This window comes from Mycobacterium sp. NGS17, from assembly GCF_059813205.1.
Window position 1 is genome coordinate 56765 of sequence record NZ_JCALED010000006.1, and the last position, 110261, is coordinate 167025.

Annotated in this window: 110 protein-coding genes, 4 pseudogenes and 1 riboswitch (1 of these 115 cut by a window edge); of the genes and pseudogenes, 50 read left to right on the plus strand and 64 right to left on the minus strand. The window is 66.5% G+C overall.

The genetic code is table 11. The annotated features are described in order from the left end of the window. Positions 1 to 67 precede the first annotated feature (67 nt). The 4 genes and pseudogenes from AC5Y7E_RS14605 (at position 68) to AC5Y7E_RS14620 (ending at position 3681) form a co-directional block, all read left to right on the plus strand. Complete coding sequence (locus AC5Y7E_RS14605) at positions 68 to 394, plus strand: hypothetical protein (protein WP_499918515.1); 327 nt, start codon at positions 68 to 70, stop codon at positions 392 to 394. Positions 395 to 639: 245 nt separating this feature from the next. After that, positions 640 to 1356: pseudogene (locus AC5Y7E_RS14610) on the plus strand (class I SAM-dependent methyltransferase); the annotation flags it as partial. A 1047-nt stretch (positions 1357 to 2403) separates the two neighbouring features. Then, the gene (locus AC5Y7E_RS14615) at positions 2404 to 3177 is read left to right on the plus strand and encodes a DUF4268 domain-containing protein (RefSeq protein ID WP_499949577.1); all 774 of its coding nucleotides are present in this window, start codon (positions 2404 to 2406) and stop codon (positions 3175 to 3177) included. 285 nt (positions 3178 to 3462) lie between these two features. After that, positions 3463 to 3681, plus strand: coding sequence for a hypothetical protein (locus AC5Y7E_RS14620; protein WP_499918519.1), 219 nt, complete (start codon positions 3463 to 3465; stop codon positions 3679 to 3681). Positions 3682 to 3845: 164 nt separating this feature from the next. Here AC5Y7E_RS14620 and AC5Y7E_RS14625 read toward each other — a convergent pair whose 3' ends face one another. Continuing rightward, a complete protein-coding gene (locus AC5Y7E_RS14625) occupies positions 3846 to 5348 on the minus strand; it encodes a glycoside hydrolase family 183 protein (RefSeq protein WP_499949578.1) in 1503 nt (500 codons plus the stop codon). 838 nt (positions 5349 to 6186) lie between these two features. Here AC5Y7E_RS14625 and AC5Y7E_RS14630 point away from each other — a divergent pair. Genes AC5Y7E_RS14630 through AC5Y7E_RS14640 form a run of 3 tightly spaced genes read left to right on the plus strand, consistent with a single transcriptional unit; the run spans position 6187 to position 9409 of the window. Continuing rightward, positions 6187 to 7413: an acetyl-CoA acetyltransferase gene (locus tag AC5Y7E_RS14630; RefSeq protein WP_499949579.1), complete on the plus strand. Its 1227-nt coding sequence runs from the start codon at positions 6187 to 6189 to the stop codon at positions 7411 to 7413. Between the two features lie 2 nt (positions 7414 to 7415). Next, positions 7416 to 8930, plus strand: a complete 1515-nt coding sequence (locus tag AC5Y7E_RS14635; protein WP_499949581.1) for a carotenoid oxygenase family protein — start codon at positions 7416 to 7418, stop codon at positions 8928 to 8930. Further along, entirely contained in the window at positions 8930 to 9409 is a 480-nt protein-coding gene (locus AC5Y7E_RS14640; protein WP_499949582.1) for a VOC family protein, read from the plus strand. The genes AC5Y7E_RS14635 and AC5Y7E_RS14640 overlap by 1 nt, the downstream gene beginning before the upstream one ends. Before the next feature lie 3 nt (positions 9410 to 9412). On the opposite strand, the gene AC5Y7E_RS14645 is transcribed toward AC5Y7E_RS14640, so the two are convergent. The 8 genes from AC5Y7E_RS14645 to AC5Y7E_RS14680 form a co-directional block, all read right to left on the minus strand. Next, a complete protein-coding gene (locus tag AC5Y7E_RS14645) occupies positions 9413 to 9847 on the minus strand; it encodes a hypothetical protein (protein ID WP_499949583.1) in 435 nt (144 codons plus the stop codon). Between the two features lie 108 nt (positions 9848 to 9955). Continuing rightward, on the minus strand, positions 9956 to 10723 hold the full coding sequence (locus AC5Y7E_RS14650) for a VOC family protein (protein ID WP_499949585.1): 768 nt from the start codon (positions 10721 to 10723) through the stop codon (positions 9956 to 9958). An 84-nt stretch (positions 10724 to 10807) separates the two neighbouring features. Continuing rightward, positions 10808 to 11281: a type II toxin-antitoxin system Rv0910 family toxin gene (locus AC5Y7E_RS14655; RefSeq protein ID WP_499918526.1), complete on the minus strand. Its 474-nt coding sequence runs from the start codon at positions 11279 to 11281 to the stop codon at positions 10808 to 10810. Positions 11282 to 11284: 3 nt separating this feature from the next. Further along, a complete protein-coding gene (locus AC5Y7E_RS14660) occupies positions 11285 to 11473 on the minus strand; it encodes an antitoxin (RefSeq protein WP_007777099.1) in 189 nt (62 codons plus the stop codon). Between the two features lie 67 nt (positions 11474 to 11540). Continuing rightward, positions 11541 to 13916 carry a cation-translocating P-type ATPase gene (locus AC5Y7E_RS14665; protein ID WP_499949586.1) on the minus strand — a complete coding sequence of 792 codons (2376 nt, stop codon included), beginning with the start codon at positions 13914 to 13916 and terminating at the stop codon, positions 11541 to 11543. Beyond that, positions 13913 to 15496 (minus strand): serine hydrolase, encoded by a 1584-nt coding sequence (locus AC5Y7E_RS14670; protein WP_499949588.1) that lies wholly within the window; start codon positions 15494 to 15496, stop codon positions 13913 to 13915. Before AC5Y7E_RS14670 ends, AC5Y7E_RS14665 begins: the two co-directional genes overlap by 4 nt. Before the next feature lie 34 nt (positions 15497 to 15530). Then, entirely contained in the window at positions 15531 to 16640 is a 1110-nt protein-coding gene (locus tag AC5Y7E_RS14675) for an MBL fold metallo-hydrolase (protein ID WP_499949589.1), read from the minus strand. 5 nt (positions 16641 to 16645) lie between these two features. Next, positions 16646 to 17377: an enoyl-CoA hydratase gene (locus AC5Y7E_RS14680; RefSeq protein WP_499949590.1), complete on the minus strand. Its 732-nt coding sequence runs from the start codon at positions 17375 to 17377 to the stop codon at positions 16646 to 16648. A gap of 27 nt (positions 17378 to 17404) precedes the next feature. Between AC5Y7E_RS14680 and AC5Y7E_RS14685 the strand changes: the two genes are divergently transcribed. The 5 genes from AC5Y7E_RS14685 to AC5Y7E_RS14705 all read left to right on the plus strand — a co-directional run bounded on the left by AC5Y7E_RS14685 (position 17405) and on the right by AC5Y7E_RS14705 (position 22977). Continuing rightward, positions 17405 to 18895 (plus strand): carboxyl transferase domain-containing protein, encoded by a 1491-nt coding sequence (locus tag AC5Y7E_RS14685; RefSeq protein ID WP_499949591.1) that lies wholly within the window; start codon positions 17405 to 17407, stop codon positions 18893 to 18895. Positions 18896 to 19004: 109 nt separating this feature from the next. Then, positions 19005 to 19715 (plus strand): two-component system response regulator PrrA, encoded by a 711-nt coding sequence (gene prrA / locus AC5Y7E_RS14690; RefSeq protein ID WP_007777113.1) that lies wholly within the window; start codon positions 19005 to 19007, stop codon positions 19713 to 19715. Between the two features lie 15 nt (positions 19716 to 19730). Then, complete coding sequence (locus AC5Y7E_RS14695) at positions 19731 to 21068, plus strand: sensor histidine kinase (protein WP_499918533.1); 1338 nt, start codon at positions 19731 to 19733, stop codon at positions 21066 to 21068. Positions 21069 to 21133: 65 nt separating this feature from the next. Then, positions 21134 to 21397, plus strand: a complete 264-nt coding sequence (locus tag AC5Y7E_RS14700; protein ID WP_067126442.1) for a DUF2630 family protein — start codon at positions 21134 to 21136, stop codon at positions 21395 to 21397. Further along, positions 21394 to 22977 carry a phytoene desaturase family protein gene (locus tag AC5Y7E_RS14705; RefSeq protein WP_499949756.1) on the plus strand — a complete coding sequence of 528 codons (1584 nt, stop codon included), beginning with the start codon at positions 21394 to 21396 and terminating at the stop codon, positions 22975 to 22977. Before AC5Y7E_RS14700 ends, AC5Y7E_RS14705 begins: the two co-directional genes overlap by 4 nt. A 21-nt stretch (positions 22978 to 22998) precedes the next feature. On the opposite strand, the gene AC5Y7E_RS14710 is transcribed toward AC5Y7E_RS14705, so the two are convergent. Next, positions 22999 to 24297, minus strand: a complete 1299-nt coding sequence (locus AC5Y7E_RS14710; protein ID WP_499918534.1) for a citrate synthase — start codon at positions 24295 to 24297, stop codon at positions 22999 to 23001. A gap of 134 nt (positions 24298 to 24431) precedes the next feature. Then, complete coding sequence (gene pdxH, locus AC5Y7E_RS14715) at positions 24432 to 25061, minus strand: pyridoxamine 5'-phosphate oxidase (protein WP_499949757.1); 630 nt, start codon at positions 25059 to 25061, stop codon at positions 24432 to 24434. A 117-nt stretch (positions 25062 to 25178) separates the two neighbouring features. Here pdxH and AC5Y7E_RS14720 point away from each other — a divergent pair, with 117 nt between their 5' ends. Continuing rightward, positions 25179 to 26300 (plus strand): citrate synthase 2, encoded by a 1122-nt coding sequence (locus AC5Y7E_RS14720; protein WP_499918535.1) that lies wholly within the window; start codon positions 25179 to 25181, stop codon positions 26298 to 26300. 130 nt (positions 26301 to 26430) lie between these two features. Beyond that, positions 26431 to 26889, plus strand: a complete 459-nt coding sequence (locus AC5Y7E_RS14725; RefSeq protein ID WP_499918536.1) for a VOC family protein — start codon at positions 26431 to 26433, stop codon at positions 26887 to 26889. On the opposite strand, the gene AC5Y7E_RS14730 is transcribed toward AC5Y7E_RS14725, so the two are convergent. After that, positions 26886 to 28574, minus strand: a complete 1689-nt coding sequence (locus AC5Y7E_RS14730) for a 4Fe-4S binding protein (protein ID WP_499949593.1) — start codon at positions 28572 to 28574, stop codon at positions 26886 to 26888. The two genes, AC5Y7E_RS14725 and AC5Y7E_RS14730, sit on opposite strands and share 4 nt — an antisense overlap. Positions 28575 to 28591: 17 nt before the next feature. Next, on the minus strand, positions 28592 to 29617 hold the full coding sequence (locus tag AC5Y7E_RS14735) for an AurF N-oxygenase family protein (RefSeq protein WP_499949594.1): 1026 nt from the start codon (positions 29615 to 29617) through the stop codon (positions 28592 to 28594). 245 nt (positions 29618 to 29862) lie between these two features. On the opposite strand from AC5Y7E_RS14735, the gene serC reads away from it, so the two are divergent. Both serC and sepH read left to right on the plus strand, forming a co-directional pair. Continuing rightward, positions 29863 to 30981, plus strand: coding sequence for a phosphoserine transaminase (gene serC, locus AC5Y7E_RS14740; RefSeq protein WP_499949595.1), 1119 nt, complete (start codon positions 29863 to 29865; stop codon positions 30979 to 30981). Positions 30982 to 31103: 122 nt separating this feature from the next. Continuing rightward, positions 31104 to 31877, plus strand: coding sequence for a septation protein SepH (gene sepH, locus AC5Y7E_RS14745; protein WP_499949596.1), 774 nt, complete (start codon positions 31104 to 31106; stop codon positions 31875 to 31877). Here the strand turns inward: sepH and AC5Y7E_RS14750 are convergent. From AC5Y7E_RS14750 to AC5Y7E_RS14760, 3 genes are read right to left on the minus strand one after another with little or no spacing between them, the layout of a single operon-like run. Continuing rightward, a complete protein-coding gene (locus AC5Y7E_RS14750; RefSeq protein ID WP_499949597.1) occupies positions 31874 to 32158 on the minus strand; it encodes a DUF2537 domain-containing protein in 285 nt (94 codons plus the stop codon). The genes sepH and AC5Y7E_RS14750 overlap by 4 nt on opposite strands. 10 nt (positions 32159 to 32168) lie before the next feature. Beyond that, positions 32169 to 33002, minus strand: coding sequence for a TrmH family RNA methyltransferase (locus AC5Y7E_RS14755; RefSeq protein ID WP_499918543.1), 834 nt, complete (start codon positions 33000 to 33002; stop codon positions 32169 to 32171). Between the two features lie 13 nt (positions 33003 to 33015). Then, the gene (locus tag AC5Y7E_RS14760) at positions 33016 to 33447 is read right to left on the minus strand and encodes an Rv0880 family HTH-type transcriptional regulator (RefSeq protein ID WP_499918545.1); all 432 of its coding nucleotides are present in this window, start codon (positions 33445 to 33447) and stop codon (positions 33016 to 33018) included. Positions 33448 to 33639: 192 nt separating this feature from the next. Here AC5Y7E_RS14760 and AC5Y7E_RS14765 point away from each other — a divergent pair, with 192 nt between their 5' ends. After that, positions 33640 to 33915, plus strand: a complete 276-nt coding sequence (locus AC5Y7E_RS14765) for a DUF2530 domain-containing protein (protein WP_499949598.1) — start codon at positions 33640 to 33642, stop codon at positions 33913 to 33915. 21 nt (positions 33916 to 33936) lie between these two features. Continuing rightward, positions 33937 to 34383: pseudogene (locus AC5Y7E_RS14770) on the plus strand (SRPBCC family protein); the annotation flags it as partial. Between the two features lie 179 nt (positions 34384 to 34562). Here the strand turns inward: AC5Y7E_RS14770 and AC5Y7E_RS14775 are convergent. Continuing rightward, positions 34563 to 35360: pseudogene (locus AC5Y7E_RS14775) on the minus strand (DUF3027 domain-containing protein); the annotation flags it as partial. Between the two features lie 130 nt (positions 35361 to 35490). On the opposite strand from AC5Y7E_RS14775, the gene AC5Y7E_RS14780 reads away from it, so the two are divergent. After that, positions 35491 to 37134 carry an MFS transporter gene (locus AC5Y7E_RS14780; RefSeq protein ID WP_499949759.1) on the plus strand — a complete coding sequence of 548 codons (1644 nt, stop codon included), beginning with the start codon at positions 35491 to 35493 and terminating at the stop codon, positions 37132 to 37134. After that, entirely contained in the window at positions 37131 to 37631 is a 501-nt protein-coding gene (locus tag AC5Y7E_RS14785; RefSeq protein ID WP_499918553.1) for a DUF2771 domain-containing protein, read from the plus strand. Before AC5Y7E_RS14780 ends, AC5Y7E_RS14785 begins: the two co-directional genes overlap by 4 nt. Before the next feature lie 76 nt (positions 37632 to 37707). Here the strand turns inward: AC5Y7E_RS14785 and AC5Y7E_RS14790 are convergent, their stop codons facing one another. The 3 genes and pseudogenes from AC5Y7E_RS14790 to AC5Y7E_RS14800 form a co-directional block, all read right to left on the minus strand. Beyond that, on the minus strand, positions 37708 to 38712 hold the full coding sequence (locus tag AC5Y7E_RS14790; RefSeq protein WP_499949599.1) for a glutathione S-transferase family protein: 1005 nt from the start codon (positions 38710 to 38712) through the stop codon (positions 37708 to 37710). Positions 38713 to 38789: 77 nt separating this feature from the next. Continuing rightward, positions 38790 to 40718: pseudogene (locus AC5Y7E_RS14795) on the minus strand (acyl-CoA dehydrogenase family protein). Positions 40719 to 40859: 141 nt separating this feature from the next. Beyond that, a complete protein-coding gene (locus AC5Y7E_RS14800; protein WP_499918561.1) occupies positions 40860 to 41267 on the minus strand; it encodes a cold-shock protein in 408 nt (135 codons plus the stop codon). 165 nt (positions 41268 to 41432) lie between these two features. Between AC5Y7E_RS14800 and AC5Y7E_RS14805 the strand changes: the two genes are divergently transcribed. From AC5Y7E_RS14805 to AC5Y7E_RS14820, 4 genes are all read left to right on the plus strand, one after another. Next, complete coding sequence (locus tag AC5Y7E_RS14805; RefSeq protein WP_499949600.1) at positions 41433 to 41840, plus strand: YccF domain-containing protein; 408 nt, start codon at positions 41433 to 41435, stop codon at positions 41838 to 41840. Next, complete coding sequence (gene moaA, locus AC5Y7E_RS14810; protein WP_499918564.1) at positions 41837 to 42919, plus strand: GTP 3',8-cyclase MoaA; 1083 nt, start codon at positions 41837 to 41839, stop codon at positions 42917 to 42919. The genes AC5Y7E_RS14805 and moaA overlap by 4 nt, the downstream gene beginning before the upstream one ends. Positions 42920 to 42923: 4 nt before the next feature. Next, on the plus strand, positions 42924 to 43202 hold the full coding sequence (locus tag AC5Y7E_RS14815) for a MoaD/ThiS family protein (RefSeq protein ID WP_499949760.1): 279 nt from the start codon (positions 42924 to 42926) through the stop codon (positions 43200 to 43202). A gap of 235 nt (positions 43203 to 43437) precedes the next feature. Next, positions 43438 to 43622, plus strand: a riboswitch (cyclic di-AMP (ydaO/yuaA leader). Between the two features lie 13 nt (positions 43623 to 43635). Continuing rightward, positions 43636 to 44478, plus strand: a complete 843-nt coding sequence (locus tag AC5Y7E_RS14820; RefSeq protein WP_499918568.1) for a transglycosylase family protein — start codon at positions 43636 to 43638, stop codon at positions 44476 to 44478. A 92-nt stretch (positions 44479 to 44570) separates the two neighbouring features. Here AC5Y7E_RS14820 and AC5Y7E_RS14825 read toward each other — a convergent pair whose 3' ends face one another. From AC5Y7E_RS14825 to AC5Y7E_RS14840, 4 genes are read right to left on the minus strand one after another with little or no spacing between them, the layout of a single operon-like run. Continuing rightward, complete coding sequence (locus tag AC5Y7E_RS14825) at positions 44571 to 44996, minus strand: molybdenum cofactor biosynthesis protein MoaE (RefSeq protein WP_499949601.1); 426 nt, start codon at positions 44994 to 44996, stop codon at positions 44571 to 44573. Continuing rightward, the gene (locus tag AC5Y7E_RS14830) at positions 44993 to 45475 is read right to left on the minus strand and encodes a MogA/MoaB family molybdenum cofactor biosynthesis protein (RefSeq protein WP_499949602.1); all 483 of its coding nucleotides are present in this window, start codon (positions 45473 to 45475) and stop codon (positions 44993 to 44995) included. The genes AC5Y7E_RS14825 and AC5Y7E_RS14830 overlap by 4 nt, the downstream gene beginning before the upstream one ends. Continuing rightward, on the minus strand, positions 45472 to 45996 hold the full coding sequence (gene moaC / locus AC5Y7E_RS14835; RefSeq protein ID WP_499918574.1) for a cyclic pyranopterin monophosphate synthase MoaC: 525 nt from the start codon (positions 45994 to 45996) through the stop codon (positions 45472 to 45474). Before moaC ends, AC5Y7E_RS14830 begins: the two co-directional genes overlap by 4 nt. A gap of 8 nt (positions 45997 to 46004) precedes the next feature. Next, a complete protein-coding gene (locus AC5Y7E_RS14840) occupies positions 46005 to 46205 on the minus strand; it encodes a hypothetical protein (RefSeq protein WP_499949603.1) in 201 nt (66 codons plus the stop codon). A gap of 110 nt (positions 46206 to 46315) precedes the next feature. Between AC5Y7E_RS14840 and AC5Y7E_RS14845 the strand changes: the two genes are divergently transcribed. The 3 genes from AC5Y7E_RS14845 to AC5Y7E_RS14855 are packed head-to-tail and all read left to right on the plus strand — an operon-like array spanning position 46316 to position 51597. Then, positions 46316 to 47602 (plus strand): PAS domain-containing protein, encoded by a 1287-nt coding sequence (locus AC5Y7E_RS14845; protein ID WP_499949605.1) that lies wholly within the window; start codon positions 46316 to 46318, stop codon positions 47600 to 47602. A gap of 42 nt (positions 47603 to 47644) precedes the next feature. Next, positions 47645 to 49903, plus strand: coding sequence for a helicase-associated domain-containing protein (locus AC5Y7E_RS14850; RefSeq protein ID WP_499949606.1), 2259 nt, complete (start codon positions 47645 to 47647; stop codon positions 49901 to 49903). A 44-nt stretch (positions 49904 to 49947) separates the two neighbouring features. Then, positions 49948 to 51597 carry a DNA repair helicase XPB gene (locus AC5Y7E_RS14855; RefSeq protein WP_499918581.1) on the plus strand — a complete coding sequence of 550 codons (1650 nt, stop codon included), beginning with the start codon at positions 49948 to 49950 and terminating at the stop codon, positions 51595 to 51597. A gap of 17 nt (positions 51598 to 51614) precedes the next feature. On the opposite strand, the gene AC5Y7E_RS14860 is transcribed toward AC5Y7E_RS14855, so the two are convergent. Then, complete coding sequence (locus AC5Y7E_RS14860) at positions 51615 to 52760, minus strand: thiolase family protein (RefSeq protein ID WP_499918584.1); 1146 nt, start codon at positions 52758 to 52760, stop codon at positions 51615 to 51617. Between the two features lie 16 nt (positions 52761 to 52776). Continuing rightward, the gene (locus AC5Y7E_RS14865) at positions 52777 to 53190 is read right to left on the minus strand and encodes a Zn-ribbon domain-containing OB-fold protein (RefSeq protein WP_499918586.1); all 414 of its coding nucleotides are present in this window, start codon (positions 53188 to 53190) and stop codon (positions 52777 to 52779) included. Positions 53191 to 53340: 150 nt separating this feature from the next. Between AC5Y7E_RS14865 and AC5Y7E_RS14870 the strand changes: the two genes are divergently transcribed. Continuing rightward, positions 53341 to 53634, plus strand: coding sequence for a putative quinol monooxygenase (locus AC5Y7E_RS14870; RefSeq protein ID WP_499949607.1), 294 nt, complete (start codon positions 53341 to 53343; stop codon positions 53632 to 53634). Positions 53635 to 53653: 19 nt separating this feature from the next. Here the strand turns inward: AC5Y7E_RS14870 and AC5Y7E_RS14875 are convergent, their stop codons facing one another. Further along, a complete protein-coding gene (locus AC5Y7E_RS14875) occupies positions 53654 to 54643 on the minus strand; it encodes an LLM class F420-dependent oxidoreductase (protein ID WP_499949608.1) in 990 nt (329 codons plus the stop codon). Between the two features lie 20 nt (positions 54644 to 54663). Then, a complete protein-coding gene (locus AC5Y7E_RS14880) occupies positions 54664 to 55200 on the minus strand; it encodes a TetR/AcrR family transcriptional regulator (protein ID WP_499949610.1) in 537 nt (178 codons plus the stop codon). A gap of 79 nt (positions 55201 to 55279) precedes the next feature. On the opposite strand from AC5Y7E_RS14880, the gene AC5Y7E_RS14885 reads away from it, so the two are divergent. The 3 genes from AC5Y7E_RS14885 (at position 55280) to AC5Y7E_RS14895 (ending at position 58052) form a co-directional block, all read left to right on the plus strand. Further along, positions 55280 to 56488 carry an FAD-dependent monooxygenase gene (locus tag AC5Y7E_RS14885; protein WP_499949611.1) on the plus strand — a complete coding sequence of 403 codons (1209 nt, stop codon included), beginning with the start codon at positions 55280 to 55282 and terminating at the stop codon, positions 56486 to 56488. 68 nt (positions 56489 to 56556) lie between these two features. Next, positions 56557 to 57417, plus strand: coding sequence for an LLM class F420-dependent oxidoreductase (locus tag AC5Y7E_RS14890; protein ID WP_499918600.1), 861 nt, complete (start codon positions 56557 to 56559; stop codon positions 57415 to 57417). 26 nt (positions 57418 to 57443) lie between these two features. Next, positions 57444 to 58052 carry a class I SAM-dependent methyltransferase gene (locus AC5Y7E_RS14895; protein ID WP_499949612.1) on the plus strand — a complete coding sequence of 203 codons (609 nt, stop codon included), beginning with the start codon at positions 57444 to 57446 and terminating at the stop codon, positions 58050 to 58052. A gap of 127 nt (positions 58053 to 58179) precedes the next feature. Here AC5Y7E_RS14895 and AC5Y7E_RS14900 read toward each other — a convergent pair whose 3' ends face one another. Further along, positions 58180 to 60324, minus strand: a complete 2145-nt coding sequence (locus tag AC5Y7E_RS14900; RefSeq protein WP_499949613.1) for a 3-hydroxyacyl-CoA dehydrogenase NAD-binding domain-containing protein — start codon at positions 60322 to 60324, stop codon at positions 58180 to 58182. 4 nt (positions 60325 to 60328) lie between these two features. Further along, entirely contained in the window at positions 60329 to 61540 is a 1212-nt protein-coding gene (locus AC5Y7E_RS14905) for an acetyl-CoA C-acetyltransferase (RefSeq protein WP_067352530.1), read from the minus strand. Positions 61541 to 61820: 280 nt separating this feature from the next. On the opposite strand from AC5Y7E_RS14905, the gene AC5Y7E_RS14910 reads away from it, so the two are divergent. Further along, the gene (locus AC5Y7E_RS14910; protein ID WP_499918610.1) at positions 61821 to 63002 is read left to right on the plus strand and encodes a pyridoxal phosphate-dependent aminotransferase; all 1182 of its coding nucleotides are present in this window, start codon (positions 61821 to 61823) and stop codon (positions 63000 to 63002) included. Here the strand turns inward: AC5Y7E_RS14910 and AC5Y7E_RS14915 are convergent. The 4 genes from AC5Y7E_RS14915 to AC5Y7E_RS14930 are packed head-to-tail and all read right to left on the minus strand — an operon-like array spanning position 62995 to position 65525. Next, positions 62995 to 63444 carry an SRPBCC family protein gene (locus AC5Y7E_RS14915; RefSeq protein WP_499918613.1) on the minus strand — a complete coding sequence of 150 codons (450 nt, stop codon included), beginning with the start codon at positions 63442 to 63444 and terminating at the stop codon, positions 62995 to 62997. The genes AC5Y7E_RS14910 and AC5Y7E_RS14915 overlap by 8 nt on opposite strands. A 38-nt stretch (positions 63445 to 63482) precedes the next feature. After that, entirely contained in the window at positions 63483 to 63938 is a 456-nt protein-coding gene (locus tag AC5Y7E_RS14920) for an SRPBCC family protein (protein WP_499918615.1), read from the minus strand. 58 nt (positions 63939 to 63996) lie between these two features. Beyond that, complete coding sequence (locus AC5Y7E_RS14925; RefSeq protein WP_499918618.1) at positions 63997 to 65076, minus strand: CaiB/BaiF CoA transferase family protein; 1080 nt, start codon at positions 65074 to 65076, stop codon at positions 63997 to 63999. Between the two features lie 5 nt (positions 65077 to 65081). Beyond that, positions 65082 to 65525: an SRPBCC family protein gene (locus AC5Y7E_RS14930; RefSeq protein ID WP_499918621.1), complete on the minus strand. Its 444-nt coding sequence runs from the start codon at positions 65523 to 65525 to the stop codon at positions 65082 to 65084. Positions 65526 to 65590: 65 nt separating this feature from the next. On the opposite strand from AC5Y7E_RS14930, the gene AC5Y7E_RS14935 reads away from it, so the two are divergent. Continuing rightward, positions 65591 to 67276, plus strand: coding sequence for an alpha-keto acid decarboxylase family protein (locus AC5Y7E_RS14935; protein WP_499918624.1), 1686 nt, complete (start codon positions 65591 to 65593; stop codon positions 67274 to 67276). Between the two features lie 4 nt (positions 67277 to 67280). Here AC5Y7E_RS14935 and AC5Y7E_RS14940 read toward each other — a convergent pair whose 3' ends face one another. From AC5Y7E_RS14940 to AC5Y7E_RS14960, 5 genes are all read right to left on the minus strand, one after another. Continuing rightward, entirely contained in the window at positions 67281 to 67466 is a 186-nt protein-coding gene (locus tag AC5Y7E_RS14940) for a (2Fe-2S)-binding protein (RefSeq protein ID WP_499918627.1), read from the minus strand. A gap of 10 nt (positions 67467 to 67476) precedes the next feature. After that, positions 67477 to 68103: a fatty-acid--CoA ligase gene (locus AC5Y7E_RS14945; protein ID WP_499918630.1), complete on the minus strand. Its 627-nt coding sequence runs from the start codon at positions 68101 to 68103 to the stop codon at positions 67477 to 67479. Beyond that, entirely contained in the window at positions 68100 to 69566 is a 1467-nt protein-coding gene (locus tag AC5Y7E_RS14950) for a FadD3 family acyl-CoA ligase (RefSeq protein ID WP_499918632.1), read from the minus strand. The genes AC5Y7E_RS14945 and AC5Y7E_RS14950 overlap by 4 nt, the downstream gene beginning before the upstream one ends. A 25-nt stretch (positions 69567 to 69591) precedes the next feature. Next, positions 69592 to 70782 carry an amidohydrolase family protein gene (locus AC5Y7E_RS14955; protein ID WP_499918634.1) on the minus strand — a complete coding sequence of 397 codons (1191 nt, stop codon included), beginning with the start codon at positions 70780 to 70782 and terminating at the stop codon, positions 69592 to 69594. Between the two features lie 85 nt (positions 70783 to 70867). Further along, entirely contained in the window at positions 70868 to 71287 is a 420-nt protein-coding gene (locus AC5Y7E_RS14960) for a lipoprotein LpqH (protein ID WP_499918637.1), read from the minus strand. A 107-nt stretch (positions 71288 to 71394) separates the two neighbouring features. On the opposite strand from AC5Y7E_RS14960, the gene AC5Y7E_RS14965 reads away from it, so the two are divergent. Both AC5Y7E_RS14965 and AC5Y7E_RS14970 read left to right on the plus strand, forming a co-directional pair. Beyond that, positions 71395 to 72150, plus strand: coding sequence for an enoyl-CoA hydratase/isomerase family protein (locus tag AC5Y7E_RS14965; RefSeq protein WP_499918639.1), 756 nt, complete (start codon positions 71395 to 71397; stop codon positions 72148 to 72150). Then, the gene (locus tag AC5Y7E_RS14970) at positions 72147 to 72581 is read left to right on the plus strand and encodes an Rv2576c family protein (RefSeq protein WP_499918640.1); all 435 of its coding nucleotides are present in this window, start codon (positions 72147 to 72149) and stop codon (positions 72579 to 72581) included. Before AC5Y7E_RS14965 ends, AC5Y7E_RS14970 begins: the two co-directional genes overlap by 4 nt. Here the strand turns inward: AC5Y7E_RS14970 and AC5Y7E_RS14975 are convergent. Continuing rightward, positions 72497 to 73216, minus strand: coding sequence for a TetR/AcrR family transcriptional regulator (locus AC5Y7E_RS14975; protein WP_499918642.1), 720 nt, complete (start codon positions 73214 to 73216; stop codon positions 72497 to 72499). The two genes, AC5Y7E_RS14970 and AC5Y7E_RS14975, sit on opposite strands and share 85 nt — an antisense overlap. A 194-nt stretch (positions 73217 to 73410) precedes the next feature. On the opposite strand from AC5Y7E_RS14975, the gene AC5Y7E_RS14980 reads away from it, so the two are divergent. After that, positions 73411 to 74706, plus strand: coding sequence for a cytochrome P450 (locus AC5Y7E_RS14980; protein ID WP_499918644.1), 1296 nt, complete (start codon positions 73411 to 73413; stop codon positions 74704 to 74706). A 20-nt stretch (positions 74707 to 74726) separates the two neighbouring features. On the opposite strand, the gene AC5Y7E_RS14985 is transcribed toward AC5Y7E_RS14980, so the two are convergent. From AC5Y7E_RS14985 to AC5Y7E_RS15000, 4 genes are read right to left on the minus strand one after another with little or no spacing between them, the layout of a single operon-like run. Then, positions 74727 to 75008 carry a cytochrome C oxidase subunit IV family protein gene (locus AC5Y7E_RS14985; RefSeq protein WP_499918646.1) on the minus strand — a complete coding sequence of 94 codons (282 nt, stop codon included), beginning with the start codon at positions 75006 to 75008 and terminating at the stop codon, positions 74727 to 74729. Positions 75009 to 75012: 4 nt separating this feature from the next. Then, positions 75013 to 75591 (minus strand): cytochrome c oxidase subunit 3 family protein, encoded by a 579-nt coding sequence (locus AC5Y7E_RS14990; RefSeq protein ID WP_499918649.1) that lies wholly within the window; start codon positions 75589 to 75591, stop codon positions 75013 to 75015. Beyond that, entirely contained in the window at positions 75588 to 76403 is an 816-nt protein-coding gene (locus tag AC5Y7E_RS14995) for a hypothetical protein (protein ID WP_499918651.1), read from the minus strand. The genes AC5Y7E_RS14990 and AC5Y7E_RS14995 overlap by 4 nt, the downstream gene beginning before the upstream one ends. Continuing rightward, on the minus strand, positions 76400 to 77185 hold the full coding sequence (locus tag AC5Y7E_RS15000) for a hypothetical protein (protein ID WP_499918653.1): 786 nt from the start codon (positions 77183 to 77185) through the stop codon (positions 76400 to 76402). Before AC5Y7E_RS15000 ends, AC5Y7E_RS14995 begins: the two co-directional genes overlap by 4 nt. Before the next feature lie 100 nt (positions 77186 to 77285). On the opposite strand from AC5Y7E_RS15000, the gene AC5Y7E_RS15005 reads away from it, so the two are divergent. Then, positions 77286 to 77888, plus strand: a complete 603-nt coding sequence (locus tag AC5Y7E_RS15005; protein WP_499918657.1) for a TetR/AcrR family transcriptional regulator — start codon at positions 77286 to 77288, stop codon at positions 77886 to 77888. A gap of 5 nt (positions 77889 to 77893) precedes the next feature. Here the strand turns inward: AC5Y7E_RS15005 and AC5Y7E_RS15010 are convergent, their stop codons facing one another. Further along, the gene (locus AC5Y7E_RS15010; protein ID WP_499918659.1) at positions 77894 to 78313 is read right to left on the minus strand and encodes a hypothetical protein; all 420 of its coding nucleotides are present in this window, start codon (positions 78311 to 78313) and stop codon (positions 77894 to 77896) included. Positions 78314 to 78496: 183 nt separating this feature from the next. Here AC5Y7E_RS15010 and AC5Y7E_RS15015 point away from each other — a divergent pair, with 183 nt between their 5' ends. The 3 genes from AC5Y7E_RS15015 (at position 78497) to AC5Y7E_RS15025 (ending at position 80472) form a co-directional block, all read left to right on the plus strand. Further along, positions 78497 to 79216, plus strand: a complete 720-nt coding sequence (locus AC5Y7E_RS15015; RefSeq protein ID WP_499918662.1) for an Rv1363c family protein — start codon at positions 78497 to 78499, stop codon at positions 79214 to 79216. After that, a complete protein-coding gene (locus AC5Y7E_RS15020; RefSeq protein ID WP_499918663.1) occupies positions 79213 to 79818 on the plus strand; it encodes an Rv1363c family protein in 606 nt (201 codons plus the stop codon). The genes AC5Y7E_RS15015 and AC5Y7E_RS15020 overlap by 4 nt, the downstream gene beginning before the upstream one ends. Before the next feature lie 132 nt (positions 79819 to 79950). Next, positions 79951 to 80472, plus strand: coding sequence for an Rv2253/PknI dimerization domain-containing protein (locus AC5Y7E_RS15025; RefSeq protein ID WP_499918664.1), 522 nt, complete (start codon positions 79951 to 79953; stop codon positions 80470 to 80472). A 56-nt stretch (positions 80473 to 80528) separates the two neighbouring features. On the opposite strand, the gene AC5Y7E_RS15030 is transcribed toward AC5Y7E_RS15025, so the two are convergent. The 9 genes from AC5Y7E_RS15030 to AC5Y7E_RS15070 all read right to left on the minus strand — a co-directional run bounded on the left by AC5Y7E_RS15030 (position 80529) and on the right by AC5Y7E_RS15070 (position 91777). Further along, positions 80529 to 82298 carry an MCE family protein gene (locus AC5Y7E_RS15030; RefSeq protein ID WP_499918665.1) on the minus strand — a complete coding sequence of 590 codons (1770 nt, stop codon included), beginning with the start codon at positions 82296 to 82298 and terminating at the stop codon, positions 80529 to 80531. Beyond that, a complete protein-coding gene (locus AC5Y7E_RS15035; RefSeq protein ID WP_499918667.1) occupies positions 82299 to 83681 on the minus strand; it encodes an MCE family protein in 1383 nt (460 codons plus the stop codon). Continuing rightward, on the minus strand, positions 83678 to 85084 hold the full coding sequence (locus tag AC5Y7E_RS15040) for an MCE family protein (RefSeq protein WP_499919020.1): 1407 nt from the start codon (positions 85082 to 85084) through the stop codon (positions 83678 to 83680). The genes AC5Y7E_RS15035 and AC5Y7E_RS15040 overlap by 4 nt, the downstream gene beginning before the upstream one ends. Positions 85085 to 85101: 17 nt before the next feature. After that, positions 85102 to 86220 carry an MCE family protein gene (locus tag AC5Y7E_RS15045; RefSeq protein WP_499918668.1) on the minus strand — a complete coding sequence of 373 codons (1119 nt, stop codon included), beginning with the start codon at positions 86218 to 86220 and terminating at the stop codon, positions 85102 to 85104. Next, positions 86220 to 87242 carry an MCE family protein gene (locus AC5Y7E_RS15050; RefSeq protein ID WP_499918670.1) on the minus strand — a complete coding sequence of 341 codons (1023 nt, stop codon included), beginning with the start codon at positions 87240 to 87242 and terminating at the stop codon, positions 86220 to 86222. The genes AC5Y7E_RS15045 and AC5Y7E_RS15050 overlap by 1 nt, the downstream gene beginning before the upstream one ends. After that, positions 87239 to 88498, minus strand: coding sequence for an MCE family protein (locus AC5Y7E_RS15055; RefSeq protein WP_499918673.1), 1260 nt, complete (start codon positions 88496 to 88498; stop codon positions 87239 to 87241). Before AC5Y7E_RS15055 ends, AC5Y7E_RS15050 begins: the two co-directional genes overlap by 4 nt. 19 nt (positions 88499 to 88517) lie before the next feature. Next, the gene (locus tag AC5Y7E_RS15060; RefSeq protein ID WP_499918677.1) at positions 88518 to 89363 is read right to left on the minus strand and encodes an MlaE family ABC transporter permease; all 846 of its coding nucleotides are present in this window, start codon (positions 89361 to 89363) and stop codon (positions 88518 to 88520) included. A gap of 7 nt (positions 89364 to 89370) precedes the next feature. Then, the gene (locus AC5Y7E_RS15065; RefSeq protein ID WP_499918679.1) at positions 89371 to 90189 is read right to left on the minus strand and encodes an MlaE family ABC transporter permease; all 819 of its coding nucleotides are present in this window, start codon (positions 90187 to 90189) and stop codon (positions 89371 to 89373) included. Between the two features lie 382 nt (positions 90190 to 90571). Further along, positions 90572 to 91777, minus strand: coding sequence for a CaiB/BaiF CoA transferase family protein (locus AC5Y7E_RS15070; protein ID WP_499918682.1), 1206 nt, complete (start codon positions 91775 to 91777; stop codon positions 90572 to 90574). Positions 91778 to 92144: 367 nt separating this feature from the next. Here AC5Y7E_RS15070 and AC5Y7E_RS15075 point away from each other — a divergent pair, with 367 nt between their 5' ends. From AC5Y7E_RS15075 to AC5Y7E_RS15105, 7 genes are all read left to right on the plus strand, one after another. Beyond that, entirely contained in the window at positions 92145 to 92846 is a 702-nt protein-coding gene (locus AC5Y7E_RS15075; protein ID WP_499918683.1) for an SDR family NAD(P)-dependent oxidoreductase, read from the plus strand. Between the two features lie 49 nt (positions 92847 to 92895). After that, positions 92896 to 93093 carry a ferredoxin gene (locus AC5Y7E_RS15080; RefSeq protein WP_499918684.1) on the plus strand — a complete coding sequence of 66 codons (198 nt, stop codon included), beginning with the start codon at positions 92896 to 92898 and terminating at the stop codon, positions 93091 to 93093. A gap of 48 nt (positions 93094 to 93141) precedes the next feature. Next, positions 93142 to 94506 carry a cytochrome P450 gene (locus AC5Y7E_RS15085; RefSeq protein WP_499918687.1) on the plus strand — a complete coding sequence of 455 codons (1365 nt, stop codon included), beginning with the start codon at positions 93142 to 93144 and terminating at the stop codon, positions 94504 to 94506. Between the two features lie 75 nt (positions 94507 to 94581). Beyond that, complete coding sequence (locus tag AC5Y7E_RS15090; protein WP_499918690.1) at positions 94582 to 95025, plus strand: hypothetical protein; 444 nt, start codon at positions 94582 to 94584, stop codon at positions 95023 to 95025. Between the two features lie 52 nt (positions 95026 to 95077). Beyond that, on the plus strand, positions 95078 to 95953 hold the full coding sequence (locus tag AC5Y7E_RS15095; RefSeq protein ID WP_499918693.1) for an Rv1363c family protein: 876 nt from the start codon (positions 95078 to 95080) through the stop codon (positions 95951 to 95953). Further along, positions 95950 to 96522, plus strand: a complete 573-nt coding sequence (locus tag AC5Y7E_RS15100; RefSeq protein ID WP_499918695.1) for a hypothetical protein — start codon at positions 95950 to 95952, stop codon at positions 96520 to 96522. Before AC5Y7E_RS15095 ends, AC5Y7E_RS15100 begins: the two co-directional genes overlap by 4 nt. Before the next feature lie 187 nt (positions 96523 to 96709). Then, on the plus strand, positions 96710 to 98092 hold the full coding sequence (locus AC5Y7E_RS15105) for an alpha/beta hydrolase (RefSeq protein ID WP_499918699.1): 1383 nt from the start codon (positions 96710 to 96712) through the stop codon (positions 98090 to 98092). Positions 98093 to 98097: 5 nt separating this feature from the next. Here AC5Y7E_RS15105 and AC5Y7E_RS15110 read toward each other — a convergent pair whose 3' ends face one another. From AC5Y7E_RS15110 to AC5Y7E_RS15155, 10 genes are all read right to left on the minus strand, one after another. Then, entirely contained in the window at positions 98098 to 99273 is a 1176-nt protein-coding gene (locus tag AC5Y7E_RS15110) for an acyl-CoA dehydrogenase family protein (RefSeq protein WP_499949614.1), read from the minus strand. Continuing rightward, a complete protein-coding gene (locus AC5Y7E_RS15115; RefSeq protein WP_499918704.1) occupies positions 99257 to 100255 on the minus strand; it encodes an acyl-CoA dehydrogenase family protein in 999 nt (332 codons plus the stop codon). The genes AC5Y7E_RS15110 and AC5Y7E_RS15115 overlap by 17 nt, the downstream gene beginning before the upstream one ends. 104 nt (positions 100256 to 100359) lie before the next feature. After that, positions 100360 to 100989 (minus strand): nitroreductase family protein, encoded by a 630-nt coding sequence (locus AC5Y7E_RS15120; RefSeq protein WP_499919022.1) that lies wholly within the window; start codon positions 100987 to 100989, stop codon positions 100360 to 100362. A gap of 89 nt (positions 100990 to 101078) precedes the next feature. Beyond that, on the minus strand, positions 101079 to 102473 hold the full coding sequence (locus tag AC5Y7E_RS15125; RefSeq protein ID WP_499918707.1) for an acyl-CoA reductase: 1395 nt from the start codon (positions 102471 to 102473) through the stop codon (positions 101079 to 101081). Beyond that, entirely contained in the window at positions 102470 to 103816 is a 1347-nt protein-coding gene (locus tag AC5Y7E_RS15130; protein WP_499918708.1) for a hypothetical protein, read from the minus strand. The genes AC5Y7E_RS15125 and AC5Y7E_RS15130 overlap by 4 nt, the downstream gene beginning before the upstream one ends. Before the next feature lie 85 nt (positions 103817 to 103901). Beyond that, entirely contained in the window at positions 103902 to 104360 is a 459-nt protein-coding gene (locus tag AC5Y7E_RS15135) for a hypothetical protein (protein ID WP_499918709.1), read from the minus strand. A 10-nt stretch (positions 104361 to 104370) separates the two neighbouring features. Beyond that, entirely contained in the window at positions 104371 to 105003 is a 633-nt protein-coding gene (locus AC5Y7E_RS15140) for a hypothetical protein (RefSeq protein ID WP_499919024.1), read from the minus strand. A 442-nt stretch (positions 105004 to 105445) separates the two neighbouring features. Beyond that, positions 105446 to 106054 (minus strand): TetR family transcriptional regulator, encoded by a 609-nt coding sequence (locus AC5Y7E_RS15145; RefSeq protein WP_499949762.1) that lies wholly within the window; start codon positions 106052 to 106054, stop codon positions 105446 to 105448. A 72-nt stretch (positions 106055 to 106126) separates the two neighbouring features. Continuing rightward, complete coding sequence (locus tag AC5Y7E_RS15150) at positions 106127 to 106870, minus strand: alpha/beta fold hydrolase (RefSeq protein WP_499918710.1); 744 nt, start codon at positions 106868 to 106870, stop codon at positions 106127 to 106129. A 7-nt stretch (positions 106871 to 106877) separates the two neighbouring features. After that, positions 106878 to 107522, minus strand: a complete 645-nt coding sequence (locus AC5Y7E_RS15155) for a TetR/AcrR family transcriptional regulator (protein ID WP_499919027.1) — start codon at positions 107520 to 107522, stop codon at positions 106878 to 106880. 46 nt (positions 107523 to 107568) lie between these two features. Between AC5Y7E_RS15155 and AC5Y7E_RS15160 the strand changes: the two genes are divergently transcribed. The 3 genes in view from AC5Y7E_RS15160 to AC5Y7E_RS15170 are tightly spaced (at most 12 nt apart) and all read left to right on the plus strand, a layout consistent with a single transcriptional unit that may run on beyond the window. Continuing rightward, positions 107569 to 108993: an aldehyde dehydrogenase family protein gene (locus AC5Y7E_RS15160; RefSeq protein WP_499918711.1), complete on the plus strand. Its 1425-nt coding sequence runs from the start codon at positions 107569 to 107571 to the stop codon at positions 108991 to 108993. A 12-nt stretch (positions 108994 to 109005) separates the two neighbouring features. Then, positions 109006 to 109386 (plus strand): carboxymuconolactone decarboxylase family protein, encoded by a 381-nt coding sequence (locus AC5Y7E_RS15165; RefSeq protein ID WP_499918712.1) that lies wholly within the window; start codon positions 109006 to 109008, stop codon positions 109384 to 109386. Next, positions 109383 to 110261, plus strand: partial view of an NAD(P)-dependent oxidoreductase gene (locus tag AC5Y7E_RS15170; RefSeq protein WP_499918714.1) — the 5' portion only. It continues 15 nt past the right edge of the window; 879 of the gene's 894 nt are visible here — the first part of the coding sequence; it begins with the start codon at positions 109383 to 109385; the stop codon falls past the right edge of the window. Before AC5Y7E_RS15165 ends, AC5Y7E_RS15170 begins: the two co-directional genes overlap by 4 nt.

Here is a 110261-nt window from a genome sequence, read left to right on the forward strand (position 1 = left end):
AATTCTGCGCATCGTGGCAATACCACAAGGCGAAAGAAAGGTTAAAGCAGACGGGAGGCTACGACGAATGAACCTCGGCATTTCGCGTGTTGGAGAACCCAAGCCGCTGCACGGGCCGAGGACCCTCTTTCCGTCGGCGTTGAGGCAAGTGCGGAACGTGTACGAGATCGAGACCACGCCGCTTCCCGCCTGGCCCAGAGGCGCCAACTGGCGCCAGCACTTCAAAAAGCAATTCTCCGGCCACGACCGGTTCCGGGCTGAACATGACGGGGTCAACAAGATCGAGGCAGCATGCTTGCCCGATGATGAGCCCCACTTGATCGAAGCGGTAGATGCGGCGATTGAGAAGGCTAACGAGGAAGAGGGCACCGTCGCGTACACGGGCAACATCTGAACAGTTGCCCGGGGCGTCGCGGCCCTCCCACGCCTCACCGCCAGAAAGCGAACTCAAGAAATCGCACGACGAAGGACCCGGTGTGTACGCACAGAAAAACGATTAGCGCACGTGTAGCGTTCATCTCCGCACGAATAGGGCAGCGTCTAAGATCACGAGCGGGGGTGCTGGGCTTGGTGTTGAACTTTTTGACCCGTTCGAAACGGGGCGCCGGCGGGGCGGCCAAAAGTCTCGAAATCGACAGTATGCCGCGCGGGGGCCCGGACGCCTCATGGCTGGACCGGCGGCTGCAAACCGATCGTCTGGAATACCTCGACCGCGACGATGTCGACGATCTGAAGCGCAAAGTGGTCCGCTCATTGGAGCGCATGGAAAGGTTTTCAGGTACCCAGAAGAACTTCGCGCGCATCGCGCTCGATGAGGTCGCCGAAGTACCCGATCCCAACATCATCGAACTCGGTGCCGGCCACGGCGGGTTGTCGCGAGCGCTGCTGGAGATGCATCCCACCGCCCGAGTGACGGCCACGGACATCGACCCCACATTTGTGTCGACCATCGCCGAGAGCAACCTCGGCAGACACCCGCGTGCGGTGGTCCGCGCGATGGACGCGACCGCCATCGACGCCCCCGATGGCCATTACGACCTCGCCGTGTTCGCCCTGTCTTTACACCACCTGCCACCGCCGCTAGCCGCTCGAGTATTCGCCGAAGGCACCCGCGTCGCGAGCAAACTGCTGATCATCGACCTGTCGCGCCCACCGTCGTTGGTACACATTGCGCGGTTGTCGTTGACCCTGCCGTTCGCGCCGATATTGCCGGTACCGCATGACGGATTCATCAGCGCGCTACGCGCTTACAGCAAGTCGGCGCTGCGGACGTTGGCTCAGTACGCCGACCCGGCGATCAAGGTCGAGCTGCGGGGCGGAAAGACATTCAAACCGCAGATAGTGGTGGCGAGCCGAGTGCCCAGCCGGGAGACGTCGTTCGACAACGCTCAGCTCCCTAACCCCAAGGGCCTCAAGGGCCAGCCCACGACGCAGCGGCCGAAACGTCGACAGGCGTCACCCGCCGACAAACTGTCGAGCACCAACTGACGTCATTCGGCTGAGAGCGCTCCCGGCACGTTTCGGGCGCACAGCAACCGCGCGGCCTTACTCCTCCTCCGACGGGACCTCCGCGCGTGCTTGAATCACGACCCGGGTCCACAGCAACGAACGACCAACGTAAATCGAACCGTTCGATCCTCTAGTCTTCCCGGGTCAGGAGGAATAGCCTGCGGTTTATGAAACGAGAAATCGTTGGATTAGCAACGATAATGCTAATGTCCGGCGGTTTGGGTATGGCGAGTATGGGGCCGGGCGCTGGTATCGCTCACGCCTACACCTATGGCCCATTCCAATGGTGCCCAGGACAAGCTATGCCGAATGATCCACCTCGGTCGGATGCCGACCTAGTTTGGGACATGAGTGTGTGCCACACCTATTACTTCGCCTACGACGTGCGGACTCACGCTCCCGCGCACTACTGGGAAGGGCCTAACCTCTTCCCAACTCCAATCCCGTCACCCCCGCCGCAACCTTTACCACCGGATTGCCCTCCGTGGTCGCCCATCCTTGCGCCGTCACGGTGCGGGGGCCTCTGATAGGCAAAAGGAGAAAGCCTCACGACCGATCCGCCCAGCGTTTCCCTGAGGCGGACCCGAGCCAGGGCGGTCTGCCCCCGATCGCGCCGGCGGCTCAAGGGTGCAGAGCGGTTGCGAGATTTCACAATTCCCGTGTAACTGCCAGCTGAGGCATTTACGCTCGAACCGACGAGTCGGGCAACGTCACCAAACTGCATCACCAATCGCGGAGGTTTGGGCGAGCATGTTGTCCCGCGGCGCATCTCACGGCCACGACGGCGTTCAACAGTCACTTGTAGTAGCCGCCTCATGACTGCCCAGTCGATGAGCCGGCATCCGTCCGGATTTGCCGCCGAGTTCCGCCGGCTGGCTTCGCAGCGGTGACGTCATGGATGCGGCGAACTTCTTCTACATTCTCTTTGTTGTCTTCTTTGTCGCGATCGGTGGAATCGTGCTCGGGGCGTTGGTCGTTCAGACGAGGCCCGCGAAGGCGAGGGCCGCCAAGGCGAGGACACGAGCGGCAACCGCCAGGAAAGCAGCCGCCCGAGACGCCGATGTTCGCCCTGCCGGAGTCGGGATCGAGGTGGTCCAGGCCGGCGGCCCCACCGCGGCGCCGGACTCCGAGGCGGTCGCTCAGCCAAGCAAGTCGGGGAGGCAAGACAACCCAGCGACGCTGACCGAGCGCTCGAAGCTGTATCGGGACTTCTGGGAGCAGTTTCTCAATCGGGTCGGCGCGGAGCACCCTGGCTGGACAAAACGGAAAACACCGACACGCGCCTCGCGATACAACCTGCCTACCGGCACGAGCGCGGTCTCCTACTCAACCGCCTTCACGCACCAGGGTCTCGGCGTGCAGCTCTACTTCAGCAGCCCCGATGCCCGTGTCAATTTGGCCCGGTTCGAAGCACTCCATGCGATAAAAGACGAATTCGAGCGGGCCTTGGGCCAGGACGCCGAGTGGGACGACAAGCCCGGCAAGAAGGCCGCCGCCATCTGCGTCACCTCGCAGTTCGACGACGTCGCGGATGTGGATCTGTGGCCCGCGATGCTGGACTGGGTGATGGATCAGCATGGGCGGTTCAGGCAAGCGGTTGAAGCGGTCGGCGGGCTCGGGAGTCTCAAAGAGACGGCGCCTTCCTTGCGTCTGGCAGAAGCCGGCTGACTGGACGTCGCCCGCTCCTCCCCTGGCCGGACCAGGCGGATACGGCCGGAAGACGCCGCGGGCTAACCGAATTGGGACATCGCTCAGGCCGATCGAATTGCGATGGGCCACATAAGAAGGCATTGCCGTCGGAGCGGTGGGCGGCTGAGCCGCTCGCTGCGCGGTGACCGACCGGAGAATCTCAAGTCCCACACCGTACGGAAAAGAGGGCTAGCATCGATACCATGCATGCGAGGGAAGAACCGTAGCGCCCGCCGCTTCGTCGGGGCACTCGCCGAGTTTGCGATGCGGAAGCTATTCGCGACACTGATGGCCGTTGGAGCCGTGATGCTCAGCGGGGCCATCGCACGCGCTGAGAATCAGCCGGCCCCACCGCCTCCCGGCCCTTCGTTCTACGCACCGAAATGCCTGAGTTTTGACCCCAATCCGCCCGCGCACTGGAACTACCTGCCCTGCGGGTGGACGACGGACGGTAAGCGATGGATTCCGCTGCCACCGCAGTAGCCGATACCCCCACGGCAGACTTACCGAAAAGCATTGAGCCGCTGGCTAACTGATCTTGCAATGCATATTTCCGGCAGCTGACGCCGCAGACGCCCGCATCCCCCCGGGCGTCTGCGAGCGAAAGCGTCCGGTCACTCGACAGTCGTTGTTCGCCGGCAACGGCGCTACGGCAACACGGTGTGCATCAGCATCACGTCGTAGGCCGACCACAGCGACAGGTTGAAGTACAGGTCTCGGCCCGACGACCAAGGATGGATCATCGGCGCATAGATGCCACCGGGCATCTGGAAGGATGACACCAGCGGTTGCTCAGGGCTCCACGGCCCCTGGGGCGTCGGCGCGGTCCGCGCCACCACGTCGTTGCTGCCTCCGTCGGTGTACAGCACCAGGTACTGCTTGAGATAACTGTTGTACTGGGCCGACATTTCGCCAACGGGGCCCGGGAAGATCGGCGTCGCCGCGCCTGGGTTGTTAGCCACCCAATGCCCGCCGTTATCGCCGTTCCAGTACTGGTACTTGGTCAGGTCGGGCAATTGATTCGGCGGGACGCGCGAGAGGAACGCCGCGCCGCCGCGTCCTGAGGGGGTGCCGAACTGGTAGAGGTAACCGTCGTTCCCCTTCATGAACGCGCCCATCTGGAAGTTCTCGTTTCCCGGCGTAAACCCCGCTCCCGGAATGGCATCCGGCGAAGCGGTACGAATGGTTGTCGGGAAGATCCCCCAGTTCTGGCCGTTGTCGTTGGACCTGGCGATCGCCGAGTAGTTCGTCGACCATTCGCCGTCGCGGCCCCATTGGCGAATCGACATGTAGCTCATGTACTGGGTCCTGCCCATCGACATCGCCGCGGTCGGGATGATCCCAGTCTCGTGCGCGGCTTTGTGGATGGTGTTGACGACCTGCTTGGAAAGTCCGGGCGCCCACACCGGCGAGCCGGAATACCTGTCGTTCGGCACACCGTCGGCGATGTGAATGCCCTTGGACAGGTCGTGGTCGTTGCTGCGGAACAAGGTGTTGTAGCGCCACTGCTGGCCGTGCACCTTGCAGTAGCCGAAGGTGTCACCGAAGGCCATCAGCACCTGGCGGTTGGCGGGATCACCGTTGTCCCAGGCAATTCCGAGGTCGGTACCGGAGATGCTGAAACGTTGCAGAGTTTTGTTGGGGCCGTTGGGTCCGGTCACCCAGTCGACGAGCGACGTCGGAGCCCCCGCGATCGAAGGAGGCGGCGGTCCCGGCTCGGGCTGCGGCTGGGGCTGTGGCTGCGGTTGCGGAACGGGAGCGGCGTTGGGGCGCAATTGGTTTGCGTTGGGCGGTAGCGGGACGCCGGGCGCGGGCGGATTGGGCCCGGGAGGCAGCACCTCGGCTTGCGGATGCAGCGGTGCGGCGTACTGGCGGCCCGGGGCGGCCGGTTTGAGCAGTGACGAGATCAGTGGCCCCAGCCTCGGTAGTGGCGCCTGGTCATTCGTGTGGGTAGGCCGGCGCCCGGTCGGCGGCTGCACGACCGGCTGGGGCGCGGGCATGGCCGGGGGCGCGGCGGGAGGGTCCACGTTCGCCTCGGGCGCCCCGCACGGTGTGGCGTTTGCAACCGGCGCGGGCCCCACCACGAGGACGAATCCGATAGCGGCCGCCGACGCCATCGATAGCGACACACTTCGCAGAAACGCCGACATGTAGCACCTTTCGAGGGGTAGGACACCGCGTTGACGTCCCTTAGCTGGCTCATGTGACGATAGTGATTGGCGGGGCAAATGTGACCAGTGATGAGCTGATAGGTATTCATCCGTGACCGTGTCGCAACGCGACGGTCCCTGCCCACGCCGCGGTCCGCAGATGATTAGCTCATCACTCATGCGAGCCAGATGAGAAGCGTTAAGGCCTTTGCCGTCGTGGCCGCTAACCGGGTCAAAGGGCGCCCGGCATGGTGCCGAAATGGGCCGCGGTCGGCGTCACCGCCAGGTGGCTGATCGCTCGACCGTCCGGCTGTGTCGCGGTGAGGCGGGCGCCTCGCCACATGCCTCGCGGCAATGGCGCGGCGGTTGGGGGACGCGGCGGGTGGCGACATCGCCAGATTTGCTAGGCGCCCCCGGGAAGCCGGTGGCGGTGCGCGCCTCGGCGCAGGCGGTTGGCGCGTCGGACTCCGTCGGAAGCCGAGCGGCGACGCGAGCCGCCGATCGGTACAAGCGCACCACATTGCCGCAGCTCAGCCTTGCACCGGCACAGTTCTCCGAAGCTCTATTGCACACGCGCGTAACGAAAATCGTCGGCCGCCCGGTGCGCGCCAACGGTGTCGCACAAGCGAACGAGTTAGGGTCCGCATGTTTGTCGACCCCCATCGGTGGCAATGATGCAACAGAGGCGTGTGCGTCGGCCGGCCTGCGCACCCGTCTAGGTCCCGTCGGTTCAGCCCGAGAGCCGACGGGGCCGCCCCTTTTTCTCGGCTCTTGGCCGACCCGCATCGGGTGGCCGATAGCGCTGAACATCCCCGCCGTCCCGGAGTACCGTCGGCGTATGGATGACTCGGCCGGTGTGTGGATTCTCGGTGGTTATCAAAGCGATTTCGCTCGCAACCTCACCAAAGAAGGCCGCGACTTCGCCGCGTTGACCGCCGAGGTCGTCGACGCCACGCTGGCGGCGGCCGGGGTCGATGCGGCCGACATCGAGGTGGTGCACGTCGGCAACGCCTTCGGCGAGATGTTCGCGCGTCAGGGCCACCTCGGGGCGATGCCGGCTACGGTCTGCGACGGCCTCTGGGATACACCGGCTTCACGACACGAGGCGGCGTGCGCCTCCGGCAGCGTGGCGGCGCTCTCGGCGATGGCCGACCTGCGATCGGGCGCCTACGATGCCGCGCTGGTGATGGGCATCGAGTTGGAGAAGACCGTCCCCGGCGACACCGCCGCGCAGCATCTGGGTGCGGCCGCGTGGACCGGGCACGAGGGGGCCGACGCCCGCTACCTATGGCCATCCATGTTCGCGCAAGTGGCCGACGAGTACGACCGGCGGTACGGCCTGGACGACGCGCACCTGCGCGCCATCGCACAGCTGAACTTCACCAACGCACGGCGGAACCCCAACGCTCAAACCCGGGAATGGATCGTCCCCGACCCGATCACCGACGACGACGCGAGCAACCCGATCACCGAAGGCCGGCTTCGTCGATTCGACTGCAGCCAAATGACCGATGGCGGCGCCGGATTGGTACTCGTCAACGACGCGTATCTGCGCGACCATCCCGATGCGCGCGCGATCGCCCGAATCGACGGGTGGGGCCATCGCACCGTCGGGTTGGGTCTGCGACAAAAACTCGACCGCGCCGATGGCGACCCGTACGTCCTGCCCCATGTGCGGGCCGCGGTACTCGACGCGCTGCGCCGCGCCCGGCGCAGCCTCGACGACGTCGACGGATTCGAAGTGCATGACTGCTTCACCCCCAGCGAGTACCTGGCGATCGACCACATTGGGCTGACCGGCCCGGGTGAATCGTGGAAGGCAATCGAGAACGGCGAAATCGAGATCGGCGGCCGCTTGCCGATCAATCCCAGCGGCGGCCTGATCGGCGGCGGACATCCGGTCGGAGCCTCCGGCGTGCGGATGCTGCTTGACGCGGCCAAGCAGGTCAGCGACGACGCCGGCGAATACCAGGTCGATGACGCCCAAACTTTCGGCACGCTGAACTTCGGCGGCAGCACCGCCACCACAGTGAGTTTCGTCGTCAGCGGCACCGGAGGCGAGTGAGAATGGATGTTGAGATCGTCGGCAAGTTCCTTTCCACGCTGCCTGAGGACGACGAGCATCCCTACCGGACCGGACCGTGGCGGCCCCAGACCACCGAGTGGGACGCCGACGACGTCCGCGCTGTCGAGGGCGAAATCCCCCGCGATCTGGACGGCGTCTACCTGCGCAACACCGAGAACCCGCTCCATCCGGCGCTGAAGACCTATCATCCGTTCGACGGCGACGGCATGGTGCACGTGGTCGGCTTCCGTGACGGAAAGGCGTTCTACCGCAACCGTTTTATCCGCACGGACGGGTTTCTGGCCGAGAACGAGGCCGGTGAGCCGCTGTGGCCGGGTCTGGCCGAGCCCGTGCAACTGGCGCGGCGCGAACAAGGGTGGGGCGCACGTACCAAGATGAAGGACGCGTCGAGCACCGACGTCATCGTCCACCGCGGGATCGCGCTGACCAGTTTCTACCAGTGCGGCGACCTGTACCGGATCGATCCGTATTCGGCCGCCACGCTGGGCAAGGAGTCCTGGAGCGGCGGCTTCCCCGTCGAGTGGGGTGTGTCCGCACATCCCAAGGTAGACAACAGAACCGGTGAACTGCTGTTCTTCAACTACAGCAAGCAAGAGCCGTACATGCATTACGGCGTGGTCGACGAACACAACCAGCTGGCGCACTACGTCGACATCCCGCTGCCCGGTCCGCGTCTGCCCCACGACATGGCGTTTACCGAGAACTACGCCATCCTCAACGATTTCCCGCTGTTCTGGGATCCCCAGCTGCTCGAGCACGACGTGCACCTGCCGCGCTTCTACCCCGACATCCCGTCGCGGTTCGCGGTGATCCCGCGCCGCGGCGGCACCGCAGACATTCGCTGGTTCGAGGCCGACCCCACCTTCGTGCTGCACTTCACCAACGCCTACGAGGACGGCGACGAGATCGTGCTCGACGGCTTCTTCGAGGGCGATCCGTCCCCGCTCGATACCGGCGGGACGAAGTGGGAGAAGCTGTTTCGCTTCCTCGCCCTCGATCGCCTGCAGGCACGGCTGCACCGGTGGCGGTTCAATCTGGTCACCGGGGCGGTACGAGAAGAGCGGCTTTCGGAGTCCATCACCGAATTCGGCACCATCAATCCCGAATGCGCCGGCGGCGACTACCGCTACACCTACGCCGCCACCGGCAGGCCAGGCTGGTTCTTGTTCGACGGCCTGGTTAAACACGACCTGCGCGCCGGAACCGAGGAGGTGTTCTCGTTCGGTGAGGGCGTCTACGGCAGTGAGACCGCGATGGCGCCACGCGTGGGCGCCGTCGGTGAGGACGACGGCTACCTGGTCACCCTCACCACCGACATGAACACCGACGCCTCCTACTGTCTGGTCTTCGACGCGTCCCGCGTCGGTGACGGCCCGGTCTGCAAACTTCAACTGCCCGAACGTATTTCCAGTGGGACCCACTCCACCTGGGCGCCCGGTGCGCAATTGCGGTGCTGGGACACCTCCGACTCGGCCGCTGCCGCGATCGGACTGTGATGCGCACCGGCAGGCACCGCCACACACACTGGCCACTGCAACTCGCGCCGATCGGCGCCATCCGTTTCGCGCGCCGCTCCGCACATTTCGCTGAAACCGTGCAGTTTTACCGCGATCTGGTCGGCCTGCCGCTCTACGAGACCTTCGGGGACAGCTACGGAAGCAACGGCGCAATCTTCGGGTTGCCCAGCTGGAACCTCACCATGGAAATCGTCGAGGCCAGCGACGACGTCGCGGTGGACCCCCACGAACAGCTGTGTCTGTACTTTCCCGACCAGCAGGCGCAGCAAGCCGCCCTCGCGCGCCTGCGCGACGCCGGCGTCGAGCCCGTCGAGCAGCACCCGTACTGGGCGGCGACAGGGGCGGCCACCTTCCGCGACCCGGACGGACGCGAAATCGTGTTCGCGCCCTTCGTATTCGGTGTCAACGAGCCCGAGAGCAGCGGCGCCTCGGGACAGCACGAATTCCCACCCGCCTGAAAGTCAGCGACCGGGCCGGCGGGAAGCCAAGGCGGCGATGACGGCCACCAGCGAGCAGCCGACCGCACCGACGGCCGCGCCCGCGCCGACGTACAGCCCGTATTCGGCCGACACCGGCGGATTGACATTGAGCTTGTAGTACCAGACCGTCAGCGCCACGATCAGCAACGAAATCAGCAGTGCGGCAACCGAAGCGAGCCTCACCGATAAACCACGACCCATCATGGCGCCGACCACCAACAGCGTCGAGGCCAACAGAACGATCAGCTGACCCGCGCCGAACCCCCGCGGCAGCTCCAAGTTGCCGTGGGCGCCGCCGATGGCGTTGGCCCAGCCCCCGCCGTTCACCCGCGTCCGCAGCCACGGCAGCCATGCGCTGGCCGACACCATGACGGCGAAAAGGGCCACCAGCCAACCGGGACGCAGTCGGCGAGTCATGCTAGCGAGACTAACGGACTACGGGGCCGGCTCCCGTGAGCGAGCGTCCCGCTAGCGTGGCGCAACTCGCCGACGGCCACGCCGGCGTGACGCTGCCGTCCAGAGACGCTAGGCCTGCAGCGAGGACAAGTTGAAGATCGCACCCGTCGGATCGCTGGCGGCGGCCAGCCGTCCGTACGGGGTGTCCTCGGCGTCGCGCACCACCGCGCCGCCGTTGTCGGCGATGACCCGCAGTGTCTTGTCGACGTCCTCGGCACCGAAGAAGATCACCCAGTTCGGCGGGATCTCCTCCGGCAAGAAGGCGCCGTCCATCACGCCGAGCAATTGCTCGTCACCGAATCGTGCCGTGCTGTAACGGAATTCGTCGGTGTCGGACACAGTCTCGGTCTGCCATCCGAGAACCTCGCGGTAGAAGTCGAGGGCCGCGTCGTAGCCGCGTGTGGTCAGCTGGTGCCACACCGGGGCGCCCGAGGCCCCGATGAGCTCGAAGCCGCGGTGTTCCAGCGGCTGCCACAGCCCGAAGACGGCGCCGGCGGGGTCGGTCGCGACGGCCATGTGGCCCTTGGCGGGCACCTCGATCGCCATGCACACCGCACCACCGGCCCCGGTCACGGCCGCGATTGTGGTGTCGATCTCTGCGGTGTGGAAGTAGGTGGCCCAGCGGTCGGGCGACTCGGCTTCCGGCCGATTGGCCATGATGCCGGCCACCGGGTGACCGTCCTTGGCGGCGTTGACGTAGCCGTGGTACTCGGATCCGGCGGACTCGAACGTCCAGCCGAAGACCAGGCCGTAGAACTCCTGGGCGCGGCCGACGTCGGATGTGGTCAGATCGATCCAGCATGGAGCGCCCAGCGGGGCGCAGTCACGGATAGGCACGGTGACCTCCTGATGGTGTCCTGGCCCGAAGGAAAGGGCTTCACACTATCGACTGCCGCCGCGCCCGAAACTCATCGCCGGCGATCAGCGATGAGCCGCACCGTCTCCGTTGGTGCTCGGGTCGGCCCGGGTGAACACCGTGACGAAGTTCTCCAGCGATTGGTTGATGTCGCTGCGCAGGGCGGCGGCGACGATCATGCCGATGGGGCCGAACAGCGCCGGGCCGCCGAGGTGCACGTCGAAGCTGACGACCGACCCGTCGTCCTTGGGTGCGATCTTGGCCATCAGCTTGACCTTGACCCCACCGACGCCGTCGCCGTTGAGCGTCATGCCCTCGGGCGGCTTGTAGCGCACGACCGTCCATTTGATCCGGCTGTACATGCCCTTGACCTCGACGATCGACTCGACGACCGTGCCCTTTTCGATCTCGTCGGGCAGGATGCTGCGCCACACCCGGTGGATGGTCAGCCAGTCCTTGTACCGGGACAGGTCGGAGGCGTGCTGCCAGGCCACCTCGGGTGGCAGCGGGACATCGATGGATCCGGAGAGCTTCGCCATCGCTCAGTTCTGCTGGTCGCCGGTGTCCGCAGCGCCGGTGGCCTTCTTGGCCTGCTCCTGCACCTGGTGGATGGTGTCGGTGTACTTGCCCTGCGTCTTGTCGTCGACGAACTCGCCGGCCTTGTCGATTGCCATCTCGACCTTGTCGGCGTTCTGCGACAACAGGTCCTTTGCCTTGTCCAGGAATCCCATGCAGCCTCCCTTTTCCCCGGCATCGTACTTGGCCGGCGAGGGCCCGCTGCGGGTGAGTTCGGCGCGCTCAGCGCCACAGCCGCGGCCGCACGCCCAGCACTTTGGCGCGGATCCACCAGGTGGCCTCGATCGCGGCGGCGCCCAGCACGCCGATGCCCACCGCCGTCGACGTCACCGCGACGTTGGACGGGTCGAGCAGGAACTCCTTGCGTGCCAACGGCAGGCTGAAAATCACGACATAGGCCAGACCAGAAGCGATCACCAGCGCCACCCGCCACCACTGATACGGCCGGGCCACCACCGCCAGCACCCACAACGCCGTCATCAGCAGCGTGATCAGGGCAGCCGTGGACGCCTGATCCTGTTGGACGAAGCTGGCGTGACGCCCGTGATACGCCAGCAGGTAGGAGGCGAACGTCGCGCTGCCGACGATCAGTCCGCAGGGCAGCGCGGACGTGAGGACCCGGCGCACGAAGCCCGGGTGGGCGCGTTCGTTGTTGGGCGCCAGCGACAGGATGAACGACGGTATGCCGATGGTGAACCAGGCCGCGATGGTGACATGGATGGGCTGGAACGGATACAGCAGCGGGTCGGCCCCCAGCGGTTTGGCCAGCAGACATTCGACGCCCACCAGGAACGCCAGCAGGACCGAGTACACCGTTTTGGTCAAGAACAGGTTGGCGACGCGTTCGATGTTGCCGATCACCCGACGGCCCTCGCCCACGACGTAAGGCAGCGTCGCGAATCTGTTGTCCAGCAAGACGATCTGCGCCACGGCGCGCGCTGCCGGGCTGCCGGCGCCCATCGCGACACCGATGTCGGCATCCTTGAGGGCCAGCACGTCGTTGACGCCGTCGCCCGTCATCGCGACGGTGTGCCCGTGCGATTGCAGAGCGTGCACCATGGCGCGCTTCTGGTCCGGCCGCACCCTGCCGAAGGCGGTGTGGGTGTCCAGCGCGTCGGCCAAATGTGCAGGTTCCGAGGGCAATTGGCGCGCGTCCATCGCCTCGCCGCGCAGCCCGAGCTCTCCGGCGACGGCGCCCACCGAGACCGCGTTGTCCCCGGACAGCACCTTGACCGAAACGCCTTGTTCGGCAAAGTAATCCAGAGTCTCGCGCGCGTCCGGGCGCACCTTCTGTTCGAGGACCACCAGCGCGACCGGGGTGACGCGGCCCGGCGCGTCGGGATGGTCGACGGCGACGTCACCCGCGCCGACCAGCAGGACCCGCAGCCCCCGCGCGCCGATCCGCTCGGCCTGTTCGGCCGCCGCCGAGGCCGGCTCGAGCAACACGTCCGGAGCCCCCATCACCCAGTTCCCGTGCCCGTCGAAAGAAACACCGCTCCATTTGGTGGCCGACTTGAAAGGTGCTGTCGCCGTGGCGGTCCAGCCGGGGGGCTGGTGATAGGTCTCGGCGATGGCCCGCATGCTCGCGTTGGGTCGCGGATCGGCGGCGGCCAGCGAGGCCAGCACATCGGCAATCCCATTCGCCGCGGGGTCGAGTTCGTCCACGGTTGCCACCCGCATGCCGCTCTCGGTCAGGGTGCCCGTCTTGTCCGCGCAGACCACGTCGACGCGCGCGAGTCCCTCGATGGCGGGCAACTCCTGAACCAGGCACCGGCGCTGACCGAGCCGCACGACCCCGACCGCGAACGCGACCGACGTCAACAGGACCAGCCCTTCGGGGACCATGGGCACCAGTGCGCCGACCGTGCGCAGCACGGCCTGCCGCCAGTCCGCGCGCGTGGTGAACAGCTGGGTGTAGATGGTCAGCAGTCCGGCGGGCACCAATAGGTAGGTGATGAATTGCAGGATGCGGTTAATGCCGTTGCGCAGTTCGGATTTCACGAGGGTGAACTTGCTGGCCTCCTCGGCGAGCTTGGTCGCGTAGGCGTCCGGGCCGACCTTGGTGGCGCGGTACGCGCCGCTGCCCGCGACGACGAAGCTGCCCGACATCACCGCGTCGCCGACGGCCTTGGCGATCGGGTCGGCCTCCCCCGTGAGCAGCGACTCGTCCACTTCCAGGTTCGCCTCCTCGACGACCTCGCCGTCGACGACCACCTGATCTCCGGGGCCCAGCTCGATGATGTCGTCGAGTACCACTTCACCGGGCGGCACCGCCCTGGTCCCGGATTGCCTGCGCACCAAGGGTTTCGCCTGCCCCACGATGGCGAGCTTGTCCAGCGTCTGCTTGGCCCGGATCTCTTGCACCATGCCGACGACGCTGTTGGCGATGATCAGCAGCCCGAACATCCCGTTGATCAGCGAACCGGTCGCGAGCACGATCAGCAGCAACACTCCCAGGATCGCGTTGATCCGGGTGAACACGTTGGCCCGGACGATGTCGGTGATGCTGCGTGTGGCGCGTTCCCGTACCGCGTTGCTCTTGGCGTCGGCCACCCGCTGGGCCACTTCGGCGTCGGTGAGGCCAGAGGCGTGAGTCATCGCGTGAAGGTTCCCAGCTTGTCCGAGTCGTAGTACTCCAAGTTCAGCGTATGGTCGCCGAAAACGGCCTTGGAAACCGTTCCGGGTGGGGCGTTTTCGTCGGTCAACGTGAAGGTGAAGGTGTCGCCGTCCCAGTGGGTGAGGGTGGCCGTCCGGTTTGTCGGACCCATCCGCAGTTGCAGCGCGCCGTCGTGCTGGGTCACTACGGCCGGTCCCCAGTAGTCGCTGGCGTAGCTGCCGGCGTAGTCACCGAGCGGCCTGGCCGGGGCGGGGTTGGTCGGGGGTTGCCGGCCGACCAGCGAGCCGAGCGGGTTGTTCAGCCAGCCGATCGCCTTCTTGTACAAGGGCGCCCAGTCCTGACGGATCTGACCGTACTGAACCAGATCCATGAACTGGGCGGTGAGCGTTTCGGGGATGCCGTAGGGCGCGGCGTTCGTCAGCGCGATGATGCCCAGATCCTCGGAAGGCAGCACCACGAAGTTGGTGGCCGCTCCCAAATCGAAAGCGCCGGAGTGACTGTACTCGGTGCGTCCCGACGAATCGACCGAGGAGTTGAAGCCGTATCCGTAAAACCCGGTGCGCGCCTGCGGCGTCTTGGCGGGTGATGACACCATCTGCGGGCTGGTGGCGGGCAGGAGGGCCTCCGGCGACGCGACCCGGTGACCGTCGTAGGTTCCGTTGCCCAGCAACATCAATAGCCAGCGCGCCATGTCGTTCACCGATGAGCTCACGCCGCCAGCCGGCGACTGGGGATCCGGGTCGCGCTGGAAGCGGGCCTGCCACCTGTCGTCGATCTTGATGTGGTTGACGGCGTGGTTGGGCCGGGCGATGAAGTCGGCGAACCGCGAACTCGTCGACGCCATGCCCAGCGGGCGGTAGAGCACCTCGTCGGACAGCTCCTCCCATGGCTTGCCCGCCGCGGCCGCCACCGCCTCGGCACCGGCGGTGATCCCATAGTTGGTGTAGGCGTAGCTGATTCGAAACGGGTCCAGCGGCAGGTACTTGAGCCGCTCCAGCGTTTGCCGGCGGTCGTAGCCCAGGTCTTCCAGCTCGTCACCCGCGTGGTCCGGCAACCCGGAGCGATGCGCATACAAATCGCCGATGGTCACATGACTGGTGACGTAGGGATCATTCAGCGTGAACCACGGCAACTTGGACGCGACGGGCGTGTCCCACCCGACGACGTTGTCGCTGACCTCGTGCGCGATCACCGTCGCGCCCACCGATTTCGACACCGAGGCCAGCTGGAAGACGGTGTCGGCGTCCACCTTGTTGTCCTGACCTTGCCCTCGGCTCACATCTTTTAGGCCAAAGCCTTTGGCGTACAACACCTTTCCGCCGTGAACGACGGCTACGGCCATCCCCGGGATGCCGGTGCTTTTCATCAAGTCGCCGACCAGCCCGTCCAGCTTCGCCGCGGCATCGTCCACGCGGCCGGCGGGGATCGCCACGCCGGAAACCTGGTTGGGCGGGACGTCAGACAACGTGGACGGCGACCCGGCGGTCGGCTGCGCGGAGCCGCAACCCGTCAACCCGAGCAGCGCCGCGGTGAGGCCGGCCCCGGCCGCGCGTTTGATCATGCGCGAACCCTACGCGCGTGCGCGCCGGGGCGATCTACAGCCGCCACCACGGGGCGGATTCCTCCGGCGCCGCGGGATCGATGCGTTGACCCGGCAGCGGCACCGCCACCTTCACCCGCTCCGGCGCGGCGGCGGTGAGCAGGCGCTCAACCGGTTCGGCCCACGGGTGCGGGGCCAATCGGAAAGTGCCCCAATGGATCGGCACCAACAGTCCGCCGTCGGTGACGTCCAGATGCGCCCGCACCGCCTCCTCGGGGTTCATGTGCACGTCGGGCCACGCCGTGTTGTAGGCCCCGATGGGCAGCAGAGTCAGGTCGAACGGCCCGTGATCGGCGCCGATCTGCTCGAAACTCTTGGTGTAGCCGGTGTCGCCGCCGAAGTAGGCGCGATGCTTGGGGCCGACGAACGCCCACGACGCCCACAGCGTCGTATTGCGGTCCAGAAAGCGTCCCGAGAAGTGCCGCGCCGGTACGCATACCACCTCCAGCTCGTCGACCTTGGCGCTCTGATGCCAGTCGAGCTCGACGATGCGCGGCTCCGGTACCCCCCACCGGCGCAAGTGGGCCCCGATGCCGAGCGGCACGAAGAACGGTGCCCGCTGAGTGCGGGCCAGCGCCCTGACCGTGTCGATGTCCAGGTGGTCGTAATGGTCGTGGCTGATCACCACCGCGTCGACGGCGGGCAGCGCCTCGAGCGGAAGCGGCGGCGGATGCAGCCGCTGCGGGCCCACGACGTCCGACGGCGAACACCGGTCGCTCCACACCGGATCGGTGAGCACCCGGTAGCCGTCGATCTCCAGCAACGCCGTGGAATGGCCGAACCAGCTGACGGCCAGCCGGCCCGGGCCGGCGTCGAGGATCCCCGGCGAGGCCAGCGGGATCGGCCCCTTCGGACGGCTGCCGCCCCGGTTGCCGATCAGCTCCCACGCGATGAGCCGCAATTGCTCGCGGTCCATCTTGATTTCGGAGGCGGGCTCGACGTTGACGAAAACACCGTCACGGTAGTGCGGCGACCCGGCGGCCGCCTCGGCGATCGATGCCGGGTGGGCGCCGAGCGCGTCCGGCGCGCCGTGCAACGCTCGCACCAGCCAACCACCGGCCGCCAGCGACGCCGTACCGGCGACCAGCCGTAGCGTCCCGCGCATAGTCGTCAGGCCCCCTGGAACTTCGGCGGCCGCTTCTCGATCCGGGCGACCTGGGCCTCGACGACGTCTTGGCTGCCCCAGGCCTTGTCGAACAGTTCCTTGTGCACCGGCCCGGGCTCTTCGATGGCACCGTCGTCATTGAGCACCCGCTTGGCGTGCTGGATCGCCAGCGGTGCCAGACCGGCGATCTCGGCGGCCCAGGCCTGGGCGTCGGCGAGCGTCCCGATGCGGTTGGCCATCCCGGTCTGCAGCGCCACGTCGGCGGTCAGCTTTTCGGCCGTGAGCAGCATCGCCCGGGCCCGGCCGTGACCGACGAGCGACGATAGTCGCCGAATGCTCCAGTTATCCAGGGCCAGGCCGTATTTCGAGGTCGGGAACTGAAAGAACGCGTCGGGTGCGACGACCCGCAGATCGCATTGCATGGCCAGCTGCAGGCCGGCACCGATGGCCGGGCCGTTGATGGCCCCGATCACGGGGATCAGCGTGGCATCGAGCACCCTGTGCAGCTCGACGAGCCGGTCGGGGTAGTCGGCCGCGAAGGCGTCACCGCTCAGGTCCGCGCCGGCGCAGAACACCGTGCCCTGACCCGTCAGCACGATTGCGCGGGTGGAGCCGTCGCCGGCCTTCAGCACGGCCTCGCGCAGCTCTTCGACCAGCTGGGAGTTCAACGCGTTGCGGCGCTCGGGACGCTGCAGCTCGATCGTCATAACGGCCTCGGCCTGGGTAACACCGATCATGGCAGCCACCCTATATAGCCTCGTCTCGTGAGTCGTATCACGGCTGCTCAACTCCGCGATGCGGTGCTGGACGAGAATTCCTTCGTCCGCTGGGACGGTGAACCGCTCGACGTGCCGGTCGGCCCGTCCTACGCCCAGGAGCTCGCCGACGCCCGGGCCGCGACGGGCCTGGACGAATCGGTGCTCACCGGCGAGGGACGCGTCTTCGGCCGGCGGGTCGCGGTGGTGGTCTCCGAATTCGGCTTCCTGGGCGGGTCGATCGGGGTCGCCGCGGCCGAGCGGATCACCGCAGCGGTGCAGCGGGCGACGGCCGAGGGGTTGCCGCTGCTGGCCTCTCCGAGCTCCGGTGGCACCCGCATGCAGGAGGGCACGGTCGCGTTCCTGCAGATGGTGAAGATCGCCGCGGCGGTCCGGCTGCACAGGCAAGCGCACCTGCCCTACCTGGTCTATCTGCGCAATCCGACCACCGGCGGGGTGTTCGCGTCCTGGGGGTCGCTGGGCCATGTGACGGTCGCCGAACCGGGCGCGTTGATCGGCTTTCTCGGCCCGCGGGTGTATGAGCTCCTGTACGGCGAACCCTTTCCCGAGGGCGTGCAGACCGCGGAGAACCTGCAGCGGCACGGCGTGATCGATGGCGTCGTGCGGCTCGAGGAGCTGCGCCGCACGCTGGACCGTGCGATGACCGTGATCGTCGACGCTCCCGGGCCGCTGCCCGCGCCGGCGCCGGCCGAACCGACGCCCGACGTCGCGGCCTGGGACTCGGTGGTGGCGTCGCGACGGCCCGACCGGCCGGGGGTGGGCCTGTTGCTGCGGCACGGCGCCACCGATCGGGTGCTGCTGTCGGGGACCGGCCAGGGAGAGGCGGCGACCACGCTGCTGGCGCTGGCCCGGTTCGCCGGCCAGCCCGTGGTGGTGCTGGGCCAGCAGCGGCTGACGGGCGGCTTCGAAAAAGGTGGGGTGGGGCCCGCCTCGCTGCGCGAAGCCCGGCGCGGCATGGCGCTGGCTGCCGAGTTGCGCCTGCCGCTGGTGCTGGCGATCGATACCGCGGGGCCGGCGCTGTCGGCCGAAGCCGAACAGGGCGGGCTGGCCGGGCAGATCGCGCAATGCCTGGCCGAGTTGGTGACGCTGGAAACCCCGACGGTGTCGGTGCTGCTGGGCCAGGGTAGCGGCGGGCCCGCGCTGGCGATGGTGCCGGCCGATCGGGTGCTCGCCGCGTTGCACGGCTGGCTGGCCCCGCTTCCGCCGGAGGGCGCCAGCGCGATCGTGTTCCGCGACACCGAGCACGCTGCCGAACTTGCTGCGGCCCAAGGCATCCGGTCGGCCGATCTACTGAAGTCGGGAGTCGTCGACGCCGTCGTGCCGGAGTATCCCGACGCCGCCGACGAGCCGGTCGAGTTCGCGCGGCGATTGGCGCGGGCCATCGCCGCCGAGGTACATGCGCTGCGCGAGCTCCCCGCCGCCGAGCGGCTCGCCGCCCGGTTGCGGCGCTACCGCAACATCGGTTTGCCCGGCGCGTAGACCCGCGAGCAGACGCAAATGTCCCGTTTTCCTCGGCGTGTCGGGTGCTTTTGCGACTGCTCGGCCGCAAGGTCGCGCCTCCCACAGCCATAGTCGACAATCAGGCAAAATGGGCGGCATGGACACAGGCGCTAGCTCACCGCGGGTCTTGGTCGTCGACGACGATTCAGATGTGCTCGCGTCGCTCGAACGCGGTCTGCGGCTGTCCGGATTCGAGGTGTCGACCGCGGTCGACGGCGCCGAGGCGTTGCGCAGCGCCACCGAGACGCGCCCGGACGCGATCGTGCTCGACATCAACATGCCGGTGCTGGACGGCGTCAGCGTCGTCACGGCGCTGCGCGCCATGGACAACGACGTCCCGGTCTGCGTCCTGTCGGCGCGCAGCTCGGTCGACGATCGGGTGGCGGGCCTCGAGGCCGGAGCCGACGACTACCTGGTCAAACCCTTCGTGCTCGCCGAGCTGGTCGCGCGGGTCAAGGCGTTGCTGCGCCGCCGCGGCGCCACCGCCACGTCCTCGTCGGAAACCATCACGGTCGGGCCGCTAGAAGTCGACATCCCTGGACGGCGTGCCCGGGTCAACGGCGTCGACGTCGACCTGACCAAGCGGGAATTCGACCTGCTGGCGGTGCTGGCCGAACACAAGACTGCGGTGTTGTCCCGCGCGCAACTGCTCGAGCTGGTGTGGGGTTACGACTTCGCCGCCGACACCAACGTCGTCGACGTCTTCATCGGGTATCTGCGCCGCAAGCTGGAGGCGAACGGTGGTCCCCGGCTGCTGCACACCGTCCGCGGAGTGGGATTCGTACTGCGCATGCAGTAAGCAGGTCGACCGGCAATGAACTTTCTGTCCCGGATTGCGACCCGTACGCCATCGCTACGGGCGCGGGTCGCTGTCGCGACGGCCATCGGCACCGCCATCGTGGTGGTCATCGCGGGCGCCGTCGTGTGGTTCGGTATCACCAGCGCCTGGAAGGAACGACTCGATCGCCGCCTGGACGAGGCGGCGGGCTTCGCCATCCCCTTCCTGCCGCGTGGACTCGCCGACATCCCGCGCACCCCCAACGACCAGGACACCGTCATCACGGTCCGGCGCGAGGGTCAGGTCATGTCCAACTCGGACGTCACGCTGCCGCCGCTGGATGTCGGGTATGCCGACACGTACATCAACGGGGTGCGCTACCGGGTTCGCACCCTGGAGGTCCGCACGCCGCAGCCTGCGACGGTGGCGGTGGGTGCGACGTACGACGACACGATCGCCCAGACCAACAACCTGCATCGCCGGGTCATCCTGATCTGTGCGCTCTCCATCGGTGCGGCGGCGGTATTCGCTTGGCTCCTGGCGGCTTTCGCGGTACGACCGTTCAAACGCCTTGCCCAGCAAGCCCGTTCGATCGACGCCGACGAGCGCCCACAGGTAGCGGTGCGCGGCGCCAGCGAGGCCGTCGAGATCGCCGAAGCCATGCGCGGCATGCTGCAACGCATCTGGACCGAACAGGACCGGACCAAGGATGCGCTCGCGTCGGCCCGCGACTTCGCCGCCGTGTCCTCGCACGAACTGCGCACTCCGTTGACCGCGATGCGTACCAACCTCGAAGTGCTGTCCACCCTCGACATGCCCGACGAACAGCGCAAAGAGGTGCTGGGCGACGTCGTACGCACCCAGTCGCGGATCGAGGCCACCTTGACCGCCCTCGAACGGTTGGCCCAGGGCGAATTGTCGACGGCTGACGATCACGTGCCCGTCGACATCACCGAGCTGCTCGACCGCGCGGCCCATGACGCCACCCGGATTTATCCGGGGGTCGACGTTTCGCTCGTGCCGTCACCCACCTGCATCATCGTCGGGTTACCGGCCGGGTTGCGGCTCACCGTCGACAACGCGATCGCCAACGCCGTCAAGCATGGCGGCGCCACCAAGGTCCAGCTCTCGGCGGTCAGCTCGCGCGCCGGCGTCGAGATCGCCATCGACGACAACGGCAGCGGCGTGCCCGAGGACGAGCGCCAGGTGGTGTTCGATCGGTTTTCTCGTGGCTCGACGGCCTCCCATTCCGGGTCGGGCCTGGGGTTGGCACTGGTTGCCCAGCAGGCCCAGCTGCACCGGGGAACGGCGGCACTGGAGAGCAGCCCGTTGGGTGGGGCGCGGCTGGTGCTGCGGCTCCCGGGCCCCAGCTAGCGCTCCATCGCCGCCGCGGGTCGGCGGGGCCGTCCACTAGCTGGCGAGTCGGGCACACTGGAGTGATGGCCAACGGCAGTAAACCGACCGACAACGACACGCTGGCAGTGATTCGCGACCTGGTCGCCGAGGAGAAGGCGCTGCGGGCCCAGCTGCAGCGCGGGGACATCGACACGTCCGAAGAGCATGACCGCCTCCGGCGGGTCGAGGTGGAACTCGACCAGTGCTGGGACCTGCTGCGGCAGCGCCGGGCCCTACGTGAGACCGGCGGCGACCCTCGGGAGGCGGAGGTGCGCCCGCCCGACGAGGTCGAGGGCTACCTGAGCTGAGCGGCCACCCGAGCCAAGTCGACGCCGTCGTCATCGGAGGCGGCCACAACGGCCTCGTGGCGGCCGCCTACCTGGCCCGCGCGGGCCTGCGGGTTCGCCTGCTGGAACGGCTCGACCACACCGGCGGCGCGGCGGTCTCGGCGCACGCCTTCGATGGTGTCGGCGTTCGGGTATCGCGCTACTCCTACCTGGTCAGCCTGCTGCCCGCGCGGATCGTCCAGGATCTGGGCGCCGGCGTGCGGTTGGCCCGGCGGCCGTTTTCGTCCTACACACCCGATCCCGCGACCCGCGGCCGCAGCGGGCTGCTGATCGGGTCGGACGGTGACACCTTCGCCGGCATCGGGGCCGCGGGCGATGCGCGAGGGTTCGCCGACTTCTATCAACGCTGCCGGTTGGTCACCGAACGCCTGTGGCCGACATTGCTCGAGCCGCTGCGCACCCGCGAGGGCGTCCGCCGGCAGGTGATGCGAGGCGCCGATCGCCGCGCGGCGCGCGCGTGGCACGCGATGATCGAGGAGCCGATCGGACACGCGATCGCCGACGCGGTGCGCAACGACGTGGTGCGCGGGGTGATCGCGACCGACGCGCTGATCGGCACGTTCGCCCGCCTCGACGACCCTTCGCTGGCGCAGAACGTCTGCTTTCTGTATCACGTGCTCGGCGGCGGCACCGGCGACTGGGACGTCCCGATCGGCGGCATGGGCGCGGTCACCACGGCCCTGGCCGCGGCGGCAGAGGGCTATGGCGCCGAAATCACCACCGGCGCAGAGGTTTACGCCGTCGATCCCAGCGGCGAGGTGAGATATCGCACCGGCGACGAAGAGCATCGGATCCGGGCGCGGTTCGTTCTCGCCGGCGTCACACCGACAGTCCTGGCCGGGCTTGTCGGCGACCGACCGCCGCCCCCGCCCCAGGGCGCGCAGGTCAAGGTCAACATGGTGCTGCGCAGGCTGCCCCGGCTGCTCGACGAGAAGGTGAGACCCGAGCACGCTTTCGCCGGGACCTTCCACGTCAACGAAACCTGGACCCAGCTCGACGCCGCGTATTCGCAAGCGGCGACCGGGCACATCCCCAATCCGCTGCCCTGCGAGGCCTATTGCCACTCGCTGGCCGACCCGAGCATCCTCTCGGCCGGCCTGCGCGACTCGGGCGCGCATACGATGACGGTGTTCGGCTTGCATACGCCGCACTCGCTGTTCGACGGCACCTACTCCGGCGCCCTGCGCGACCGGCTGACCGACGCCGTACTGGCGTCATTGAATTCCGTTCTGGCCGAACCGGTTCAAGAGGTTCTGCTGAGCGACGCGCGCGGCCGGCCCTGCATCGAGACGACGACCACGCTGGACTTGCACCGCACCCTGAGGATGACGGCGGGCAACATCTTCCACGGCGGCCTGTCGTGGCCGTTCGCCGAAGACGACGACCCGCTGGACACCCCCGCGCGGCAATGGGGTGTGGCCACCGCGCACGAACGGATCATGCTGTGCGGCTCCGGCGCACGCCGGGGCGGGGCGGTGTCGGGCATCGGCGGCCACAACGCCGCGATGGCGGTGCTGGCCTCGCTCACATCGCGAATGTGATTGCCGCGCTTGCGGATCCGCTTACTTGCGCGCGTCGATGGTGACGTAGTCGCGCTCGGTGTAACCGGTGTAGATCTGGCGCGGCCGCCCGATCTTGCTGTCGCCCTCGTCGTGCATCTCGCGCCAGTGCGCGATCCACCCCGGCAGCCGCCCCAGCGCGAACAGGACGGTGAACATCCGGGTCGGGAAACCCAGCGCCCGGTAGATCAGGCCGGTGTAGAAGTCGACGTTCGGGTAGAGCTTGCGCTCGACGAAGTAATCGTCGGTGAGCGCCGCCTCTTCGAGCTCCTTGGCGATGCTCAGCAGGTCGTCGTCGCCGCCCAGCTTGGCCAGGATCTTGTCTGCCTGCTCCTTGACGATGCGCGCGCGGGGGTCGTAGTTCTTGTAGACCCGGTGACCGAAGCCCATCAGCTTCACGCCTTCTTCGCGGTTCTTGACCTTGCGCACGAATTCGCTGACGTCGTCGTCGCTTTGGCGGATCTTCTCGAGCATCTCGAGCACCGCCTGGTTGGCGCCGCCATGCAGCGGCCCCCACAACGCGTTGATGCCACCGGAGATGGAGGTGAACAGGTTGGCCTGCGACGACCCCACCAGCCGGACCGTCGAGGTCGAACAGTTCTGCTCGTGGTCGGCGTGCAGGATGAGCAGCATGTCCAGCGCCCGAACGATTTCGGGATCCGCCTGATAGGGCTCCGCGGGCAGGCCGAACGTCATCCGCAGGAAGTTCTCCACCAGCGACAGCGAGTTGTCCGGGTAAAGGAAGGGCTGGCCGACCGACTTCTTGTAGGCATAGGCCGCGATGGTCGGCAGCTTGGCGAGCAACCTGATCGTCGACAGCTCGACGTCCTCGCTGTCCATCGGGTCGAGCGAATCGGGGTAGTAGGCCGAGAGCGCGTTGACGGCACTGGACAACACCGGCATCGGGTGCGCGTTGCGCGGGAAGCCGTCGAAGAACCGCTTGAGATCCTCGTGCAGCATGGTGTGCAGCTGGATCTGCTTGGTGAAGTCGGCCAGCTGCTCCTTGCTGGGCAGCTCGCCATAAATCAAGAGGTAGCTCACCTCGATGAAGGTCGACTTCTCGGCGAGCTGCTCGATCGGGATGCCGCGGTAGCGCAGGATGCCCGCGTCGCCGTCGATGTAGGTGATGGAACTCTTGCACGCGGCGGTGTTGACGAAGCCGTTGTCGAACGTGGTGTAGCCGGTCTTGGACAACAGCGAGCCCAGCGCGATGCCGTCAGCACCCTCGGTGGCCTTGACGATCTGCAGGTCGGTGTCGCCGCCCGGGTACTTCAAAGTGGCGGTGTCGTCGGTGTCTGCCACGAGAACCCCTTTGCGCTCTGGCTGAATGGCTGCTGACTTGGTGCTTACTGCAAAAGTAGTCGTTATGAGGATAAGACGCCTGCCCGGGGTCGAGTCTGCTGGTCACGCAGGCAATCGATTCCCGTACGACGCGGTCAGGGCTGCAGGCGCTCCACCCGGTCGCCGATGATGCGGATGCGGTTGTGCAATCGGTTTTCCCGGCCCTGCCAGAACTCAACCAGCTCCGGGGCAATGAGATAGCCACCCCAGCCCGGCGGGACCGGGACGTGCTCGCGGTCGGCGAAGCGGGCGGTCACCTCGCTCAGCTGGTCGAGCAGGGCCGCCCGTGAGGCGATCGGCTGCGATTGGTGCGACGCCCAGGCGCCCAGCTGCGACCCGCGCGGCCGCTTGGACCAGTAGTCCTCGGTGACGTGCGCGCTGACCTTGCTCACCGGCCCGCGGATGTGGACCTGACGGCCGAGCTGGTACCAGGGAAAGGTCGCCGAGGCGTACCCGGTGGCCGCGAGATCGTCGCCCTTGGCCGAGTCATAGTTGGTGAAGAAAGTGATTCCGGTCTCGTCCACGCTCTTGCACAACACCGACCGGCTGGCCGGCCTGCCGTCGGCGCTGACGGTCGCCAGCACGAAGGCGTTGGGTTCGGCGACACCCGACCGCTCGGCGTCGTCGATCCATTTGCGCAACAACGAAACCCAGCCGTCATCGAGCCAATCCGCGTCGAGATCTGGACTGCCGTCTTTTTCCACCGACCCGTACTCCACACGCATTCTTTGCAGGTGCTCTTTTCCTGGTTCGGGGTCTGGTCCTGCCATCGGGTCCACGCTACCGGCGCTTGCTACCGGCCGGTAGCGTCGGGCCGATCAGGGGGTGCGAGAATTTTCGGTATGACTGTGGTCCCCGAAGACTTCGTCCCCGGCCTCGAGGGCGTGGTCGCCTTCACCACCGAAATCGCCGAACCGGATAAAGACGGCGGTGCGCTGCGCTATCGCGGTGTCGACATCGAAGACCTGGTGACCCAGCAGGTCACGTTCGGCGACGTGTGGGCGCTGCTGGTCGACGGCAAGTTCGGCCGCGGCCTGCCGCCCGCCGAGCCTTTCCCGCTGCCCATCCACACCGGCGACGTCCGCGTCGACGTGCAGGCGGGCCTGGCGATGCTCGCCCCGATCTGGGGGTACAAGCCGCTGCTGGACACCGAAGAGACCGTCGCCCGCGACCAGCTCGCCCGGGCGTCGGTGATGGCGCTGTCCTACGTCGCGCAGTCGGCGCGCGGCATCTACCAGCCCGCCGTCCCGCAGCGGATCATCGACGAATGCGACACGGTCACCGCCCGTTTCATGACGCGGTGGCAGGGTGAGCCGGACCCGCGGCACGTCGAAGCGATTGACGCCTACTGGGTCTCGGCCGCCGAGCACGGCATGAACGCCTCGACGTTCACCGCACGGGTGATCGCCTCGACCGGCGCCGACGTTGCGGCCGCGTTGTCCGGTGCGATCGGCGCGATGAGTGGCCCGCTGCACGGCGGGGCGCCGGCGCGGGTGCTGCCGATGCTCGAGGAGGTCGAGCGCACCGGCGACGCGCGGGGCCTGGTGAAGAAGATCCTGGACAGCGGCGACAAGCTGATGGGCTTCGGGCACCGGGTCTACCGCGCGGAGGACCCGCGGGCCCGGGTGCTGCGCGCTACCGCCGAACGGCTGGGCGCGCCACGCCACGAGGTGGCCGTCGCGCTGGAGCAGGCCGCCCTCGCGGAGCTGCGCGAACGCCGTCCGGACCGGGCGATCGAGACCAACGTCGAGTTCTGGGCCGCGGTGATGCTGGACTTCGCCCGAGTACCGGCCAGCATGATGCCGGCGATGTTCACCTGCGGCCGGACCGCGGGGTGGTGCGCCCACATCCTCGAGCAGAAGCGGCTGGGCAAGCTGGTCCGGCCGTCGGCCATCTACGTGGGCCCCGGCCCGCGCAGCCCGGAGACCGTCGAGGGCTGGGACCGCAGTCTCACCAACGCCTGAGCCGCTCGATTGTCGGTACCCGGCGATCTAATGGTTGTCGTCGCGATGAGTTTCCATCGCCGACGCAGTCATAAATCGTGGGCCTGCCCGTCCCCCGGGCAGGAACGGGAACCGAACAAGGAGAACCAGCATGGCGATCAACATCGAACCGGCACTGTCCCCGCACCTGGTGGTCGACGATGCCGCCGCGGCAATCGACTTCTACGTCAAGGCTTTTGGGGCGGAGGAAATAGGGCGCGTGCCGCGCCCCGACGGCAAACTGGTGCACGCCGCGGTGCGTATCAACGGCTTCACGGTGATGCTCAACGACGACTTCCCCGAAATGTGTGGGGGCAAATCGATGACGCCGACGTCGCTGGGCGGCACCCCCGTCACGATCCACCTCGAGGTCACCGACGTCGACGCCAGCTTCCAGCGCGCGCTTGACGCGGGCGCAACCGTGGTGACCCCGCTGGACGACCAGTTCTGGGGCGATCGCTACGGCATGGTGGCCGACCCGTTCGGCCACCACTGGTCACTGGGCCAGCCGGTCCGCGAGGTCAGCATGGACGAGATCTCGGCGGCGATGGCCGGGCAGGCAGCGAACTAGCCGAGCAGGCGATCCAGCAGCCGGCGCCGCGGTGGCGGCGCCGGTTCTGCGGTGGCCGCCGCCGCGAGCATGGCGGAAACGTCGGTGAACTTGTTGCGGGGCCGGCCCTCAGCGCTGCCGCGCGCGATCTCGGCGGCGTCGATGGCGCGCCACCCCGCCGCGTCGATGGCCTCGGGCTGACGGGAGTGCACCAGGGCGGCCAGCGCCTCGGGCTTGCCGACCGGATCGGTCAGCTTGCCTGCATTGAAGTCGGCCACCAGGGACTGGACGGTCTCGAACGAGCAGGACTTGTTGGTACCGATGAACCCACTGGGCCCCCGCTTGATCCAGCCCGCGACGTAGGCGCCGGGCACCGGTTCACCGGATCCGGGTTCGACGACGCGGCCGCCGTCGTTCGGCACCACGGCCGACGATTCGTCATAGGGAAGATCGCGAATCGGCTTGCCGCGGTAGCCAATCGACGTCAGCACCAGGCCCGTGTCCAGCACGCGCGTCTCGTCGGTGCCGGTGACCGAGAACTCGATACCGGTCGCGCGTTGCTCCCCCAGCACGCGGTTCGGGGTGAGCCGATAGGCCAGCCTGATCCTCGGACGCGATGACGGCGTCGAATCGTCGCCGAGCGTGCTCAAGATTTCCAGCTTGCGCTTGGTCAACGCGTCCGAAGCGGTCGCGAGATCGGCCGCCACCAGCTGATGGTCGGCCGCGCTGAGCACCACCTCGGAGCTGCCGGTGAGCCCGATCAGCTCGGGCAGCGTGAACGCCGACTGCGCGGGGCCACGCCGGGCTGCGATCACCACCTCGCGCACCGCCGAACCCCGGAAGGCTGCCAGCGCGTGGTCGGCGATGTCGGTGCGGGCCAGGTCGTCGGGATCCGCCGTCAACACCCGGGCAACATCGAGCGCGACGTTGCCGTTGCCGACGATCACCACCCGCTCGTGGCTGAGATCGACTGGCAGGTGGGCGAAGTCGGGATGCCCATTGATCCACGCGACCAGTTCGGTTGCGGTACCGGTACCGGGCAGGTCCATGCCCTCGATATCCAGCCGGCGGTCATCGGGTGCGCCGACGGCGTACAGCACCGCGTGGTGGTGAGCCAGCAGGTCCGCATGACTCAGCTGCTTGCCAACCTCGACGTTGAGATAGAACCGAAACCGGCGATCACCGGCGACCCTGTCGAAAAGACGGGTGACCCTCTTGGTGTTCTGATGATCGGGCGCCACCCCTGCCCGCACCAATCCATAAGGCGTAGGCAGCTTTTCGAAGACGTTGACGCAGACGCGCTGCTGGGTCAGCAGTTCGTCGGCGGCATACATCGCCGCGGGCCCCGATCCGACGATGGCCACGGTCAGCGGCCTCCGGCGGGCGTGCACCTCGGCGGCCGGGATCACCGGGGCCAGCTTCGACGTCGGCGGCAGCTTCTCGTCCTTCGGCCGATCCGGATAGAAGGAGGCGTTGATCTCGATGAAAGGCAGCTGCTTGGAGTCCAGCCGGGTGTCGGGTGCGATCGCGCCGACGGGGCATGCGCTGACACACGCGCCGCAGTCCACGCACGCCACCGGATCGATGTAGAGCATTTCCGATGTGGCGAAGCCCGGCTCATCTGGTGACGGGTGAATGCAATTCACCGGGCACGCGAAGACGCAGGACCCGTCGTTACAGCACGACTGGGTAATAACGTGCGGCATAAAGGATCTCGCAGTTATTAGGCGGCCGGGACCGCGGCCAGGTGCTGGCGCTGCGGCTCGCTGCGGTAACGCGAAGGCTTGCCGTTGATCTTGCACAACCGCCACATCAACCGGGCCGAGCGCGTCTCCATCAGGCCGGTGTCATAAGCCAGCATCCGCACATCACCGAACATGTCGCTGAGCCACTTACGCGATTCCGGCGAGCGGAAGAACAGTTCCTTGCGCACCTCACGCGGGATGTCGAACTCGCGCCAGAATGCCTTGGGGGGCACCACGATTGCGCGGCACAGCACCTTCATGGTCAGCGGCAGGTACAGCGCGGTCCAGAACCGCTGTCTCTTGGTCAATTCCGGAACCCGCTTGCGCAGGAACTCGTGGGCGAACGAGATGTGGCGAGCCTCTTCGGCCACGTGGATGGCCATCACCCGCTCCATGATGGGATGCAGCGACTTGCCTTCGCGCAGAACATTTTTCTGAGTGTGGTCAATGGGCTCCTCGCCGGCGAGTACGCCGATGAAGAATGCCACCGGCAGCGGGCCGGCCACCAGCGGAACCAACGGCGAGAGCCACTTGAGGATCCGCGGCATGCCAGGCACGTCGGCGCCGATGCGGTTGACCATCTCCTGGAACATCATGGTGTGGTTGCACTCTTCAACCGACTCGTGCAGGCAGTACCGGTACTCCGGCGACCCGTTGGGCACCCAGAACGTGTAGTTCATCAGCCCGCGGATCAGGATTGATTCGAAGTGCAGTCCGACCTTGGCCACGTTGGCCTGGCGCCACATCCCGATCTTGATCTTGCGTTCGTCCGACTGCGCCAGATACCACGGGTGCCGGCCCAGCGGGTCGGTCGTCGGCAGAATCCACCGCGGGTCGTTCTCCGTGACGGCGAATTCTGGCGAATCCCAGTCGATGTCGGTGTACGGGTTGAAGTTGCGCCGCACCGACCCCTCGGACAGTGTGGCAAGCATGTTGACGTATTCGGCGTCGTCGCGCACTTCCATGTTGCTGCGCCAACGCCGGACCATTCGCGTCCTAGCCATATCCAGGCCTCCCCAACGAGGTTTACATTTGGACGTGCTGTGTCCAGACAGTACCGCAGGTACCGGATATTCTCCAGACCCCCTCGGGCAGTGTGATCTGACCGGTGGTCATGGATTTTTTATGCCCCAGATCACATGGGGTCAAACCTCCGACCACGCGCGAGCAGGCGTTTTCACCCGGCGGCTTGGGCCCGGGGGCGGGCCGCCGCACCGGCCCGTCAGGTCGGCTCACTACCCTGATGGGCATGGCTGACCAGCTCGAGATCCCCGCTGACATCAAACCCCGAGACGGCCGCTTCGGCTGTGGCCCGTCGAAGGTCCGGCCCGAACAACTGGAGGCGTTGAGCACTTCGGCCGCGCCGCTGTTCGGCACCTCCCATCGGCAGGCGCCGGTCAAAAACCTGGTCGGCCGGCTGCGGTCCGGGCTCGCCGATCTGTTCTCCGTGCCCGAGGGCTATGAGGTGATTCTGGGCAACGGCGGGGCCACCGCGTTCTGGGACGCCGCGGCCTTCGGCCTGATCGACAAGCGTTCGCTGCACCTGTCCTTCGGCGAGTTCAGCTCCAAGTTCGCCTCCGCAGTCGCCAAGAACCCGTTCGTCGGCGATCCCGTCGTCATCAAGGCGGATGCCGGCAGCGCCCCCGAGCCGCAGGGCGACCCATCGGTGGACGTCATCGCCTGGGCGCACAACGAGACGTCGACCGGCGTCGCGGTGCCCGTCGGCCGGCCGACAGATTCCGGCGACGCGCTGATCGTCATCGACGCGACCTCGGGCGCCGGCGGCCTGCCCGTCGACATCGCCGAGACCGACGCCTACTACTTCTCTCCGCAGAAGAATTTCGCCAGCGACGGCGGCCTGTGGCTGGCCATCATGAGCCCGGCGGCGCTGGCCCGCGTCGAATCCGTCGCGGCCTCCGGCCGCTGGGTTCCCGACTTCCTGTCGCTGCCCATCGCGGTGGAGAACAGCCTGAAGGACCAGACGTACAACACCCCGGCGGTCGGCACCCTGGCGCTGATGGCCGAGCAGGTCGACTGGATGCTGGGCAACGGCGGGCTGGACTGGGCCGTCAAACGCACCGCGGACTCGTCGGGCCGGCTGTACTCCTGGGCCGAGGACCGGTCCTACACCACGCCATTCGTCGCCGACCCGAAGTTGCGTTCGCAGGTGGTGGGCACCATCGACTTCGCCGACGAGGTCGACGCCGCGGCCGTGGCGAAGATTCTGCGGGCCAACGGCGTCGTCGACACCGAGCCGTACCGCAAACTCGGCCGCAACCAACTGCGGGTGGGGATGTTCCCAGCGGTGGACCCCGACGACGTCAGCGCACTGACCCAATGCATCGATTGGGTCGTCGCGCGCTTGTAACCGACTGGCAATCAAGCCGCAACCGCACAGCGTGTCAGCACAGATGATGGGCGGTTGCTGGACTACAGTGCGCACGTGACGGGTCCGTCGCTGACCTGCACGGAGCCTGCGAGGAGATAACCATGCGGGAACTCAAAGTGGTTGGGCTGGATGCCGACAGCAAATATGTCATCTGCGAGGGCGACGATGCCGCGGAGCAATTCAAGCTGGCGGCCGACGACCGCCTGCGAGCCCTGCTGCGCGACGCCGCCCTGTCCTGCGAGCAACCGCAGCTCGAGATTGAAGTCACCAACATGCTGAGCCCCAAAGAAATTCAGGCCAAAATCCGCGCGGGCGCCTCCGTCGAGCAGGTCGCCGCGGCGTCGGGCTCGGAGGTGTCGCGGATCCGCCGCTTCGCCCACCCGGTGCTGTTGGAACGGTTCCGCGCCGCAGAACTGGCAACCGCCGCGCACCCGATGCTGGCGGATGGTCCCGCCGTGCTGACCCTCCTGGAGACGGTCAGCGCCGCACTGGTCAAACGGGGTCTCAGCCACGACAAACTGAGCTGGGACGCCTGGCGTAACGAAGACAACCGTTGGACGGTGCAACTCGCGTGGAAGGTCGGCCGGTCCGACAACCTTGCGCATTTCTGTTTCTCGCCGGGCGCCCACGGCGGAACGGTCACCGCCATCGACGACGCGGCCAGCGCGCTGATCGACCCCAGCTTCGAACTTCCGCTGCGCCCCCTGGCCCGGGTGGCCCACGTCGACTTCGAAGAGCCCGCGAAGCCGCCCGTGCCGGAACCACCGGTGGCCGCGGAGCCTGAGGAAAAGCCCGTGCACACCCGCCGGGGTAAGCCGGTCATTCCGGCGTGGGAAGACGTGTTGCTCGGCGTGCGCTCTGGCGGACAGCGCTAGGGCCGATGGTGACCCGCGGCCGTCAAGGCGAGCAGCACCAACCAGGCTCCCGCTACACCGACCGCCGCACCTAGCACGAACCAGCGCAGCACCGGGGTGCGCCGCCACCCCCACAAGGTCGGTGCGAGCCCTCCCGCCGCGACGACGTTGAGCCCGACGGCCAGCAGCGCGTGCACCCGAAGCAGCCCCAGACTGAGCACCACGATCGCGGCGGCGGTGACCGCCGCAACGAATCCGGACACCGTCAAACCCGTTGCCCAGGGCACGGACTCGTCCCTCATCAGCCGGAGCCTAGTTTGACTGTCCATCTCCGCCTCTCGTCGTCGAACGGGCCCGCTCGTAGAACGCCAGCGCCGCCGCCGTCGCGACGTTGAGGGAGTCGGTGCCCCGCGACATCGGGATGCGCACCCGCACGTCGCTCGACCGCAGGGCGGCCGGCGTCAGTCCGGGCCCCTCGGCGCCCACCAATACCGCGACGCGTTCATCGCGTGCGGCCGTCATCGCGTCCGGCAAGGCGCAAGCGGTGCCCTGCGGTGTCATCGCCATTAGTCGAAACCCGTTGTCCCGCAACCCTTTGAGGTCGGCCGGCCAACAGGTTGCGCGCGCGAACGGCACCAGCAGCGCATGGCCCATCGACACCCGGACCGCGCGCCGGTACAGCGGGTCGGCGCAGCCGCTGCCGAATACGACCGCGTCGACGCCGAGGCCCGCCGCGTTGCGAAAGATCGAGCCCAGGTTCTCGTGATCGTTGACCCCTTCGAGCACCGCGACGGTGCGGGCTTTCGCGATCACTTCGGCAACGCTGGGTTCGGCCACCCGACGGGCGGCGGCCAGCACTCCGCGGTTGAGGTGGAAGCCGACCACCTGGGCCATCACGTCGGCGGAGGTCCGGTAGAACGGCACCGCGCTGCCGGCCAGGTCATCTTCGAGTTCGGCGAGCCGACGGTCGGTGCCCAGCAGGGCATGCGGACGAAAGCGTGACGCGAGCATGCGCTGCACCACCAGCACACCTTCGGCGATCACCAGACCCTTGCCGGACGGCAGATCCGGACGGCGGTCGACGCTGTTCAGGTCGCGGAAATCGTCGAGCCTCGGATCGTCGGGGTCGTCAACGTCGGTGATCATTCGGTGGTGTGGCTCACGGGCCTTCGTCGACCAGGGCCAGCATCAGGTCGGCCGCGTTGCGCAGGGTGTCGCGCTGTTGGCTGTCCAGCGTCGCCAGCCGCTTGGCCAGCCACTCCTGGCGGGCACGACGGTTTGCCTTGACCAGCTCGGCGCCGGACTCGGAGACCGAAACAAGTACCTGTCGGCCGTCGACCGGGTGTGGCGCGCGGTCGACAAGTCCCATCTCGGCCAGCGACGCGATCACCCGGGTCATCGACGGCGGCCGGACACGCTCGCGAATCGCCAGTGCGCCGGGCGTCATCGGGCCTTCGTTGGTCAGCATCGCCAGCGCCGACAGCTGGGACAACGACACCGGCGACGACGGATTGCGAAACCGCAGTTGGCGGGCCAGCCGCATTACTGCCAGTGACAGGTCGCTGGCCAGCCGCGCATCGCTGTCAGGCATGGCGCGAGGTTACACGGCACGCTCACAAACCGGGACACGAACCCGAGAACGACGGGGTGTTGATCGGTATGGCCAAGCGGCGGGGTTTTTTCATCGAAACGCTTATCCGCCCGCGTATCCCGCTTTGCCCCGAGGTGTCGGGCAAGCGGGTGCGCCGTCTGCAGAGACCACCGGCGGGTTATGTTGATCGCGATGTCTGCCGAGCCCGGTCGCGACCGCACAGCACCGCCGCTGCCGGCTGCGCTGCTGCGGGCGTGGCCGTTCATCATCCTCGGTGCGCTGGGATGGCTGATTGCGGTGGGCGCCGCTTTCCTGGTGCCCTCCCTGCAGAGCTGGCGTCCGGTTGCCCTGGCCGGGCTGGGCGTGGGGGCGCTCGGCACGAGCATCTTCCTGCTGCAGCTGGCCGCGGCCCGCCGTGGTGCGCGCGGCGCTCAGGCCGGGCTGGAAAATTTCCTCGACCATGAGTAACGCACGGAACCTGGAGGAGCGATGGTAGCCCCGCTGTTGCAAGCGCATGTCGATATCGACGCCCCGGCCGCCACGGTGTGGGGGTTGGTCTCCGATCTGCGGCGGATGCCGCAGTGGAGTCCGCAGTGCCGGTGGATGAAGCCCTTCGGCCCGCTGCGTCAGGGCACCCGGACCCTCAACCTCAACCGCCGCAAGCGGCTGTTCTGGCCGACCACCTGCACCGTCGTCGAGGTCGTCCCGGACCGCAGGCTCGCGTTCCGGGTCGACACCAACAACACCATCTGGACTTATGAGCTCGAGCCCAGCGGCGAGGGCACCCGGCTGATCGAGAGTCGCCACGCCGAAAACGGCGTCACCGCGTTTTCGAATCTGTCGGTGAACGCGCTCTTCGGCGGGACCACCAAGTTCGAACGCGAATTGCTCGAGGGCATGAACGCGTCGCTGGCGCGCATCAAGGCCGCCGCCGAAACCGGTCAGTCGGGCGTCTCATCCCGCGGTGGCTGCCCAGGCTCCGGTGCCTCGGCCACCGGCGCGGCCTCCGACGTATCCGTTTCCGCCGGTTCGCCCGGCGTATCGGGTTGGGGCTGCACAGCCTCGGGCTCCGGCTGCTCTTCCGCGGCCTCCGACGGCTCCGAAGGCGGCGGGGATGGCTCGACCGGTGCCTGGGCGACGTCCAAAAGGCCGTCGTCGTACGGCTCGTAAGCCGGCGACCCGCTGCCCGCCGGGGCCGGTGTGTCCGAGTGGGCGCCGCAGCCGTACAGCTTGTCGACGATGTGCCCGTCGGCCGACAATTCGTTGCCGCACACTCCGAACAGCGCCCCCAGGGAACCCGACAGCGGCAGGAAAAAGCCGCAGTCGCGGCACACCCGCTTGGTGGATCGCGCCATCGGCGAATCGGGGCCGTAATCGCCGGTGCGCCAGCGTTCGGCCGCCTCGGAGCGGCCCTCGACGCTCATCACCCAACGACGGCCCAGCCCGATTTCCGCGGCGGTCTCGTCGACCTGGGGATCCCCACTGGCGGTGTAGCCGGGCACCAGCCGGGGATCGTCGGCGGCCGGCGCCAACAGGTCACCGGGGCTCAGGTCCCCGGGCCGCACCCGTTGCTCCCACGGCACCCATTCGGGCGCCAGCAATGCCGTCGGCCCCGGCACCAGCACCACCTCGCTGATGGTGGCGTGGTCGGCGCCCGGATAGGCGGCCACCACGACCGCCCATTGCCATCCCTGGTAGCCGGGTAGATGCGCCAGGAACCGGTGGGTGGCGGTGTTCGGGTCTTCGTAGCCGGCGCCCAGATAATCGCCGACCATCTCCGGCCCGCTGAACTCCACGACGGCGGCCCTGGCCTGGTCCGCCGCGCTCGTCAGCACCGCCGCCAACCCCTCGGGCCAGTCGCCGACGGTCGCCACGGCGTAGTCCACGGTGGGCTCCTCGGTTGGTCGGGTCACGCTGTCTTCTTTCTGCATGGCGTTTCCAATACTAGGTTGACGAGCCACACCCCGTTGCCTGCAGACGCATGCAGTCGGCATAGGGGAGAATCGGGACGTGTCCGGAAGGCGGCAAAACAATCCGGGCCGGGTGGCCGCTCAGCCGGGCCGCCGGCCCCGCAACGGCCCTGCCGCTCAGCACCCGGGCGCGGCGAATTACCCCGCCGGCGGCGCGGCCGACCGGCGTACCCGCCGCCCGTCGCCGATGCCGAGCGCCAACCGCTATTTGCCCCCTCTGGACCATGAGCCGGAGCCGGAACGCAACAGCGGCGGGGCGCCTCGCGGTGCCGGCGAGCGGATCACCGTCACCCGCGCCGCGGCGCTGCGCAGTCGCGAGATGGGCTCGCGGATGTACTGGATGGTGCAGCGCGCCGCGACCGCCGACGGCGCGGACAAGTCGGGTCTGACGGCGCTGACGTGGCCGGTGGTGGCCAACTTCGCGGTGGACGCCGCGATGGCCGTCGCACTGGCCAACACGCTGTTCTTCGCCGCCGCAACCGGCGAGAGCAAGGGCCGGGTCGCGCTGTACCTGTTGATCACGATCGCGCCGTTCGCGGTGATCGCGCCGCTGATCGGCCCGGCGCTGGACCGGCTGCAGCACGGCCGCCGCGTCGCCCTGGCTGCATCGTTCGCGCTTCGCACCGCCCTGGCCGTACTGCTGGTCATGAACTACGACGGCGCGAGCGGCAGTTTCCCCTCGTGGGTCCTCTACCCGTGCGCACTCGCGATGATGGTGTTCTCGAAGTCGTTCAGCGTGCTGCGCAGCGCGGTGACACCGCGGGTGATGCCGCCGACCATCGACCTGGTCCGGGTGAACGCGCGGCTGACCATGTTCGGCCTGCTGGGCGGCACGATCGTCGGCGGAGCGATCGCGGGTGGCGTCGAGTTCGTCTGCACCCACCTGTTCAAGCTGCCCGGGGCTTTATTCGTGGTGATCGCGGTGACGATCGCCGGCGCCCTGCTGTCCATGCGGATACCGCGCTGGGTCGAGGTGACCGCCGGCGAGGTCCCCGCCACCCTGAGCTATCGCCAGGACAGTGAACCGCTGCGGCGCAGCTGGCACAAGGAGGTCAGCGGGGCGTTGCGACAGCCGTTGGGCCGCAACATCATTACGTCGCTGTGGGGTAACTGCACCATCAAGGTCATGGTGGGCTTCCTGTTCCTTTATCCCGCATTCGTCGCGAAGGCCCATCAGGCCAACGGCTGGGCCCAGGTCGCGATGCTCGGGGTGATCGGCGCCGCGGCGGGGATCGGCAATTTCGTCGGCAACTTCACCAGTGCGCGCCTGAAGCTGGGGCGGCCCGCCGTGCTGGTGGTGCGCTGCACGGTCGCGGTGAGCGCCGTCGCGCTGGCCGCTGCGGTGGCCGGCAACCTGGTGCTGGCCGTCATCGCCACCCTGGTCACGTCGGGGGCCAGCGCCATCGGAAAGGCGTCCCTGGACGCGTCGCTGCAGAACGATCTACCGGAGGAATCCCGCGCATCGGGGTTCGGGCGCTCCGAGTCCACACTGCAGTTGGCCTGGGTCCTCGGCGGCGCGCTGGGGGTGTTGGTGTACACCGAACTGTGGGTCGGTTTCACCGCGGTCACTGCGCTGCTCATCCTGGGCCTGGCGCAGACCCTGGTCAGCTTCCGCGGTAACTCACTGATTCCCGGCCTGGGAGGAAATAGGCCAATCATGGTCGAGCAGGAGGGCAAGCGCCGCGGTGTCGGCGCTCCGGCGGTGGTTGCCGAGTGAAACCCAGAAGCAAGCGGGGGGTGGCCGTGCTGCTCGCCTGTGTGGTGGCTGTGCTCTGCGTCGGCGCCGGCGTGGGCGCCTGGTTGCTGGTGGGCCGCTCCGGACCGCGGCACCCCGAGATCAGCGCGTTTTCACACGGTCACCTGACGCGGGTGGGGCCCTACCTGTACTGCAACGTGCTCAACCTCGAAGACTGCGAGACACCGCAGAACCAGGGCGAGCTGAAGGTCAGCGAACGTTACCCGATTCAGCTCTCGGTGCCCGACGCGATTTACCGGGCGCCCTGGCGGCTGCTCCAGGTATACGACGACCCGACCAACACGACCAGCACCATCTTCCGGCCGGGCACCCGGTTCGCCGTGACGATCCCGTCGGTCGATCCGCATCGCGGGCGGCTGGCCGGCATCGTCGTGCAGTTGCTGACGTTGGCGGTCGATCCCGCGGGCGAGTTGCGCGATGTGCCGCACGCGGAATGGTCCGTGCGCCTGACCTTCTGAGGGTTCGCGCCGAACGTCGAGTTGTTGTGCAAATGCGCGTATTTGGGCGCAACGAGTCGACGTTCGCCGCCACGAACTAGGCCCCGTGCCCGGCGGGCACGCGTTCGCCTTCGACCGGCGGCCCGGGCGGTGTCCCCGTCCCGAACGGCTTGCCACCGAGACTTTCTCGCCCGTGCGGAGATAGCCAGCTGGCCAGGTCCGGACCCTTGGGCACGATCCGGGTGGGATTGATGTCGGCGTGCACGATGTAGTAGTGCTGCTTGATCTGGACGAAGTCGACGGTGTCACCGAATCCGGGTGTCTGGAACAGGTCGCGCGCATAGGCCCACAGCACCGGCATTTCGCTCAGTTTGCCGCGGTTGCACTTGAAATGGCCGTGATAGACCGGGTCGAAGCGGGCCAGGGTGGTGAACAACCGGACGTCGGCTTCGGTGATGGTGTCTCCCACTAGGAATCGCTGTTCGCTCAGCCGTTCGCTCACCCAATCCAGCGCGGTGAACAAGCGGTCGTAGGTGGCTTCGTAGGCCTGCTGCGAGCCGGCGAACCCGCACCGGTACACGCCGTTGTTGATCTCGGTGTAGACCTTCTTGCTCACCTCGTCGATCTCGGCGCGCAAGTGTTCGGGATACAGCTCGGGTGCCCCGTCGCGGTGGTATGCCGACCATTCCGTCGACAGATCCAGGGTCATCTGCGCGAAGTCGTTGGTGACCACCTCACCGGTTCCCACGTCGACGATCGCCGGGACCGTGATGCCCTTGGGGTAGTCCGGGAAACGCTTGAAGTAGGCGTCCTGCAGCCGCGGGATCTTCAGCACCGGGTCGACGCCGCCGGGATCGAGGTCGAACGTCCAGCTGCGCTCGTCGTGGGTGGGGCCGCAAAAGCCAATGGAGAGAACACTTTCCAGGCCCAGCAGGCGGCGCACGATGATCGCGCGGTTCGCCCATGGGCACGCCCGGGCGACGACCAGCCGGTACCGCCCGGGCTCGACCGGATAGCCGTCGCGCCCATCGGCGGTGATGCGGGTGGTGATGTAGTCGGTGTCGCGGGTGAATTCACCCGCCGAAGCAACATAGGAAGCCATATCTCCCATAGTCGCTCAACATCGATTCATTGCCGAGCGATCGCCGGGATTCAGCGGCCTCAGGTTCGACCTGCGCCTCAGGTCGTGAGAAATCTCCGGGCCAAGTTGGTCTCGGTCGACGCGCCCTCGTCCCACTCGGCGATCCACGGCCCGGTGCCCTCGGACTGATCGATGACCCCGTCCTCGAGCCAGCCGTAGCGCCCCTGAAGCAGGTTACGGGTGAGCGCGACATCGCTGCCGTCGGTGTTGTCCCACAGGGCGTGAAACAGGGCTTCCACCCGCAAGGCCGCTTGCCGGCAGAACGTTTCGGCGAGCTCGTACGCCTGCTGACCAATTGCCGCATCGGCGGCGCGTTGTGACTCCGCCCGCACGCACGCCGCGGACATCGCGAACAGTTCGGCACCGATATCGACCACGCGCCCGAGGAAGCCCTGCCGCTGCTCCAGTTTTGCCTGCCAACGTGCCATCCCGTAGAAGGTGTTGCGTGCCAGCTTGCGGCTGGAGCGTTCGACGAAGCGCAGGTGTGCCGCCAGCGGACCGAACTCATGGTAGGCGCGGGGCCGCTGCCCTTCACCGAAAACCAGCTGCGGCAACCACTTTGCGTAGAACCCGCTTGCCCCGACGGCCGCGGCGGCCTTCTGCCGCAAGCCGGTGTCGGGCTTGGCGAGGTCACCGGCCGCGGCGAGATGGGCATCGACCGCTTCGCGTGCGATGAGCAGTCTCATGATCTCACTGGACCCCTCGAAGATGCGATTGATCCGCAGGTCCCGCACCGCCTGCTCGACCGGCACCGCACGTTCGCCGCGCGCCGCCAGCGACTCCGCCGTCTCATATCCCCGCCCGCCCCGAATCTGCATGACCTCATCGGCGATCAGGCAGGCCATCTCGCTGGACCATAGCTTGGCCAACGCCGCCTCGATGCGGATGTCGTTGCGGCCCTAATCGGCCATCTGGGCGGACAGTTCCAGCACCGCGTCAAGGGCGTAGTTGGTCGCGGCGATGAATGAGAGCTTGCGTGCCACCGCCTCGTGTTGGGCCAATGGTTTGCCCCACTGCACACGCTCACCGGACCATTCGCGCGCTATCTTCAGTGCCCACTTCGACGAGCCCGTCGCACTGGCGGGAATCGACAACCGTCCGGCGTTGAGGGTGGTCAGCGCGATCTTCAAGCCGTCGCCTTCGCGGCCGATCAGGTTTTCGCTCGGGACCCGGACCTTGTGCAGCCTGGTCACACCGTTCTCGATGCCGCGCAGCCCCATGAATTTATTGCGTCGCTCCACGGTGATGCCGGGCGAATCAGCTTCGACGACAAAGGCGCTGATGCCGCCTCGATGTCCGTCGCCCTTGGGCACCCGGGCCATCACCACCAGCAGCTCTGCGACCACGCCATTGGTGGTCCACAACTTCACGCCATCGAGTTCGTAGGCCTTGCCGTCCTCGACCGGTGTCGCCGTCGAGGCCAGCCGTGCCGGGTCGGAGCCGACGTCGGGTTCAGTAAGCAGAAAAGCCGATATCGCCCCAGCCGCGCACCGCGGCAAGAACTTTCGTTTCTGCTCGGGTGTCCCGGCAAGCTTGAGCGGCTCGGGTACGCCGATGGATTGATGAGCCGACAGCAGTGCGCCGAGACTCGGATGCACGCTCGTCACCATCATCAGGGCCCGGTTGTAGGCGACTTGCGACATATTCAGCCCGCCGTAATCGGACGGTATCTTCATCCCGAAACAGCCCAGATCGGCCAGACCCTTCACATACTCGTCAGGGATCTGCGCATCGCGTTCGATGACGCTGCCATCCACGGTGTCCAGGAACTCTCGTAGCCGGTCGAGAAACGCACGGGTGCGCGCCTCGTCAGCCTCCGAGGGTGTGGGAAACGGGTGAATCAGCTCCAGCGGAAAACGACCAAGGAACAACTCTTTGGCGAAAGATGGTCTTTCCCAACCCGTTTCGCGCGACTCCTCGGCGAGCGCTCTCGCTTCCTCTTCGGTGACCTGCTTTTGCTGCGCCATCACAGCCTCCTTGCTCGATACCCGTCGTGAGCAGGGAGTACCCCAGTGCGGGCGTCGCCACCCTCCGTTGGGGCGCAGACGGTGATTCTGCTGGTTGGCCGTGTGCCACCGGCCGGCCGGCGTGGCGGGACACACGCACCGTCAGGAGTCGAGTTCGCGGGCCACGGCCTTGACCACCTCGGAAACCCGGCGGGCGGTCTTGCGGTCCGGGTAGCGACCCTTGCGCAACTCGGGCTGCACCGCGCTTTCCAGCAGCGTGATCATGTCCTCGACCATGCCGTGCAGCTCGTCGGGGCTGTGCTTGTGCTCGGCGGGCACCTCGCGCCGCGTCTTGGTCAGGCTGGGCGGCGGCTCAATCAGTTTGAGGCTCAACGCTTGCGGTCCACGCCGTCCGGAGGCGATGCCGAACTCGACACGCTGGCCCGCCTTGAGGCCCTCGACCCCAGCGGGCAACGCCGACGAGCGAACGTACACGTCTTCGCCGTCCTCTTGCGACAGGAAGCCGAAGCCCTTATCAGCGTCGTACCACTTCACCTTGCCCGTCGGCACTGGTCTCACCTGCTTGTCTAACGAATCAACGGAATTAGGCAACAAAATATGCGTCCCGCCTGCGCAGGACGCCGTATTAGGAGTCTGATCCTACTCGGAAGCCCAGATGACGAGCACCCCCGTTATTTGGCACTCGGTACGCTTGGTGATAACCGCGGAGGAGATATGCGCCTGATCCTGAACGTCATCTGGCTAGTCTTCGGCGGCCTCTGGATGGCCGTCGGCTACCTGGCCGCGGCGATCGTCAGCTTCGTGCTCATCATCACCATTCCGTTCGGCTTCGCGTCGCTGCGCATCGCCTCATACGCGCTGTGGCCGTTCGGCCGCACGATTGTGGACAAGCCGACGGCGGGGTCCGGCGCCCTGGTCGGAAACGTCATCTGGGTCGTGCTGTTCGGGGTGTGGCTGGCGATCGGTCATCTGGTCAGCGCGGCAGCGATGGCGCTCACGATCGTCGGCCTCCCGCTGGCGCTGGCCAACCTGAAACTGATTCCGGTGTCGTTGATGCCGCTGGGTAAGCAGATCGTGCCGGTCAGCTCGCCGCCCCACTACGCGCCGCCGGTGGCCGCATGACCTTGACGACGTTGGGCGTCCCCTCGGTGCCGCGCCGCGATGACGGCCCGGCCGTTCCCGGCGATGTGCCGGCCAGCGGCCCGCTGGTGGACACCTACGGGCGGGTCGCCACCGATCTGCGGGTCTCGCTGACCGACCGCTGCAACCTGCGGTGCAGCTATTGCATGCCGGCCGAAGGCCTCAACTGGCTGCCGGGCGAACAACTGCTGAGCGCCCACGAGGTGGCCAGACTGATGCGGATCGCGGTCACCCGGCTGGGGGTCACCAGCGTGCGGTTCACGGGCGGTGAACCCCTGCTGGCGCGCCACCTCGAAGAGGTGGTGGCCGAGGCGGCCGCCCTGCAGCCCCGCCCCGAGATCTCGCTGACCACCAACGGTGTCGGGCTGGCGCGGCGCGCAGCCGGGCTCGCCGCGGCCGGCCTGAATCGGGTCAACGTCTCACTCGACAGCGTGGATCGCCGGAATTTCGCGGCCATCACCCGTCGCGACCGGCTCGCAGACGTGCTGGACGGCCTGGCAGCCGCCAACGACGCCGGCCTGACGCCGGTCAAGGTGAACGCCGTGCTGGACCCCGGCACCGGCCGCGAGGACGTGGTGGGATTGTTGCGGTTCTGCCTCGAGCACGGCTACCAGTTGCGCGTCATCGAGCAGATGCCGCTGGACGCCGGACACCGATGGCGGCGGGACGCGGCGCTGAGCGCCGACGACGTGCTGGCCGCGCTGCGCCCCCATTTCCGGCTGCGGCCCGACCCTGCGCCGCGGGGATCGGCCCCCGCCGAGCTGTGGCTGGTCGATACCGGCCCCGGCACGCCGAGCGGCAAGTTCGGGGTCATCGCATCCGTCTCGCACGCGTTCTGCGGGGCGTGTGACCGCACCCGCTTGACGGCCGACGGTCAGGTCCGCAGCTGCCTGTTCGCCGAGCAGGAGACCGACCTGCGTGGGCTGCTGCGTAGCGGTGCACCCGACGACGCCGTCGAGGCGGCGTGGCGCGCCGCGATGTGGGGCAAGCCCGCCGGCCACGGCATCAACGATCCGAACTTCATCCAGCCCGACCGCCCGATGAGCGCGATCGGTGGCTAGTCCCATGGGACAGACCCCTGTCCAAGCCGACGGAATCCAGGTGACGGTGCGCTACTTCGCGGCCGCGCGGGCGGCCGCCGGCGTCGACTCCGAGGCAGTGGTGCTTCGCCCCGGCACGTCGGTCGGCGAGCTGGTCGAGCGGCTCGCCGTTCGAGGGTCCCTCCTGGCCACCGTTTTGACCCGATGCTCATACCTGCGCGACGGGATCGCGGTGCGCGACGAGACCGCGGCGTTGCAACCCGGTGACACGATCGATGTTCTGCCGCCATTTTCCGGCGGTTGAAACTGTGACATATCTCACGTAACGGAACGATAACGGCGCGATCACGCTCCGATATCGCGCTTTGCGACCTGCGCAAACACTATGTGTTCCTGCGGTTTTCGTAGATGGCCGAGCGGGAAACGCCGGGTTTCCCTAGACGTGACGAGACCAACAGAAACGGTTAACGTCTCCGGAGGCTCGCCAGCCATCCCGATTGGCGGACCTCCCCTCCCTATCGCGCCGAGCTCCATCCAATAGGCGGGGGCCTCCGAACTACATGGATGGAGACGGGGGACCCACCGGTCCACCGTGATCGGATTGGGGCCGCTCGCGGCTCCTAGGGGTGAAGTCGACGTCGTCTCGTTCGAGACCACGCCGGCCGGGTGGCCTCTCCAACCCGAACCCGACAGCTGACCTCGCAGGCGCGTGACGAGAGAGGAATACATCGGCGCGTATGAGTGGACGTCACCGTAAGCCCAGCAGTTCGAACATCAGCGTCGCCAAGATCGCCTTCACCGGCGCGGTCCTTGGTGGCGGCAGCATCGCCCTTGCCGGCCAAGCGGCCGCAGCCACCGACGGTGAATGGGATCAGGTAGCCCGTTGCGAATCCGGTGGCAACTGGGGCATCAACACCGGCAATGGCTACCACGGTGGCGTGCAATTCAGCGCGAGCACCTGGGCCGCACACGGCGGTGGCCAGTACGCACCGTCGGCCGAACTCGCCAGCAAGGAACAGCAGATCGCCGTCGCCGAGCGGGTGCTCGCCACCCAGGGTCGTGGCGCCTGGCCCGTGTGCGGTGGCCCCCTGTCGGGTCCCACCCAGCGCGACGTGCCGGCTCCGGCCAGCCTGGATGCGCCCGGCATCAATGGCGCCCCGGCACCGCTGGCCCCACCCGCCGACGCGCCCCCGCCCGCTCCGGTGCAATTGGCCGGGTTTGACCGGCCGGCACCTCCGGACGCTCCTCCGCCGCCCCCGGCGGACCTGCCGCCGGCTCCCCCTGCCGACGCGATGCCGCCCGCACCTCCCGTGGACCTGCCGCCGGCTCCCCCGGCCGACGCACCGCCGCCGGCCGACGCGATGCCGCCCGCACCTCCGGCCGACGCGATGCCGCCCGCACCTCCGGCGGACGCACCGCCCGTCGTGGACACGGGCTTCCACGGTTTCGTTCCGGAAGACATGCCGCAGCAGGCTTCTGAAGGTAACTACCTCGTGCAGCTGTGGGATGCGATCCGGGCCCAGGACGTTCACGGGAACGACGCGCTGGACGCTCTCGCTCAGCCGTCTCCTAACGCCTGACGCCGCCGTACTCCCCGCACGCCCCGAAACCCCTCCTTTTCGGGGCGTGTCGGGCTCGGCGCACCGTTCCGGTGGCCGCCGTGCCTAGCGCGTCAGGCCGAGCCCACCCACTCCTCGGTTCCGTCGGCGAAGAATTGGTGCTTCCACACCGGTAGCCGCGCCTTGATGGTGTCCACCAGGTGCGCGCAGGTGGCGAATGCCGCTTGCCTGTGGTCGGCGGCGACGGCCGCAACCAGGGCCGCCTCTCCGATGCGCAGCGCGCCGATGCGATGGCTGGCGGCGACGGCGCGCACGCCGCTGGACTGCTCGGCCACCTCGGCCACCACGTCGGCGATGACCTGGTCGGCAGACGGGTGCGCGGAGTACTCCAGCCGCACCACCCGCCGTCCGCCGTCGTGGTCGCGGATCATGCCGACGAACCCGACGATGGCCCCTGCCGACTGATGGCCCACCAACTCTTCATGCTCGGCCAGTGAAATGGGGTGCTCGGTCATCGCGGCGCGCACGACGAGCGTCATCGCGGGTGATCTTTGCCGGCGAGCTGATCGAGTGCGTGGTCCAGCACATCGGCGAGCACGCCGAGGCCGTCGCGAACGCCCCCGGGCGAACCGGGCAGGTTCACGATCAGGGTCTGGCCGGCCACACCGCACACCCCGCGCGACAACACCGATGTCGGCACCTTCGGCAGACCCGACTGGCGGATCGCTTCCGCCAGTCCCGGAATCAGGTAGTCGACGACGGCCACGGTGTGGTCCGGTGTGCTGTCGCTGGGCGAGATGCCGGTGCCGCCGGAGGTGATGATGACGTCGACCCCGGCGTCGATCGCGGTGCGCAGCGCGTCGCCGACCGGTGGTCCGTCGGCCACCACCTCGGCCTCCGGGGCCGAAAAGCCGCGCTCTGCGAGCCATTCGGCGATGATCGGGCCGCAACGGTCGTCGTACGCCCCTGAGGACGCGCGGGTCGAGGCGATGATGATGCGGGCGGAACGGGTGCTCATGGGCGCGCCCACCTTCCGGTCTTGCCGCCTTCCTTGCGCAGCACTCGAATGTCGTCGATTCGTGCGGCCGGGTCTACCGCCTTGATCATGTCGTAGAGCGTCAGCCCCGCGACGCTGACCGCCGTCAGCGCTTCCATCTCTACCCCCGTGCGGTCGGTGCTTCGCACCGTTGCGATGATCTCGACCTCAGACTCCCGCACGGTGAAGTCGATGTCGACCCCGGTGAGAGCGAGTTGATGACATAGCGGGATGAGTTCGCTGGTGCGCTTCGCGGCCTGAATGCCGGCTATCCGCGCGGTGGCCAGGGCATCGCCCTTGGGCAGGCCGCCGGTCGAAATCAGCGCCAGCACTTCCGCCGATGAGCGCACCACCCCGGCGGCCATCGCGGTTCGCTTGGTGGCTGCCTTCTCGCTGACGTCGACCATGTGCGCCGCCCCACGGTCGTCCAGATGTGACAGGACGCCGGGGCCGGAATTCTCCGACGCCCATTTCGCCGAGGCTTTGGAGTCCTCAGAGGCCATCTGGCGGCCTACCGATTGACGACGGTGACCGGGTGCAGGTAGGGCAGTTCGGTGGAAGGCAGCGGGAACACCAGCTCGCCGAACGGCGACAGCGCGCCCGTGCGATCGGTCACGAGTTCGCTCACCGCGTGGTCGTCGGGGTCGGTCGTCGGCCAGCCGTTGTCGACATACTTGGTTTTGCGCGCTTTGCCCTCAGCATTGTCAGCCACGAGGTCCATTCTGACAGGTGGCGCACAGCATGTGGCCGCAAGGGCTTGGGTGTTGGGCGCCCTCGAACGTAATGCGACGGTCGGCCACGCCGAGTTACGCTGAAATGATCGTGCCAGCCGTGCTAGACGCCGCCGCGAACAGTCCGGTTTTTGCCGTGACGGCGGCTCCTTACCTGCTCCTGGATGCGGAACTCAACATCCGGGCCGTCAACGACGCCTACCTGCGGGCGACGAGTCGTGAGCGCGACGAACTCATCGGCGAGCAGATGTTCGACGCTTTCCCAGACAATCCCGCCGACGTCGCGGCCACCGGCGTGCAGAACCTGCAAGCGTCGCTCAGCCGGGTCCTGCGGGACGCGGCCGCGCACCAGATGCCCATTCAGCGTTACGACATCGCACCCAGCGGCAGCGCCGAATTCATTCCCAAGATATGGAGCCCGGTTAACTCTCCGATCAGCGACGACGAGGGCCGGGTGGTGGGGTTGCTGCACCACGTCGAAGACATCACCCCGCTGATCGCCGATGGCATCGACCGCAGCGCAGACGGTCGCGCCCTTGCCCTGACGGCGTCGCGCTATCGCGGTCTGCATGACCTCCTGATCGAGCAGAACACGAGGCTGACCGATGCGCTACTCGCGGTAGGCACCTCGCGCGGGCCGTCCGGCCCGACGGCATCCAGTCAGCGGCGCCGCCGGCTGTGGCAGCTGCTCATGGCGCACGCCCGCGAAAACCCCGGCCGCGGATGGTCGGCCTCGCTGTGCGTCCTGGCCGTGGAAGCATTCGACACCGTCGTCGGCGCAGCTATTTCGCTGCAGAGCGCGTCCGGGCAGCTCGCACTGTTGACCGCCAGCGACGCCCGCGCCAGCAACATGGATCAGTGGGGCGCCGAATTGGCGGAGGGTCCCATGCATGCGGCCCTGCTCAGCGGCGTTCCGGTGCACGTCGCCGACCTGGCCAGCGACTGTGCCCTCTGGCCCGGCTACGCCACGGCCGCCCTCGACCTCGGCATCGTCGGAGCCTCCGCGTATCCGATGATGCTCGACGGCGACGTAGTAGGAGCGTTCACCGTCTATCGCAGCCGCCGCGAACGCGCTCCGGACCACGCCGAATGGATCGACACCGCGATCGCGGCCGACCTGGCGGTCTCGGCTCTCCTGTCCGACGGAGTGCATATCGAATCGCAATTGGACACCGACGACTTCGACCTCGATGTGACGATCGCCGCCGCGATGCTCAGCTCGCGATTCGACATTTCCATGGACGACGCCGTGAACAAGTTGCGCCGCCGCGCCCGCCTTAAGAATGTGCCCGTGCGGCACGTCGCCGCAGACTCGATCCGGCGTTGGGGCGATTACTCCCGGCGCCAGGCACGGTTCAATCAGACCTCCCCGCGCTGAGCGTCTGCTGGGTACCCGCCACCTGCTTTACGCTGGTCAGCAATGACCGACAACACCCCGGATATCCCGCTGGGGTCGTGGCTGGCCGAGTTATCCGATGAGCGGCTGATCCGACTGTTGGAGTTGCGGCCGGACCTGGCCCAGCCCCCACCCGGCAGCATCGCCGCGCTGGCCGCGCGCGCCCAGGCTCGCCAGTCGATCAAGGCCGGCACCGACGACCTCGACTTCCTGCGCCTGGCCGTACTCGATGCGCTGCTGGTGCTGCAGGCCGATGCGGAGCCGGTGCCCGCCGCGAAACTGCTGGCGCTGATTGGTGACCGCGCCGCCGAAGCCGACGTCCTCGATGCGCTGGACGACCTCCGGCAACGCGCCCTGGTCTGGGGCGAGGCCGCGCTGCGCGTGGCCGCCGACGCCGCGACGGGGATGCCCTGGCATCCGGGCCAGGTCATTCTCGAGGACATGTCGCGCAGCGCCGAGCAGATCGCCGGTCTGATCGACGACCTCGATCAGGCCCAGCTCGACGTGCTGGAGAAGCTTCTCGAAGGTTCCCCGATGGGCCGCACTCGCGACGCCGCGCCCGGCGCGCCCGCCGACCGGCCGGTCCCCCAGCTGCTGGCCATGGGCCTGCTGCGGCGCATCGACGCCGAGACGGTGATCTTGCCCCGCCACGTCGGGCAGGTGCTGCGCGGCGAGCAGCCCGGCCCCATGCAGCTGACCGCACCCGACCCGGTGGTCTCGACGACCACAGCCCACGACGCGGACGCGGTGGCCGCCGGGGCCGTCATCGACTTGCTACACGAGGTCGACGTTGTGCTTGAAACGCTCTCCGCCGCACCGGTTTCCGAGCTGCGCAGCGGCGGCCTGGGGATTCGCGACGTCAAGCGGCTCAGCAAGGTGACCGGCATCGACGAGCCGCGGCTGGGATTGATCCTCGAAGTCACGGCCGCGGCCGGATTGATCGCCAGCGGCATGCCCGACCCCGAGCCGGTCACCGGCGAGGCGCCGTACTGGGCGCCGACGGTCGCCACCGACCGGTACACCGCGACGTCGGCGGCCGAACGCTGGCAGCTGTTGGCCGGCAGCTGGCTCGACCTTCCCGGTCGGCCGGCGCTGATCGGCAGTCGGGGCCCCGACGCGAAGCCCTACGGGGCTCTCACCGACGGCCTGTACTCGACGGCCGCGCCGCTGGATCGCCGGCTGCTGCTCGGCATGCTCTCCGAGCTGTCCCCCGGCGCCGGCGTCGACGCGGCGGCAGCCTCGGCGGCGCTGATCTGGCGGCGTCCACGCTGGGCGAAGCGGTTGCAGCCCGGGCCCGTCGGGGACCTGCTCGCCGAGAGCACCGCCTTGGGACTGGTCGGCCGCGGCGCGATCAGCACACCCGGCCGTGCGCTGCTCGACAACGACGGCGATCCGCAGGTCGCGATCGAGGCGATGAACCGGGCGCTACCCAAACCGGTCGACCACTTTTTGGTGCAGGCGGACCTGACCGTGGTCGTGCCCGGGCCATTGGAACGCGACCTGGCCGAGCAACTCGCCGTCGTCGCCACCGTCGAATCGGCCGGCGCCGCGATGGTGTACCGCGTCAGCGAGCAGTCGATCCGGCACGCACTCGATGTCGGCAAGACTCGCGACTGGATGCATTCCTTGTTCGCCAGGCATTCCAAAACGCCTGTGCCCCAAGGGCTTACCTATCTGATCGACGATGTCGCGCGCCGGCACGGGCAGCTGCGGATCGGCATCGCCGCGTCGTTCGTGCGGTGCGAGGACCCCGCGCTGCTGGCCCAGGCTTTGGCCGCGCCGGCGGCCGGGGAGGTGCAGTTGCGGGCCCTGGCGCCGACGGTCGCGGTGTCGCCGGCTCCGATCGGCGAGGTGCTCGCCGCCCTGCGGTCCGCGGGCTTCGCGCCGGCGGCTGAGGATTCATCCGGCGCCATCGTCGACGTGCGTCCGCGCGGCGCCCGGGTGGCCACACCCCAGCAGCGCCGGCCCTATCGCCCGGCCCGGCGCCCCAACAGCGAAAGCCTCAACGCGGTGGTGGCCGTGCTTCGCAAGGTGACCGCCGCACCGTTCGGCAATATCCGCATCGATCCCGCCGTGACCATGACGCAGCTGCAGCGCGCGGCCAAGGAACAAGACACCCTGGTGATCGGTTATCTGGATGCGGCGGGCGTGGCCACCCAGAGGGTGGTGTCGCCGATCACCATCAAGGGCGGTCAGCTGGTCGCCTTCGATTCCGCGTCCGGGCGGCTGCGTGACTTCGCCATCCACCGCATCACCTCGGTCGTGTCGGCCACCGCCGGATAATGGTTGGCACGCAGAAGCACCGATGAGAAGGAGTGGCGCTGAACATGTCTGACGGACCGTTGATCGTGCAGTCCGACAAGACGGTGTTGCTCGAGGTAGACCACGAGCTGGCCGGCGCGGCGCGCGCCGCCATCGCGCCGTTCGCCGAGCTGGAACGCGCACCCGAGCACGTGCACACCTACCGCATCACGCCGCTGGCGCTGTGGAACGCCCGCGCCGCGGGTCATGACGCCGAACAGGTGGTCGACGCGCTGGTCAGCTTCTCGCGCTACGCGGTGCCCCAACCACTGCTGGTCGACATCGTCGACACCATGGCCCGCTACGGTCGCCTGCAGCTGGTGAAGAACCCCGCGCACGGCCTGACGCTGGTGAGCCTGGATCGCGCGGTGCTCGAAGAGGTGTTGCGCAACAAGAAGATTGCCCCGATGCTCGGCGCCCGCATCGACGACGACACGGTCGTCGTCCATCCCAGCGAGCGCGGCCGCGTCAAGCAGATGCTGCTCAAGATCGGTTGGCCTGCCGAGGATCTCGCGGGCTACGTCGACGGCGAAGCGCATCCGATCAGCCTGGCCCAGGACGGCTGGCACCTGCGCGACTATCAGCAGATGGCCACCGACTCCTTCTGGTCCGGCGGATCCGGGGTGGTGGTGCTTCCGTGCGGCGCCGGCAAGACGCTGGTGGGCGCGGCCGCCATGGCGAAAGCCGGTGCGACGACGCTGATTCTGGTCACCAACATCGTCGCGGCCCGGCAATGGAAGCGCGAGCTGATCGCGCGCACGTCGCTCACCGAGGACGAGATCGGCGAATACTCCGGCGAGCGCAAGGAGATTCGGCCCGTCACCATTTCGACGTATCAGATGATCACCCGCCGCACCAAGGGTGAATACCGGCACCTGGAACTCTTCGACAGCCGGGACTGGGGGCTGATCATCTACGACGAGGTCCACCTGTTGCCCGCGCCGGTGTTCCGGATGACCGCCGATCTGCAGTCCAAGCGGCGCCTGGGTCTGACCGCCACGCTGGTCCGCGAGGACGGCCGCGAGGGCGATGTGTTCTCGCTGATCGGCCCGAAGCGCTATGACGCGCCGTGGAAGGATATCGAGGCGCAGGGCTGGATCGCGCCGGCCGAGTGCGTCGAGGTGCGGGTCACCATGACCGACAACGAGCGCATGCTTTACGCCACCGCCGAGCCCGAAGAGCGGTACAAGTTGTGCTCGACTGTCCACACCAAAATCGCTGTGGTCAAGTCGATCCTGGCGAAGCATCCCGGTGAGCAGACGCTGGTGATCGGTGCCTATCTCGATCAGCTCGACGAGCTTGGCGCCGAGCTTAACGCCCCGGTGATCCAGGGGTCCACCCGGACCAAGGAACGCGAGGAACTGTTCGACGCGTTCCGGCGCGGCGAGCTGTCCACCCTGGTGGTGTCCAAGGTTGCGAACTTCTCCATCGACCTGCCGGAAGCCTCTGTGGCGGTGCAGGTCTCGGGAACGTTCGGCTCACGCCAGGAGGAGGCGCAACGGCTGGGCCGGTTGCTGCGGCCCAAGTCCGACGGTGGGGGCGCCATCTTCTATTCCGTGGTGGCGCGCGACAGCCTGGACGCCGAGTACGCCGCGCACCGGCAGCGCTTCCTGGCCGAGCAGGGCTACGGCTACATCATCCGCGACGCGGACGACCTGCTGGGCCCGGCGATTTAGGCTGCGGCGCAAGCGATTCAGAGCGACAGGATGGTCGCCGACGCGGTGCCGGGCGCACCGTAAACCTGGGCCAGGCCGACGCGCGGGTTGCCGGGCACCTGCCGCTCCCCCGCCTCGCCGCGCAGCTGCCGCACCAGTTCGTGCATCTGCCGCAGCCCCGACGCGCCGATCGGCTCGCCGTTGGCGATCAGCCCGCCGTCGGTGTTGACCGGCATCGAGCCGTGGATCTCGGTGGCGCCGTCGGCCAGCAGCTTCTCCTGCTCGCCGTCGGCGCACAGCCCCGTCTCGGCCATGTGGATGACCTCGTTGCCGGCGTCGGTGTCCTGCAGCTGGGCGACGTCGACGTCCTCGGGCCCGATGCCCGCGGCTTCGTAGGCCGCCTTGGCGGCGTACACCGTCGGGGAGACGTCCTCATCGAGCGGCGCGAAGGTGGCGTGCACCTCGTACGCACCGAACGTGCGGGTGCGGATCTCACAGGCGCGCACGTACACCGGCTTGTCGGTGAACCTGTGCGCGATGTCCGCGCGGCACATGATCACGGCCGCGGCCCCCTCGTCGGGCGCGCAGAACATGTACTGCGTCAACGGGTAGTTGAGCACGGTCGAGTTGAGGATCTCCTCGACCGAGATCTCCTTGCGCCGGAAGGCATTCGGGTTCAGTGCGCCATTGCGGAAGTTCTTGTTGGCCACCCGCGCCAGCGTCTCCTGGGAGATGTTGTGGTCGTGCAAGTACTTGTTGGCCTTCATCCCGAAGAACTTGGTGGTGACGAACTGACCGTTCTGCGCGTACCACTGCGGCAGCGCCAGCTTGGCGGGGTCGTCGGTGAAGGCGCCGCGGGGGTGCTTGTCCAAGCCGATGGCGATGCCGATGTCGTACTTGCCCAGCCGGATGGTGTCCGCGGTCTGCTGGATGGCGCTGGCCGCGGTGGCGCAGGCGTTGAAGACGTTGGTGAAGGTGATGCCGGTCAGTCCGACCAGGCGGGTCACGGCATCCGGGTTGGACACTTCGTGACTGCCACCGAAGCCGAACTGGATGTCCTTCCACTGCACTCCGGCGTCGGTGAGCGCGGACTGAATGGCCTCGGCGCCCATCTGCATCGCGGTCTTCTCGAACCGGCCGAAGGGATGCAGGCCCACACCGATGATCGCCACATCATTGGTCATCTCAGGCTCCTTCTGTCTAGACCGGCTGGAAAGCGAACGTGACGATCTCGTTGCCGTCCGCGTCGGTGGTGAACGGCACCATGGTGAGTTCGACTTCCTGGCCGAACTTCAGCTTGGCGGGGTCGCTCTCGGTCAGCCGGCCCTCGACCCGGATCACGTCGCCGAGCTGGACCAGACCCACGCCGAACGGCACGAAGTCCTTGCCGGTCGGGCCGGCGTACGGGGCCCCGGGCGGGAAGCCCTGGGTGGTCCAAGCGACGACGGTCCCGGTCCGCGGCAACAGCACGTCGCTCATCGCGCCTCCGCTGCACCGCGGGCACCGCTCCTGCACCGGAAAGGTGGTGGCGTTGCAATCACCGCACCGACTGCCGATCAGCTGCGGATTCTCGTCGGGCCAGGTTGAGATCTCGGGAGCCAGCGCCTTCTGCATTGAGGGGTCCTCCAGCGACGTCCACGGTGCACCAAATGAACAATTCCGACTGAACCGTATAACAGCTTTCCGAAAAGTGGAAACCGCATTCTCCTCCTTGGGATGACGGGCGGGCCGCCGCCCGACCAGGCGCGAAGATATGTTGGGCCCATGACGGTCACCGTGATACTTGAGCTCAGATTCAAGCCCGACGAGGTCGCTGCGGGGCGCGAGCTGATGGGCCGGGCGCTACAGGACACCCGGGCGTTCGACGGCAACGTCCGCACTGACGTGCTCATCGACGAAGACGACGAAGCGCACTGGCTCATCTACGAGATCTGGGAGACGGTCGAAAACGACGAGGCCTACCGCGCCTTCCGCGCCGGCGAAGGCAAGCTGACCCAGCTTCCTCCGCTGCTGGCCGCGCCGCCGGCCAAGACCAGGTACACGACTTCCGACATCTGACGCCGGCTTTCGAGGTTGGCTAAGTCAGCGCGGGTATGACCTGGCTCTCGAACATCTCGATACCCGAACGGTCGTAGGCGGCCTCGGGGAAGTAGCAGATGGCGTATTCGCACCCGAGGTCGCGGATCTTCGCGAGTCGCTCGATCACCTGATCCGGTGTGCCCGTCGCCGAGTCCGGTCCGCTGGTGCCGGCGATCATCGCATCCGCCGCGGCCTCGCCCACACAACCCACCAGCCGGTCGCGGACTCGTTGCAGCCGGTCTTTGACATCGGCCTCGGAGTTGCCGACGATCGCATTGACGTTGACCGACCGCACAATCGCGTGATAGTCGGTGCCCACGCTGCGGCAGTGCTCGGCCAGCACCTCGGACTTGTGCGCGAACGCTTCGGGCTCCGGCGTGAAGTTGGTGTACTGCGCGTATTGAGCGGCGATCCGCAACGTCACCTTCTCACCGCCGCCGGCGATCCATAGCGGAATCCCGTTTTCCCGCAGGGGCTTTGGCGCGACGATCGCCCCGTCAACCTGGTAATGCTTGCCCTCGAAGCTGACCTTGCCGTCGCGCCAGGCGTCGCGCATGATCTGCACGCCCTCGTCGAGCCGACCCAACCGCACCCCCGCCGACGGGAATCCGTAACCGTAAGCGCGCCATTCGTGTTCGTACCAGCCACCGCCGATCCCCATCTGGATGCGGCCACCGGAGATGATGTCGGCAGTCGCGGCGACCTTGGCGAGGTAGACGGGGTTGCGGTAGCTCATCGCCGTGCACATCTGACCGAGTTTGATCCGCGAGGTGGTGGCCGCATATGCCGCCATCAACGACCAGGCTTCGTGGGTGGCTTCACCCGTCGGCACCGGAACGGTGTGGAAATGGTCGTAGACCCACAGCGAGTCCCAGGCGCTGCGGTCCGCGTAGGTCGCCAGATCTCGCATCACTGCCCAGTGGTTCTCGGGTTCGATCCCGACCAGATCCATTCGCCAGCCTTGCGGAATGAAGAGTCCAAAGCGCATACCGGGACTGTAGCCCTCCGCTACCCACCCAGCGCGTCGAGCGCGGCCGCAACCGACTTCTCGCGTAGCTCTTCGTACGGCGCATCGGGAAACTGCACGCAGCAATCCTGCAAGCCACCGAACGCGACCACCGCCCGGGTGGACTGCGCGAGCGTCGGCTTCTTGCCGAACACCAGCCTGGCCAGCCGCTCACGCCACGCGAGCACCGTGTCGATGAGGTCGAGGTCGATCAGCGTCGACAGCTCGGTCAACAGCAGCACCAGGTCCCGGCGGTGCCGGTAGTGGAAATCGAAATACCCCTCCAGCAGCTCGCGCGCATTGTTGCGGCGGTGACCCTCGTGCTCGGCCACGAAGCGTTCACCCTCGTCAATCAGCGGCACCAAGATGCTGCGCACCAGGTCTTCGCGTGAGGGAAAGTGGTAGTACAAGGCGGGTTTGGTGATACCCAGCCGGTCCGCGATGTCCTGCAGGCTGGTGCGCTGCACGCCGCGCTGCAAGAAGAGCTCCCGGGCGACCTGTTGGATGCGCTCACGGGTATCCGACCGGGGCCTGCTCACCCCGCCAATTTACCTGACTTACCGATAGGTAAGTGGGATGTTAAGCTTACCGAACGTTAAGTAAGCGTGGGAGGTGATCATGCGCATACTCATCTCGGGCGCCAGCATCGCGGGTCCGGTCCTGGCGTACTGGCTCACCCGGTACGGTTTCGACGTCACCGTGGTGGAGCGCGCACCGACGCTGCGCAAAACCGGTGGCCACGCCGTCGACTTGTTCCGTCCCGCAATGGAAATCTCGACGAAGATGGGTGTGCTTCCGCGCATCGAGGCGCGGGCCACCAGAACGGAACGGTTGACGATGTACCGCGAAGGGCGGACGAAGGCCATCGAGGTCGACCTCACCAAGATCTACGCCGCGACCTCCGATTCGCACGTGGAAATCATGCGCGACGACCTGAGTGAGATCTACTACGACGCGGCCCGCGACGACGTCGAGTACGTGTTCGGTGATTCCATCACCGCGATCGAGCACGACGGCACCGTGACATTCGAGCATTCGCCGGCGCGTACCTTCGACGTCATCGTGGGCGCCGACGGGCTGCACTCCAACGTTCGGCGCCTGACCTTCGGCGAGGAAGCCAACCTGACGCGCTTTCTCGGCGGGTACCTGTCGGTGTTGTCGGCGCCCAAGGCGCTCGTCGAATCCGGCGAGATGGTCGGTCACGTCGGCGTCGGCCGTTTCGCCGGAATCTATACGGCGGACCACCTGGATGACGCCCGGGCGGTGTTCCTGTTCCGCAGCAAAGAGGAATTGGATTACGAGCATCGCGATGCGTTGCGGCAGAAGGAGATACTGCGCGACACTTTCGCCGGCATGCACGAACAGGTGGACACCTGGCTGGCAGAACTGGAGCACACGCCCACCTTCTACTTCGACTCGATCACCCAGCTGCGCACCGACCGGTGGTCACGGCGGCGGGTCACCCTGGTCGGTGACGCGGGTTACTGCCCGGGGCCCGCGGTGGGCGGCAGCACCAGTCTCGCCGTCCTGGGCGCGTATGTGTTGGCCGGAGAGCTCGCCGAGGCGGACGGGGACCACCTGCGCGCCTTCGCCGCCTACGAACTGCGGATGCACGAATCGGTGCGGCGCAGCCGGACTTTCGCCCGCGGCGCCGCCAAAGGCATCATCCCCGGTTCACGAATCGGAGTGTGGGCGTTAACCCGTGGAGCCCAGCTGATCTCGGCGATGCCCGGGTCGCTGTCCCGTTCTGTGGCGAAGCTCAACACCAGGGGCGTCCGGATGCACGATTCGATGCCGGTGCCCGAATACTCCGGAAGCGACGTCTGACAGCATGTCGTGTAGAGCCGCGGCCCGAGCCACCGCGGCAGGCGCGCGCCACGAAGGGAAGACTGCACATGGAATTGACGGGCGTTGGAATCTGGAGCAGTCAGCTACGCTACGGTGACCCGACCGAATCCGCGGAGGCCGCAGCCGAACTCGACGAACTGGGGTTCCCGGCGCTGTGGATACCCGATGTCGGCGGGCCGGTGTTCGACGCGGTGGGGCATCTGCTCGGCGCGACCAAGCGGACCGTGATCGCCACGGGCATCCTGAATCTGTGGATGCATTCGCCCGGCGATGTCGCCGACTCCTACGCGACGCTGACGGCCGAGCACGGTGACCGCTTCCTGCTCGGGATCGGCGTCAGCCACGCCCCGCTGATCGACGCCGGCCAACCCGGGCGATATCGCAAACCGCTGGCGGCCACCGCATCCTTTCTGGACGGCCTGGACGCCGCGCCGCGGCCGGTTCCCACCGAGCGCCGGGTGCTTGCCGCGCTGGGCCCCAAGATGCTGACGTTGTCGGCGACCCGGGCCGGCGGCGCCCATCCTTACCTCGTCACCCCCGAGCACACCGCTTCTGCCCGTTCGACTTTGGGCAGCGGTCCGTTGCTGCTGCCCGAACAGACGGTGATCTTGACCGACAGCGCCGACGAGGCCCGACAGATCGGAACCGATTGGCTGCGGTCGTATTTGGCGTTGCCCAACTACGCCAACAACCTGCTGCGCAGCGGCTTCACCGAAGACGACCTGTCGCAGGTGAGCGATCGGCTGTTCGACGCCATCATCGCGTGGGGTGATGAAGAGGCCATCATGCGCCGCGTCGCCGAGCATCGTTCCGCGGGCGCCGACCACGTCTGCGTCCAGGTGCTGCTGCCCGATCCCCGGGCCTTCCCGCGGGAGCAATGGCGCCGCATCGCCGCCGCCTCCAGGTGACCGTCCCCGTGGGCCTAGGGTGAGCTATGGCTTCCAAACAAACGCTGTTTCGGATCTTTTACCGCATCGGGTTCACCCCGTGGGATGGTCATCCGCTGGCGCAGAGCCTGCGGGGCCTGGTCGAGGGAACGGCTGACGCCGCGGCGCTGACCGCCGGGTCGGCCCTGGAAGTCGGCTGCGGTACCGGCGACTGCTCGATCTATCTGGCCCAACACGGCTGGAAGGTCACCGCGGTCGACTTCGTGGCCAAACCACTCGAACGCGCACGTGCCAAGGCCAGCGCGGCCGGCGCCGCCGTCGACTTCCTTCGGGCCGACGTCACGCAGCTGAGCCGGGCCGGCGTCGGTGCGAACTTCGACTTGATCGTGGACAACGGCTGCCTGCACAACATGAGCGACGCCGACCGCGACGCCTACGTCCGCGAGATCAGCGCCCTGGCGAGGCCCGACGCACGGCTGCTGATCGTCGCGTTCGTGCCCGGCGGTCGGGTCGGGGTGCGCGGAGTCGACCGCGCCGAGATGGAACGCCGATTCGCGCAGAGCTGGACGCTGTTGTCGGCCGGCCCCGAGCGCGAGCTGGACCGCGCCGAGAAGACCCCGGCGTGGTACTACCTATTCGCGCGCGGCGACACGTAACCTGTTGCGACGACACGCCGTATCGCTTCGCAATGGCTTAAGTCTCGGGCGCAGCACAGCCGTCGAGCCACCGAACGCACCAGCCCCCGAACACGTCGCTTCGGGGGCTGGCCGCGTGCGTCGGTGATCAGCTCAGCGATGCCGGTGGCAGGAAGCGGTCGCCGTAGCGGGCGGCCAGTTCCTTGGCCCGGGCCACGAAGGCTTCCTTGCCGACACCGTGCGCACCCTCGTAACCGACGATGAACTGCGCGCTACCACCGGTGTACGGCGGGAACCCGATGCCCATGATGGACCCGATGTTGGCGTCGGCGGTCGACGTCAGCACGCCCTCGTCAAGGCACTTCTGCGTCTCGAGCGCCTCGGCGAACAGCATGCGATCGATCATGTCCTGCAACGGAATTTCCGCGCTGCCGGACTTGAACGTCTCGCGCAGGCCCGGCCACAGCCGGGTCCGCTTGCCGTCGACGTACTCGTAGAAGCCGGCGCCCTTCAACCGCGAGGGCCGCTCCAACTCGATCATCTTCTCGACGACGGCCTCGGCCGGGTGCGGCTCGTAAGTGCCGCCCGCGTCCTCCACGCCCTTGCGGGTGGCCGTCGCGATCTTGTGCATCAGCTCCAGGTTCAGCTCGTCGGACAGCTGCAGCGGCGGCGCCGGGTAGCCGGCCTGCGAACCGGCGTGCTCGACGCTCGCGGGCTCCACGCCCTCACCCAGCATCGCCAGCGCCTCATTGACGAACGTGCCGATGACGCGGCTGGTGAAGAACCCGCGGCTGTCGTTCACCACGATCGGGGTCTTGCCGATGGCCAGCGTGTAGTCGAACACGCGGGCCAGCGCCTCGTCAGAGGTCTTCTCGCCCTTGATGATCTCCACCAGCGGCATCTTGTCGACCGGCGAGAAGAAGTGGATCCCGATGAAGTCCTCCTGGCGCTTCACACCGGTCGCCAGACCGGTGATCGGCAGCGTCGAGGTGTTCGACCCCAGCAGCGCGTTGGGCTCGACGATGTCCTCGATCTCCTGGAACACCTTGTGCTTGAGTTCCTGGTTCTCGAACACCGCCTCGATCACGAAGTCGACGCCCTTGAGGTCGGCCGGGTCGGCGGCCGGGGTGATGCGGTCCAGCAGCGCCTTGCTCTTCTCCTCGGTGGTCTTGCCCCGCTGAAGTGCCTTGGCCTCAAGCTTTTCCGAGTAGCCCTTGCCCTTCTGGGCGGCCTCGAGGCTGACGTCCTTGAGCACCACCTCGTAGCCGGCCTTGGCCGACACGTAGGCGATGCCGGCGCCCATCATGCCCGCGCCCAGCACCCCGATCTTGTTGATCTTGACCGGCTCGATGCCGTCCGGCCGGGAACCACCGCCGTTGATGTGCTGCAGGTCGAAGAAGAACGCCTGGATCATGTTCTTGGCGACCTGGCCGGTCACCAGCTGGGTGAAGTAGCGGCTCTCGATGCGGCTGGCGGTGTCGAAGTCCACCTGCGCGCCCTCGACCACGGCGTCCAGGATGGCCCGCGGCGCCGGCATCGGCGCGCCCTTGAGCTGCTTCTTCAGCAGCGCCGGGAACGCCGGCAAGTTCGCCGCCAGCGCGGGGCTAGACGGAGTGCCGCCGGGCATCTTGTAACCCTTTTTGTCCCAGGGCTGTTCGTGCGAATCGGGGTTGGCCTTGATCCACGCCTTAGCGGCGGGCACCAATTCGTCGACCGAGCCGACGAGTTCGTCGACCAGGCCGATCTCCTTGGCCTTGTCGGCCTTGAAGCGGGTGCCCTGCGACAGGATGTTCATGAAAGCGTTCTGGATGCCGAACATCCGCACGGTGCGGGTCACCCCGCCGCCGCCGGGCAGCAGGCCCAGCGTGACCTCGGGCAGGCCGACGACCAGACCCTTGACGTCCGCGGCGATGCGGTGGTGACAGGCCAGCGCGATCTCCAGGCCGCCGCCCAGCGCGGCCCCGTTGATGGCGGCGACGACTGGCTTGCCGAGGGTCTCCAGGGCGCGCAGGTCACGCTTGACCGACTCGACGGTGTCGAACGCCTCGCCGGCGTTCTCCGGGCCGAGGTTGATCATGCCCTTGAGGTCGCCGCCGGCGAAGAAGGTCTTCTTCGCGCTGGTGATGACCACACCGGTGATCGAATCCTTTTCGGCGGCAAGGCGTTCCACAGCGTTGTGCATGGACTCGCTGTAGTGCTCGTTCATCACGTTGGCCGACCCGGTGGGGTCGTCCAGGGTCAGCGTGACGATGCCGTCGGCGTCCTTATCCCACTGAATGGTGTTCTCTGCCATGGTCTTAAACCCTCTCGATGATGGTGGCGACACCCATGCCGCCGCCGATGCACAGCGTGACCAGGGCGCGACGCGCGTTGCGGCGCTCGAGCTCGTCGACCATGGTGCCGGTGATCATGGCGCCCGTGGCGCCCAGCGGGTGGCCCATCGCGATGGCGCCACCGTTGACGTTGAGCTTCTCGTCCGGAATGTTGAGGTCCTTCTGGAACTTCAAGACCACCGACGCGAACGCCTCGTTGAGCTCGAACAGGTCGATGTCGTCGATCGTCAGGCCCGCGCGGTCGAGCACCTTGCGCGTGGCAGGGGTCGGGCCGGTGAGCATGATGACGGGGTCCGAGCCGCTGGTGGCGGTGGCCACGATGCGCGCCCGTGGGGTCAGGCCCTGCGACTTGCCGGCCGCTTCCGAACCGACCAGCACCAGCGCGGCGCCGTCGACGATGCCGGAGCTGTTGCCGCCGGTGTGGACGTGGTTGATCTTCTCGACATAGTGGTATTTGGTCAGCGCCACGTCGTCGAAGCCGCCCATCTCGCCGATGCCGTCGAACGCGGTCTTCAGCTTGCCCAGGCCTTCGAGCGTGGTGTCGGGCCGCATGTGCTCGTCGTGGTCGAGGATCACCAGACCGTTCTGGTCGCGCACCGGAACGACCGACTTGGCAAAGTAGCCGCCGGACCACGCCGCGGCCGCCTTCTCCTGGGAGCGCAGCGCGTAGCGGTCGACGTCCTCGCGGGAGAAGCCTTCGATGGTGGCGATCAGGTCGGCGCCGATGCCCTGGGGCACGAACCCGATCTGGTAGTTGGTCTCGGGGTCGGTTGCCCAGGCGCCGCCGTCGGAGCCCATCGGGACGCGGCTCATCGACTCGACACCGCCGGCCAGCACCAGGTCGTCCCAGCCGGACCGTACCTTCTGCGCGGCGGTGTTGACGGCCTCGAGGCCCGACGCGCAGAACCGGTTGAGCTGCACGCCGCCGGTGGTCTCGGGCAGGCCGGCGGCCAGCACCGCGGTGCGGGCGATGTCGCCGCCCTGGTCGCCGACCGGGGACACCACACCCAGGATCATGTCGCTGATCAGGTTCTCGTCGAGGTCGGGGAAACGCCGCCGGAGCTCGTCAACCAGGCCTACGACCAGGTTGAGTGGCTTCACCTCGTTCAGCGAACCGTTGCGCTGCTTGCCCCGCGGGGTGCGGATGGCCTCATAGATAAAAGCTTCTTCGGACATGACGACTTCCTGATCTGGCGAATAGGGTTCGAATCCGTCTTGAAGACTAGATCCCGCCCCACCCTAACAGGGCCCCCGGCCAACCTGTTGGTTGGCCAAACCGCGCAGCTCAGGGGCGGCGTGTGACGACGACCACGCGTCGGCTCGCCCGGCCGGGACGGCCGCCCCGGCCGACCGTGAAACTACTTTCACGCTCGGCGACGAGTGTGCAATTAACTTCACGCTGGCCTGCCACGTCCCGGGCACTGGCCGTGGCCCGCCGCGCCTAAGCTCAACCACCATGACGGTGTCGCGACTGCGCCCCTACGCGACCACGGTGTTCGCCGAAATGTCGGCGCTGGCCGCGCGGATCGGAGCGGTGAACCTCGGCCAGGGGTTCCCCGACGAGGACGGACCCCCGGCGATGCTGAAGGCCGCCCAGGAGGCCATCGCCGACGGCGTCAACCAGTACCCACCGGGCATCGGCATCGCACCGCTGCGCCACGCCATCGCCGCCCAGCGGCAGCGCCGCTACGGCATCACCTACGACCCCGACGCCGAGGTGCTGGTGACGGTGGGGGCGACCGAGGCCATCGCCTCGGCGGTGATCGGCCTGGTCGAACCCGGCTCCGAGGTCCTGCTCATCGAACCGTTCTACGACTCCTATTCACCGGTGGTGGCGATGGCCTCCGCGCAACGGGTGGTCGTGCCCCTGGTCCCCCACGGCCGCGGCTTCGCCCTGGACGCCGACGCCCTGCGCCGGGCCGTGACGCCACGGACCCGCGCGCTGATTGTCAACTCCCCGCACAACCCGACCGGCACCGTGCTGAGTGCCGACGAGTTGGCGGCCATCGCCGAGGTCGCGACCGCGGCGGACCTGCTGGTGATCACCGATGAGGTCTACGAGCACCTGGTATTCGACGGGCGGCAGCACGTTCCGCTGGCCGGCTTCGACGGCATGGCCGAGCGGACGATCACCATCTCCAGCGCCGCCAAGATGTTCAACTGCACCGGCTGGAAGATCGGATGGGCTTGCGGCCCAGCGCATCTCATCGCGGGGATGCGCGCGGCGAAACAGTATCTGAGCTATGTCGGCGGCGCGCCGTTCCAGCCGGCGGTGGCCCTGGCACTGGAGACCGAGGGCGCGTGGGTGGCCGGCCTGCGCGCCACTTTGCAGGCCAGGCGCGATCGACTGGCCGCCGGGCTGATCGACGTCGGGTTCGAGGTGCACGACAGCGCCGGCACCTACTTCCTGTGCGCCGATCCCCGTCCGCTGGGCTACGACGACAGCGGCGCGTTCTGCGCGGCGCTCCCGGAAAAGGTTGGAGTCGCCGCGATCCCGATGTCGGCCTTCTGCGAGCCGGCGGCCACGCACGGTCCGGCCGATGTGTGGAATCACTTGGTGCGCTTCACCTTCTGCAAACGCGACGACACCCTCGACGAGGCGATCAAGCGACTCGCCGGGCTGCGCGACGCTACCTAGCCGATCCGAAGCCCTCCATCACCCGCTTGCGCAGCCCCTCCAGCGCCGAGTGCAAAATTTTCTTTCGGGCCCGGGCTATCCAGAACTCCGGTAGCGGCGCCCAGGGTTCGACGGTGATGGTGAAGCGCACCCTGGTCTTGTCGACGCCCAAGCGGCTCAGGTTGTACTCGCCGTGCTGACCATGCTGCTGCGCCGTCTTGTGGGCGTCCCACACCATCCAGTCTGCGCCCCAATGGTATTCGAGCACTTCCGTGTCGTGGATGCCGGTCACCGAGATCGTGACCTTCACGTGGTGGGGGCGGCCGTCGGGATGCTTGTCGACGACCTCGACCCGCTTGTGGACCGACGACCACGAGGGCACGGCATCCATATCGGCGAGCGCCTCCATAATGACTTCCGGAGGCGCGTCGATGACGATTTCCGAAGATGCTTGAACGGCCACTAGTACTAAGTTAACGCCAGCGCAGCCACCGGCGAAGGCTATTCCGGCCGGGAAGAACCGCTGCCGCCTGCCACCTGGTCGCACAACCCTTTCATCGCGGCGTCGAGAACACTCTCGGCCGCGCGCCGCACGACGAACGCAGGCATGGGCCGGCCGGGTTCGACGGTGATGTCGAAGCGCACCCGAGTCTGGTCGACCCCTTCGGGTTTGAGGGTGTACTCGACGTGCTGGCCGTGCTGCTGCGAGGTCCCCTTGGCGTCGTAGACAACCCAATCCGGTCCCCAGTGGTATTCCAGGACCTCTTTGTCGACCAGCCCGAGAACCTTGATGGTGGCCTTGACGTGGTGCGGCCGGCCGTCGGGATACCGGTCTATCACCTCGACATGTTTGTGCAGCGGCGACCACGATGACAGGACGCCGACATCGGTCAGCGCCTCCATGACCACTTCTGGCGGCGCGTTGACGACGAATTCCCTTGATGCTTTTACGGCCACTGAGGATCAACTTAGCAACGCCGACCGCGATGCGGACCGGTTCGCCGTAAAGGATTTTCTACCAGTCGATTTCGTTGAGCGGCGTGGTCGCCGCCGGAGGCGGTCCGACGGGCCCGGCGGGGGTTCGCGAAAAGCGTGGGGCGGGTGCGGCCTGGTCGGCGCCGTGGGCGGTGATCAGGGTGGAACGCGCCCGCAGGTGCCCATCGGCGGCGGCCTCCTGCCACGTCAGCACCGGGGTGACACAAGCATCGGTGCCGGCGAAGGTCCGCGTCCATTCGTCCCGCGTCCGGCTGGCGAATCGCTGGGTGAAGATCTCGCGCATCCGTGGGTAGGACGCTTTGTCTTGCTGGGCGGGCACGTCGTCGGGTGACAGGCCGAGCCCGTCGAGCAGCGCCGAGAAGAATTGCGGTTCGATGGCGCCGACGGCGACGTATCGTCCGTCGGCGGTCTCGTAGCAGCCGTAGAACGGGGCGCCGCCGTCGAGCAGGAACGATTCGCGTCGGTCCCGCAGTGCGCCAGTGGACTTCATAGTCCACATCATCTGGGCCAGCAGGCTGACCCCGTCGACCATCGCCGCGTCGATCACCTGCCCCGCGCCCGAACGCTCCCGTTCGTACAAGGCGGCCACGATGCCGATCACCACCAGCATCGAGCCGCCACCGAAGTCCGCGACCAGGTTCAGCGGCGGCATCGGCGGCCGGTCGGCGTAGCCCAGCGCCGACAGGGCGCCGGTCTGCGACAGGTAGTTGATGTCGTGACCGGCGGTCGGCGCCAGCGGACCCTCCTGTCCCCACCCAGTCATCCGCGCGTAGATCAGCCGCGGGTTGACCGCCGCGCAGTCGTCCGGCCCGATGCCGAGTCGCTCGCAGGTCCCGGGCCGGAAGCAGTCCAGCAACACGTCGGCCTTGGCGGCCAGCTCCAGCAGCGTTCGCGGCTGCGCCTTGACGTCCAGGTCGACGATTCGCTTGCCGCGGTGCAGCAGATCGCGGTCCTCGGCCGGCATCCCCAAGCCGCCCGCTGGACGCCGCACCCGCACCACGTCGGCTCCCAGATCGACGAGCAGCATTCCCGCGTGCGGTCCCGGCCCGATGCCGCCGAGTTCTATGACTTTCACCCCGGACAGCGGGCCGCCGCTCACGGCAGCTACTTACCCTTCTTCACCTGGAGCACCCGGTCGCGCAGCGCCTTGGTCGCCGAATCGATCGTTCCCTTCACGGCGCGCTTGAGCACGAAGCCGGGCAGCGGCACATTCGGGTCCGCGAGAAGCTCGAACTTGACCAGAGTCTCGTTGCCTTTCGGCACCAGGGTGTACTTCCCGTCCTGCGCCTTCTGCTGCGAGGAACTGACCAGCTTCCAGCTCACCACATTGTCGCCCCACGTGTAGGCGACCACCTGTTCGTCGGTGATCCCGGCGACCTTGACCTTCATCTTCACCTGCCGGGGGCGCCCGTCGTCACCGGTGTCCAGGATCTCCGCGCTCTGATGCGGTTCCGACCATTCGGGCATCGCTTCGAAGTCGGCGATGACGTCCAGAATCTCCTCCGGACTGGCTTCGATGACGATGTCGCGGGATTCTTTGAGTGCCATGGCCCGCACGATACTGGCCCGGCGTCTCGCCCGGAACGGATTCGACCGAGCGTACCGTCGTGCCTGTGACTGATGCTGCGACCGATCCCGCATACACCGTCGGTGACTATCTGTTGGACCGCCTCGCCGAGCTCGGCGTCTCGGAGATCTTCGGCGTTCCCGGCGATTACAACCTGGAATTCCTCGACCACATCATTGCGCACCCCAGCATTCGCTGGGTCGGCAACGCCAACGAGCTGAACGCCGGCTACGCCGCCGACGGGTATGGCCGGTTACGCGGAATGTCGGCCTTGGTAACGACTTTCGGGGTCGGAGAGCTCTCCGCGGCCAACGCGGTCGCGGGCAGTTATGCCGAGCAGGTACCCGTTGTGCACATCGTCGGCGGCCCGTCCAAGGATGCCCAGCACACCCGCCGGGCGCTGCACCATTCGCTCGGCGACGGGGACTTCGAGCACTTCTTCCGGGTCAGCCGCGAAATCACCTGCGCCCAAACCAATCTGATGCCCGCGACGGCCCGCCGCGAGATCGACCGGGTGCTGTCCGAGGTGCGCGAGCAGAAGCGCCCCGGATACATCCTGATGTCCACCGACGTGGCTCGCTTCCCCACCGAGCCGCCGGAGGCGCCGTTGCCCCGCTATAGCGGTGGCACCAGCCCCCGCGCCCTGGCGATGTTCGCCGAGGCCGCGGCCGAACTCATCGGCGACCACCGGCTCACCGTCCTGGCCGACTTGCTGGTACACCGACTGCAGGCGATCAAAGAACTCGAGGCGTTGCTGGCGGCCGACGTGGTGCCGCACGCCACGTTGATGTGGGGAAAGAGTCTGCTCGACGAGAGTTCGCCCAACTTCCTGGGCATCTACGCCGGGTCCGCCAGCGCGCCGGCGGTGCGCACCGCGATCGAAGAGGCGCCCGTGCTGGTCACCGCCGGGGTGGTGTTCACCGACATGGTCAGCGGCTTCTTCAGCCAGCGCATCGACCCCGCCCGGACGATCGATGTCGGCCAGTATCAGAGCAGCGTGGCCGGAGAAGTCTTCGCGCCCTTGGAAATGGGCGCGGCGCTCGATGCGCTGACCGCGATCCTGGTGCGCCGCGGAGTCTCCTCGCCACCGGTGGTGTCGCCGCCGGCCGAGCCGCTGCCGCCGCCCCCGCCGCGCGACCAGCCACTCACCCAGAAGATGTTGTGGGACCGCCTTTGCGTGGCCCTCACCCCCGGCAACGTGGTGCTTGCGGACCAGGGCACCTCGTTCTACGGCATGGCCGACCACCGGCTGCCGCAGGGTGTGACCTTCATCGGCCAACCACTGTGGGGCTCAATCGGTTACACGTTGCCCGCCGCGCTCGGGGCCGCGGTGGCGCATCCGGACCGCAGGACGGTGCTGCTCATCGGGGACGGCGCCGCGCAGTTGACCGTCCCGGAACTGGGCACCTTTTCGCGTGAGGGGCTGTCCCCGGTCATCGTGGTGGTCAACAACGATGGCTACACCGTGGAACGGGCGATCCACGGCGAGACCGCGCCGTACAACGACATCGTCAATTGGAAGTGGACGGAGGTCCCCCGCGCGCTGGGGGTCACCGACCACCTGGCGTTCCAGGTCCGGACCTACGGCGAACTCGACGACGCCCTGACCGCCGCTGCCGAGCAGCGAGACCGCATGGTGTTCATCGAGGTGATGTTGCCGCGACTCGAAATCCCGGCCCTGCTGGTCGAACTCGTCCAACCGACATCACCGGATGGCAGTCCGCGCCGCTGACGAGCTAGCGCGAGTTCGGGGTTCGGTCCGGACTGGACGATCGCAGGATGGCCTGCACCGTGCGACGGCAGCGTCCGCAATCGGCTCCCGCCCCGCACGCCTGGGCGACTTCCTTGGTGGTCGACGCCCCGCACGAAACGGCTTCGGTCACCGTTTGACTGGTGACTCCATTACACAGGCACACGAACACCGGCGGATCCTCAGTCCGCCTCGATGCGCATCATGTCGAAGAATCGGCCGACGAACAACGGTGGGTAGGCGCCGATGCCCGCACCCGACATCCATTGCGCCGCCGCGTCTGGGTGGTCGATCCAGTCCCGCGCGCTTTTCTCGTCGGGGAACTCCTGCAGGATCAGCACTTCGTGATCGTCGTCGAAAGCCTGGAACACCCACGTCTTTCGGATGCCGGCCGTGGTGAATCTGTCGATCGCCGTGCTGACTTCGGAGGTCAGCAGGGACACGTCGTTGACGGAGGCGATGGCGGCCACCACGACGCCCGGCGCCGCCGGAGTTGTCGGTGGCTGCGCGATGAACCTGTCGACGATCTCGCCGGCGAAGACCGCGGGAATGTCTTCCACGCCGGCCTCGTCGAACCAATCGAAGAAGACCCGGGACCGCAGCAGCTCCACGATCGGCTCACGGCTGTGCACGCCGATCATCACCAGGACCCGCCCGTGATCGCGGGTCGAGGTGTAGACCAACACGTGGTGTGCGCCGATATCGGCCAGGGCGGCTTTGTTGCGTTTCAGCAGTGGCCATACCCGGGTGGGATCGGGGACGCGATAGTCCGATGCGATCACCATCGAATGGATATCGCCGTTGTTCATCGGAGCTGGTCCTTCATCACTTTCCCCGTCGCGTTGAGTGGGAGTGAATTGAGGAACTCTACCGTGCGGGGCACCTTGAATCCGGCCATCCGGTCACGACACCAGCCGATCAATTCGTCGGCGCTGACCTCGCCGTTGCGCACCACAAACGCTTTGCCGACCTGGCCCATCCGTTCGTCGGGGACACCGATGACCGCGGCCTGTGCCACGGCCGGGTGATTGAGCAGGAAGCCCTCGATCTCGGCCGGGTAGGCGTTGAACCCACCGACGATGAACATGTCCTTCTTCCGGCCGACGATGCGCAGCCGCCCGGTCTCCGTGAAGTCTCCGAGGTCTCCGGTGTGCAGCCAGCCGTCGCGGTCGATCGCTTGGGCGGTGGCCTCCGGTTCGTCGAGGTACCCCCGCATCACTCCGTAGCCACGGACCAGCACCTCGCCGTCCTCGGCGATGCGCACCTCGACCCCCTCGCACGGCACGCCCGCGGTGGTGGCGACGTCCTCGAAGGAATCGCCCGGCAGGGAGAGGGTGACGTTGCCGGCCTCGGTGAGGCCGTAACCGGTCATCAGCGTCTCGAACGGCAGTTCGTCGTGGATGCGACGCACCAGCTCGACCGGGATGTCGGCGGCGCCGGTCACGCCCGCACGCAACGACGACAGCCTGGACTTGTCGGCCACCGTCAGCAACGAGTGATACAGCGTCGGCGGTCCGGGCAGCATCGTGATGCGTTCACGTTCAACAAGATTCACTACGGTGTCGACGTCGAACACCGCGACGGGCAGCATCGTGGCGCCGCGCAGGAACGAGGCGACCAGACCCGCCTTGAGTCCGAAGGTGTGAAAGTACGGGTTGATCTGCAGGTAGCGGTCGCCCTCCCGCAGGTCCGCGAGCGTCGCCCACTCCTCGTACATGCGCAGCGTTTGACCGTGATTGAGCATCGCCCCCTTGGGACGCCCGGTCGTGCCCGAGGTGAAGATGATGTCCGAGGTGTCGGTGCCGCTCACCGGCCGTTCGAATGGCGAACCACTGGACAGGAAGTCGGACTTCAGGTCGATCACCGGCACTCCGGCGGGCGCGCTGTAATCCTGGTCCAGGAAACCCTTTTGGACCAGGACGGCCTTCACCTTGCTGCGGACGATGATGTCGCGGGCTTCCTCGCTCTTGAACCGCGTGTTGACCGGGACGAGCACGCCGCCGGCGGTGAGCAACCCGAACGCCGCGATGATCCACTCGGCCGAGTTGGGCGCCCAGACAGCGACCCGGTCACCCTTGTCGATGCCGAGGTCGGCGAAAGCGCCTGCGGCACAACGGATTCTCTCGGTCACCTGACCGAATGTCAAGCGCAGCGGACCGTCGACGACCGCTTCCGCGTCGCCGAAGCGGTCCGCTGCGCTCAAGACCATCTCCGGGATGGTCTGCCACTGTCGGTTGGCCGGCTCCTTCTCAGGACGCTTCACGTCCTGCATCGTCGCCGCCCGGAGCCCCTAGACGTCACACCGTGACGAGCCGACCGAGGTTGCCGCCCATGATCTTTGCCTGATCCTCAACGGATAGATGCGACAGCGCGTTGACGTAGAACGTCGGCTCCGCCAGCCCCTCCGGGTGCGGCCAGTCCGAGCCGTACAACACTTGATCGACGCCGACGAGGTTGACCAGATCGTCGATGCCGTCCTCGAAGAACGGGCTCACGTGGATGCGGTTCTTGACCATCTCGACGGGGTCGCTCGGGAATACCTCCGGGGCCTTGCGGAACACCTCGGCCAGGCCGTCCAGCAGCGGCGTCATCCACTTCGACCCGGCCTCGACGATCGCGACCTTCAGCTTCGGGTGCCGGTACAGCGCGCCGTGAATCACCCACGACCCCACCGCGTCCTGGATCGGCCGCCACTCGTTGAGGATGCCCATCGCATTGGTTTGGAACGGCAGCATCTCTTGTTCCGCGCCGTCCCACTCGGAGGTGTAGCGCGAATAGCCGCTGTCGCTGGAGTGCATGCCGACGAGTAAGTCGTACTCGACGACCCGCTCCCAGAACGGGTCGAACTCGGGCACCGCGAAGGAACGCGGGCCGCGGAAGCCCGGGACCGGCGCCGGGCGGATCAGAATGCACCGCGCGCCGCGCTTGACGGCCCACTCCAGTTCCTCGATCGCCTTCTCGACGATCGGCAAGGTGATGACCGGGGTGGTGAAGATCCGGTTCTGGTAGTTGAAGCCCCAGACCTCGTCGAGCCATTCGTTCAGCGCGTGGATCAGGACGTGGACGGCCACCGGGTCGTCGCGCAGACGTTCCTCGAGCAGGCTCGCCAGCGTCGGGAACATCAGAGTGCGATCCAGACCAAGCTCGTTCATCTTCTCCAGGCGCGGGCCGGGCTCGAAGAACGCCGGGATCGCGCGCATCGGTTCACCGAACAGTTCGCGCTTGCTCTTGCCGTCCGGGTTGCCGTACTTGAAGTACTCCTCCCAGGCGCCCGGCCGGGCGACGACCTCGAAGGTCGGGTTGGGAATGTAGTTGCTGATCTGACCGCGGATCGCAATCTTGGTCCGCCCGTTGATCTGGACGTACTGGACGAAGTCCTTGTACTCCTTGGGCAGGAACTTGGTCAGCGCCTCTGGGGGCTCGTACAGGTGGTTATCCGCGTCAAAGATCGGGAATGGGACGTCTTCCCGATGCGACAGCTGGCCCATGAAATCCTCCTTCGCAATTTATGAGAATACTATTCTCTACGGGAGCGTAATCGCAACGTGGGTCTCCGGACCCCGGTCCGGCGTGTCAGCAGGCCACGGAGATCTTGTACGTGGCGGTAGCCGGTTCACCGGGTTTGGCGGTCAGGTACCCGTTGGCGGTGCCGCTGACGGTGAATTTGTCACCGGTCATGCTCATGCCCCCTTCGCCGTCGCCGCCCCGGGAGTACATTCCGCTGAAGCCACCCAGGTTCTGGATGTGTACGGACTCGGCGGTCGCCGGTTGCGCACTCTCGTCGATCACGACCTTGGCTCCCGCGAAGTCGCTGCCGATGTCGATCGTTCGGGTCCACTCCCGCTGACTGCACTTCACGACGTGAAAAGTGCGGTCAGCGCCGTTGACGGTCACCGTTGCCGTGCTGGCGATTTGGCTTGGGGGCCGCGACGTGCACGCCCCGACCAAGGCAATGGCAAGGACCGCGGCGGCGGCCAGGATTCGGTTCCGCATCGAGTCACCTCTACCTCACTGGCTGAAGTTCTTGGGCCTGCAGCGATGATGTTATTCTCGCGAAAAGAGAATGCCAATATCGTGTTGTTGTCGAGGAGCGAAAACGCATGGTGGATCTGGAGATCGACGCCGGGTTGGCGGTGGTCACCATCGATCGCCCGCAGGCCCGCAACGCCATCGGTCTGGACACCATGGACCAGCTGGAGAAGGCGCTCGATGCGGCGGAAGGCGTTCAAGCGCTGGTGATCAAGGGCGCCGGAGACAAAGCTTTCGTCTCCGGCGGTGACCTGAAGGAGTTGAGCGCGCTGCGGACCGAGGAGGACGCCGCAGCCATGGCCCGGCGGATGCGGTCCATCTGCGATCAGCTGGCGGACTTCCCCGCCCCGGTGATCGCCGCGCTCAACGGCCACGCGTTCGGCGGCGGCGCCGAAGTCGCGGTCGCCGCCGACATCCGGATAGCCGCCGACGACATCAAGATCGCCTTCAACCAAGTTCAGCTGGAAATCATGCCGGCCTGGGGCGGGGCCGAGCGGCTGGCCACGCTGGTCGGAAAGAGCAGGGCGCTGCTGCTGGCCGGCTCGGGAACCGCCCTCAGCGCGTTCGACGCCGAGCGCATCGGCCTGGTCGACCAGGTCGTGCCCCGCGACGTCTTCGATTCGCCCGACGAGGGTTGGCGAGCCATCGCGAGGTCGCTGGCGCGCCACCCGGCGACCGAGATAAAGCGCGTAATCCGCGGAGTTTCCCCGGAGGAGGCGATAGCATCCTTCGCACGGCTGTGGGTCGCCGACCCGCACTGGCAAGCCGCAGAACGGGTGATGAACCGCAACAACAAACCGCGCCCGGCCGCCGGAGGAGCGTCATGACCACAACGAGGACAGCGATGGGCGTCGGCTCCATCGTGTCGTTGGCTTCGCTATTGGCGGTCGCGAGCGTGCTGGTGGGAAGCGGACGGGCGCATGCCGACCCGGTCATGCATCACGTCAGGTACACCGTTTCCGCGCAGAACCCGATCTATACGTCCATCTACTACCTGGACCACCAGCCGGAGAAATTCTCCGACTACAGCCATAACCCCTACTCGTTCACACCCCATGTCGACGTCGATCTCGCCCCGGGCAAGCCGTGGGGCTTCGATCTGGACATGTCGGACCCCGACCATTACGCGATGGTGGTGGCGAGCACCGGCACGGAGCCCGGCACGCCGGGACTTCACTGCGATCTGGCGGTAGACGGCGCGGTCGTCGTATCCAAGGATGGCCCCAAAGGCGTGCTCTGCTCGCTGCGGAACTGGTGAACAATCCAGGTATCCGGTACACCCTCGATCGGCCGCGGTTCGCCTTCCAGGCGGCGCAAGTAGTTCTCCACCAATTCCAACGTCTCGGCGTGTCCGGCGGACATACCGATCGCCTGCTCGAGGACCAGGAACCGCGACAGGCTGCTCATCAGCACCGTCCACACCACCGGAGGGATGTCGATGTCCTGGCCTTCGTCTTGAATTCTGGAGCCGTAACGCTCCAGCGCGGTCGTCACCGCTTGGCGCTGCTCTTCGCGGAAACGCTCTGCATAGTAAGCGATTTCGGCCCGCATCTCCTTGCGATGATTGGCCAGCGCCATGAATTCCATCGAAATCCGGGTGAAGGCGGGGTCCGTGCCGAATCGCCAGAGCGCCCACAGCGGCTGCGGCGACTTCAGCATTTGCGCGTGCACTTCAAGCGCTTCTTCGGCCCGGCGACGGAACACTTCCAGGAACAGCTCTTCCATGGTGCGGAAGTAGTAGTGCACCAGCTGAGGCTTGAGCCCGGCCTTGTTCGCCAGGCGGCGGGACGTGACCGCGGCATAGCCCTCCTCGAGCATCAGCCGCTCGGCGGCATCGAGCAACAAGACGCGGTTTTTCGCGTCCGGCGCCCCGATTCTGCGGGCCGATGTCATGTGCCTGCTCCGTACTGTGTGCCATCCCGTGCCGACCACACGGATCGTATCGTGGCGCGCCGCCCTCAACCTTGACCCTGACATTACCGCCATGCTAAGCAGGTGCTCAGCACATTTTGGATCTCGAAATCGGGCGGCGGTACGGCTTGCCGCCGAATACCGCCGGTAAACCCAGCCCAGGGAGACGCATTCCGATGAGCACCTTCGACTCGATCGACTTCTTCACCGATCCGTCATTGGTCCCCGATCCGCACCCTTACTTCGACTACCTGCGCAGCCAAAACCCGGTGCTGCGCCTGCCGCACTACGGGGTGGTCGCCGTCACCGGCTACGACGAAGCCTGCGAGATCTATAAGGACCCGGACACCTTCTCCAACATCGTCGCCCTCGGCGGGCCCTTCCCGCCGCTGCCGTTCACGCCCGAAGGCGACGACATCAGCCCGCAGATCGATGCGCACCGCAGCTCGTTTCCGATGAACGAGCACATGGTCACCATGGACCCGCCCGACCACACGAAGGCCCGGTCGGTGCTCGCGAAGTTGCTGACCCCGAGCCGGCTGAAGCAGAACGAGGAGTTCATGTGGCGCCTCGCCGACCGCCAGCTCGACGAGTTCCTCGGCCTCGGTGAGTGCGAGTTCATCGCCGAATATTCCAAGCCGTTCGCCACTTTGGTGATCGCGGACCTGCTCGGCGTGCCGGAGGAGGACCACAGGGAATTCCGTAAGGTGTTGGGCGCCGATCGCCCCGAGGCGCGAGTGGGTGCCCTGGACCACGAGTCGGTGGGTATCAACCCGCTGGAGTGGCTCGACGACAAGTTCTGTCACTACATCGAGGATCGGCGCCGCGAGCCCCGCGGAGACGTGCTGAGCTTCCTGGCGGACGCGAAGTACCCGGACGGATCGACACCCCCGGTGATCGAGGTCGTCCGCTCGGCGACCTTCCTCTTCGCCGCGGGACAGGAGACCACCGCGAAGCTGCTCAGCGCCGCCCTGCAAGTTCTCGGCGACCGGCCCGATATCCAGCAGCAGTTGCGTGACGACCGCAGCCTGATTCCCGGGTTCATCGAGGAATCGCTACGGATGGACAGCCCCGTCAAGAGCGACTCGCGGCTGGCGCGCAAGGCGACCACCGTCGGAGGTGTCGACATCCCCGCGGGCACCGTGGTGATGATCCTGCCGGGCGCCGCCAACCGCGACCCGCGTCGGTTCGAGAACCCGCACGAATTCGACTTGCGCCGCAGGAACGTTCGCGAACACATGGCGTTCGCCCGCGGCGTGCACTCGTGCCCCGGCGGTCCGCTCGCCCGCGTCGAGGGGCGTGTCTCGATCGAGCGGATCCTGGACCGGATGCCGCACATCGAAATCAACGAAGCCCATCACGGGCCGGCCGCCGATCGTCGTTACACCTACGAGCCCACCTACATCCTGCGGGGCCTCAGCGAACTGCACCTGAGGTTCACCACCGCGGACGCGATCGCGCCGGTGGCCTAGGAACTCCCGACTGGCGAGCGCTAACGGATTTGCAGTCCGACGAAGTAGCTGCCGAGCAAGACGGCGGCGATCAGCACCACCCACGCGTCGGTAAGGCGGCAGAGCAGCACCGGGGCGTCGCGCACCTCCATGAATTCGCGAAAAATGATGCGCACCTTGATAAGTGCGATGACGATGACGCTCGACGTCACCACCGCGCTGGACTTCAGCAATCCGCCGGCGGAGTGATCTATCCACAGGTAAGCCAGCGTCAACGCGGCCAAGATCAGCCAGACGAACAGCAACCTCTTGTTGAATTTCACCCGCTCACCTCACCACGTAGAGCAGCGCGAAGATGAGCACCCACAGGAAATCGACGGTGTGCCAATACGTTGCACCGGTTTCGACGATTTCCTGGGAGCGCCGCGCCGGACTCATGAGTTGGTAGACGACGACGCCCAGGACGACGAAGCCGATCAGCAGATGAACAAAGTGGATCCCGGTGAGGAAAAAGTAGTACATGAAGAAGTCGTTGCGGTCTATGCCATTTCCCGCTTGGACCAGCCGCGCCCACTCGAACACCTTGAAAAACAGGAATACGACGGCGAATCCTGCCGTGATGGCGGCATCCCTGAGCGCCGCGCGGTAAGCGCCGGCGCGCGCCGACTGAACGCACCGCGCGACCGACCATGAGCTGAGCAACAAGACCAAAGTGTTGAAGACTCCGACGCGCAGGTCGAGATGCGCCTGCGAGTGCAGGAAGAGTTCGGGGTTGCGACCCCGTGCGAACAGGTAGAAGGCGAAATACCCGGTGAACACCAGGGTTTCGAACAGGACGAAGGCCCACATGTCGGGTTGGCCCGGTACGGCCCTAACCCGCGCGCTGTTTTCGGCGAGGTCCGTCATTGCGCAACCGCCGTCTTTCGCGGCAGGTCCGGCAGTGGTCCGGTACCGAAGTCTTCGCGCCGGATCATCTGGAACAGCATGACGATGAACGTGACCTGGTAGACCCCGAAGACGACCATGTCCAGCCACCACGCGATCTCGCCGTCCCACGCGAACACGCCACGCCGGAAGATCCAGCAGGGCGCCACGACCACCTCCGTCAGCGCGTTGCACAGGTTGAGATAGCCGAACCACTTGGGGAATACGCGGTTCTTGTCGAGCAAGATCGCCACCATCCAGATCAGTGAGCCGATCAGGAACACCCCCATGGTTCCGTCGAAAGACAAGAAGGCGAAGTCATAGAGCCAACCGATCGCTTCGGGGTCGCGGTCCGGTCGCAGGGTGCCCACGATCAGCGCGATGTTGAGCAGCAGCATGCCCGGAACCGCGCTGAGTGAGTAGATGAGCAGATAGGAGTACGCGAACGCGCGGCTGACCGACATGCGGCGCATCGAGTACGCGATGAGTGCGTTGTTGACCGCGATCATGCCGCTGATGGCGAAGATGACCCCGAAGCCGACGGGTATGCCGAGGTGACGTTCGGCGAACCAGTGGGCTTGGGTCGCGAGGTCCCAGGTCGGCTCCGGCGGCGGCTGAACCTGCGCCACGATGAAGAACATCGGGAAGAAGAGGCCGTAGAACACCATGAGCACCCCCCACGCCAGCCACAGCTCACGCTTGGGGTCGCGGCTCAGGTGCCAACCGATTCGGTGGTGCAGGGGGCCGGCGGGCGGCGTGGCCGGGGACGTCGGCGGTGCGATCACCGCGCTCATGCGGTGACCAGTTCCATTGGTTGACCGCGGGATTCGGCGCGCTCGCGATAGACGGCCCGCCCCAAGACGATGCCCATCACGACGATCCAGACCGCGATGGCGACGTTTTTCACCCAGAACGACAGCAGGCCGTCCCAGGCCAGCGGGCCCGTCAACGACACGCCGACGAACGCCGCCGGCACCAGCGCGGCCGCCACCAGAAGATTGAAGTAAGCCACCCACCGGTGGAACACCGGGCGGGACGGGTCGTCGAAATAGATTGCCAGGGCCAAGATTACGCACTGACCGATGAAGAACGGGACCAGGATGGTGAAGGTGATCCAGGCGAGGTCGTTGAGCAGCTGAGTCAGTTCCGGGCTGCGCTCCGGGCGAAAGGCGGCCAGCAGCCAGCAGACATCGGCGACGAGGAACAGCGTCGGGCCGCCGGCCGCGCACCCGAGCATGGCGTAGGAGAAGATCGGTGTCCGGTGCGCCATGCGGCGGATCTGCAGCACGATCAGCGCCAGTATCGGCACCAGACACACCCCGAACCAGTTGAACAAGATCATGCTGGAACGGATCTGCGGAATGTGCCCCGGATCGCGGTAGAAGGCGGCCACCTGCTCCGCCGGCATGGTGGGTGACATCGGCGGGTTGAATCCCGGGAACAGGAAGAAGGAGGCGATCCACAGGATCAGCGCCACTGGCAAGGTCCAGAGCAGGATCAGCTCGCCGTCGGTCCGCCGGTACGCGCTTCGGGCAGTTTGGCGACCGCCTGGGTCGTCCGCGCCGACGTCGGACATCGATACTCCTTCCCGTACGAGATTGCGGCCGGTACCCGGCTAGTGAGCGAAGCTAGCCGATCGGCTAGCCAGGGTCAATAGCGTCGTCTAGTCTCGGGGCGTGGGAACAGCACGGCAGCCGGTCGCCGCTGAGCAATTTTGGCTCATCGAGCACAGCCCGGCCCGGACGCGGGTACTCGACGCCGCGTTGGATCTGATCGCCACGCACGGTGTCAGCGGTACTTCACTGCAGATGATCGCCGATGCAGTCGGAATCACGAAAGCCGCTGTCTACCATCAATTTCGGACCAAAGAGCAGATCGTCATCGCCGTGACCGAGCGCGAACTCGGCCGACTCGAGCCGGCGCTCGAGGAGGCCGAAGCATACGACGACGGTCCCCAAGCGCGCGATGCCTTACTGGTGCGCGTGGTCGAGATGGCCGTGCGTGACCGCCGGTTGGTGCGCACGCTGCAGTTCGACCCCGTCGTCGTCCGATTGCTGGCCGAGCACAAGCCGTTTCAACTTTTCATGGACCGTCTGTACCGGGTGCTGCTGAGCGATGCGGGTCTGGACGGGCGGATCGAGGCGGCCATGTTCTCCGGCGCGCTGAGCACCGCGGTCATGCATCCGCTGGTTGCCGACATCGACGACGACACGTTGCTCGAGCGGGTGACCGACTTGAGCCGGCGCCTGCTCGGCCTGCCCCGGAAATCCCGCGACTGACTCGGCTATGTGTCGGCGCGGACCCAGCTCGCTATGCCGTCGTGAGCGATACAGATCAGGAACAGGCCGTCGGGCGCCTGCGCGACGTAGTTCAAATAGTTCGGGCATTCGGCGTTTTCGTCCTTGACCCCCGCCATCGGAGGTGAGCGGAACCAGCGCGGCTGGTATCGCCGCGGCGAGCCGCAGAACATCAGCCGGCCGGGCTCCGAGGCGAAGGAAACGTAGCCGTCGGCGACACCGAACGCGTAGTAGCTGGTGTTGTCACACGGCGCGCCCAGAACCTGGTGCGGCATGATGCCGGGGGTGCAGGCGGGGTAGTCGCAGACAGTCGGCCCCGCCAAGGCTGGCGGCGCCGCCACCACACCGGCGCCGAGCAACGCAGCAACCAGGGCCACGATCGATCGCACCCGATAACTCTGCCACATCCGAAAAGAAAATTCTCCTGGTTGGAGAAGATCAACCCTGACTGCACGGTCGGCGGCGCCGAGGCATCGAGCGCGACTACGTCGGGTGTCCCGACGGGCGAGCATTTCCGCATGTGAGAGCCGCAAGGACAGCCGCCCCGTGGCGCCTTTGAGCCCGCGCGGAAGTGATAAGCTCGCTCTCCGATGCACGATCCGGACGGGCCCGACGCCGACCTCTCGGAAGTGGACGCAGAAGACGAAGTTGCCGAGGCTGAAGCGCGCGCCGAGGCGGCTCGGGCACGCCTGGAAAGCCTGCGCGGAGCGGCCGAAACCGGGGATTCGGCCGACGATGCACATGATGCCGAGCACCGGCCCGCGGTGTCGATCCGGAAACGGCTACGGTTGCCGCGCCGTCCCAGGCGACCGCGATGGCTGCGGCGCCCAAAGCGGCGAACGGTAGCCGCCGGCATCGGCACCGTGCTCTTCTCCACTTCTCTGGGAGGGAGCGGCTACATGCTCTGGCAGCACCACATCGCGGTGCATAACCGCCAGCTCACCGCGGAGTTCAGTGCAGCTGCCCGGCAAGGGATTACCGCATTCATGTCGATTGACCCCGCTCATGCCAAAGAGGATGTCCAGCGCTCGATCGATGCCTCCACGGGCGACCAGAAGAATCAGCTGTCTGTGCTGTCGAGGCTGATCGTCAACAAGGCCGAGGAGACGAAGGTCGGCACCAGGGTCACCGTGGAAGCCGTCGCGGTCCAGTCGGTGAGCGACAATTCGGGAGTCGTGCTTGTGGCGGCGAAAACCGATCCCATTGGGCCCGATAACGCCAAACCGCCACCGGCCCTGTTTCGGCTCAGCGTCAATTTGGACCGCGACGGCGGCCAGCTCAAGATGTCGAAAGTTGATTTCCTGCGATGACTGTCGAAGATGGCTCCTCGCTGGGCGGCACCGAAAACGCGAGTGACGGCTCGACGATTCCAAGTGCCGACCAGGAGGGGCGGCCGGCGGCGATTCGCCGTCGGGCGCGCCGCTATTTGGCGCGGTGGCGTTCGATCGTCGCGACAACGTTGGTGATCGCCGCCATGGGAGTCGCTGCCGGCGTGTACTTCATCCTGTACCGGCCGGATCAGCAGGTTGGCGACGCCGCGGCGAACCGGGCAATACAGGCGGCGTCGAATGGTGCGGTGGCGGCGTTGTCGTATTCCTACGACCATTGGAATCGCGATTTCGACAACGCGAAGTCGCATCTCACCGGCGACTTCTTGGCCTATTACAGCAAATTCGCCGACGAAGTCATCGCGCCGACTGCGCAGAAGGGACAACTTACGGCGACGGCCAAGGTGATTCGGGCCGCGGTCTCGGAATTGCATCCCGATTCGGCCGTGGTGCTGGTATTCGTGGACCAGACCACCGCAAGCGCACAAAAGAAAGACCCCGAGACGACGCAGAGCAGTGTCCTGGTCACGCTGACCAAGGTCAACGGCTCTTGGCTGATCGCGAAATTCGACCCGTCCGGATGAGCGCGACAGATGTTGTCCTAACCATTATCTGGCGGGCTAAAGCAGTGTAACGTCATCGCTCGAGAACGTCGCAACCGACGGCGGAATAGGTGCCATAGGCACTCTCGGATTACGCGCTTCGAGGAGCACCTGATGCGTTCAGTCAGAACACTCACCACCGCAACGCTGTTGGCTGCCACCGCATTCGGCGGTTTGGGCACTGCATCCACAGCCCAGGCGATAACCAAGGAAGACGTGGCCATCAATGGGACGTTCCGTGCCACGTCCATTGGCGATTACGCCCAGAGAAATGACCAGTACTTCGGCGAGCCAACGGTCTATCAAGTATGGACCATCAGCTCGACCTGCGACTCGACCATAGAATGCCATGGCACGGTGACGAGCGACCAGGGATGGAGCGCGGCCCTATTCATGAAAGATGGCGAGATGTGGAAGGTGAGACGCGAAGTGCCGAACTGGGAGCGGTGCCAGGACGGTACCGCGTTTGCGGGGCAGCAGCAGTTCTTTTTCTACCCGGTGAACGACAATGGTGGATTCCAGATCGGGTCGCGGGTTTTCGCGGGCAAGGATAAGACAGTCGGCCCGAGCGGTGCCTGCGGGCAAAACCAGTGGCTCGATATCACGATGCCGTTGCGCCTGGATCAGCTCTCCTGACCGGGCCGTCCTAGCTTCATTGCCCCGCCCCCGGGCCGCTTCGCCTTCCGGCGAATTCAGGTGGGTAGCATGTCCTTCCACGTCCTGGGTGCTTTCGGAGCAACGAGATCCGACTGCTGGTACAACTTTCCGTCCGGACCGACGTAACGACCGGTGCGCGGATCGTACTTCGCCACCACGACCGACGGCGTTGGTTTAGATGCGTTGCCTCCGAACGAGCTTGGCGCAGCCTGAGGTCCTCCCCCGCCGGTCGTGTCGGCTGGTCCGGGATCGGAAGGAGAGGGCGGGGCTGGAAGCGGGACTGGAAGCGGGGCCGGCGCCGCGGGCGGCGGGGGAAGTTCTCCCGCCGCAGGAACGTCGAGTGGCGCTATGGGCGGAAGGTCCGCCGACATTCTCGACATCGGCGCCAGCGCGGGGGGTCCCGAAGACGGGACGGGGGGGACTGCGGCCCCGACCGTGCCCGGTGGCGGATTTTCTCCCCGCGGCCCCACAGGAGCGCCGCGCGGCACCGCCCCCGGCGGTAGCGGCGTACCCTCGACCGGGCCGAAGATCCTGTCATTGACGGTGATTCGGTCATCGGGCGGGACGCCCTGGGCCAGCAGATTCGGGTCCAGCGGATAGGGGCCGAGGGTGTGCTGTCGCATCGCTAGCGGCATATACGGCTTGTCGCTGTTGCAGATTTCGACGGTCGGTGCGCGCTTACCCGGGTGACCCATACAGGGATAGTTGCGGGCACCGCGAACCGCGATCGGTGAATCCTGCGGGAGTTTGCAATACAACCCGTCCGGTGTGTCGATGTCGGTGAGGTCGTCCGGTGATCGCCAGGTGTTGGGTGGCATGAAGCCGACCGTACAAATAGGTGGATCGTCGACCGTGGCCGCGAAGTCGCCGTAAGCCCTACCGTCGGGATGGTTTTCACCCTGCGCGGCCTGCTCGACAGCAACCCCCGACGGCAGCAACACCAGTAGCTGCTCGAGCGACGGGTGGTAGGTGACGCCGATCTGCCCGATGGTGGTCAGGTTGGCAAGCAGCACCGGCAGCGTCGGTTTGATTTGTTCGAGAAGCCGCGACGCTTCGTTCGCGGCGTCAGGACCCTTCTCCAAGATGGCGCGGAAGTGGGAATCGTTGTCCACCAGCGTGTCCGAGATGCCAGCGAAGCTGTGTGCCCACTTCCTGATCGAATCGGTGGTGCTTGCCTGAGTGTCCAGCAGCGGCCCGGTGTCTTCGGTGAGGGCTCGGGTGCGATCGACGACGCTATTGGCGTCGCGGGACAAAGTCTTCGAGGAATCGAGCAGCGACCCCAGGTCGTAACCGGAGCCGTTGAAGCCCTGAAAGGACTCGTCGAGCAATTGACCGAGTTTGGTCTTCGGGATGCTTTGAACCAAGGCATTGACCTGTTCGAGCATTGGGGCGACCGGCTGCGGAATTGTCGTGTCCCGCACGGCGATAACCGAGCCGTCGTGCAGATAGGGCGGCGAATCGGTTTTGGGCTGCAAGTCCACGTACTGTTCACCCACCGCGGAAACGCTCAGCACCTTCGCCGTCAGATTCGCAGGGACCTTCGGTGAACTACTAAGCGAGAGTGTGGCTTTCGCGCCGGTCGGCGTCAGATCCACCGAGGTGACCTTGCCTTGCTGAACCCCGCGGTAGGTCACGTTGGAAAACCGGTACAGGCCGCCGGTGGCCGGCAGCTCCAGCGTTACCGTCATCCGGCCGATGCCCAGCAGGGTCGGCGCTTGGATATAGAAGAGGACCATGGCGATCACGCCAATGATTCCGGCGATCGCGAAAATCGCCAGCTGGATGCGAACGAAGCGAGTCAGCATCTATCCACCCGCTCCTGTCGGCGGCGCCTCTGCGGGCGGCGCCGTCTGGCCAAGACCCGCGTCAGGCAGCGGGGCCGCACCAGGCGGGGGACCGGGCAGTGGGGCCGCACCCGGCGGCGGGCCGGGCAGCGGGGCTGCGGCCGGAGCAGGCCCGGGCAACGGTCCATAATTCCCCGGTCCCGGTCCCGGTACCGCAGCCGGTGGCGGGCCGGGCAGCGGAGCCGCACCCGGCGGTGGTGGGGGCAGCGGCAAGGCGTCGGGATCGATCCATGGTGGCCTCAGCGGGTTATGCAAAGGATCGAGTGTGTAATTCATGCGATACGGATCCCCGGGCACCGGTGGCACGGGCATATCCAGCTGCCCCCAGTGGGTTCCAAGCAACAAACCCTTCTTGAGCCGTGGAATCGTGAGGTCGAAGTCGAAATGCAGGTTGAAGAAGTCGCCTCGGACCGCGCGGTCGACGAAGTTCTGGGTGAACGGGAACACGGACGCCGCCGCGATGGCCGCGCCGAACTCCGGTCCGACGTCGGCGAGCGCCTTGATGGTCGGCTCCAGATTTTTGAGGTTCGTGACCAGGTCGGCCTGGGAGTCGTTGATCAGCCGGGTGGCGGTGTTGCTGAACACCCGAAGATGATCCAGGGCGGCCGTCAGACGCGGCCGCTCCTTGATCAACACCTCGAGCGCCGGCGGTATCTTGCGCAGCGCGTCGGTGACGACGTCGCGTTGGTCGGCGAACGTGGCCGACAGCCGATTCAGCGCCTGGATGGAGGCGACGATGTTGTCCCGCTGGTCATCCAGTGTCCCCACAAACGTGTCCAGGCGGGTAATCAGATCACGCACGGCACCCTCGTGCCCGGACAGGGCGGCCGAGAAATTGTGGATGACCTCTCCGATCTGGCCCAATCCCCCGCCGTTGACGACCGCGCCGAGCGACGACAGCGTCTGCTCTGTCGACGGGTAGGCCGATGATCGGCTCAGCGGGATGGTGGCGCCCGGCTGCAGCCGTCCGGCTCCCGATTGCCCGGGCGGCGTATTGAGCTCCACATGCATCGAGCCCAGCAGGCTGGTCTGACCGACGGTCGCTACCACGTTGGCCGGGACCACCACGTCGCGTTTGACCGAGATCTCGACGTCCGCGTGCCAGCCTTGCACCCGCATCGTGCCGACACTGCCGACGACGACGTCGTCGATCAGCACCGGCGAATTCGACTCCATCGTCCCGACATTCGGAAGTTCGACGTGGTAGATGTTGGCCCCTGGCCCACGTCCGACCGCGCCGGGCAGCGGTAGTGAATTCAGGCCGTGGAATGCGCATCCCGTCGTCATCAACATCACGCAACAGCCGACGGTGAACACCCGCCTAGCGATCACCCGGGCGATCATTGTTGGGGGCCTCCGTCTGGCAGCAGCATGCCCGACACGGTCGGCCCGGGTGGCGGTGACATCGGTGTCGACGGTGGCGGCGGCAGCGGCATCGCCGCACCGGGTATCCGCTCAGGCGGCACCGCCCCTGGCGGTCCCACCGGATCACCCGGCAGACCGGTGTAGGCCGACACTTCGGGCGGGATCTCGGGTGGTCCGGGCTTCGGGCCCTCGCCGCCGGGCGCCAGGCGCGGCTCGGTGTAGAGAACCCGGCCCGGGTCAATCGATTTGGCGATGAGCGGGTTGATGGGAATCGGCGAGTTATTGAAGTTGGTCTGCCGCAAGCCGGGACCGAGGAACAGGGAGCACAGCTTGCCCGATTCGACCGCGGTGATGTTCTCGACAGCGCCGATTTGCGTGCAGCCCGGTACGGACAGCAGAACCTGCCCGCCCCAGGTGGGATTCGCCATGTTCATCAGCCCGAACCCACCCACGATCGTTCCGGTGTCGGCGTTGTAGTCGTTGAAGAAGTTGCCGAAAGCGTTCGGCGCCGCGTGCAGAATGTTTTCCAGGGCCATGTGGTGATCGACCAGGTTCTGCGTGACATCGGCCAACCGGGCGATCTGCTCGCTGGTCTGGTTGCGGGTTCCGGCGATGAATCGCCGCACCTCACCGACCGCCGTCGACAGGTCGGTCAGTGCCGCATCCAGGTCGGATTTGCTGTCATTGACCACGCTGGTGAGCGTGGCCAGCCGGTCATTGAACTGCACGAGTTGCACGTTGCTGTCGCGCAGCGCGGCGACGAACGTCTGCAGGTTTTTGATGATATCGACGATGTTGCCGCTGCCGTTGGCCAAGATCCGGCCCACGCCTGACAATTGACCGAGCGTTTGGCGCAGCTTGTCGCCGTTGCCGTCCAGCGCATTGGCGGCACTGTCGATGAACCGCCCCACGGATGTGCCCGATACCCCGCTCTTGGGTCCCAGATCCGTTGCCAGCCGCATCAACTGGGTTTTGACCTCGTCCCACTCGACTGGGACCGCGGTACGTTCGACCGGTATGACTGCCCCATCGTGCATGACCGGGCCACTGTCGCGGTAGGCCGGTGAGAGCTGGACGTAGCGCGCGGCCACCAGGTTTGGGGCGACGATGACAGCCTTTGCGTCCGCCGGAATGGGCACGTCGCGGTCGACCTTGAGGACCATCTTGGCCTGAGTGCCTTGCGGCTGAATGGATTTGATGCTGCCGACTTTGACGCCCGAAACCCGCACCTCGTCATGGGGATAGATCGCGGTGGCGGTGGTGAAGTAAGCGGTGATGGTCCGTGGGCCGAAGAACGTGTTACGGATGACCACGGCGGCGCCGGCAACGATGAGTCCGACGAGCACGACAGCCGTCACGGCCGCCACCCGCTTGCGCGGCATCCGCGAGATCCGGGAGGTCACTGTGATCCTCCGATCCGTCCGCCCAAGGTGCAACCAGGGCACTGTGGAATCAAGTTGTATGGCCAAGGGGTCAGTGCCCGAGGTACCGGCGATGGGTATCCGGGTCCCTTTGAAGTATCGAAGGTCCGGAATCCCCACAGGTAGTCGACCAGCTCTTGGAAGAGTTGCGGGACAAGGAAGTTCGGGGCGAACGCCTGGTAGGCGTACATGCCGGAAATGGCCTCACCGACGGTGATCTGGAATTTGGCGAGACCCGGCAGCGCTTTGCCGATGTTGTCGCGGTTCTTCTCCAACACCCCGAGAACCCGGTTCAGCCGCTCCAGCGTCGGTGCCAATGTGCTTTCGTTGTCGTGCACCAACGCCGTCAGCTGCTTGGCCACCACCGACGTGTTGGCCAGCAGGTCCACGATCTCTTGACGGCGCGCGACCAGCACTTGCAACAGCGAATCGGAATTCAAGATGAGCTTGTTGACCTGCATGCTGCGTTCGGAGAGTATTCCGGTGACATCGCCGGCGCTCTTGAACAGCTCGCCCAGGTTCTTGTTGCGGCTGTTGAGGGTTCGCGATAACCGAGTGAGCGCGTCGAAGGCCGGCCCCATCTGGGGTGCGATCTGATCGAGCGTCGCAGCCAGCGTGTCCAACGACTGATTCAACGCCGTGGTGTTGGTGCCGGCCGTGTCCGACGTCAGGTCACTGACCGCCTCGGTCAACGAATACGGCGAGGACGTGCGCGAGATGGGGATCAGAGCCATCGGATGCATGGTGCCGCTGCCGGCGGACTCCACCGTCAGCATCCGCTCGCCCAGCAGCGTGCCGGTGCGGATGTGCGCGGAAGTCTCCGAGCCGAGCAGGACGTTGCCCTTCATCGCGAACGTCACCAGCGCATCGCCGTGGCGCAGCTTCACATCCGAGACCGTGCCGACCTTCATCCCCGACACGATCACCGGGTTGCCGGTCGCGAGACCGCCGGCTTCGGTGAACAGCGCCTGGTACCTGACCATCGTCGCCCATTGGGTGAAGCGGTCGGGCGACAGGCCCACCAGGATGACCATCACCGCCAGGACGACGCCGATCAGTCCTGCCTTGACGAGCCCAGCTCCGCGATACTTCAGCATTAGGGTTCCGAGCACCTTCCTGCTTCTGACCTAAAGATATTGGCGCGCACGGTCTTACCCGAAAGATCCGTACCGCGGAGCCCGAACTGGCAGAGGTAGTACGGAATGGTGGCGCCGTTCACGCCGAGCCGGACCAGCTTGCGGTAGTTCTGTGGCGCCTTGCCGAGTACGGCGTCGAGGCGGTCCCTGTCGCCATCGAGTATCGGCGCCAGCCGATTCAACTGCGCTATGGTGCCGGACAGCGGCGGTCGCGCCTCGGCCAGCAGGTCCGCCAGCGAGGCGGTTCCCTTGTCCAGGGCGTCGATGGCGGACCCGATCGTGTCGCGATCATTCGACAAGCCGCTGACAAGCTGCTCGAGGCGATCGATCGCGCCGGAGAACTGTTTGCCGTCCTTCGAAACCGTGCCGATCACGATGTTGAGATTGTCGATCAGTTGCTGGACGGTTTGATCGTTGTCGGCCAAGGCGTTCGAAAACGAAGTCGTCTTGGCGAACAGCGAGTCGAGGGTCCCCCCCTGGCCCTGGAAGACTTGCAACAGTCCTGAGGTCAGCGCGTTGACATCGCGCGGATTCAGGCCCTGGGTGACGGGTTTGAGTCCGCCGAGCAGCAGATCGAGGTCGAGCGCCGGCGCGGTGCGGCTAACCGGAATCTGACCGCCTGCCGGCAGATGCTTGGTCGAGCCCGGACCATCGACGAGTTCGAGGTAGCGATCGCCCACCAGGTTGAGGTAGCGGACCGCTGCCCGGGAGCCCTCGGTGAGGACGACGTTGCGGTCGACGTCGAAGTTCACCACAACCTTCTTGTCCGGCTGCAGCGAAACGCCGTTGACCGTGCCCACCCGGATGCCGGCGACCCTTACCGACTGCCCCGTCTTCAGCCGCGACACGTCGGTGAACACGGCCGAATATTTGTTCGTCGATCCCGTCCGATACTGGCCGAAGATGAAGAAAAGGAAGGCGGTAAGCATCGCCATCACGACCGCAAAGATCGCGAACTTGATCAGCGTGGCGCGCGTCCTCATCCGGGTTGTCCGATCTGAGCGGAATTTCGTGGCGGACCGGCAATTGGCCCGTACAACAGCTGTTTGAGGAGATCAGAGTTGAGCAACAGCTGCGGGTTTCCGTAGTTCACCGGGTCCGCGCCGATATCGGCAATCAATTGGGGTGGGCTCGTATTGAACGGCAGCGGCAGACCCACGCACTGCGGGCCGCCCGTCGCCGCGACCTTGGGCAGATTCGTCGGATACCGATAACGTTCGGCGCCCCACGTGAGGCTCGCCGAGATGTTGATGCTCGGTTCCGACAACGGCGCCCCGTGCGATATGCGTACGAGTCCGGTGAAAGCGCAGGTGAGCGCGGGGTTGTACTCATTTAGCAGGTCGGTGGTCGGCACCAGCAGATGCAACACATTCGTCAGCGGTTGGCGGTTCGTCGACAACACCTCGTTGCCGATGTCGGCCAAACCGATCGCGCTGATCAGCAACGCGTCCAGGTTGTGCTGTTCCTCGACAATCGTCTTGCTGATCCGGGTGGCGTTGGCCGCGGTCTTCACCAGGTCCGGTGCCGCGTCGGCATAGGCGTTGGACACCGCGGGTAAGACCGTGAGGTCATGCCTCAATGCGGGAAGGCTCGGCTCCCACTTCGCAAGAAAAGAATCCAGGTCGCTCAGGGACTGGCCGAGCTGTGGGCCCCGCCCGCTGAACGCTTGCGCCAGCGCACCCAGTGACTCGTTGAGCTTCGGCGGGTCGATGTGCGACAGGACCGACACGAGTTCCTGGAAAACCGTGTTGATTTCGACCATGACGTGCTGGCCTCGTAGCGTCTGGCCGGCGCGTAGCCGCTGGGCCGAGGGCTGTTCGGGTGGCACCAGCTCGACGGACTTCGCGCCGAAGACCGTCGAGGATGCGATGTTCACGAGCACGTTGCTGGGGATGAAACGCATCTGCGACGGGTCCATCGCCAAGTGAATGGCCGCTTGGCCGTTGGGCAGCGATTGGATCGAGTCGACCTTGCCCACCTGCACGCCACGCAGCTTGACCTTGGCGTCCGGGTTCATCACCAGACCGGCTCGTTGCGAGATCACGGTCACCGGCACGGTTTCGGTGAACGAACCCTGAAACAGACCCACCGCCACGGCGAAAATCAAGCCGATGATGAGGACGGTCGCCAATCCGAGCAAGGGCGGCAGGTAATTCCGTCCGGCCGGTGGCCGCGCATGGCCGGTGCGCGGGGGCCGGCCGGCGACCGCGCCGCGACCCGCTGGCACACTCTGCGTCACTACCGTTCCACCTCCTTTGCTAACCGGACAGGTTGAAGTTGCCGTTCGTACCGTAGATAGACAGCGAGACCAGCAGCGTTACCGACACCACGACGATGAGCGAGGTGCGTACCGCATTGCCGGTCGCGTTACCGACACCGGCGGGCCCACCCGAAGCGAAATAGCCGTAGTAGGTATGGATCAACAGGATGGTGAGCGCCATCAAAATGGCCTGCAGAAATGACCACAACAAGTCGATCGGGTTCAGGAACGTGTTGAAGTAGTGCTGGTACAAACCCTGCGACTGTCCGAGCAAGAACGTCGTGGTGAACTGGCTGGCCACAAACGACAGGATCACGGCGATGCTGTACAGCGGCGTGATAGCCATCATTCCGGCCAGGATCCTGGTGCTGACCAAGTAGGCGATCGGGCGAATGGCCATGCTTTCCAACGCATCGACTTCTTCGTTGATCCGCATGGCACCCAGCTGGGCCGTCACCCCGGCGCCGAAGGTGGCCGCCAGGCCGATACCGGCGACGACCGGTGCCGCGATGCGCACATTGATGAACGCGGACAGAAAGCCGGTTAGCGCCTCGATGCCGATATTGCCCAGCGAGGTGTAACCCTGAATGGCCAGGGTGCCGCCCGCCGCGAGGGTCAGGAACCCGACGATCACGACGGTTCCGCCGATCATCGCCAATGTGCCCGCGCCCATGCTGATCTCGGCGATCAGTCGAACGACTTCGCGGGTGTAATGCCTGGCCGCGAAGGGGACCCCGGCGAGCGCCTTGCCGTAAAACAGGGTGTGGTCGCCGATCCGCCCCATCAAGGCGACCGGACGCTCGAGTTGGCGAGTCAATCGCGGATATGCAGCCCTCAGCGCCATGATCGCCCTACTTCGCCGTCATCTTGATGCCGATCGCGGTGACAACCACGTTGACGACGAACAGGGACATGAAGGCATAGACCACGGTTTCGTTCACCGCGTTGCCGACAGCTTTGGCGCCACCGCCGGTGATCGACAACCCCCGATAGCAGGCGACCAAACCGGCGATGAGGCCGAAAAGCGCCGCCTTGACGCAGGAAATGACGACCTCGGGCACGCCGGTGAGCAACGTGATGCCGGCGGCGAACGCGCCGGGATTGACGTCTTGCACAAACACCGAAAAGACGTAGCCGCCAAGGACCCCGATGATCACCACCAGGCTGTTGAGCAAAAACGCGACCAATCCGGAAGCCAGCATGCGCGGCGTGACCAAGCGCTGTATCGGGTTGATACCCAGCACTTCCATCGCGTCGATCTCTTCGCGAATCGTGCGCGACCCAAGGTCCGCACACATTGCCGTGGCACCGGCCCCGGCGACGATCAACACCGTGACCAGAGGTCCGAGCTGGGTGACTGCGCCGAACGCGGCCCCCGCACCCGATAGGTCCGCTGCGCCCAATTCACGCAGAAGGATGTTGAGTGTGAAGCTGACGAGGACGGTAAACGGGATCGCCACCAACAGCGTGGGAGCCAGCGACACGCGCGCGACAAACCAGGACTGCTCCAGGAACTCCCGCCACTGGAACGGCCGGCGGAACACGAACTTGACCGCATCGGCCGACATCGCGAACAAGGCACCGACGGCCTGCATGGGCCCCGAGAGGTCCCATTTCAGTTTCAGCTGCGGCAGTCCCGCTGACCAGTGGTCGGCGCCCTTGGTCGCCATCGGCGTCAGACCCTTCCCCGCGTTACGAGACCGGCAGTCTTGTTCTGGCGCAACGGCTGCGGTAAGTTCGACAGAATTGACGGCTGTAAACGCGCGCTGACGAGGGCGAAATGGTCAGCGGGCAACCACGTTTCGGCATGGGCCTGCGATGTGACAGCCGCGACCTCGCTCACGCCAAACCTCCGTCCTATCGCGTGAGTTCGCTGTAAAACGAGGAGCTCCGCGTCTTGAAGCGTCCGGCGATTATGACTCATGCGGCGTCCGGGTGGAGCGAAAAATGCATAACCGTTACCGCGCACTTCGCGGTCGGTGCAGTGACGCAAGGCGACTGCGTCCCAACGCAAGCGACAGTCTGCTCAACCATGTCCGAGCTGCTCCGGTCTTAGGTGACGGCGCCGGCCGTCTTGAGTTCGATGATGCGGTCCCAGTCGAGGCCGAGCTCCATCAGGATCTCGTCGGTCTGCTCAGCGAATCCGGGTGCTGGCCCGATCTGTGGCGCTGCGACGTCGAACTGTACCGGGTTGGCCACCAGCTCGAGTTCACCAGCCTGCACCAGGTACTCGTTCGAGCGGATCTGCGCGTCGTCGGCCGCTTGCAGGGTGTCCTGCACGGGAGCCCAGGGTCCGGCGAGGGTGGCGAAGCGCTCGCTCCACTCGGCCAGCGTGCGAGCACCGATGGCCTTGGTCAGGAGTTCCACCGCGTCGGCCGTGTTGGCCGCGATGTTGTCTACCGTGTCGAAACGCGGGTCGTCGGCCAGCTCGGGCAGGTCCACATGCCGGCACACGTCGGCCCAAAACTTGGTGGGCTGCATCATCACGAAGGAGATGTAGCGACCGTCCGAGGTCGTGTAAAGGCCCACCAACGGATTATTCGGCGCGCCGTGCACCCCCGGCGGCGGCGCTTCCAGTCGCTGGTTCAGATGCTTTGTCAGCGCGACGGTGTGACCCATCGACCACAGACCGCTGCCGAGCAGGGACACGTCGACGACGGACGGTTCGCCGGTCCGCTCGCGTCCGAGCAGCGCTGCCGCGATGCCACCGGCAAGGTTGGTGCCCGAGATCGTGTCGCCGTAGGCCGGTCCCGGCGGCGCGATCATGCCCGGCATGCCGGCGGGGGTAATTGTCGCGGCAGTGCCGGCCCGGCACCAGAAGGCGGTCATGTCGTAGCCGCCTTTGGTCGACTCTTCTCCGCGCGGGCCGAGCGCACTGCCCCGCGCGTAGACGATCTTCGGGTTGACCGCACGGATGTCGTCGACATCGATGCCGAACTTCTGCCGGTGATCGGGCAGGAAACTGGTCAGGAAGACATCGGCCCGACGGGCCAGCTCGTAGAGGACTTCCTTGCCTTCCGGCACCGACATGTCCAGTCCGATGCTGCGCTTACCGCGGTTGGCGTGCTCGATGTTGGGGTTGGGATCGCCTTCGACGCGCAGCATCCCGGTCTGACGCAACCCTCGTTGCGGATCACCGGTCACGGCGTGCTCGACCTTGACCACGTCGGCGCCCCATTCGGCGAGCACCGCACCCGCCGACGGGACGAACCCGTACATGGCTACCTCGAGGACCCGGATGCCTTCGAGCGGCCTCACGTGCCGGCTCCGTCGGCTGAGACGGCTTGTGACGCGATGGCCGCTGCGGACCCAGTGGCGGGCTCTGCCGTGTCCTGGGCAGGCATTACGTACCCCCTAGTGTGGTGGCGGTCACGGTAATTTCATTCTCTTCCCCGGCGAATCTTACATTCGAGTTTCGATAATTCAAGAAACTCTCAGGAACAATATCGAGGTGCTGACCAGGGCGAAAAATGACCGCGGGTCGCCGGCCTGGGCGTCTCGACGCAGGCAGGAGGCGCTGTTGCGCGCGTGTTGCACGCCACTCCGCGTGGAGAGTAGGGTTCTCATAATTGTAAGGGAGATTCTTTGTGGCTGAAATGGCCCCCGTCGGAGTAGAGGCCTCGACATGAAGACTGCGGTAGTGACCGGTGGCGGATCGGGCATCGGTCTCGCCGTCGCGCAACGCCTGCGGGCCGACGGTTTAAGTGTCGCGTCCATCGACCTGCGTCCATCGGAAGCCGACTGCGCTTTCACCGCCGACGTCACCGACCGGTCGCAAGTGGATGCGGCGCTCTCGGCCATCCGCGGCCAACTTGGGCCGGTGACGGTTCTGGTCAACGCCGCCGGACTCGACGGGTTCAAAAAGTTTCACAACATCTCCTTCGAGGACTGGCGGCGGGTGATCGACGTCAACCTCAACGGCGTCTTTCACACCGTCCAAGCGGTGCTGCCCGACATGGTCGAGGCCGGATGGGGACGCATCGTCAACATCTCTTCGTCGAGCACGCATTCCGGCGCGCCCTATATGAGTCACTACGTGGCGGCCAAGTCGGCGGTCAACGGCCTGACGAAGTCACTGGCACTCGAGTACGGACCCAAGGGCATCACGGTCAACGCCGTGCCGCCCGGCTTCATCGACACCCCGATGCTGCGCGCCGCCGAGAAGAACGGCTTCCTCGGCGACATCGACGAGACGATCGCGCGGACGCCGGTACGCCGGATGGGTACGCCCCAGGACATCGCTGCAGCATGCGCGTTTCTGGTGTCCGAGGAAGCCGGCTACATCACCGGTCAGATCTTGGGCGTCAACGGCGGCCGCAACACCTGAGCGGCGGCTGGCCAGCAATGCCCGCCAACAGTGTGAGAGGAGAAAGCCCGTGAAGGTCTCGGTGGATTCGCAGCGGTGCCAGGGCCACACCCTGTGCGCGATGATCGCTCCGGAGTCGTTTCAGCTCAGCGACATCGACGGCAGTTCGTCGGCAGTCGACGAGGTGGTGCCCGCCGATCGCGAGGACCAGGTGCGTGAGGCCGCCCAGTCCTGCCCGGAGCAGGCCATCACGGTCACCGACGACTGAGCCGGCGCCGGGTCCTTAGCACGCGAAACCTGTAGGGAGACAAAGCCGTTGAGTGTCGATGACGTCGTCAATGACAGCGACCGCAAGAAGAACCGGTACCACTTCGACCGGCATTCGTCCGAGTATCGGTCGCAGTTCAAGAGGATCACCGAAGAGATGCACGCAAAGTGCCCCATGGCGTGGACCGACACGTACGGCGGGCACTGGGTCGCTGCCGGAAGCCACGAGGTCTTCGAGCTGGCCCGCTGCCCTGCAGTCTCCAACGACCACGACATCCACGGCGAACGCCGGGGCTACAAAGGCATTTCGATTCCCACCGCCAGCCGCGTCAGCGCGGTGCGCGGCGGCATATTGGAGATGGACGACCCCGAACACCGCACCTATCGAACGGTGCTCAACCCGTACCTTTCACCGGCGGCGATCAAGCGCTGGGAACCGTTCATCGACGACGTGACGCGCGCCTGCCTCGACGAGAAGATCGAGAGTGGCCGCATCGATTTCGTCGACGATCTGGCCAACATCGTGCCGGCCGTCTTCACCCTGGCCATGCTCGGCATCCCGCTGAAGAAGTGGAACATGTACAGCGAGCCGGTGCACGCCGCGGTGTACACGCCCGAGCACTCCCCCGACATCGAGCGCGTCACCGCGATGCACCGCGAGATGGGGCTCGACATGGTCAACAACATGCTGGAGGTCCGCGAGAACCCGCGGCCGGGGATCATCAATGGCCTGCTGCAGATGCGCATCGACGGCGACCCCGCCCCGGATCTGGAAATCCTCGGCAACCTTGGCCTGGTCATCGGCGGCGGCTTCGACACCACGACCGCCCTGACCGCCCATTCGCTGGAATGGCTTTCGGAACACCCGGACCAACGGCAGCTGCTCAGCAACGAGCGCAAGACCCTGCTCGACCCCGCGACCGAGGAGTTCCTGCGCTACTTCACCCCGGCGCCCGGCGACGGCCGGACGTTTGCCGACGACACCGAGCTCGACGGCACCCGGTTCAAAGAGGGTGAACGGCTGTGGATTTCGTGGGCGATGGCCAACCGCGACCCCTCGGTGTTCCACGACCCGGACCAGATCATCCTCGACCGTAAAGGCAACCGGCACTTCAGCTTCGGGCTGGGCGTCCACCGGTGCATCGGCTCGAATGTGGCGCGCACTGTGTTCAAGTCCATGCTGACCGCGGTGCTCGACCGGATGCCCGACTACACGTGCGATCCGGAGGGCACCGTCCATTACGAGACCATCGGTGTCATCCAGGGCATGCGTAAGCTGCCGGCCACCTTCACGCCCGGGCGTAAGGTCGGGCCGGGCCTGGACGAGACGCTGGAGAAGCTGCAGCGCATCTGCGACGAGCAAGAGCTCGCCAGGCCGATCACGGAACGCAAGGAAGCGGCTGTCATTGACTGAGCCGCTCATAATTTTTGCGAGTGGGCCTGTTCAGCGTGACCGCGTCTTATATTGAGGCCAAGCGCGTGTGCAGAGATGGGAGACGCATCCGTGAAGACTTTCGCAATGAGCCTTGCACTTGCGATGGCCGCGCTGACTCTCACGCCGACCGCCCACGCGGACATGGTGCCTGGCAACTACCATCTGGACACGAACCGGGATCCCGGCCACTTCTGGATTTGGTCGATCAGCCCGTGCGTCCAGCCAACGCCAGGATGCGCGCAGGTGTACGCGACTCCGCAGCCCAACGGGCAAGCGACCGTCTACAGAGGCATAGCTCAGCTTGCCAACGGCCGCTACACCCTGGCCGTCGATGTGCCCGACGGTGTTCGCTGCGTGGTCCAGTTCTTTCCCTCGCACGACGTCTACTCGTGGGACGCGGTGACACTGGCGGGTCAGGTCGACTCGACGTTCGACACCGGTTGCGGAGGCGGACCCGGGGGCAGCACCAGTTACCCGTTTTCGCTCGTGCGATTCTAGCCGCGTGAGTCGCATAGGAGTCGGTCGCTCATGAGGGCGATGGGGAGTCAGGATGCCTGAGGCGAAGAAGCCGCCACACGACTCGGCCACCTCGAAAGCCGACGCACAGGCGTTGCTCGAGGAAGCCGAGGCCGAGGCCGCGGAAGCCGAGGCGCTGGCCGCCGCGGCGCGCGCCCGCGCCCGCGCCGCCCGGCTCCGGCGTGAAGCGCAGGCCTTAGCTGAGGCAGAGGCCAAGGCTGAGACCGCCGAAGAAGCGTCGGGAGACGACGAGGACGCGACCGACACCGACGAAGCGGACACCGAGGCGAAGACCGAGGGCGTCTCCGACGAGGACGCGGACGACACCGACGAAGCAGAGACCCAGGCCGAAGCGGAGTCCGACGAGACGGCCGAAGACGCAGAATCGGAATCCAAACCGGCCCGCTCTCGGCGACGCCTGCGATTGCCATCATGGTCGGTGGCATGGAAAGCTGCCGTCGTCGTCCTCATCTGTGCCTTCATCGCGGCCAGCGGATACATGATGTGGCAGCGCCACGAAACCGTCGAACGCAAGCAGCGCGCCGCGAACTTCATCGCGGGTGCCCGACAAGGTGTCGTCAACCTGATTTCCATGGACTTCAATAAGGCCAAGGAGGACGTCCAGCGGGTGATCGACAGCTCGACCGGGCAGTTTCACGACGACTTCCAAGCGCGTGCAAAAGATTTCACGACCGTGGTAGAGCAGTCCAAGGTGGTCACCCAGGGAACCGTGAATGCCGCGGCCGTGCAATCCATCAACGGCGACTACGCACTGGTTCTCGTCGCGGCGACGTCGCACATCACCAATGCCGCGGGCGCCAAAGACGCACCACGCAATTGGCGGCTCAAGGTGACCGTCAAAGACGACGGCGGGCAATACAAGATGTCCAACGTGGAGTTCATTCCATGAGCGAGGACGACCGCAGCATCGAAACCGCTGACGACTCCGCCGAAGAAACCGAACACGGCGGACCTACCGAGCCACGCCCGCGGCGCAAGGTGAAAGTCATTCCCGTGATTCTCATTGTGCTGCTGCTGCTTTCCGGCGGTGTGGCGACGTGGCTGTACTTCAAGCAGTACCGGCCGGACAAACAGACCGACGCCGGCGTCGCGAGCGCCGTCGCCAACGCGGCGTCCGATGGCACGGTCGCATTGCTGTCCTACTCGCCCGAATCTCTCGACAAGGACTTTGCCGCCGCCAAGTCTCACCTGTCCGGGGACTTCTTGTCGTACTACAACCAGTTCACCGAGCAGATCGTGGCTCCGGCGGCCAAGCAGAAGTCACTGAAAACCAACGCTCGGGTGTTGGGGGCCGCGGTTCAGGAACTGCATCCGGATTCCGCCGTCGTGCTGGTGCTGGTCGACCAGAGCACCACGAGCAAGGACAATCCCGACCCCGCGATGGCCTCCAGCAGTGTTTTGGTGAGCTTGACCCGGGTCAACGGCGCCTGGCTGATCACCAAATTCGACCCGGTGTAGGTTCCCCAGGGCCCCGGCCCCGCCGAGCGTGAAATCAATCGCCCGCTCGAAGCCGAGCGTGAAGCCGGCTTCACATTCGACGCCGAGACGCCGATTGCGCCCCCAGACTCGGCCCCAAGAATCCACCAAGGATTCGGCGAGGCCGGCATTCGATCCTTCTCTCGTACCGCTGAGAAGAGGAGTCGACATGTCGCTACTGGGCACTTCACTGACCCAAGGTTGGGCGCCGATCACGGCTCAGATCGTCGCGCCGATCGCGCTGGGACTGGCCGCCGGGTGGCGCTCGCGGCGTTGGCGCCTGTTGTGGCTGCCCGCCGCCGCCGTCGTCGGGGTGATCACGGCCCTCGGGGCGCATTCCTTCATCGCCGACGGCGCCAGCAAGTCGGCACCGGACGCGCTGTACGTGTGGATCGGGCTGGTCGGAATGGCGACGGCGGTGCCGATCCTGGGCTGGCGCGGCGCACGGTGGTGGCGGCGCGGTCTAGCGATCCTGGCCGTGCCGCTGTGTCTGCTCTGCTCGCTGCTCGTGCTGAACCAGTGGATCGGCTACTTCCAGACCGCGCAGAGCGCGTGGGACCAGTTCACCTCCGTTCCGCTGCCCAACCAGGCGGACAAGGCCACCGTCACGACGCTGGCCGCGAAGGGCTCGAAGCCGCCGCACGGCAACCTGGTGCCCGTCGTGATCCCCGATGACGCATCGCATTTCACGCACCGCGAGGAACTGGTCTACCTGCCGCCGGCATGGTTCGCCAGCTACCCGCCCCCACAGCTGCCGACGGTGATGATGATCGGAGGCATGGTCAACACTCCCGCCGACTGGGTGCGCGCCGGCGGCGCGGTGGACACCGCCGACGCTTTCGCGGCCGCCCACGGCGGCAACTCACCGGTGCTGGTGTTCGTCGACCCGGGCGGGGCGTTCGACAACGACACCGAATGCGTCAACGGAAGCCGCGGCCAGGCGGCCGACCACCTGACCAAAGACGTTGTGCCCTACGTGGTCTCGAACTTCGGGGTGAGCCCCGACCCGTCCCGGTGGGGCGTCGCCGGCTGGTCGATGGGCGGAACGTGCGCGGTGGACCTGACCGTCATGCACCCCGACATGTTCAGCTCGTTCGTCGACATCGAGGGCGACCTGACCCCCAACGCCGGAACCAAGGAACAGACCATCGCCACCCTGTTCAACGGCGATGCCGACGCATGGGCGAAATTCGACCCGACCACGGCGATCACTCACCACGGCCGCTACACCGGAGTGTCCGGTTGGTTCGCCGTCTCGTCGGGTGGCTCACCGCGTCGCGACATCACGACCGTCGATCCCGCCGCGATGGCCGTCGCCGGCCGCGCCGCCGCCGCCGACCCGGGCAACCAGCCGGCCGCCGCGGCTTCCTTGTGCCAGCTCGGGCGGGCGAACGGCATCGACTGCGCGTTGATCACCCAGCCCGGCAAGCACGACTGGCCGACGGCCGGCATGGCGTTCGCCACCGCGCTGCCGTGGCTGGCCGGACAGCTGCACACCCCGGGCGTGAGCCGGATTACGTTGCCCGGCAATGCCTCTCAGCAGGCGCTGTGATGATGCTAGCCGCGCGGCAGGCCGAGCACCCGCTGGGCGATGATGTTGCGCTGGATTTCGGAGGTGCCGCCGGCGATGGTCCCGGAGAAGCTGCGGGCGTAGCGCTCGAACCAGCTGGCGAAGTAGTGGTCGAGGTTCATGTGCGCGTACGGCCCGGTCAGTCCGGGGTGCACAAGCCCGTCGGATCCCGCGGATGTCAATGCGAGCTCCATGCCCCGCAACTCCGCTTCGGAACCGAGCAGCTTGAGCACCGAGATCGCGGCCACGTCATCTTCGCCGCGCGCGGCGCGGGCCAGGGCCGCCGAGCCCAACAACCGCAGCGCCTGCCTGTCCATGATCGTGGTGGCGTACTGGTCGCGCTCAACCTCGGTGCTGGGGTGAAAGTCGTCGATCATGTTCTCCAGGCGATCGGCGAAACCCAGCCACATCATGGTGCGTTCGTGCCCCAGCGATCCGTTGGCCACCCGCCAACCCTGGTCGAGTTCGCCGACCAGGTTTTCGGCCGGCACCCGCACGTCGGTGAAGAACACCTCGTTGAAATCCAGATCGTCGGCGCCGCAGATCGACGGGAACGGACGGCGCACCAGCCCTGGCGTGTCGGTGGGGATGATGAGCGCGCTGATTCCCTTGTGTTTCGGCACATCTGGGTTGGTACGGACGAACGTCAACAGAACGTCGGCATCGTGGGCCCCCGAGGTCCACACCTTCTGGCCGTTGACCACGAAGTGATCGCCGTCCAGCACCGCGCGGGTGCGCAGCGAGGCCAGATCGGAGCCGGCGCTGGGTTCGCTCATCCCGAGCGATGCGGTGATCTCGGCCCGCAGGATCGGCACTGCCCAGCGCCGCTTCTGCTCGTCGCTGCCGAACGACAACAGCGACGCGCCAACGATGTTCACGCCCTGCGGGTTGAAGCTGTGGTAGATCCGGCGGCGGCTGAGCTCCTCCAGGTAGACGAACTGCTGGATGACCGACGCGTTACGACCGCCGAATTCCGGCGGCTGGCTGGGCAGCAACCAGCCGTTGTCGAACAACAGCCGCTGCCAGTCGCGCGCCCACTGCGGCATGTGCGAGACCGACCGGGGACGCTCGAGCGTTTCGCTTGCGGGAGGCAGATTTTCGTCGAGGAACGCCGAGAACTCCGCCCGGAACTCCTCGACGGCGGAATCAAAAGTCAGCTGCACGGTATTCCTCCGCTATCCGCGCCCGGTGCTCCGCCGCGCCGCCGAGCATCAGCTCGCCCGCTTTGGCCCGTTTCAGCGCGAACTGCAGGTCGTTCTCCCACGTGAATCCCATTGCGCCGTGCAGTTGTAGGCCGTGCCGGAACACCAGCGACTGGCACTCCCCCGCCGATGCCTTGGCCATTGCGGCCGCCAGCCGGCGGCGGGGATCGTCGGCCGCGATCGTCAACGCGGCGAAATACGCCAGGGCCCGCGCCCGTTGGATGGCGACGTGCATGTCGGCGGCCTTGTGCTGGACCGCCTGGAAGGAACCGATAGCCACGCCGAATTGCTGTCGGCTGGTGACGTGCTCGAGCACCAGGTCGAGTATGCGTTGGCAGGCACCGACCATGGTGATCGCCATGCCGGTCAACGCGAAATGGTGCGCGCGCTCGGCGTCGACCGTCAGGCGCTCGGTGTCGGGCACCCGAACCTCCGCGAACGACAGATCGGCGACGTGCAGCACCGGGTCGAACACCGCCGAACGCCGGGCCGCCACCTGACCGGACTCGACCAGGAACACCCCGGCATCGGTCACCACCGCCAGCCGTTCCGCGCGGTCACCGTCGAGCACATGGCGCGCGGTGCCGTCCAGCACCCAGCCCTCGGCGTCGCGGTGCGCCGCGATGCCGCCGTAGACCGCGGTGCCCGACTGGTGTGGGTCGAACCGGTCCGCGGCAAGCGGTGCGAACTGGCTCATCGTCGCCAGGAACGGGGTGGGGTCGGTGGCGCGGCCGAGCTCTTCGAGCACGATGGCCAGCTCGACGGCGCTGTCCGCATCGCTGAGCTCGGTCCAGCCCTGGTCTACATACGATTTCCACAGCGGGCTCGGGTCGACGCCCTCTTCGGCAACGCTGCGCACCAGCGACGGCGGGCACTGCTTGGCGACGGCGTCGCGCACGGTGTCCTGCCACAGTCGTTGATCAGCATCGAACTCCAACAGCATCCGCGCCGCCTCTCGTCGTGACTGTCACGTGAGAATAACATTCTCGGTTGCGGAAGTAATAATCTCTGAATCGGCGTATGGCGTATCGATGCAGGCCATGGCTGCTACGCGGGGGCTCGCGCACCGTCGACGAGGCCGCCGGCGGCATTGTCCCAGCGGTCCAGGTTGACGAACTCGGCGAGCGGGCGGCGGCGCAGCGGCCCATGGTTGCCCTTGGGCCACCCGACCACGATGTGACCGGCGATCATCCAGCCGTCGGGTATACCGACGGCATCCCGCAGCAACTGTTCACCGCCGTACGAGGCCCAGCTGGTCAAGCAGGCGCCGAGCCCCTGGGCGCGCGCGGCCAGCAGAAAGTTCTGCATGGCGGGAAAGATCGAACCGCCCAACAGCAGTTCCGACGCCGTCGGGTAGTGCTCCTGGGCGAAGAGGACCGAGGTGAATTCACCGGCGCGGTCGTGCAATTCGTACGTCGCGCGGTAGGTGCGGGCGCGGCGGCCGTTGTCGCCGTCGGCGGGCCGGCTCATCCCGTAGACCGGCTCGATCACCTCAAGCGCGTGGGCCGCGGCCTTGGCCACGACCGCTCGCTGCTCGGGCGACCGCAGCACCACGAAACGCCAGCCCTGCGCGTTGGCGCCCGAGGGGGCCCACCTGGCCGCCTCGAGACATCGCGCCAGGGTCGCGTCGTCGACCGGCTCGTCGGTGAAGCGCCGGATTGTCCGGGCCGTCGACATCACTTCCCAGATGTCCGCGCTTGCTACGGTCACTGCTTCTCCTTCGTCCGGTTCCCTCCCGCAACCTAGCGCGCAGCCCGGCCGCGGGGTCAGGCGCCGGGCGCGGTGATGTCGTCGTCGCCCATCCATTGCACGAACCGCTGCAGGGGATACATCGCATCGTGCGGGCTGCCGAGCACGTGCGCATTCGCTGTTCCCAGCCGGCACAGACGTTGGGCCCCGGCACTTGCCAGCCGGTCCCGCAGCCCAGCCTTGCGTTCGTACGGGTAGACACCGATGGTTTGAGTGGCGACGTTGACGTAGCGGACCGCGTCCTCGAGCGAGGCAACCATGACAACGTTCGACGTCTTGTTGGTGGGCTGAAATTCGACCGGTCGATCCGAAAGGATCACCAGGCCACGCCCGTCGAAGCCGCCCCAGACCTCGAGGTCACCCATGGCCTCCATCACCTGGATCTCGTCGCGCACCTCCGACGGCGGTCGAGGCCCCACAGCCGAGGCGAAGTCGCGGTCCACGGCCAACCGCTGCGCCAGCGTGCCGCACAGCGATTCGACCTGGGGCCGTTCACCTTCCACGAACGCGAAGCGGCTGGCCAAGCAGGCCTCCTGGTTGAACACCGTGGTGTCGGCCGCTAGCCGATCGGCAACATCGGCGACGCGGTCTTCGGACTCGAACACCTCGCGTCCGATCATCGAAATCGAGGACTTCGGATCAAAGGAGATCAACTGGATTCCCGGGCCCAGGTACTGGATCACGTTGTCGATCGCCTCGCCGCCGCCCCAGGCGACGATCTTGTCGAAGTACTGCGGCCGGTAGAGCGCGCGCTCGATGGTGCTGTCGCCGCCCTGCCAGTAGACCGCCGACATCGATTGCACGACAGGGTGTTTCGGATCTATTTCGGCCATGGTGCGCAGCACCGCCACGGTGGTGAAGGGGTCACTCGACGGCATCTTGAACAGGTTGACAGCCTTGACCAGGGCGCCCTGTGCAATCGACGCGACGCATCCCGATGGGGCGTTGCCGGCGAGCATGTGCACCATTCGCGACGGGAACGCCCGCACCGCACCCTTGTTGCCGTACGGGTCGACCCGCTCGACCCATCCGTCCAGCGCCTCTCGATTGGCGAAATTGGAATCGACCATGCTCTCCAGGAGCGGCTTGGTCAGGTACGTCGGGGCCTGGCGATAGAGATTTTCAACGATGCGGCGCGGCAACGGATTGGTGGCCGCGATCAGTTCCAGGCAGCGCCGCAGGTGCGGGTTGCGGTCCAAGTTCAAGCGCTCGCCCAGTTCGGCCAGGAAGTCGATGATCTCGGCGAGCTTGACGTTCAGTAGCGGCGGCAGCCGCGACCGTGGCATGACGAGTGCGTCGAGATCGATGGCGGGAGTGACGAAGTCGGCACCCAGGTCTCGTGATCGGTGACGAACCACGTCCCCCTCGACCAGCGCGCCCTGGACGAAATGGGGCGCCGCCAACGTGGTCACGCGACGCCTCGGACATAGGCGTCGATGCCGCCCGCGCAGGTGATCTTGTCACCGCCCGGCAGGTCGGCGTAGCGCGTGATCTCGCGGCCGACCGTCGGGCCCTGGTGCCCGCATGCGCACTTTCCAAAACTGACACTGACCCGGTCCCCGCTGATCACGCCACCCCAGCGACCCTCGATCGACGCGTCGAAAAATGCTGCCCGGGCCTCGATCTCGCCATCACCAGGCTCGAGTAATCTCTCACCGGCCGTATCCAGCGGCAGGAGGATGACCCAGGGTGAGACGTGGTACCGCTCGGCGTGACACAGCGGGAATGTCGCATTGATCTCGCGCATGCTGTACGCGTGATACAGCCGCTCTTCGGTGACGTTGAACGTCTCCATCACGTACTCGCGGTAATTGTCCGGTAGCGCAGCGCCTTTGAGTCCGCCGGCGACCATCATGGCGTTATTCGGATTGAAATCGTCGCCGCCGTGCCCTGCGCTACGGATGCCCTCCGCGATCTGATACAGCGTCGCGAACATGCCGGTTGCGAGCAGGGGCAAGTCGCGGGCACCGATGACTGCGTCAATTGCCTTCTTGGCGGAGATGTCCATATCGTTCGCGCGCTGAGTGGCTATGCGCTCGAACTCGGCGATCTCGCTGGGACGCGCGCTGCCGTCGGTGAGTTTGCGGCGCAGCGTGATGATGTCCACCATCGATCCGACGGTGATCGGCTCGCCGTCGCCGAACTGGTAGGGCGGATACTTCGACGAAAAGCAATCGACCATCGTCTGACGGATCGCGTCCTCGCGAGGGGCGGCGAATTGTGGCCCCAGGCCCAGGAATTTGCGGTCCTCACCGCGGGCGATGCCGGTGGCCCACAGCAGTGCCTCGACGTTGATTTGCGCCGAGAGTTCGATGTCACCCTCGGTGCACGACAGCATGGCCGGTTTCCCGGTGGTGCCGCTGGAACAGGAGAGGTAGTGACCGACGCTCTCGAGTTGCTTGATCCAGTCGTCCAGCGTCTGCACACCGCCGACGTCGAGCCCGGCCACGTCGCGGGTGGAGACGGTGGCCAACCACTTGCCCATGCGGTCCCACTGACCATCGTTCAGCCAGCCTTCGGCATAGGTCTTGTAAGTGGTGTGGGCGAAAAGCAGCGGCACCAGATCGCTGGGCCGCTTGATCTGTCGGACGCCACCGGATTCGGCGCGGTTGGCCAGCAGCGGAATGCGTTGGGCCTGCGCCTCAAGACGCTCATTGGCCGCCGCCAATTGCACGGGCAGCAGTTCAGTGGGCTCGATGTCGAAGCAATCCTTCGCCCCGACCAACTCGACCAGCCGCTCGGTCGCCGATGTCATCGGTGGCTCCTCTCTGACCGCACCGTCATTAAGTACACGTCACTGTATATTATTGTTCCGATTCGGTCGAGGCGAAGACCACCCGTCACGGGTGCGCCGCTACCTGATCGTGCCCGGCTTGTTGGCGGGCGATCCGTCGATCGTGGATCCTGACCAGCTCGCGGAAGCCCAACCGCGGATATTGCGGGACGGGTTGAATTCCCCACTGGTCCTTGGCCGTGTTGATGCCCGCTCCTTCGGGCGCGCCGCTGATGGGCGGCCCTGGGAACGGGTATGGGTATTGGCATTCCAACGATTCGTTGCTGTAGCGCACCTTCATCAGCTCACTGCAGATGTCACGAAAGCCCAGGGTCGGGTACCCGTACCAGATCGCCAAGAACGGCAGGGTGAATCCCCCTTCGGCCACCAGCCCGATCAAACAAACCATGATGCCGCGTCGCAGCCACTTGTGCAGGCGCGCATACTCTTTGGTGGTTCCGGATGGCAGTTCGTCAGCGTTCACCGATTCATCGGGCCTATTGCGCGCGTCCGCCGATGTGGTCATTGGCGCATCCCTAATCCGTGAAAATCTCGCGATTGACGGTGTGCAGGTAGGGGATCGCCAGGAAGGGGGTGATGTACATGATGTCGTAGATCCACCACCCGAGCACCGGGAAAACAACCCCCGAATAACGGACATCGGCATACACGGTCATGTTCATCACGTAACCGACCCAGATGACGACGCCGAACCAGCACGTAACCAGTAGCCACTGGTGGCCCCACCGCTTCATCTGCAGGAAGGCGATGGCCGCGGCGATCCGCATGGGAAACACGGTCAGGATGAGCGCGACTTCCCAGCTCTTTTCGCCGGGTGCGCTCGCGCCGCCGATCCACAGTTGGTTGTAGTGCCAGAAATATCCGGCGTCAAAAGCGTTGCCCCACGCCGTATACAGGACGCGGTAGATGAGGGTGTGATTGGCAACCATGTCCAGGATCCAGCCCTGCAGGTTGAGCCCGGCATCGAGTATGACCAGATATCCGATCAAGGTGACCATGATCGGGCGCACTGACAGCCCGGATTTCAATGCCCGTCGAAGCAGTGTCAACCCGTAGAGAAACAGCGGCAGACCGAAAATGCCGGGCACGTTGGCCCCCATCAGCAGCGTTCCGGCGATCAGCCATTTGTCGGCCCGTCGTTGCGCCATTCGGCTCTGTCTGATTTGCTCGTCAAGCGACACCGGCCCGGCACCTGCCGAGGCGACCACGGCATTGCGCCTATTACCGGAAAAGCGTTTGATCACAGGCGGGTTCATCGTCAAACCTACCAGTCCCGCGTCGCCCACATCGACAGTTGGATTCCGAACATCAGCAGCAGGTAGCCGTAGATGAAGATCTGAAAGGCGATTAGAGCTCGCCTTCTGCGGCGTTCTGGGTTCATGGTTGTCTGGCTCCCTTCTCAACCGGTCGATGGATTCTTCGGACTTCCGTTTGTCGGAGGGTGGAGGTACCGACTAGAAGGTGCCAATGCCGCGCAGGACGTAATACCAAAACCCCACCAGCGCAGCCGCTGCGCCCCATCCGAGACCGAGTCGTACCAATTCCTGCCACACAGTTGACCCTCCGATCGATCACTGACGCCCGGTCGACTTACCGGGCCCCAAGCCCATGGCGGGTAGTCGCGACGAACTCATCGAGTACACGACCGCGTGCCGGCTTGGAGTCGTGATTGGTGACGAGCAGCGCATAGAACCCCATCAGAAAGAAGAGCGCACTGTTCTCGGGGTTTGCCTCTGCACGGACGACCCCCTCGCGTTGAGCCCGGGCGATCTGCTGGGCGACGTGCGCCACCAATGGATGGTCCGCGGGCTTGCCGAATCCAGGTGGCCGGGTCTGCGAAAAGTGCAGTGCCAGAACATCTCTGAATAGCCGGGTGCCAAACCTGGACTCGGCCGCAAGTACCAGGCGCACTACCTCCGCGAGGGTCGCCCATACGTTGGGCGCCGCGGCGACAAAGCGGTCCAAGTCGCCGGCCAACCGGGTGACCAAATCTCGCTCAATCTCCTCGAGAACGTGTTCCTTGGTGGGGAAATGAAAATAGAAGGTTCCGCGGGCGACCCCCGCCGCCGAGATGATTTGGCCGATATCCGCGTCCGCCATGCCCGAGCGTTTGAACTCCGCGATCGCCGCGTCGTAGACACGTTGGCGAGTCTCGAGTCGCTGCGCTTGGCGTCCGCGCGGCTTCGCTTTGGTTTGCATTCTCATCGAAGCCATCGTGACGCCCGTCATTGACAAATGTCAATGACAATTTTCAACGAAACGCCGCGGCACCTAACCGCCGGCGTACAAGCGGCACCGATCGGCCAGCGTGGTGGCAAGCCATCGTGGGCGGGAGAACATCACGTCATGGCAGGCGTCGACGCAGATCATCGTGTCGACCCCGCCGAGGGATTCGATCGCGTCGAGCTGCTGGCGCACCGACAGTGCCCGATCGTCCAGCGTCATGATCCAGGTCCGCGGCACCTCGCCGGGCAGCTCGCTGCGGTCGACCCGTTCGAAAACGACATTGGGTGACTCCATGCAGAGTCGGGACAGGGTCAGCACGCGTTGCTCGCGCGTCATGCCGTTGCAGAAGGCGTAACGCGCCAGCGCTCTGGGCATGGGAAACGACCTGTGCAGCCGGCCCGCCGACCGCGCCAACGGGGCCAGGGGCCCGCGCAGTGCTTGCACCACAGACGAACCCTGCGGCGGCACGAAAGCCGCCAGCAGAATCATTTCCCGCACTCGCGCGGCCCCGAGCTTCGCCACGATGCCCGGTACCGTCAGCCCAGCCATCGAATGCCCCACGACCACAACATCACCGAGGCCGGCGTCCTCGATATCGGCGATCGCGGAGTTCACCCAGTCGGCGGTTGTGACGGCCGTCAGATCCGCCGGCCGGCCGCCGCGGCCGGGTAGATCGACCGCGAGGACCGGCAATTGCGGTGTCTGCCGGGACAATTCGGCCACTGTGAGATCCCAGCAATCGGCGGCATGCGCTCCGCCGTGCACCAGTACCAGCCCCGGCCATGCCATCGCGAATTCAGCCCCGGCGCAGTATGCCGCGTAAAAACAGGTCGACGGCGTGTTGTAGGTGGCGCTCGTCCTCTTCGGCGTCGCGGTAGATGCCGCAGTCCGCCAGCCGCGCGGGCAAATGCTCGACGAGCGCGATGAAGTGGCCCGCGGCCAGTTCTAGATCGTCCACCTGGATGACCCCGGCCTCCTGGTGGTGACGAAGCAGGTCCATCACCTGCCGATGACGCGGGGACCAGGTCATGGAATGCGCGCTGACCGCGAATTCGGGAAACCGTGCCGACTCGTTCATCGCGATCTGCTTCAGGCGGACGATGTCGGGATCGATCGCCCGCGCGAGACCCGCGCGCCCGATCGCGACGAGGGCGGCCCGCAGATCACCGCCATCGAGTTCCTCGGCGGCTTCGCGTTCCGTTCTGCGAGTGAGGGCCCAGGGGATGACGTCCAGGAAGACCGCACGCTTGTCCGGATAGCGGGCGTAGAGAGTGCGCCGGGTGATGCCGGCCGCCTTGGCGATAGCGTCCATGCTGGTGCCGTCGTAGCCGTGCTTGACGAACGTCGCGACGGCCGCCTTGCGCAGCTTTTGTTGCAGCTTCTTGGCTTCGGCGTGCGTTGGTCGCCCACGCCGGGTTGTCGTGACCACGGAAATATACATTAACGTGTAGATATCCGTCGGCGCGACGAAAGAGGTCAGGGCCACCGTGACCAGCACGCAGTCATTCATCAACGGCGAATCGGTGCCCTCTGCGGACGTCTACGACAACATCGATCCGGCAACCGGAAGATCTCTCGGCCCGGTGGCGCGCGGCGGCAGTGCTGAAGTGGATCGCGCCGTCCGGGCGGCGCGAGCCGCATCGAAGAGTTGGCCGGACACCTCGCCGGAGGCGCGAGCAACACTGTTGACCCGAATCGCCGATCTCATCGATGAGAACCGTGAGCGGTTAGCCCGATTGGAGAGTGAGGACACCGGAAAACCGCTGCGCCAGGCACGCGCCGATGCCGGCGTCGCTGCACGCTACTTCCGCTTCTACGGCCACGCCGTCGACTCCTACTACGGCCAAACCATCCCGCTCTCAACGGATCTGCACGTGTACACCCGGCGCGAGCCGTTCGGCGTGACCGGTCACATCATCGCGTGGAACTATCCGATGCAACTGCTCGCCCGTGCGGTCGCTCCCGCCATCGCGGTGGGCAACTGCGCCGTGGTCAAGCCCGCCGACGAAACACCCAGAACGGCAGTGGAACTCGCCGCGCTAGCGGTGCGGGCCGGCTTGCCGCCGGGGGTGTTCAATGTGGTGACCGGCATCGGCGCCGAGGCCGGCGCGGCGCTGGCCGCGCATCCCGGTGTCGACCACCTCGGCTTTGTCGGATCGACCCAGATTGGATCGATAGTTGCTCATGCCGCCGCCGACCGCGTGATCCCCACGACGCTCGAGCTAGGCGGCAAGTCCGCACAAATCGTCTTCCCCGACGCGGATCTGGCTCGCGCCGCGGACTCGATCGCGAAGGCGATCCTGCAGAATGCCGGGCAAACCTGCTCGGCCGGCTCGCGCCTGCTGGTGCACGACGGGATTCATGACGCCGTGGTGGGCACGGTCCAACAGCATCTGTCGTCGGTCACGGTTGGGCCCGGGATCGAGGACCACGACCTCGGACCGCTGATCTCCCGAAAGCAGCAGCACCGGGTGCAAACCATGCTCGCCGACAACGTGAAAGGCGAAATCCTCTGCGGCGGTGGCCCTCCGGACGACGCGCGACTGGCGGACGGCGCTTACTTCTCGCCCACGATCATCGACGGCGCCGATCCCGCATCGACGATCGCCCAGGAGGAGATCTTCGGCCCCGTGCTGACGGTCAACCGGTTCGCCACCGAAGAGGAGGCGATCGAGCTGGCCAACGGCACCCAATACGGCTTGCTGGGCGCGGTGTGGACCGCCGACCTCTCGCGCGGGCATCGGCTGGCGGCACAGATCCGCGCGGGCCAGGTCTACGTGAACACCTACGGCGCCGGCGGCGGAGTGGAATTGCCGTTCGGCGGCTTCCAGAAGTCCGGCTATGGCCGCGAGAAGGGGTACGAAGCCCTCGACACATTCAGCGCCACCAAGACCGTGGTCGTTCGCCTTTGAAGGAGGAAAACATTGGATCGCGAAACCTATCAGCGCGGACTCCACATCCGTTCCGAGGTGTTGGGCGAAGAATACGTCAACCGCGCAATGGCCGACGCGGATGACTTCACCCGGCCCCTGCAGGATCTCGTCACCGAGTACTGCTGGGGCGCGGTGTGGGGCCGTGAGGAACTGCCACGTAAAACCCGCAGCATGCTCAACCTGGCGATGATCGCGGTCCTCAACCGGCCCAACGAATTGCGGATGCACGTCAAGGCGGCGCTGACCAACGGTGTAACCCGCGAGGAAATTCGCGAGATCTTTTTGCAGGTGGCCATCTACGCCGGCGTACCCGCGGCCGTCGACAGCTTTCGCATCGCGCGCGAGGCGTTCGCCGAGCTGAACGAGTCATGACACTCGGGTTCATCGGGCTTGGAAACATGGGCTTTCCCATGGCTGGCCGCCTGATTCGGGACAAGCACGACGTCGTCGCCTTCGACGCGCGTGGTGAGGCCCTCGAGCGCGTCGTCGCGCTGGGCGCCCGCCCGGCGTCGTCACCCCAGGAGGTCGCCGACCACGCGGAAACGGTGCTGGCCAGCCTTCCCACCCCGGGAGCGTCGCTCGAGGTGGCAACCGGTCCGGCCGGCGTGATCGAGGGCGCGCGGGTGCAGCGCTACGTCGATTTGTCCACTGTCGGAAGCCAAATGGCGGTGCAGATCCATGGCCTGCTCGCGCGGCGCAACATCGTGGCGATGGACAGTCCGGTCAGCGGCGGCGTCAGCGGCGCCGAGAAAGGGACCCTGGCGCTCATGGTGTCCGGCCCACGCGGCGAATTCGACGCCGTGCGAACCACACTCGAAATCCTGGGCCGGCCGGTGTATGTCGGCGAGAAGCCCGGGTCGGCGCAGACGATGAAGCTGGCGAACAACATTCTTGCGGCAAACGTTTTGACCGCGACCGCTGAAGTCGTCGTGATGGGCGTCAAGGCCGGACTCGACCCCGGCGTGATGATCGAGGTGCTCAACGCCGGATCGGGTGCGACGAGTGCAAGCCGCGACAAGTTCCCCCGGGCGATCCTGCCGCGCACTTTCGACTACGGCTTCGCGACCGGGCTGATGCTCAAAGACGTGCGCCTTTACCTCGACGAAGCGAGAGCACTGGGCGTCCCCGCCGAAGTCGCCGAGACGATCGGCCGGCTGTGGGAGGCGCTCGCCGACGATGAAGGGCCCGCCTCGGATTTCACGACGGTGATCAAGCCGTTCGAGCGGGCGGCCGGCGTCACGGTGGGC

Excerpts from the sequence above, each read along its gene's own strand:
- AC5Y7E_RS15045 (WP_499918668.1), bottom strand. The coding sequence starts at position 86,220 with ATGCTGAAGTATCGCGGAGCTGGGCTCGTCAAGGCAGGACTGATCGGC.
- AC5Y7E_RS14765 (WP_499949598.1), top strand. The coding sequence starts at position 33,640 with ATGTCTGCCGAGCCCGGTCGCGACCGCACAGCACCGCCGCTGCCGGCT.
- AC5Y7E_RS14980 (WP_499918644.1), top strand. The coding sequence starts at position 73,411 with ATGAGCACCTTCGACTCGATCGACTTCTTCACCGATCCGTCATTGGTC.
- AC5Y7E_RS14945 (WP_499918630.1), bottom strand. The coding sequence starts at position 68,103 with ATGAACAACGGCGATATCCATTCGATGGTGATCGCATCGGACTATCGC.
- AC5Y7E_RS15050 (WP_499918670.1), bottom strand. The coding sequence starts at position 87,242 with ATGAGGACGCGCGCCACGCTGATCAAGTTCGCGATCTTTGCGGTCGTG.
- AC5Y7E_RS14790 (WP_499949599.1), bottom strand. The coding sequence starts at position 38,712 with ATGGCTTCCTATGTTGCTTCGGCGGGTGAATTCACCCGCGACACCGAC.
- AC5Y7E_RS14955 (WP_499918634.1), bottom strand. The coding sequence starts at position 70,782 with ATGGGCCAGCTGTCGCATCGGGAAGACGTCCCATTCCCGATCTTTGAC.
- AC5Y7E_RS15075 (WP_499918683.1), top strand. The coding sequence starts at position 92,145 with ATGAAGACTGCGGTAGTGACCGGTGGCGGATCGGGCATCGGTCTCGCC.
- AC5Y7E_RS14725 (WP_499918536.1), top strand. The coding sequence starts at position 26,431 with ATGGCGATCAACATCGAACCGGCACTGTCCCCGCACCTGGTGGTCGAC.
- AC5Y7E_RS14670 (WP_499949588.1), bottom strand. The coding sequence starts at position 15,496 with ATGATCAAACGCGCGGCCGGGGCCGGCCTCACCGCGGCGCTGCTCGGG.
- AC5Y7E_RS14735 (WP_499949594.1), bottom strand. The coding sequence starts at position 29,617 with ATGGCTAGGACGCGAATGGTCCGGCGTTGGCGCAGCAACATGGAAGTG.
- AC5Y7E_RS14950 (WP_499918632.1), bottom strand. The coding sequence starts at position 69,566 with ATGCAGGACGTGAAGCGTCCTGAGAAGGAGCCGGCCAACCGACAGTGG.
- AC5Y7E_RS14910 (WP_499918610.1), top strand. The coding sequence starts at position 61,821 with ATGACGGTGTCGCGACTGCGCCCCTACGCGACCACGGTGTTCGCCGAA.
- AC5Y7E_RS14700 (WP_067126442.1), top strand. The coding sequence starts at position 21,134 with ATGGCCAACGGCAGTAAACCGACCGACAACGACACGCTGGCAGTGATT.
- AC5Y7E_RS15020 (WP_499918663.1), top strand. The coding sequence starts at position 79,213 with ATGACTGTCGAAGATGGCTCCTCGCTGGGCGGCACCGAAAACGCGAGT.
- AC5Y7E_RS14635 (WP_499949581.1), top strand. The coding sequence starts at position 7,416 with ATGGATGTTGAGATCGTCGGCAAGTTCCTTTCCACGCTGCCTGAGGAC.
- moaC (WP_499918574.1), bottom strand. The coding sequence starts at position 45,996 with ATGGCCTCTGAGGACTCCAAAGCCTCGGCGAAATGGGCGTCGGAGAAT.
- AC5Y7E_RS15025 (WP_499918664.1), top strand. The coding sequence starts at position 79,951 with ATGCGTTCAGTCAGAACACTCACCACCGCAACGCTGTTGGCTGCCACC.
- AC5Y7E_RS15130 (WP_499918708.1), bottom strand. The coding sequence starts at position 103,816 with ATGACATCGGCGACCGAGCGGCTGGTCGAGTTGGTCGGGGCGAAGGAT.
- AC5Y7E_RS14930 (WP_499918621.1), bottom strand. The coding sequence starts at position 65,525 with ATGGCACTCAAAGAATCCCGCGACATCGTCATCGAAGCCAGTCCGGAG.
- pdxH (WP_499949757.1), bottom strand. The coding sequence starts at position 25,061 with ATGCGTGTGGAGTACGGGTCGGTGGAAAAAGACGGCAGTCCAGATCTC.
- AC5Y7E_RS15135 (WP_499918709.1), bottom strand. The coding sequence starts at position 104,360 with ATGACCACATCGGCGGACGCGCGCAATAGGCCCGATGAATCGGTGAAC.
- AC5Y7E_RS14995 (WP_499918651.1), bottom strand. The coding sequence starts at position 76,403 with ATGAGCGCGGTGATCGCACCGCCGACGTCCCCGGCCACGCCGCCCGCC.
- AC5Y7E_RS14975 (WP_499918642.1), bottom strand. The coding sequence starts at position 73,216 with ATGACATCGGCCCGCAGAATCGGGGCGCCGGACGCGAAAAACCGCGTC.
- AC5Y7E_RS14665 (WP_499949586.1), bottom strand. The coding sequence starts at position 13,916 with ATGACTCACGCCTCTGGCCTCACCGACGCCGAAGTGGCCCAGCGGGTG.
- AC5Y7E_RS14640 (WP_499949582.1), top strand. The coding sequence starts at position 8,930 with ATGCGCACCGGCAGGCACCGCCACACACACTGGCCACTGCAACTCGCG.
- sepH (WP_499949596.1), top strand. The coding sequence starts at position 31,104 with ATGCGGGAACTCAAAGTGGTTGGGCTGGATGCCGACAGCAAATATGTC.
- AC5Y7E_RS14900 (WP_499949613.1), bottom strand. The coding sequence starts at position 60,324 with ATGGCAGAGAACACCATTCAGTGGGATAAGGACGCCGACGGCATCGTC.
- AC5Y7E_RS14630 (WP_499949579.1), top strand. The coding sequence starts at position 6,187 with ATGGATGACTCGGCCGGTGTGTGGATTCTCGGTGGTTATCAAAGCGAT.
- AC5Y7E_RS14605 (WP_499918515.1), top strand. The coding sequence starts at position 68 with ATGAACCTCGGCATTTCGCGTGTTGGAGAACCCAAGCCGCTGCACGGG.
- AC5Y7E_RS15015 (WP_499918662.1), top strand. The coding sequence starts at position 78,497 with ATGCACGATCCGGACGGGCCCGACGCCGACCTCTCGGAAGTGGACGCA.
- AC5Y7E_RS14750 (WP_499949597.1), bottom strand. The coding sequence starts at position 32,158 with ATGAGGGACGAGTCCGTGCCCTGGGCAACGGGTTTGACGGTGTCCGGA.
- AC5Y7E_RS14830 (WP_499949602.1), bottom strand. The coding sequence starts at position 45,475 with ATGAGCACCCGTTCCGCCCGCATCATCATCGCCTCGACCCGCGCGTCC.
- AC5Y7E_RS14660 (WP_007777099.1), bottom strand. The coding sequence starts at position 11,473 with ATGGGATTCCTGGACAAGGCAAAGGACCTGTTGTCGCAGAACGCCGAC.
- AC5Y7E_RS14860 (WP_499918584.1), bottom strand. The coding sequence starts at position 52,760 with ATGACCAATGATGTGGCGATCATCGGTGTGGGCCTGCATCCCTTCGGC.
- AC5Y7E_RS14720 (WP_499918535.1), top strand. The coding sequence starts at position 25,179 with ATGACTGTGGTCCCCGAAGACTTCGTCCCCGGCCTCGAGGGCGTGGTC.
- AC5Y7E_RS14675 (WP_499949589.1), bottom strand. The coding sequence starts at position 16,640 with ATGCGCGGGACGCTACGGCTGGTCGCCGGTACGGCGTCGCTGGCGGCC.
- AC5Y7E_RS14730 (WP_499949593.1), bottom strand. The coding sequence starts at position 28,574 with ATGCCGCACGTTATTACCCAGTCGTGCTGTAACGACGGGTCCTGCGTC.
- AC5Y7E_RS15120 (WP_499919022.1), bottom strand. The coding sequence starts at position 100,989 with ATGTCGACGGCCCGGACAATCCGGCGCTTCACCGACGAGCCGGTCGAC.
- AC5Y7E_RS14620 (WP_499918519.1), top strand. The coding sequence starts at position 3,463 with ATGCGGAAGCTATTCGCGACACTGATGGCCGTTGGAGCCGTGATGCTC.
- AC5Y7E_RS14885 (WP_499949611.1), top strand. The coding sequence starts at position 55,280 with ATGCGCATACTCATCTCGGGCGCCAGCATCGCGGGTCCGGTCCTGGCG.
- AC5Y7E_RS14655 (WP_499918526.1), bottom strand. The coding sequence starts at position 11,281 with ATGGCGAAGCTCTCCGGATCCATCGATGTCCCGCTGCCACCCGAGGTG.
- AC5Y7E_RS14645 (WP_499949583.1), bottom strand. The coding sequence starts at position 9,847 with ATGACTCGCCGACTGCGTCCCGGTTGGCTGGTGGCCCTTTTCGCCGTC.
- AC5Y7E_RS15150 (WP_499918710.1), bottom strand. The coding sequence starts at position 106,870 with ATGGCATGGCCGGGGCTGGTACTGGTGCACGGCGGAGCGCATGCCGCC.
- AC5Y7E_RS14875 (WP_499949608.1), bottom strand. The coding sequence starts at position 54,643 with ATGCGCTTTGGACTCTTCATTCCGCAAGGCTGGCGAATGGATCTGGTC.
- AC5Y7E_RS14905 (WP_067352530.1), bottom strand. The coding sequence starts at position 61,540 with ATGTCCGAAGAAGCTTTTATCTATGAGGCCATCCGCACCCCGCGGGGC.
- AC5Y7E_RS15090 (WP_499918690.1), top strand. The coding sequence starts at position 94,582 with ATGGGAGACGCATCCGTGAAGACTTTCGCAATGAGCCTTGCACTTGCG.
- AC5Y7E_RS15000 (WP_499918653.1), bottom strand. The coding sequence starts at position 77,185 with ATGTCCGACGTCGGCGCGGACGACCCAGGCGGTCGCCAAACTGCCCGA.
- AC5Y7E_RS15060 (WP_499918677.1), bottom strand. The coding sequence starts at position 89,363 with ATGGCGCTGAGGGCTGCATATCCGCGATTGACTCGCCAACTCGAGCGT.
- prrA (WP_007777113.1), top strand. The coding sequence starts at position 19,005 with ATGGGCGGCATGGACACAGGCGCTAGCTCACCGCGGGTCTTGGTCGTC.
- AC5Y7E_RS15140 (WP_499919024.1), bottom strand. The coding sequence starts at position 105,003 with ATGGCGCAACGACGGGCCGACAAATGGCTGATCGCCGGAACGCTGCTG.
- AC5Y7E_RS14615 (WP_499949577.1), top strand. The coding sequence starts at position 2,404 with ATGGATGCGGCGAACTTCTTCTACATTCTCTTTGTTGTCTTCTTTGTC.
- moaA (WP_499918564.1), top strand. The coding sequence starts at position 41,837 with ATGACCTTGACGACGTTGGGCGTCCCCTCGGTGCCGCGCCGCGATGAC.
- serC (WP_499949595.1), top strand. The coding sequence starts at position 29,863 with ATGGCTGACCAGCTCGAGATCCCCGCTGACATCAAACCCCGAGACGGC.
- AC5Y7E_RS14760 (WP_499918545.1), bottom strand. The coding sequence starts at position 33,447 with ATGCCTGACAGCGATGCGCGGCTGGCCAGCGACCTGTCACTGGCAGTA.
- AC5Y7E_RS14895 (WP_499949612.1), top strand. The coding sequence starts at position 57,444 with ATGGCTTCCAAACAAACGCTGTTTCGGATCTTTTACCGCATCGGGTTC.
- AC5Y7E_RS15095 (WP_499918693.1), top strand. The coding sequence starts at position 95,078 with ATGCCTGAGGCGAAGAAGCCGCCACACGACTCGGCCACCTCGAAAGCC.
- AC5Y7E_RS15145 (WP_499949762.1), bottom strand. The coding sequence starts at position 106,054 with ATGCAAACCAAAGCGAAGCCGCGCGGACGCCAAGCGCAGCGACTCGAG.
- AC5Y7E_RS14755 (WP_499918543.1), bottom strand. The coding sequence starts at position 33,002 with ATGATCACCGACGTTGACGACCCCGACGATCCGAGGCTCGACGATTTC.
- AC5Y7E_RS14970 (WP_499918640.1), top strand. The coding sequence starts at position 72,147 with ATGACCACAACGAGGACAGCGATGGGCGTCGGCTCCATCGTGTCGTTG.
- AC5Y7E_RS14805 (WP_499949600.1), top strand. The coding sequence starts at position 41,433 with ATGCGCCTGATCCTGAACGTCATCTGGCTAGTCTTCGGCGGCCTCTGG.
- AC5Y7E_RS14850 (WP_499949606.1), top strand. The coding sequence starts at position 47,645 with ATGACCGACAACACCCCGGATATCCCGCTGGGGTCGTGGCTGGCCGAG.
- AC5Y7E_RS14815 (WP_499949760.1), top strand. The coding sequence starts at position 42,924 with ATGGGACAGACCCCTGTCCAAGCCGACGGAATCCAGGTGACGGTGCGC.
- AC5Y7E_RS15010 (WP_499918659.1), bottom strand. The coding sequence starts at position 78,313 with ATGTGGCAGAGTTATCGGGTGCGATCGATCGTGGCCCTGGTTGCTGCG.
- AC5Y7E_RS15040 (WP_499919020.1), bottom strand. The coding sequence starts at position 85,084 with ATGCCGCGCAAGCGGGTGGCGGCCGTGACGGCTGTCGTGCTCGTCGGA.
- AC5Y7E_RS14960 (WP_499918637.1), bottom strand. The coding sequence starts at position 71,287 with ATGCGGAACCGAATCCTGGCCGCCGCCGCGGTCCTTGCCATTGCCTTG.
- AC5Y7E_RS14990 (WP_499918649.1), bottom strand. The coding sequence starts at position 75,591 with ATGACGGACCTCGCCGAAAACAGCGCGCGGGTTAGGGCCGTACCGGGC.
- AC5Y7E_RS15100 (WP_499918695.1), top strand. The coding sequence starts at position 95,950 with ATGAGCGAGGACGACCGCAGCATCGAAACCGCTGACGACTCCGCCGAA.
- AC5Y7E_RS15035 (WP_499918667.1), bottom strand. The coding sequence starts at position 83,681 with ATGATCGCCCGGGTGATCGCTAGGCGGGTGTTCACCGTCGGCTGTTGC.
- AC5Y7E_RS14965 (WP_499918639.1), top strand. The coding sequence starts at position 71,395 with ATGGTGGATCTGGAGATCGACGCCGGGTTGGCGGTGGTCACCATCGAT.
- AC5Y7E_RS14825 (WP_499949601.1), bottom strand. The coding sequence starts at position 44,996 with ATGACGCTCGTCGTGCGCGCCGCGATGACCGAGCACCCCATTTCACTG.
- AC5Y7E_RS15065 (WP_499918679.1), bottom strand. The coding sequence starts at position 90,189 with ATGGCGACCAAGGGCGCCGACCACTGGTCAGCGGGACTGCCGCAGCTG.
- AC5Y7E_RS15105 (WP_499918699.1), top strand. The coding sequence starts at position 96,710 with ATGTCGCTACTGGGCACTTCACTGACCCAAGGTTGGGCGCCGATCACG.
- AC5Y7E_RS14820 (WP_499918568.1), top strand. The coding sequence starts at position 43,636 with ATGAGTGGACGTCACCGTAAGCCCAGCAGTTCGAACATCAGCGTCGCC.
- AC5Y7E_RS15115 (WP_499918704.1), bottom strand. The coding sequence starts at position 100,255 with ATGCTGTTGGAGTTCGATGCTGATCAACGACTGTGGCAGGACACCGTG.
- AC5Y7E_RS14680 (WP_499949590.1), bottom strand. The coding sequence starts at position 17,377 with ATGATCGGTGTTACCCAGGCCGAGGCCGTTATGACGATCGAGCTGCAG.
- AC5Y7E_RS14870 (WP_499949607.1), top strand. The coding sequence starts at position 53,341 with ATGACGGTCACCGTGATACTTGAGCTCAGATTCAAGCCCGACGAGGTC.
- AC5Y7E_RS14695 (WP_499918533.1), top strand. The coding sequence starts at position 19,731 with ATGAACTTTCTGTCCCGGATTGCGACCCGTACGCCATCGCTACGGGCG.
- AC5Y7E_RS14625 (WP_499949578.1), bottom strand. The coding sequence starts at position 5,348 with ATGTCGGCGTTTCTGCGAAGTGTGTCGCTATCGATGGCGTCGGCGGCC.
- AC5Y7E_RS15155 (WP_499919027.1), bottom strand. The coding sequence starts at position 107,522 with ATGTATATTTCCGTGGTCACGACAACCCGGCGTGGGCGACCAACGCAC.
- AC5Y7E_RS14855 (WP_499918581.1), top strand. The coding sequence starts at position 49,948 with ATGTCTGACGGACCGTTGATCGTGCAGTCCGACAAGACGGTGTTGCTC.
- AC5Y7E_RS14890 (WP_499918600.1), top strand. The coding sequence starts at position 56,557 with ATGGAATTGACGGGCGTTGGAATCTGGAGCAGTCAGCTACGCTACGGT.
- AC5Y7E_RS14865 (WP_499918586.1), bottom strand. The coding sequence starts at position 53,190 with ATGCAGAAGGCGCTGGCTCCCGAGATCTCAACCTGGCCCGACGAGAAT.
- AC5Y7E_RS15030 (WP_499918665.1), bottom strand. The coding sequence starts at position 82,298 with ATGCTGACTCGCTTCGTTCGCATCCAGCTGGCGATTTTCGCGATCGCC.